A 101,699-nucleotide genomic window follows, 5' to 3' on the forward strand; every position below is an offset into this window, starting at 1 on the left:
GATGGAGTCGAACTTCGCATCAAGTATCGCGGCGTATTGGGCGATCTGCCTGGAGCCGGCATCAGCGCCGGAATGAGTCTTGAGGTATTCCTTGTAGCTGGCGATGTCATCGCTGGCCTGGGCCTTGGGCAGCGCTTTGAAGCCATGTTTGCCAAAGTCCTGCAGGCGTCCGGCCTCGGTGCCGTGGCGCGCTTCGCCGCTGTTGGTGAAGCCGTCGATGCTGGTATTGGTGACGTCCTTACCGAAGAGTGGGTTACCTTTGTCATCAAAGCCGACGACCCGGTCGAGCACCTGAATGGCGCGCAAAGCGGCATCTGGATCAGTTTCGAAATCGCCCACCCGCTCCTTGAGCGCATCCTTGACCCCGCTCTGGTTACCAAGCTTGGCCAGTAGGGGGTTGTCGTCGATGATGTCCCGGGCTGAACGCTTGTCGTCTTCAGGGCGTTCCCAGACGATCCCTGCCATCTCTGCTTCTTCCCGTGCTTTGCTGTCATCACTGACGTTGCCAGGATGTTGCAGCTCCCCTTTGAGGCTGTCGAAGCCGTATTTGCCGAAGTCCTGCAAGCGTCCGGCCTCGGTGCCGTGGCGGGCTTCGCGGTCTTTGGTGAAGCCGTCGATGCTGGTGTTGTTGACGTCCTTGCCCGCCAGACGCTCACCGTTTTCGTCGAAGCGCACCACATGGTCGAGCACTTGGCTGGCCCGGTAGGCGGCGTCGGCGTCGTTCTCGAAATCACCAACGCGCTCTTTGAGCATGTCCTTGACCCCACCCTGATTGCCGAGCTTGTTCAGCAGCGGGGAGTCATCAATGATTTCCTGTGCAGTGCGCTTGTCGTTTTCCGGACGCTGCCATTCGATGCCCGCACCTTTGGCCTTGGCAAGGTCGACCGCATCGCCCCATCCAGAGCTCGTGTTTTGTTTCGTGAGTTGTTTGAGCTCAAGGATACGTGCGACCGGTGTGAACATGCACAGGTTCTCCTGAAAAAGGTCAAGTTACGGAAGTCGTTTAAGCCGAGTTGACGTACAGGAAATAACATGAAGATGTCCGTGTAATGACAGTGAGTAACTTCATATTGATATCATTCAGGCGAGGCACTACGGATTATCGAGCGCGCGGGGTTGTAAAAGTTGTGAAGTGCAACTGCAAACTTCAGCAGTAACGAGGAGGGTGTTGGCAACATCAATCAAAGATCTTGCGCTCATTTATTCGATAGAGCCTTGGGCGTGCCTGGCGCGCGACACCCAGCTGTTCGATTCAGGCGGAGCATGTGCAGATCAGGCTGCGCCTCGGATGCTGGCGCGTCGGTTTGCCAATTGATGTTGTCTACACCCTCCCAGGCCTCACTGAAACAGAGCGCTAGACTTGTTGCGAGAGGCGCTGGCCGTCCTGCATGCGCAGGCGTTTCGACAACGCCACCGCCAAGGCGCGGATGATCCGTGCGGCGATGCGCGGTGCGTCGTTGAGCATCTTGTCCAGCGAGTCCTTGCCCAGCGTCAGCAACTGGCAGTCACTGGCCGCCACGCAACTGGCCGAGCGACGTTCGCCGTCGAGCACGGCCATTTCGCCGAAGGCCCGGCCCTTGCGCAAGATCGCGATCTCGACTTGCTGGCCGTTGCCGTTGGTCTTGCGCACCGACACCGCGCCGCGGTGCAGGATGCACATGAAGGTGCCGGCGTCACCTTCGGCGAAGATGGTCTGGCCCTCGGTCATCGCCGCGATGGCGAAGTAACCGGCGACGGCCTGGAAGTCGCTGGGCTGCAGGCTGTCGAATAAGCCGCAGTCCATGAGCATGTCGCGGATTTCGGCGCTGAGGAGGCTTGGGTCGGGCATGTGTTGTTCTTCGTGTCGTCCGGTATTTGAGAGCTTCCACAGACCCTGCGGGAGAGGCCGCAGGGTGTGCGAGAACTCTATGACAACAAGAAATGCGATTTACACCACGCCCAACTCATTGAAGACGAACGCATATTCCAGGGCCACGTCTTTCAGCCCCTGATAGCGTCCGCTCATGCCGCCGTGGCCGGCGCCCATTTCGGTCTTGAGCAGCAGCAGGTTGTCGTCGGTCTTGCGGGTGCGCAGGCGCGCCACCCACTTGGCCGCCTCCCAGTACTGCACGCGGCTGTCGTTGTAGCCAGCCACCACCAGCATGGCCGGGTAGGCCTGGGCCTTGACGTTCTCGTAGGGGGCATAGGCCTTGATGCGTGCGTACACCTCAGGCTCTTCGGGGTTGCCCCACTCGTCGTACTCGGTGACGGTCAGCGGCAGCTCGGGGTCGAGCATGGTGTTGAGCACATCGACGAAAGGCACCTCGGCGATGGCGCAGCGGAACAGCTCCGGACGCTGGTTGAGCACCGCGCCCATCAGCAGGCCGCCGGCGCTGCCGCCGCTGATGGCCAGTTGCTCGGTGCGGGTGACGCCCTGGGCGATCAGGTGTTCGGCACAGGCGATGAAGTCGTCGAAGCTGTTCTGCTTGTGCTCCTGCTTGCCAGCGCGGTACCAGGCTTCACCCAGCTCGCCGCCGCCACGCACATGGGCGATGGCAAAGGCCACGCCGCGTTCGAGCAGGCTCAGGCGGGCGTGGGAGAACCAGGGGTCGAGGCTCTCGCCATAGGCGCCGTAGCCGTAGAGGTACAGCGGCACTTCGCGGTCCAGGTCCTGGCGGCGGCGCACCAGGCTGATCGGCACCTGGGTGCCGTCCTTGGCGGTCGCCCATAGGCGTTGGCTGACATAGTCGTCGGCATCGAAGCGACCGAGTACCGGGGTCTGCTTGAGCACCTGCTGCTCACCACTGGCCAGCTCCAGCTGGCGAACCTGGGCCGGGCGGTTGAGCGCTTCGTAGCGCAGGCGGATGCGCGTGCTGGAAAACTCCAGGCTGTCCTGCACGTAGAGGCTGTAGGCGGCGTCGGGCAGTTCGACGCGATAGGCCGGCAGGCCCTGGGGGCGGACTTCGATGATCGGCAGGCCGCCTTCACGCAGGCTCAGCGACAGCGCCGAAGCGTTCAGGCTCAAGCCTTCGAGCATGATGTCGTCACGGTGCGGCACCAGTACCTGCCATTGTGCGCGGCTGGGCACCTGGTCGGCCGGGGCGTGGAACAGGGCGAAGTTGATGCCGTCCTGGTTGCTGCGGATGAACCAGCGCCACTGGCCATCGAGCTGGCCGTGGTCGGGGAAGTACTCGTGGCCCTCGACCCGCGGCGCCAGGCAGGTGAAGTCGGCCTGTGGCGTGGCGGCATCGAGTACCCAGGCTTCGCTGGTGGTCTTGCTGTTGAGCAGCAGCACCAGTTGGCGCTCGGAACTTGCGCGGTAGCAGTGCAGGAAGAAGCGCCCATCGGGCTCTTCGAACACGGTGCTGGCGTCGCTTTCGCCCAGGGTGTGGCGGCGCAGGCGCCACGGGCGGTGGGTGTCGTCCAGTTCGGCGAAGAACAGCGTGCGGCTGTCGTTGGCCCAGGTCAGGCTGCCGTCGCAGTCGTCGAAGGGCAGGGTGGTGACGCTGCCGCTTTCCAGGTCCTTGATGTACAGGGTGTAGACCTCGTCGCCGCTGGTGTCGAGGCTGTAGGCCAGCAGGCGATGGTCGGGGCTGACATTGAACGCGCCCAGGGCGAGGAAGCCGCCGTTGGCCAGGGCGTTGGGGTCGAGCAGCAGTTGCTCGGCGCTTTCGTCGACGCGGTTGCTGTCGTCGGCCGGGCGCGGGCAGCGGTAGTGGCGCGGGTATTCGTCGCCTGCCGTGGTGCGGGTGTAGTAGAGGTAGGGGCCCCAGGGGGAGGGGAGCGACAGGTCGGTTTCGAGGATGCGGCCCTTGATTTCTTCGAACAGCTGTTCGCGCAGCTCGGCCTGGTCGGCGAGGCAGGCTTGCTGGTAGGCGTTTTCCTGCTCCAGGTAGGCCAGCACTTCGGGGGTGTCGCGTTCCTGCAGCCAGGCGTAGGGATCGGCGGCTTGGGCGGGGCGGGCGATGGGGGGCTTGGGTCTGGTATGCATGGGATGTCCGTGGTTTGGTGGCGTCTGTGCCGGCCTCTTCGCGAGCATTGCCGGTCTGCGGGAGCGGGCTTGTCCGCGAAGAGGCCGCTCAGGCTTCATAGAGGGAAGAGGCGCCTGTGCCCGTAAAAGTGTTTATCATAGGCATCTCTTTGCCTGCCTTGCACGGACACCATGATCGAACAAGACTACACACTGGCCTGGGGCCTCTACGCTGTCGCCGCCCTGGGCTGCCTGCTGGTGGCCTTCAAGTTCACCGGCTGGATGTGGCGCTGGCTGCGCGAGCCGCTGCGGGTGATCGTTGCCGTGCTGCTGTTCACTCCCACCATTGTCGACCCGGTCAAGGACAGCTTTGCCCCGGCCATTGCCATCACCGCCCTGGACCTGGCGTTCAAGGTGGGCAACAACGCCTGGCGCGCAGCCTCGGACCTGGCGATGTACGGCATGATCGCCTTTGGCCTTTACCTGCTGTTCGTGCTGGTGCGCTGGCCACTGGAAAAACGCGCTGGCGAGCGCCGCGAGAAGGTCGAGGCCGCCGCCAAGCGCCAGGCGGCCGAAGACGATGCGGTGATGGCCGATGCGCCCGTCGCCGATCGTCGCGATCGCTACCGTGAAGAGCCACCTGCTGCCCCGGTGCGTCGCCCGGGCAATGGTGGCGGCCGCGTCGAGCCACGGATCTAGGACGGAGCCCTCGCCAATGTGTGAATTGCTGGGCATGAGTGCCAACGTCCCCACCGATATCGTCTTCAGCTTCACAGGCCTGATGCAGCGCGGCGGGCGTACCGGGCCGCACCGCGATGGCTGGGGCATTGCCTTCTACGAAGGGCGTGGCCTGCGCCTGTTCCAGGACCCGGCCGCGAGCAGCGAGTCGGAGGTGGCCAACCTGGTGCAGCGTTACCCGATCAAGAGCGAAGTGGTTATTGGCCATATCCGCCAGGCCAACGTCGGCAAGGTCTGCCTGTCCAACACCCACCCCTTCGTGCGTGAGCTGTGGGGGCGCAACTGGTGCTTCGCGCACAACGGCCAGCTCGCCGATTTCAGTGGCGAGAAGACGTTCTACCGCCCGGTCGGCGACACTGACAGCGAAGCCGCCTTCTGCGACCTGCTCAACCGCGTGCGTGCGGCATTCCCCGAGCCCGTCGAGGTCGAGGCGCTGCTGCCGGTGCTGGTCGAGGCCTGCGCAGGCTACCGCGCGAAGGGCGTGTTCAACTGCCTGCTCAGCGACGGCGACTGGCTGTTCTGCTTCTGTTCGACCAAGCTGGTACACATCACCCGACGCGCGCCTTTTGGTGCCGCGCGGTTGAAGGATGTCGACCTGATCGTGGATTTTCAATCGGAAACCACACCCAATGACGTGGTCACGGTGATCGCCACCGAGGCCCTGACCGAAAACGAGACCTGGCAGCGTTACGAGCCGGGTCAATGGGCCCTGTGGCGGCACGGCGAGTGCGTCGCCAAAGGCTAAGGACAGAGCATGTTCAGAAGTTACCTGCGTTTGCTGCTGTTCACCTTCGGCCTGCTGGCCGGTGTCCAGGTGCCCGGCCTGGTCAAGGACTACAGCCAGCGGGTCGAGGCGCACATGCTCGAGTCGCGCGAAGCGCTGGCGGGCTTCCAGGAAACCGCCGAGCGCTTCTTCAAGGGCGATCTGCAGGCGTTGGTGCGCCATTACCGTACCAGCGACGACCCGGTGTTCAACAGTGACGCCAACAGCATCGAAAGCCTGATGATTCGCAACCAGTTGCTGGAAAACGAATGGCAGGCGCTGCAAGGCAGTTGGGCCAGCCGCAGCTGGCATGTGCTGGTGCAGGCCGATCCGCAGCTGCGCGAAGAGACGCTCAAGGGCTATAGCTACCAGATCCTGCTGGTGCCCGAGGCGATCGGCTGGGGGATTGCCTGCGGCTTCCTGCTGGCGTTCCTGGTCGAGAGCCTGTTGCTGGGGATCGGTTGGGTGATCCTGGGCGGGCGGCGTCGGGCGGTGAAGGAAAGCTGGCGCTAGGCTGCCGGTATTTCGTTGCCGGGGCGGGCCTCATCGCGGGACGAGTCGCAGCGATGAGGCCGAAACTGACACATCCCTGGCTCAGACCAGCACGATCCGCTGCACCCCCACATCCTGCGCATAGCGCTCCAGCACCTGCCGGCACAACCCTACCACCTCGTCCACCAGCTCCACCCCGGTCTGCCACGACACCACCAGCTCCAGGCTAGGCGGTGGCTGCAGCCCGGTCAGCAGCACCAGTTCGCCGCGTGCCAGCTCTGCGGCGACCAGCGCCGGGGGCAGGGCGCCGATGCCGAAGCCGTCGCGCAGCAACCGGGTGATGGCCGACACCGAGTTCACGCAGTTCAGCCGCGGCGTCTCGCTCCCCGCGCTCTGCAGCAGGCTGAACACCTCCTGGTGCGGCCGTGAGTTGCGCGAAAAGGTGATGATCCGCTCGCGCGCCAGTTCGGCCAGCGACGCATAGTCGCGATGGTGCGGTGAGCCGGTGGCGACGATCCAACCCATCGGGTAGCGCGCAAGGTCCAGGCTGCGGATGCTTTCCTGGCGCAGCAGGTCGGTCTGCAGGATCACGTCGAGAAAACCCTTCTGCAACTGGTCGCGCAGGTTCAGCGAGGTGTCGGCGACCAACTCGATTTCCACCTGCGGGTAGCGCTCGGTCAACTCGGCCACCAAGGCGCTCATCCAGGTGTGGATCACCGTGTCCATGACCCCCAGGCGGATCCGACCGACCACGGCCCGTTCGCCGCCCAGCGACTGTTTCATCGCCATGGCGGTGTCGAGCATGCGCTCGGCGTACTCCAGCACCTTGCTGCCTTCCGGGGTCAGGCTGACGCCGCGCGAGTCGCGCAGCAGCAGCTTCACGCCCAGGTCGGCCTCCAGCGCGGCGATGCGGCTGGACACCGAGGCCTGGGTGGTGAACAGCTTCTCGGCCGTGAGGCGAAAGCTCTTGAGCCGGGCGACCCAGACGAAGGTTTCGAGAAATCGCAGGTTCATCGTGTGCTCGCAGGGCAGGGCGATCAGGTTTTCTTGTTCCAGACCGACGGTTTTTCTCGTTGGACGCAGGTTGCGCGGGCTTTGAACAATAGCGTCCAGGCCGCGACCACGCAGTCGTTCCTCAAACAATACCAACAAGCCGAGGCATCCATGAACCCCACCGGCGTACAGCAGCAGGCACCCGCCCGATCTTCGGGCGGGCCCTTTGCCTGGTACCGTGACATCGACTCCCAGCAACGACGCACCTTCTGGAGCTGCAAGATCGGCTATGGCCTGGACGGCATGGACACGCAGATGCTCAGCTTCGTCATCCCCACCCTGATCATGATCTGGGGCATCAGCACTGCCGAAGCCGGCCTGATCCACACCAGCACCCTGATCGCCTCGGCCATCGGCGGCTGGGTCGCCGGTATCCTCTCCGACCGCATTGGCCGCGTACGTACCCTGCAACTGACCGTGCTGTGGTTCGCCTTCTTCACCTTCCTCTGCGGCTTCGCCCAGAGCTACGAGCAGTTACTGATCGCCCGCACCCTGATGGGCTTTGGCTTCGGTGGCGAGTGGACCGCCGGTGCAGTGCTGATCGGCGAGGTGATCCGTGCCCAGGACCGCGGCAAGGCAGTGGGCATGGTGCAATCGGGCTGGGCCATCGGCTGGGGCCTGACCGCGATCCTCTACGCCTTGTTGTTCTCCTGGCTGCCGGCCGAACAGGCCTGGCGTGCGCTGTTCCTGCTCGGGTTGTTGCCGGCGATCTTCGTGATCTTCGTGCGCCGCATGGTCAAGGACCCGGAGGTCTACCGCGAAGCCAAGAGCGCGGAAAAGCCTGAAGCGCCTTCGCACTTCTACGAAATCTTCGCCTCCGGCATGCTCTGGACCACGATCCGCGCTTCGCTGCTGACCACCGGCGCCCTGGGTGGCTACTACGCCATCACCTCGTGGCTGCCGACCTTCCTCAAGAACGAGCGTGGCCTGAGCGTGCTGGGCACTGGTGGCTACCTGGCCATGGTCATCGTCGGCTCCTACATCGGCTATGTGATCAGCGCCTACCTCAGTGACCTGCTGGGGCGTCGCAAGAATTTCATCCTGTTCGCGGTGGGTTCGTTCGTCATTGTCCTGCTGTACACGCAGATGCCGGTCAGTGACGGCGTTATGTTGTGGCTGGGCTTCCCGCTGGGCTTCTTCGCCTCGGGCATCTTCAGCGGCATGGGGGCGTTCCTCACCGAACTGTTCCCCACGCGCATCCGCGGCTCGGGGCAGGGCTTCTGCTACAACGTCGGCAAGGTGCTGGCGGCGATGTTCCCGCTGCTGATCGGCCTGCTCGGCGAGAAGATCCCGTTGGGCCTGGGCATCGGCGCATTCGCTGCGGTGTCCTATGGCATCGTGATCGTCGCCGCCCTGAGCCTGCCAGAAACCCGCGGCAAAGAACTGAAGGCGCGTTAAGGTAGACCTATGAACAGCACAACAGGAGTTCGACAGGTGAACCGCCTGCTTCTCAATTGCGACATGGGCGAGAGTTTCGGCAACTGGCGCATGGGCCTGGACGCCGAGGTCATGCCCTTCGTGGACTGCGCCAACATCGCCTGTGGCTACCATGCCGGCGACCCCGGCACCATGCGCCGCACCGTGGCCTTGGCGCTGCAGCATGGCGTGACCATCGGTGCGCACCCGGCCTACCCGGACCTGGTCGGCTTCGGCCGCCGCTCGATGGCCTGCAGCGACGACGAGATTCGCGACCTGCTGCACTACCAGATCGGCGCCCTGGACGGCATCTGCAAGGTGCTCGGTGGCCGCGTGGCCTACGTCAAGCCGCACGGCGCGCTGTACAACGACATGATGGCCGACCCGCAGAAGCTGCGCGCGGTGCTGGAGGCTGTGGCCGCTTATGACGCAGACCTGCCGCTGATGCTGATGGCCACCGCCGACGACAGCGCTGCACAGGCCCTGGGCGACGAGATCGGGGTGCCGCTGTGGTTCGAAGCGTTCGCTGACCGCGCCTACACCGCCAGCGGCCACCTGGTGTCGCGTCGCCTGCCCGGTGCCGTGCACCATGACCCGGCCCTGGTGGTCGAGCAGGCCGTGCGCCTGGCCCGTGGCGAGGCATTGGTGGCCAATGATGGCAGCGCGCTGCGGCTCAATGCTGCCACCTTGTGTGTGCATGGCGACAACGAAAGCTCGGTGGCTGCGGTGCGGCAGATCCGCCAGGCCCTCGACGCGTTGCAGGCATGAGGATGTCGCGATGAAGCCACGTATCGAAGTGGTGGCGATCGACAGCCTGATGGTGCGGCTGTTCGACACCATCGATGAGGGCAACATGCCGTGGATCCTCGCCGCCAGCCAGCGCCTGCGCGCAGCGTTCGGTGAGCACCTGATCGACCTGGTGCCGTCCTACACCACGCTGATGCTGCAGTCGGACCTGGCGCCAGGTGAGGCGCGCGCGCGAATTGGCCAGGCGCTGGAAGGCTTGCAGCCGGATACAGGCCACAGTGGTCGGCGTCACGAGATTCCGGTGTGGTACCACGCCAGCGTCGGCCCGGAGCTTGCGCTGCTGGCCGCACGCAGTGGCCTGAGCGAAGACGAGGTGATCCGCCTGCACTGCGCGCGTGACTACCCGGTGTTCGCCCTGGGCTTCGCACCGGGGTTCGGTTTCATGGGGCTGGTGGACGAGCGTCTGGCCACGCCGCGCCTGAGCACACCGCGCAAGCGTGTCGCAGCCGGTAGCGTGGGCATCGCCGAGCGGCAGACGGCGGCTTACCCTGCGGTGTCGCCGGGGGGCTGGAACCTGATCGGGCGCACGCCGGTGCGTCTGTTCGACCGCGAGCGTGATGGCTACAGCCTGCTGCAGCCGGGGGATCGGGTACGTTTCGTGGCGGTGTCGCACACCGAATTCATGGCATTGGGCGGCGATGACCGTCCGTTGGAGGCGCTGGCATGAGGCTGTTGAGGATCGAAGCCAGCAACGCGCTGTGCCAGCTACAGGACGCCGGGCGCCTGGGTGTGCGGCATCTGGGTGTGACCCAGGGCGGAGCGCTGGACTGGGTGGCGATGAACTGGGCCAACTGGCTGCTGGGCAATGCCCTGGACGCGCCAGTGGTGGAGGTGGCGCTGGGTGGTTTGAGCCTGCTCGCCGAGCAGGACTGTGTGCTGGCCCTGACCGGCGCCGATCTGGACGCCAGGATCGACGACCAGCCGCTGGCGCCCTGGCGCAGCTTCGCCCTGCACAAGGGCCAACGGCTGACGCTGCGGCAGCCGCGTCAGGGGGTACGTGCCTACTTGGCGGCACCGGGCGGTTTTGCCGGCGAAGCCGTGCTGGGCAGTTGTTCGACGGTGGCGCGTGAAGCGCTCGGTGGCATCGAGGGGTGCGGCGAGGCGCTGGCCAAGGGGCAGGCTCTGCGCTTTGCCGAGGGCGCCCCGGCCTTGCGTGAAGTACCCGAAGCCTTGCGTCCGCTGTATCCGGCCAAGCCGGTACTGGACCTGGTGATGGGCGCGCAGATCGGCGACTTCAGCGGCACCAGCCTGTTCGAGGCCTTCAACAGCGACTGGACGCTGGACAGCCGTGCCGACCGCATGGGCAGCCGCCTGTTGGGGCCGCAACTGGTCTACCAGGGCGCGCCGATGATTTCCGAAGGTATTCCGCTGGGCGCCGTGCAGGTGCCGCCGGATGGGCAGCCGATCGTGCTACTCAATGATCGCCAGACCATTGGCGGCTATCCGCGGCTGGGGGCGTTGACGCCGCTGGCGCTGGCGCAGTTGGCCCAGTGCATGCCGGGGGCGGTGGTGCGGTTTCGGGCGGTGGTGCAGGAGACGGCCTGGCGGGAGCAGCAGCGGTATCTGCAGCGCTGGGCGTGAGCTTTCGGGCGCTATCGCGGGGCAAGCCCACAGATAACCCACTGTTCGCAGGGACGGTAGGGTATCTGTGGGAGAAACTGTTTTGTTCAAAATCTAAAGGCCAGCCCAATCCCTGTGGGAGCGGGCTTGTCCCGCGATAGGGTCGGTACAGACGCCGCGAACCTATTTGGACAGATACCTCATCGCTTCTTCCAACCCCTGCAAGGTCAGCGGGAACATTCTGTCCTCGACCAGCTCACGCACCAGCTGGGTGGAGGCGGTGTAGTTCCAGGTCTGTTTCGGGTAAGGATTGATCCAGACGATCTTCCTGAATTTCTCCATGAAGCGCTGCATCCACACATACCCGGCCTCTTCGTTCCAGTGCTCGACGCTGCCGCCCGGCTGGGTGATCTCGTAGGGCGCCATCGCCGCATCGCCGACGAACACCACCTTGTAGTCATCACCGTACTTGTGCAGCAGGTCGAAGGTGGAAAAACGCTCGGAGGTGCGGCGCAGGTTGTTCTTCCACACCGATTCGTAGACGAAGTTGTGGAAGTAGTAGTACTCCAGATGCTTGAACTCGGTCTTGCAGGCCGAGAACAGCTCTTCGCACACTTTCACGTGGGCATCCATCGAGCCGCCGATATCGAACAGCAACAGCAGCTTGACCGTGTTGCGCCGTTCCGGACGCATCTGGATGTTCAACAGCCCGGCATCGCGGGCGGTGTGGTCGATGGTGCCGTCGATGTCGAGCTCCTCGGCGGCGCCCTCGCGGGCGAACTTGCGCAGGCGACGCAGGGCCAGCTTGATGTTGCGCGTGCCCAGCTCGACCTGGTCGTCGAGGTTCTTGTACTCGCGCTGATCCCAGACCTTGACCGCCTTGCCCTGACGCTTGCCGGCCTCGCCGACGCGGATGCCCTCGGGGTTGAAACCGCCCGAGCCGAACGGGCTGGTGCCGCCGGTGCCGATCCACTTGTTGCCGCCGGCGTGGCGTTCCTTCTGCTCCTCGAGACGCTTCTTGAATTCCTCGATCAGCTTGTCGAGCCCGCCGAGCGACTGGATCTGCGCGCGCTCTTCATCGCTGAGCGAGCGTTCGAACTCCTTGCGCAGCCATTCTTCGGGGATCAGCGCTTCCAGATGGCGGTCGAGGTTTTCCAGGCCCTTGAAATAAGCCGAGAAGGCGCGGTCGAACTTGTCGAAATGGCGCTCGTCCTTGACCAGGATTGCCCGCGCCAAATAGTAGAACTCGTCCATGTCGGCGAATACCACACGCTGCTGCAGGGCGTTGAGCAGGTCGAGCAGTTCGCGCACCGACACCGGCACCTTGGCCGCGCGCATTTCATTGAACAGGTTGAGCAGCATGGCCAGCCCCTCAGCGGTTGCCGCGACGGCTCATGAAGGCCAGGCGCTCCAGCAGTTGTACGTCCTGCTCGTTCTTGACCAGGGCACCGGCCAGCGGCGGGATGGCCTTGGTCGGATCGCGCTCGCGCAGCACCGCCTCACCGATGTTGTCGGCCATCAGCAGCTTGAGCCAGTCGACCAGCTCGGAGGTGGAGGGCTTCTTCTTCAGGCCCGGCACCTTGCGCACGTCGAAGAATACGTCCAGCGCCTCGCTGACCAGCGACTGCTTGATGTTCGGGTAGTGCACATCGACGATGCGCTGCAGGGTTTCGCGGTCGGGGAAGGCGATGTAGTGGAAGAAGCAGCGGCGCAGGAAGGCGTCGGGTAGCTCTTTTTCATTGTTGGAGGTGATGATGATGATCGGGCGCTGTTTCGCCTTGATGGTCTCGTCGATTTCGTAGACGTAGAACTCCATCTTGTCGAGTTCCTGCAGCAGGTCGTTGGGGAACTCGATGTCGGCCTTGTCGATCTCGTCGATCAGCAGGATCACGCGCTCATCGGCCTCGAAGGCTTCCCACAGCTTGCCTTTCTTCAGGTAGTTGCGCACATCGTGGACCTTGTCCACGCCCAGTTGCGAGTCGCGCAGGCGGCTCACCGCATCGTACTCGTAGAGGCCCTGGTGGGCCTTGGTGGTGGATTTGATGTGCCAGGTGATCAGGCGTGCCCCGAAAGATTCGGCCAGTTGCTCGGCCAGCATGGTCTTGCCGGTGCCCGGCTCGCCCTTGACCAGCAGCGGGCGTTCGAGGGTGATGGCCGCGTTGACCGCCAGCTTCAGGTCGTCGGTGGCGACGTAGTTGCGGGTGCCTTCGAATTTCATGGAGCCGATCCTCTGCGGGGTGTCGGTGCTGGCTTTTTCGCGGGCAAGCTGGCTCCTACAGGGGAGAGTACCTTGTGGGAGCGGGCTTGCCCGCGAAAAGGCCGACACCGAGAACTCATGTCTATGATGTGTCCCCGACTATAACGCGGCCCCAGGCGGCTGCAAACGCAGACCGGGTATTCAGTCCCTGAATGGCCCGTCACCCCGGTTTCAGTCAGCCTTGGGTGGCGGCTGCTCGTAGCGGGCGTTGAATGCCTGGACGAAACCATTGCGCAATATCTGCAGGAACGCCTCGAATGCGCTGATGTTCTGTTGATGCACGCTGCCACTGAGCTCGACGCGGGTGGCGAACTGATTCTTCGGCTGGTTCTTCAGCACCGTTTCACTGGCACCGACCACCGCCTCCCAGATCGAGCGGAAGAAGCCTTTGTCCTTGTCTTCGACATCCTGCTGCCAGTCGAACACATCGACATCGCGCAGCAACGGCTTGATATAGCCGTTGAGCCTACCGTTCTCGGCCTGGGCCTCGATCACCAGGTCGCCGTGCCCGGCATTGAAATCGAACTTGCCATAGGCGCTGGCGAAGTCATTGAGTCGACGCAGTTCCAGGCCCTCGGCGCGCAGGCGGAACTCGAAGTCGTCGAAGTCGCTGAACGGATCGAAGGTGGCGCGGCTTTCGACCTTGGCATCTCCGGCGATCAGGGCGGTGGCCTCGAAGCTGGCGTCACGCCGACCCTTTTCGTCGCGCACGTTGGTCAGGTTGCGGATGCTGGCCTGAAGCTGGATGGCCTTGAGGTCCACCGGCGGCTTGGAGTTGAAGTTGCGAAAGGTCAGGGTGCCGTTTTCGATGCGCACTTCGTTGAGCGTAATCGGCAGCAGTTTCTCCAGTTGCTGGCGCCAGTCGGTGCCCTGGCCGGTCTGCGAGTTCTGTTTGCTGCCGCCATCGACGAAGTTGAGCTCGGGCCGCACGAACGCCACCTCGGCGACCACGGCCTGGTCGTACCACAGCGCATGCCAACTGACCGACAGGTCGATCAGCGGCGCATCGAGCAGCGGCACGGGCACCTTGCCGGTGGTCTTGACGATCTTCAGCCCGTTGATCTGGTAGGCACCGCGCCACCAGGCGAGATCGACGTCGGCGACCTGGCCGCGGTAGTCGCCCATGTCGGCGAGCTTGTCGTTCAGGTAGTCGCGCACCAGGTAGGGCAGGGCCAGATGCAGGGCCACCAGCAGCACGATCAGGCCGGCCAGGCCGATCAGCGGCCAGCGATAACGGGCTTTCATCGCAAGCTCTCCAGGGCAGGTTGTGCGGTTGACCGCCAGGCGCCGGGCTTGGTTCGAACGGGCTTTACGGGCTGCCGGGGCAGGCTTACCCTTGAAGCTTTCCCGCCTGTTTCCAACGATTCAAGGACCCCTGCCATGAGCCGTATCTACGCCGACAACGCCCACTCCATCGGCAACACGCCGCTGGTGCAGATCAACCGCATCGCCCCGCGCGGGGTGACCATTCTGGCCAAGATCGAAGGGCGCAATCCGGGCTATTCGGTGAAGTGCCGGATCGGCGCGAACATGGTCTGGGACGCCGAAGGTAGCGGCAAGCTCAAACCGGGCATGACCATTGTCGAGCCCACCTCGGGCAACACCGGCATCGGCCTTGCCTTCGTTGCTGCGGCGCGCGGCTACAAGCTGATTCTGACCATGCCGGCCTCCATGAGCCTGGAGCGGCGCAAGGTGCTCAAGGCACTGGGCGCCGAGCTTGTGCTGACCGACCCTGCCAAGGGCATGAAAGGTGCGATCGAAAAAGCCAACGAGATCGTCGCCTCCGATCCCGCGCAGTACTTCCAGCCAGGGCAGTTCGAAAACCCCGCCAACCCGGCGATTCACGAGAAGACCACCGGTCCCGAGATCTGGAACGACACCGACGGCGCCGTTGATGTGCTGGTCGCAGGTGTCGGCACCGGCGGCACCATTACCGGCGTGTCGCGCTACATCAAGCACACCCAGGGCAAGCCGCTGCTGTCGGTGGCTGTGGAGCCGGTGGCTTCGCCGCTGATCAGCCAGACCCTGGCCGGCGAGGAACTCAAGCCCAGCCCGCACAAGATCCAGGGCATCGGCGCAGGTTTCGTGCCGAAGAACCTCGACCTGTCGGTCGTCGACCAGGTCGAGCAGGTCACCGATGAAGAGTCCAAGGCCATGGCCATCCGCCTGATGCAGGAGGAGGGGATCCTGTGTGGTATCTCCTGCGGTGCGGCGATGGCGGCGGCCGTGCGCCTGGCGGAAAAACCGGAGATGCAGGGCAAGACCATCGTGGTGATCCTGCCGGACTCGGGCGAGCGCTACCTGTCGAGCATGCTGTTCAGCGACATGTTCAGCGAGCAGGAAAACCAGCAGTAAAGCCCAGGGGCGTCTAGCGCCCCTGCCTCAACGCTGATCCTGGGCAATGCCGACGGTTTCGGTTTGCTGCACAATCCGTGACACTGTGATCCGGTCCGGGCTGTTTTTACCCGGCCCGGATGGGTTTATCATGTCCGGCTATCTGGGGATGGCCTGATTTCCCCGTCAAGGAGTGTTGCATGACCTTTTCCTTCGTCGCCAAGGCGGGTGTCCTGCTGGTGTTCTTCGGCAGTGTGCTGTTCGTGCACCTGCGCGGCAAGGCACGCCTGCCGGTACTGCGCCAGTTCGTCAACCATTCGGCGCTGTTCGCCCCCTACAACAGCCTGATGTACCTGTTCTCCGGCGTACCGTCCAAGCCTTACCTGGACCGCCAGCGGTTCCCGGAACTGGATGTGCTCAAGGATAACTGGCAGGAGATCCGCGAAGAGGCCATGCGCCTGTTCGACGAGGGGTATATCCGCGCAGCCGAAAAAGACAACGACGCCGGCTTCGGCTCGTTCTTCAAGAAGGGCTGGAAGCGGTTCTACCTCAAGTGGTACGACAAGCCGCTGCCGTCCGCCGAGGCCCTGTGCCCGCGTACCGTCGAACTGGTCAGCAGCATTCCCAACGTCAAAGGTGCAATGTTCGCCCTGTTGCCTGGCGGTAGCCACCTGAACCCGCATCGCGACCCGTTTGCCGGCTCCCTGCGCTATCACCTGGGGCTGTCGACCCCCAACTCCGATGACTGCCGCATCTACGTCGATGGCCAGGTCTATGCCTGGCGTGACGGCGAAGACGTGATGTTCGATGAAACCTATGTGCACTGGGTGAAGAACGAAACCGACGTGACGCGGGTAATCCTGTTCTGTGACGTCGAGCGTCCGCTCAACAGCCCGCTGATGACCCGCATCAACCGCAAGGTCAGCGCGTTCCTTGGCCGCGCCACCGCGCCGCAGAACACTGACGACGAGCGGGTGGGCGGGATCAACCAGGCCTATGCCTGGAGCAAGCGCTTCAGCAACCGCATCAGCACCCATGTGAAGCAGTTCAAGCGCTCCAACCCCAAGGCCTACCGTATCCTGCGGCCGGTGCTGGCGGTGGTGGTGGCCTACCTGCTGTATCGCTGGTTGTTCTGATTCGTTGACCTCTTCGCGGGCTTGCCCGCGAAGAGGTCTGTCCGATCAATCCAGGGTGTTGCCCTGTCCCGCATTCACCGATATATTCCGAAACATCCATCTTCCCCGAAGACCTGTTCATGCCAGCCATCCCTTCCACCTCCGCCTACGTTCTCGCGCCTGTCGCGTGCGTTGTCGTGCGTGGCAGCCAGCAGCCGGCCATGATCAGTCACTACCCACCACCTGTCAGTGGCGTCGTCGGCGGCGTATCCCCGCCCCGCTGCGTGGTCGTGCTGGGCTGATCGGCGTTCTCGCCGGCCCACGCGCACTCGCAACCTACTGAACACGGTCGGCCTCTTTGCTCGCTGAAGCGCGCCCACCGTTTGGCTTTTGCCCAATACTCAGGTGGCACTACATGTCTGTCCTTTCCAAAGCATCCGTGGCCTCGGCGGCCACTACCAGCCTGTTCGTCCTGCTGTGGAGCAGCGGGGCGATCGTCTCCAAGCTCGGCCTGGCCCAGGCCAGCCCCTTCGCCTTCCTGCTGCTGCGCTCGGCCCTGGCCTTGGCAGGGCTGTTGCTGATCGGCCCCTGGCTGGGGTTGCGCTGGCCGCGCAGTCGCGGCGGTATCCTGCGTGCCCTGGGCACCGGTTGCGTGCTGCTCGGTGCGTACCAGATCTTTTACCTGCTGGCGCTCAACACCCACGTCACCCCCGGTGTCATGGCCACGGTCATGGGGGTGCAACCAATCCTCACGGTAGTGTCGATGGAGCGTCAGCGCTCATGGAGCCGTCTGTTCGGCCTGGGCCTGGGGCTTGGCGGCCTGGTGATGGTGGTCTACCAAGGCATCAACCTGGGTGGGGTTTCCCTTGCCGGGATGCTGTTTGCCCTGCTGGCACTGACCAGCATGACGTTCGGCTCGATCCTGCAGAAGCGCATCACCGACAACCCGATGGGAACCTTGCCGCTGCAATACCTCGCAGGGTTTGCCCTGTGTGCGGTGTTTGCGCCGTTTCAGCCGCTGCACGTCGAATGGAGCGCCAGCTTCGTCGGCGCCCTGCTGTGGATGGGATTGGTGGTGTCGTTGCTGGCGACGCTGCTGCTCTATCGGTTGATCGCCCGAGGCAACCTGGTCAATGTCACCAGCCTGTTCTACCTGGTGCCAGCAGTGACTGCCGTGATGGATTTCCTCATCTTCGGTAACCGCCTGGCGCCGCTGAGCCTGCTGGGGATGGGGCTGATCGTGGTGGGGTTGCTGTTCGTGTTCCGCAAGCCGGGGGTGAAGATGGCCGAGGCCTGATACCGCCTGCGGCGGTGCGTTTCAGGCACGTGCCGGCCGCAGCACCAACCACAGTGCTGCGGCAATCAGGACCCCGCCATACAGGTGCGCCAACGACAGGGGCTCATCCAGCAACCAGGCTCCCCACAGCACCCCGAACACCGGAATCAGGAAGGTCACGGTACTGGCCTTGACCGGCCCGATTTCGTTGAGCAGGCGGAAGTACAGGATGTAGGCGAAGGCCGTGCACACCAGCCCCAGGCCCAGCAACGACAGCCACACCGACCAGCCACCCCAGCTGGCGGGTGGCTGGGTCAGGGCGCTCCAGGCAAACAGCGGGCTGAGCAGCAAGGTCGCTCCCAGCATGCTGCCCAGGGCCGACAGGCGGCTGTCCAGGCCGCCGATCCAGCGCCGGGCGAGAAAACCGGCGAAGCCATAGCAGGTGGTCGCCGCAAGGCAGGCCAGGGCGCCTTGCACCAGTGCCATGTCCAGCGCCACCGGGCCTGCGCCGCTGAGGATGCCGACGCCGAACAGGCCCAGGAAGATCCCGCACAGTTTGGGCAGGGTCATACTTTCGCGGAAGAACAACGCGCCGATCAGCACGCCCATCAGCGGTGTGGTGGCGTTGAAGATTGCCGAATAGCCCGCGGGCAATACCTGCGCGGCGACCGAATAGAAGGTCGCCGGAATGCCCGAGTTGATCATGCCCAGCACCAGGCAGGCACCGAGCTTGCCCTGGAAGTCCCAGCGCACCCTGGCTGCGGCGAGGATGCCGATCAGGCCGAGGCAGGCGATGGAGACGCGAAAGAAAGCGGTCGGCACCGTACCCAGTTCAGGGGCGATGATGCGCATGAACAGGAAGCTCGCGCCCCAGACGGCGGCAAGGGTCAGCAGGCGGGCGAGGGCGATGGGGCTCACGGGTATCTCCGGGTTCTGGGCAGGGGCGCGAGTGTACGTCAGCTGTCGGGGGTGTTTCTTCTGCTTTCTTGCTTTGGCAATTGTGTCGGCCCACGAAAAGGCCGACACCCGACTAAGCTCTTTTCATTCCGCACCCAACGAGCCCCTCAGCATGCCCCAGCCCTGGCCCGCTGCAGCCATCGCCCGGATGATCCTCGATGGCTTCGACAATTACCGCGAACACTTTCGCCGCATCACCCTGGGCGCCCGCGAACGCTTCGAACAGGCGCAATGGCAGGCGATCCAGCAGGCCGCTGCTGCGCGGATCAACCTGTACGAAGAGAAGGTCGCCGAGGTCAACGGCTGGTTGCGCGAGGGTTTCGACGCCTCGCTGCTGCTGGACGTGGAACAGTGGCCGCTGGTCAAGAGCGCCTATATCCGCCTGATCGACCCGCGCCTGGACGATGAGCTGGCCGAGACCTGGTACAACTCCCTGTTCTGCAGCCTGTTCAGCCACGACCTGATCAGCGACGGCTGCATGTTCATCCACACCACCCGTCCGGCCATGCGCGGCCGCGAGCGCGCTGCACAGACCCGCACCTATCACCTGCGCGATGGCCTGGGCAGCCTGTTGCGGGCGATCCTTGCCGACCATGCTTTCGAAGTGCCCTACGGCGAGCTGGACGCCGATCTAATGCGCCTTGAGGAGCAACTGCGTGACTGCCTGCCCGACTGGGTATGCAAGGATCCGGCGTTGGCCGTGGAGCTGTTTTCCTCGGTGCTGTACCGCAACAAGGGCGCCTATCTGGTCGGGCGCCTGTACACCCGTGACGAGCAATGGCCGCTGGTGATCCCGCTGCTGCACCGCGAGGGCCATGGCATCGAGGCCGATGCCCTGATCACCGACGAGGCCGAGGTGTCGATCATCTTCTCGTTCACCCGCTCGTACTTCATGGTCGATGTGCCGGTGCCGGCGGAGTTCGTCAACTTTCTCAAGCGCATCCTGCCGGGCAAGCACGTTGCCGAGTTGTATACCTCGATCGGCTTCTACAAGCATGGCAAGTCGGAGTTCTACCGCGCGTTGATCAATCATCTGGCCAGTACCGATGACCGTTTCGTCATGGCGCCTGGCGTGCGTGGCATGGTGATGAGTGTGTTCACCCTGCCGGGCTTCAATACCGTGTTCAAGATCATCAAGGACCGCTTTTCACCCTCGAAGACCGTCGACCGGGCCACCGTGATCGAAAAATACCGGCTGGTGAAAAGTGTCGATCGCGTGGGGCGTATGGCCGACACCCAGGAGTTCGCCGATTTTCGCTTCCCGGTGGCCAAGTTCGAAGCCGATTGCCTGGCCGAGCTGTTGGAGGTCGCGCCTTCGACGGTGGTGGTGGAGGGTGACAGCGTGCTGATCCGCCACTGCTGGACCGAACGGCGCATGACGCCGTTGAACCTGTACCTGGAGCAGGCGAGCGAGGCCCAGGTGCTCGAAGCGCTGGAGGACTACGGGCTGGCGATCAAGCAACTGGCGGCGGCGAACATCTTTCCCGGCGACATGCTGCTGAAGAACTTCGGGGTTACCCGGCATGGGCGGGTGGTGTTCTACGACTATGACGAGATCAGCTATCTCACCGAGGTGAATTTTCGCCATATCCCGCCGCCGCGCTACCCGGAAGATGAGATGTCTGGCGAGCCCTGGTATTCGATCGGGCCGCACGATGTGTTTCCCGAGGAGTTCCCACCCTTCCTGTTCGCCGATATCGGCCAGCGCCGCTTGTTCAGCCGGCTGCATGGGGAGCTGTATGACGCCGATTACTGGCAGGGATTGCAGGGGGCGATACGGGCGGGGAAGGTGATCGATGTATTCCCCTATCGGCGCAGGGGCAGGTGAGGGTGTCAGTTGAGTCGGTGGTGGCCTTTTCGCGGGCAAGCCCGCTCCTACACCCCCCCAACCGCCCTTGTAGGAGCGGCGGTTCGCCGCTGCGACTTGCCCGCGAAAAGGCCACCCCGACCCTCACCCCTTGAGGCACTTCAGCTCGCTGAAGTCACGACGTACCTTGGCCAGCCGATCCTGCAGGAACTGCCGCTGCGCCGGGCTGCTCTGCTGCATCAGGTCGACAAGCAGGCTGCGTGCCTGCAGTTCGGTGTTCTCGAAGGCCATGCGGTAGGCCGGTGACCACAGGCTCTCCTTGCGCTGCAGCAGCTGCGCCAGGCGCGGCTCGAACGCTGGCGAGCGGCGTTGCTCCATGGCCAGCACCAACTGCTGCTGCCAGGCTTGGCGGTTGGCGATCCACTCGCTGTTCTGATCGCCGAGGGCCTGGGACCAGGTCATCACCCGCAGGCGCTGGCGGGCATTGAGTTCGCCCAGCCACGGCGTCAGGCGTTTTTCCATGCGCGTTGCGCGCGCCTGGATCTGCTTGGGCAGCGGAGTGTCGACATACTGTTTCTGGCGTTCGGCAATGTCGTCATCGAACGCCTTGCGCATTTCGGCGACCTGCGCGTCGCTCATGCCGCGCAGCAATTCGGTCGCGGAGGGTGTGATTTCTTCGGCGACCCGGCCAATGGCCTGGCGCGCCTCGGTAGTGCGCTGCTGCAGGGCCTGGTCGGTCACGGTCTGGTTGGCAACCATCAGGCGCACCTTGTCGAGCCAGTCGAGGTAGCCGGGCAGCTGTGTCTTGCAGTGCCAGGCCAGGTGTTCCTTGAGCCGTTCGTCGAGCAGGGCCTTCTGCTGGCGATTCATGTCCAGGTAGTCGCCCAGCGACCAGGGCACCAGCCGGTCGAGGTTGCGGTAGGCGAGGTCGATACGGCTGCAGGCTGCGAGCGTAAGGGCAAACGCGAGAATGAGTAGCAGGGCTCTGGGCAGACGGACAGGCATGAGCGAATCCTTGCAGGTTGCTTGCCAGGCAATAGATACGCGCCGCGCTCGGCGGTTCCCACGGATCGGGCAGCCGGGCAGCTTCAGGTGTAGAATAGCCGCCTTGTCTTGAGGAACATCGGAAATGGCTCTGCTTGGGCGTTACAACAGTTTGCAAATCGTGAAACACGTGGAGTTCGGTCTTTACCTGGACGGCGGCGCCGACGGCGAGATCCTCCTGCCCAGGCGCTACTTCCCCAAGGACGCCGAGCTCGAGCTCGACGACTGGCTGAACGTGTTCATCTACCTCGACAGCGAAGACCAGCTGATCGCCACCACCGAGAAACCCAAGGTGCAGGTCGGTGAGTTCGCCAGTCTCAAGGTCAAGGACATCAACGGTGCCGGCATCTTCCTCGATTGGGGCCTGTCCAAGGACTTGCTGATGCCCTACTCGGAAGAGGCGCAGCAGTTGAAGATCGGCGATTACTGCGTGGTGCACGCTTACCTCGACAAGCGCACCCGACGCATCACCGCCACCGCGCGCCTGGACCGCTACCTCGACCGTACCCCGGCCGACTACAAGGCGGGCCAGCCGGTGGAGTTGCTGGTGGCGGGCGAGACGCCAATGGGCTTCAAGGCGATCATCAACAACCGCCACTGGGGCCTGATCCACAAGAACGAGGTGTTCAAGTTCCTGCGCTCGGGCATGCACGAGAAGGGCTTCATCAAGGAAGTGCGCCACGACGGCAAGATCGCCCTGAGTCTGCAGCCGGTGGGCGCGGCCTTGGCCGACAGCCTGCAGGAGCAGATCCTCAAGCGCCTGGACGAAGCCGGAGGCGTGCTGCCGGTGTGCGACAAGAGCGCACCGGAAGTGATCGCCAAGCTGTTCAACGTCAGCAAGGGCAATTTCAAGAAGGCTATTGGCGGGCTGTTCAAGCAGGGGCTGATCGTCATCCATGACGATCGCATCGAGCGGGCCTGATCAGGCCTGCACGAAGGTGCTGAAGTCCAGTTGCTCACCGCCTGGGCGGGTGTCGCGCAGCAGCGAGTCGCGGTCGGCGCTCAGCGCCAGGCTGATGGTCGAGCGGCGCTTGCCGGGGTGGCGGACTTCCATCTGTTCCTGATGCGCGCGCAGGAAGTTGACCGGCACTTTCAAGTGCTGCAGTTCGTCGGTTTCCGGGGAGTGCAGCAGCAGGTTGACCCAATCGGGCTGGCCTTTGCGCAGCAATGCCACCGGCACCTCGAACCACCACAGGTTGCGTTTCTTGTCGAGGATGGCGAACAGGGTGTTGTCGCGGTCTAGCACCGGCCGGTTCAGCGCTTGGTTGCGCCGGGCGATGGCGGTGGGTTTGTCGAGTTTCATGCAGGTTCCTGCGGGTTGACGCCAGAAAGGCCTGACATTGTGCGGGGTGGCGCGGGGCGCGGCAAGGGTTGTGGGGTGGGTTGGGTCGGCCTCCTCGCGGGTTTGCCCGTGAAGAGGCCCTGAGCTTCAGCGCCGCAACGGCTGGCTCAACTCCGAGGTCGCGCCATCGGCTGTGGTCACCGTCGCGGTGAAGCTGTTCAAGCCGTCACTGCCGTCCAGCCTCTTCTCGAACCGTGCCTTGCCCTGGGCATCGCTGGCGACCAGCACCTCGCCCAGATACTGCTCCGCCTCCCGCCCATCCGCCGCCGCATTGCCGAACACTTCGATGCGCAGCAGGCTGGATGCCGGCCCTTGCACTTCACCTTGCAGCATCTGCCCGGCCAGCCCGATCAGACGCGGCGCCTGCTGATTGTGATTGGGCAGCGGCTGGCACGGCTGGGGTTGGCCGCTGCCATCGCAGATGATCGCCTGGTCCTTTTTCGCCAGTTCCGCGCCGACACCGCGCGAACCGACGTACAGCGCGTGGGCCTGGGCCGGCACACCGAAGATGATCGCGCCAGTGCGCTGGTTCGCGACGCACGAGCCACCCGCTTCGCAGCGCCGGATATCCAGGCCATTGCCCCAGATACGGTTGGCGGTGACGCGGGTGGCGGTGACTTCCGGCTCCGGACGCAGGGCCACGCCAATGCGGTTGCCGTGGATCAGGTTGCCGTCGAGGATGTTGCCCTCGCCGGTCACGCTGATGCCGATGGAGTTGCCGGTGAAGGTATTGGCACCCAGGTAGTTGCGCTTGCCCCAGTTGATCTGCAGGCCGTCGGAGTAGTTCTCGAAGCGGTTGCGCACCACGCTGTTGTCGTTGCCCAGCAGGATCTCGATGCCCTGGGAAGGCTCGGGGTTGGCGTCGGTGGAGCGGAACAGGTTGTCGGCCACCAGGTTGAAGGCGGCGCCGCGGGTCAGCTCCAGGCCGTCGCCGTTGTCGATCAGTTGGTTGCGCAGCACCTTGTTGTTGAGTGTGGTGGTGGCCGTCGGGTTGCCCGCGCCGTCATCGCCCGTGAGCATGATCCCGGCCCCACCCTTGTTGGCGACGATGCGGTTGTCTTCGATCACGTTGCCGCTGGCGCGGTTGACCAGGATGCCGATGCAGAAGTTGCGCACTTCCAAGCCACTCAGGTGCACGCCCTGGGTGTCGCGCAGCACCAGGCCGGGGTTGGTGGTGGTGCGCACATTGGTGCCGAACTGGCCGGGCAGGGCGCCTGGGCAGGTGCGTACCCCCTGGTCCTTGATATAGCCGGCGCCGTCGATGGCGATGTACTGGCCGTCACGTGCCCAGGCCAGGCCGGTGATGCGTACCGGGCCTTTGATTTCAGGCAGTGGCCGGCTCGGGCGGATCACGTAGGGCGGCTCGCCGACCGCGGCGATGTCGATGCGGTAGTGGCCGGGGTTGCGGTTGCTGGTTTCCAGGGCCCAGCGCAGGGTTCCGGGTTGGTCGTCGTCGGTGTAGCGCTCGACCCGCAAGGTTTGCACGGCGGTCGGGGCGGCGGCGAGGGCGGGCAGGGGAAGCAACGGCAGCAACGGCAGCATGGCCGCGAGTAGGGGTATCAATCGCATGTGCAAGGTTTCCACGAACTGTTGTTTTTATGAATGGCCGGATTCTAGAGCTGCGCCTTCCGAGTGCGCAGCGGCGCTGGGACAATTCGGTGCGGTATTCGCCCGCTGTTTGCCGTTCGGCTTGGTGGCCGAGAAATTGTTGAAACTCTTGCGCAAGCGAACCGGTCCACCTTTTGTCGACACGGTTCACGTGTCTCTTTTTGCAGGAGATTCGCCATGAGCGGCACTAAAGACAAAGTCAAGGGCCTGGTCAACGAAGCGGTTGGCAACATCAAGCAAGGCGTCGGTAAAGTGACCGACAACGACAAGCTGCGTGCCGAGGGCAAGGCCCAGGAACTCAAGGGCGAAGGGCAGCAGGCGGTGGGCAAGGTCAAGGATGCGGTGAAAAAGCCTTGAACCGCGGTTGATGCACAGGGCCTTGTGGGCGCGCCGTTTTGCGCCCATGAGGCCTTACCGTTTCGTCTCGACGTCCGCCGTAGCCGTTTTCCTGATTTCGCCAGTGAGCAGTACGCGGTGCGCGTGGTCTATTAGACTTGTCTGCACAGTTGCAAACACGACGATCAAGCGGCGAAAGGAGACGCTATGATTTTTCCCGCCCTGCAGGGCCTGCCTCTGCACCGCGTGCTGGTGCGCACCGTCAAGGAATTCCTCGATGACGAGATGTCCACCTATGCCTCGGCACTGGCCTACCAGATGCTGTTCTCGCTGTTCCCTTTCATTTTGTTTCTGATCGCGCTGATCGGTTTCCTGCACCTGCCCGACTTCTTCTCCTGGTTGCGCCTGCAATCGGAACTGGTGCTGCCGCCCCAGGCACTTGAACAAGTCAATCCGGTGATCGACCAACTGCAGCAATCGAAGGGCGGATTGCTCTCGGTGGGTATCGTCATCGCCCTGTGGACGGCCTCGGCCGGTGTGCGCCTGATGATGAGCGCCATGAACGCCGCCTACGATGTGCCCGAGGGCCGTCCGGTGTGGAAGCGCATCCCGTTGTCGATCTTCTACACCATCGGCATCGCTGGCATGCTGCTGGCCGCCGCCGCACTCATGGTGCTGGGGCCGCAGGTGATGGAGTGGATCGCCGCCCAGGTCGGCCTGCAGGAGGTGATCGTCACCATTTGGACCGTGCTGCGTTGGCCGGCGATCATCATCCTGATGATGGTGGCGGTGGCGTTGATCTACTACGTGATGCCCGACGTGAAGCAGAAATTCCGCTTCATCACCCCAGGCTCGGTGCTGGCGGTGGTGGTGTGGATCATCGCCTCATTGGGCTTTGCCTACTACGTCAAGACCTTCGCCGACTACAACGCCATGTACGGCAGCATCGGGGCGATCATCGTGCTGTTGCTGTATTTCTATATCTCCGCCGCCGTGCTATTGCTGGGCGCCGAGATGAATGCGGTGATCGAGCACATGTCGGCTGAAGGCAAGAACCCCGGCGAGAAGGATTTCGACGGCGAGCAGCCGAAGGAGACCATCACTGTGCTCGGCCATGAGCATCCCGCGCATGCCGAACCCCAGACCCGTGAGCCGAACCCCTGATGATCCGTGACATCCTCAAGATGGGCGATGAGCGCCTGCTGCGCATCGCACCGCCTGTGCCCGAGCAGATGATCGGCAGCCCAGAGCTGCAGCAACTGATCGACGACATGTTCGAGACCATGCGCCACGTCGGTGGCGTCGGCCTGGCCGCGCCGCAGATCGGCATCGACCTGCAGCTGGTGATCTTCGGATTCGAGCGCAGCGAGCGCTATCCGGACGCCGAGCCCGTGCCGCAGACCATCCTGCTCAACCCGCTGATCACCCCGATGTCCACCGAGCTCGAGGACGGTTGGGAAGGGTGCCTGTCAGTGCCGGGCTTGCGCGGTGTCGTGCCCCGCTACAAGCACATCCGCTATGAGGGCCTCGACCCCCAGGGTGCCCCGATCAACCGCTTCGCCGATGGCTTTCATGCGCGGGTGGTGCAGCATGAGTGCGATCACCTCATCGGCCGGCTCTACCCATCGCGCATCCAGGATTTTGCCCGCTTCGGCTATACCGATGTGCTGTTTCCCGGGCTCGACGTTGCCGACGACTGAGCGCACACCATCGCTACCAGCGCTTTGCTGCGTTGGTAGCGGGTCAGCCGCGAGGCCAGTTCGGCGGGCAGGGCGCTCGCCGTTGTGAATGCCTGGCGCGCATAGAAGCTTTGCAGGTCGGGGTGGCAGAACAGCCAGGTCGGGCCTGTGCTGTCGGCCAGCGCTGCGCCTACCAGCCCTGCAGCGACACCCTGGCCAAGCCACTGTGGCGCCACGAACAGGCCGGTCAGCCAGTGGCCATCGGCGACGGGCGTCAGGTTCAATGCACCCACCATGACCTGATTACGCGCGACCCACAGTTGCCCCTCTGCGCTGGCGCGCATGCGCGAGCCGTGCTGGCGGTAGAAGTGGTCGAGCAGGCGGCGCTGCGAGCGGCAGAGCGGGAGGAATTCGGGCAGGGTCATGGGGGGCTTTGTCGCAGATTGTTGCAAATCTGGCAAGGGTGAATATCCGACTGCAGGGTTCAAGTATTCGGTGGCGGGCGTAGAATTTCACTCATCCCTTCTGCAGTACGACGATGCGGGATCGGTGCTTCGTGTCATCGCCGACGATGACAACTTCTCCGCGCCAGTGACGGCATAAGAAGTCAATCGATCAACGTGATTGCTTTCAAGGCCACAGACTCATGAAAACATTACTCATTCTTGCATTGGTCGGGATGTCTTCGCTCGCCCTCGCGGACGAGGCCAAGACCACCCAGCCCCAGCCCCCGGTGCAGTACGATTACTCGATGAACCTGGATATCAAGCGGGTGATCAATCTGTCGACCATCCCCGATGTCTGCGAGGTGGTGCCGGCCACCATGACCTATGAAGATCATCAAGGTCAGGTGCACACCATTCAGTACCGAGCCATGGGCGAGGGTTGCCAGCAGGGGTGAGGGCTATCTCCCTGCCAGCTCGCCAAGTACCGCGCGCACGACGTCCAGCCCCTGCTTGAGCTGCGCGCGGCTGGTGGCGGCCGACAGGCTGATGCGCACGGCCCTGACCTCATCGCCACCCACCGCGAAGACACTGGCTGGTACTACTTCGACCCCACGTGCCCGGCACGCGCCTACCAGTGCTTCAGCAGGCCCTGGGGTGGTCACCCAGACATGTGGCGAGGGCTCATCCTGAGCGCGCATCGCCTCACCGAACAGACGTCGCGCCAGGCGCCAGCGTTCCCCGATTTCCTCCCGTTGCCAAGCCAGCCGCCGCGCGGCTGTGCCATTGGCGATCCATTGGCAGGCGATGCGCAGGTTCAGCGGTGACACCGGCCAGTGCGTGGCCCGGGCATGCGGGTCGATGTGTTCCAGCACTGACGCCGGTGCGGCGATCCAGCCCAGGCGCAGCCCCGCCGCGACTGTCTTGGACAAGCTGCTGACGAGTATCCCCTGGCCGTCGAGCAAGGGGTACAAGGGGGGCCGCTCGCTCAGTGCGCCATAGACATCATCTTCGATCACCCGCAGGCCGTGGCGCTTCACCACCTCGGCGATGGCCTGGCGACGGCTGTCGTCCATGCAGGCCCCGGTGGGATTGTGCAGGGTCGGCGTGGTCACCAGCACCCTGGCGCCACTGGCCCGCGTCACCCGGTCGAGCTCATCCGGGCGCAGCCCCTGGTGATCCAGGGCCACGCCATGCACTGGCAGGCGCAACTGGCGACACGCTGCCTTGATGCCCGGTGCGGTCAGGGCTTCGACCATGACCGCCTCGCCGGGCTGGCACAGCGACTGCAGCACACAGGCCAGCCCTTGCTGGGCGCCGCCGCACAGCAGCAGGTCGTCAGCGCCCAGCGTCAGCCCGCGCCCGGCCAGCCAGCGTGCGCCGTGCAGACGACCGAGCATCAGTTGGTGGTGATCGAGGTAGTGATCGAGCAGGCTGAGGTCGTCCGCCTGCAGCAATGCCTGGAGGCTGTGCTGCAGGTCGTGCGGGTGCGGATCGGCCACCGGCACGTTGGTCGACAGGTCGATCAGCGACGAATGCCGGTCGTGCTGTTTGAGGCGAAACAGCGTTGCTTCCTTGCTGCCCGCCAATACGTAGGTACCTCGCCCGACTTCGCCAGCCACCAGATGTCGCGCTGCAGCTTCGCGGTAAGCCTGCTGGGTGGTGCTCGGGTTGAGCCCCAGCTTCCAGGCCAGGCGCCGTTGTGGCGGTAGACGTTCCCCTACCTTGAGTTCACCGCGTTCGATGGCGGCGGCGATGGCATCGACCAGTGCCAGGTAGCGGGGTTGGGCGTCGTCGATCAGTTCCGGGGTCCACACGAAATTGCTACCCATGCAATATAAGGTTTGACCCATACAATGCCCGGCGCTCAGGATCGTCGCAACTGCCCTCGATGAAGGATGATCGCCATGTTCGACCTCACTGCCCTGCGCGAAGCCGCCGATTTCGTTCACCAGCATGTGCCTGCGACGCCGCAGCACGTCTGGCCGTTGCTCGCCGAGCGGGCCGGCTGCCAACTGTGGGTCAAGCATGAGAACCATGCGCCGACCGGCGCATTCAAGGTGCGCGGCGGGCTGGTCTATGTGCGCTCGCTGCTGGCCAGCGGTGATGTGCCTGCGGGGCTGGTCACCGCCACCCGCGGCAATCACGGCCAGAGCATGGCCCTGGCGGCGCGCCAGGCAGGCTTGCCGCTGGTGATCGTGGTGCCTGAAGGCAACTCGCGGGAGAAGAACGCCGCCATGCGTGCGCTGGGTGCCGAACTGATCGAGCACGGTGTCGATTTCGACGTGGCCCGTGAGTACGCCGCCCAGCTGGCTGAACAGCGCGGCTACCGGATGGTGCCCTCGTTCCACCCTGAGCTGGTGCGCGGCGTGGCGACCTATGCGTTGGAGTTGTTCGAGGCCGTGTCGGACCTCGACACCGTGTATGTGCCGATCGGTATGGGGTCTGGCATCTGCGGGCTGATCCAGGCGCGTAACCTGCTGGGGCTGCGGACCGAGATCGTTGGCGTGGTGTCCTGCGCCGCGGATGCCTATGCACAGAGCTTCGAGCTGGGGCGTATCGTCACCACGGCCACCGCCGACACCTTTGCCGACGGCATGGCCTGCCGCGTGCCGCACCCGGACGCTTTCGCCCTGGTGCGTGAGCATGCCGCGCGCATCGTGCGGGTGAGCGATGACGAAATCGCCCAGGCCATGCGCCTCTACCACGAAACCACCCACAACACCGCCGAAGGCGCGGGCGCCGCAGCACTGGCCGCGCTGTTGCAGGAGCGCGAACGCCAGCAGGGCAGGAGGGTTGCGGTGGTGTTGAGCGGGGCCAACGTGGACCGGGCGCGTTATGCGCAGGTGCTGGCTGGGTAAAGACAGCGAAGGCCCGTCGGCACAGGCCGGTAACGGAAAACCGCAAAAAGTTTTCCAGCGTTGTCGATTCCTCCCATCCCCAGTCGACCATCAGTGAAGGCGCCGCAAACATCCGGCGCCACCCACTGATGACCTGCTGGAGGCTTCCCCATGAATACCCCTGCCGAAACCGAAATCCGTCAACTTATCGAAGGCTGGATCCAGGCTGTGCGCGAGCGCGACCTGCCGGCCATCGTCGCGCCCTACGCCGATGACATCGTTGCCTTCGACGCCATCCAGGCCCTGCAATTCAAGGGTAAGGCTGCCTACCAGGCACACTGGGAAATGTGCATGGGCTTTTGCACCGGTCCGATGGTCTTCGAGGTGGCCGAGCTGAACGTCCAGGCCGATGGCGACCTGGCCCTGGCGCATTGGCTCAACCGCTGCGGCCCGGCCGACGATGAAAGCCAGTGCGGCTTCATGCGCGTCACGGTGGGCTATCGTCGTAGTGCAGGGCGCTGGCAGGTGATCCATGAGCACTGGTCGGCACCGTTCGACATGGAAACCCAGAAGGCTCGCTTCGACCTCAAGCCCTGAACCGCCCGTCAGCTGGAGACGATCATGAAATACCTGTGCCTGGTCTATTGTGACGAGGGGCTGCTGCACAGCCTGCCCGACAGCCCCGAAGACGCCGAGTGCATGGCTTACGCCGAGTCGCTGCACGGCTCCGGGCGGATGCTTGCGGCCGAGGCGCTCAAGCCGGTGCAGACCGCCACTACGGTGCGCATGCGCGCTGGCAAGATGAGCCTGACCGACGGGCCCTTCGCCGAAACCAAGGAGCAACTGGCCGGCTTCTACCTGGTCGATGCCCGTGACCTCAACGAGGCACTGAACATCGCCAAAGGCATTCCGGCGGCGCGGGTCGGCAGTGTCGAAGTGAGGCCGGTGCGCGAACTGCAACCCTGATGACGGGAGGTCAGCCAAGATGACGCCGCGGACCGCAACACGATGACGGGTGATGAACTGCGCACCCAGGTCGAGGTTATCTACCGGCGCGACTCGCGGCGCATCCTGGCGACCCTGATCCGCCTGTTGGGTGATTTCGACCTGGCCGAGGAGGCCCTGCATGATGCCTTCTTCATTGCCGTGGAGCGTTGGCAGCGCGACGGCATGCCGGATAACCCCCGGGCCTGGCTGGTCTCGGCCGGGCGCTTCAAGGCCATCGATGCCTTGCGCAGACGCGCCCGTTTCGATCGTTCGCAGGCGGCGCTGATCATGCAGCTCGAAGACCCGTCGCAGGATCCGAGCGAGGAGGAACTGCTCGCTGACGACCGCTTGCGCTTGATCTTCACCTGTTGTCACCCGGCGTTGTCCGCCGATGCCCAGGTGCCTTTGACCCTGCGTGAGGTGTGCGATCTGACCACCGAGCAGATCGCCCGTGCGTTCCTGCAGTCGCCCTCGACCATCGCCCAGCGCATCGTGCGGGCCAAGGCCAAGATTCGCGATGCACGGATTCCCTACCAGGTGCCCGCCATGGGCGAACTGGCCGAGCGCCTGGAAAGTGTGTTGCGGGTGATTTACCTGGTGTTCAACGAAGGCTATTCGGCGTCGGCGGGGGAAGACCTGGTGCAGCGCGACCTGTGTGACGAGGCGATTCGCCTGGGGCGGCTGCTGGCGCAATTGCTGCCGGATCCAGAGGTGTTCGGCCTGCTGGCGTTGATGCTGTTGCAGGCCTCGCGCCAGCAGGCGCGCACCGATGGCGAAGGCGAGTTGGTGCTGCTCGACCAGCAGGACCGCAGCCTGTGGGACAAGGCACAGATCGAGGAAGGCTGCGCCCTGGTGCGTCATGCGCTGGGTAGCCGTGATATCGGGCCCTACAGCGTGCAGGCGGCGATTGCTGCGGTGCATGCCGAGGCCGCCAGCGCCCAGGACACCGACTGGGCAGAGATCGTCGGCCTGTATGACGTGTTGCTGCGGCACTGGCCGTCACCTGTGATCGAACTGAACCGCGCAGTGGCGCTGGCAAGTCGTGACGGACCGGCGACGGGCCTGGCGGTGGTGGAGGCGATTCTGGGGCGCGGCGAGTTGCTCGATTACCATCTGGCCCATGCGGCCCGGGCTCAGCTACATGGGCAGCTGGGGCATGTGCAGCAGGCTCGGGAGGCGTGGGGCAGGGCGCTGGCGCTGGCCCGCCAGGAACCTGAGCGGCGGCATATCGAGCGCTGCCTGAGGGCGTTGGAGCCCTGTCGCGGGTAGATCCGCGACAGGATACTGCTCGATCAGCCGGCGACAAAGTTCGGCGGCGATACCAGCTCTACTGTCTGCTGCTTGCGTGGCGCCAGGATCTCGGCCTCGCCCTCGACTACCAGTTCGTCGTTCTGGTTGTACACGTTGGTGGCGATGCGCACCTTGAACTTGGGCAGCTTCTCGAGGATTTCCAGGCGTACGGTCAGGGTGTCGCCAATCTTCACCGGCTTCTGGAAGCTCATCTTCTGCCCCAGGTAGATGGTGCCGGGCCCTGGCAAGGTGCAGGCGACCGCGGCGCTGATCAGGGCACCGCTGAACATGCCGTGGGCGATGCGCTCGCGGAACATGCTCTTGGCCGCGAACTCGGCGTCCAGGTGCACCGGGTTGTGGTCACCGGACATGGCGGCGAACAGCTGGATGTCGCGTTCTTCCACCGATTTTTCATAACTGGCTTTCTGGCCGACTTCGAGGGCTTCGTAGGGCGTGTTGGTGACCTGGGTCATCAGGGCTTCCTTGGAGGGACGAGGCGGTGCACATCATTCGCTGCGGGCAGGGCGGCCAAGGGCCAGTGCCTGTTCCAGCCAGGCAATGATGTCGTGGGTGACCTCGTCACGATTGGTTTCGTTGAGCACTTCGTGGCGTGCCTGCGGGTAGACGCGCAATTGTACATGGCGATTGCCGGTCGCGCGCAGGGCGTTGGCCAGGTGGGTGAGACGCTTGCCGGCGCTGACCGGATCACATTCGCCGCCGATCACCAGCATCGGCAGGTTCGGATCGATCTGCGCCAGATGGCGCGGTTGGCTGATCTGTGCCAGGCCTTGCAGCAGGTCGAGCCACAGTTGGTTGCTGCAACGAAAGCCGCACAGCGGGTCGTCGATGTAGGCGTCGACCTCGGCCGGGTCGCGGCTGAGCCAGTCGAACGCCGTGCGGTTGGGTTCGAAGGCCTTGTTGAACGAGCCGAACGACAGCCAGTCGATCAGTGCGCTCTTGCCCTCCACCCCCTGGCGCCAGGCCTCCAGGCGGGCGATCAGGCGTGCTGCGCGATAGAGCGCAGGCGGCTGGAAGTTCGAGCCGCTGAGCACCGCCCCATGCAGGCTGCCACTGTGGTGCAGCAGGTACGCCTGGGCGATGTAGCTGCCCATGCTGTGGCCGAACAGGAACAGCGGCGTGCCGGGGAACTGCTGGCCGATGTGCTGGCTGAGCAGGCCCAGGTCGTTGACCACCGTGTTCCAGCCGTGCTGATGGGCGAACAGACCGAGGCTACCGAGCTCCGCGGTGCGGCCGTGGCCACGCAGGTCAGGGGCGAACAGGGCAAAGCCAGCATCGTTCAGCGCGTGGCCCAGGCGCCGGTAGCGCCCGGCGTGCTCGGCCATGCCATGGGCCAGCAGCACAACGGCCTTGACCGGCGTCTGCGGCAGCCACTGGTGGACGTACAGGCTGCAGTGCTCGCTGGCGGGTAGCCAGAAGGCGTCGTGGGGCATGGGAAATCCTTTGTGCACGGGATTGAGCTCAGTGTATGCACAATGACCAGGATTGCAGCAGGGGCACAAATAAGATTCACAATGTTAATGGCAGCCCTTGGCGTATTTGCCACCTCCGGCTTACCTGCTAACGTCGGCTGAACGCCTTTTTGCCGCTGGGCAATCAGGTCATGGACGGTTCAGGCTGAGGAACAACAATAAATGCAAGCCGACTTCTGGAATGACAAGCGCCCGGCGGGCGTGCCTTCCACCATAGACATCACTGCTTACAAATCCGTCGTCGAGGTGTTCGAGCGTTCCTGCAAACGCTTCGCCGACCGGCCGGCGTTCAGCAACCTCGGTGTCACCCTCAGTTACGCCGAACTGGAGCGCCATTCGGCGGCCTTTGCGGCCTGGCTGCAACAGCACACCGACCTCAAGCCCGGTGATCGCATCGCCGTGCAGATGCCCAATGTCCTGCAATACCCCATCGCCGTCTTCGGTGCGATGCGCGCCGGGTTGATCGTGGTCAACACCAACCCGCTGTACACCGAGCGCGAGATGCGCCACCAGTTCAATGACTCCGGCGCCCGTGCGCTGGTGTACCTGAACATGTTCGGCCAGCGGGTGCAGACGGTGCTGCCCGATACCGGCATCGAATACCTGATCGAGGCGAAGATGGGCGACCTGCTGCCCGCCGCCAAGGGCTGGCTGGTCAACATGGTGGTCGACAAGCTGAAGAAGATGGTGCCGGCCTACCGCCTGCCCCAGGCCGTGTCGTTCAAGCAGGTACTGCGCGAGGGCCGTGAGCTCACGCACAAGCCGGTGGTGCAGACGCTCGAGGATGTCGCCGTATTGCAATACACCGGCGGCACCACGGGGCTGGCCAAGGGCGCGATGCTCACCCACGGCAACCTGGTCGCCAACATGCTGCAGGTACTGGCCTGCTTCGCCCAGCACGGGCCCGACGGCCAGCCGCTGATCAAGGAAGGGCAGGAGGTGATGATCGCACCGCTGCCGCTGTATCACATCTATGCCTTCACTGCGAACTGCATGTGCATGATGGTCACGGGCAATCACAACGTACTGATCACCAATCCGCGCGACATCCCGGGCTTCATCAAGGAGCTGGGCAAGTGGCGCTTCTCGGCGCTGCTGGGCCTGAACACACTGTTCGTCGCGTTGATGGACAACCCGGGCTTCAAGTCGCTGGATTTCTCGGCGCTGAAGGTCACCAACTCGGGCGGCACGGCGTTGGTCAAGGCCACCGCCGAGCGCTGGGAGAGCCTGACTGGCTGTCGCATCGTCGAGGGTTACGGCCTGACCGAAACCTCCCCGGTGGCCAGCACCAACCCCTACGGGCAACTGGCGCGGCTGGGTACGGTGGGCATCCCGGTGGTCGGGACTGCGTTCAAGGTCATCGACGACGACGGCAACGAAATGCCGCTGGGCGAACGCGGCGAGCTGTGCATCAAGGGGCCGCAGGTCATGAAGGGCTATTGGCAGCAGCCGGAGGCGACAGCTCAGGCGCTGGATGCCGACGGCTGGTTCAAGACCGGCGACATCGCGGTGATCGACCCGGACGGCTTCACCCGCATCGTCGATCGCAAGAAGGACATGATCATCGTCTCGGGCTTCAACGTGTATCCCAACGAGATCGAGGACGTGGTCATGGGCCACCCGCAAGTGGCCAGTTGCGCGGTGATCGGCGTGCCCGACGAACGCTCCGGCGAAGCGGTAAAACTGTTCGTGGTTCCTCGGGCGGGCGGTGTCAGCGTCGAGGAGCTCAAGACCTTCTGCAAGGCCAACTTCACCGGCTACAAGGTGCCCAAGCACATCGTGCTGCGCGATTCACTGCCCATGACGCCGGTAGGCAAGATCCTGCGTCGGGAGTTGCGCGACATCGCCTGAAATCCACCTCACCAGTGGAAGCAATTGTCTTGCTCAAAATTTAACGTCCAGCCCAATGTGGGAGCGGCGGTTCGGCGTCCCGACTTGTCCCGCGATCGGGCGCGAAGCGGCCGTAGAACCTGGCACCGAGATTTATCAGGACGATCTCGACTGCCTGGCTTGCGGCCGCTTCGCGCCCGATCGCGGGACAAGCCCGCTCCTACAGCGACCGAGTCGGCTGCCGCACGCACCGCAATGCGACATTTTGATTAAATACTCTAGAAATGACTCATAGAGTTCATTGAGTCACTTTGGTGACTCTTGAGGCTTGCGAAGCCCTCTAGGCGACCCCAGGCAAAGCTGTTACTCTCGGCGCGCTTTCAGATGATGCGGTTTGCAATGAATCCCTTCATCTCATATCAATAATAAACGCATCGACGCGTGAAGAATTCGCTGTTGCTAAAGGAGTGGGCTTCCATGATCGAACATTTTTGGAAGGATAAATACCCAGCCGGAATTACGGCGGAAATCAATCCTGACGAATTCCCCAACATCCAGGCCGTACTGAAGCAATCCTGCCAGCGCTTCGCCGACAAACCGGCGTTCAGCAACCTCGGCAAGACCCTTACCTACGGCGAGCTGTACACCCTGTCCGGCGCTTTCGCGGCCTGGCTGCAACAGCACACCGACCTCAAGCCCGGCGATCGCATCGCCGTGCAACTGCCCAATGTACTGCAATATCCCGTCGCCGTGTTCGGTGCCATGCGCGCCGGCCTGGTCGTGGTCAACACCAACCCGCTGTATACCGCGCGTGAGCTGGAGCATCAGTTCACCGATTCCGGTGCCAAGGCCGTGGTGTGCCTGGCCAACATGGCGCACTTGGTCGAGAAGGTCCTGCCCAAGACCCAGGTCAAGCACGTCATCGTTACCGAAGTGGCCGACCTGCTGCCGCCGCTCAAGCGCGTGCTGATCAACAGCGTCATCAAGTATGTGAAGAAGATGGTGCCGGCCTACAGCCTGCCCCAGGCCGTGCGCTTCAACGATGCACTGGCCAAGGGCCGTGGCCAGCCGGTCATCGAGGCCAGCCCGCAAGCCAATGACGTGGCTGTGCTGCAATACACCGGCGGCACTACGGGTGTGGCCAAGGGCGCGATGCTGACCCACCGCAACCTGGTCTCCAACATGCTGCAGTGCCGCGCGCTGATGGGCTCGAACCTGCAGGAAGGCTCCGAGATCATCATCACGCCGCTGCCGCTGTACCACATCTACGCGTTCACCTTCCATTGCATGGCGATGATGCTGATCGGTAACCACAACGTGCTGATCAGCAACCCGCGCGACCTGCCGGCGATGGTCAAGGAACTGGGCAAGTGGAAGTTCAGCGGCTTCGTCGGGCTGAACACCCTGTTCGTCGCCCTGTGCAACAACGAAACCTTCCGCAGCCTGGACTTCTCGGCGCTGAAGGTCACGCTTTCCGGCGGCATGGCCCTGCAACTGAGCGTGGCCGAGCGCTGGAAGGCGGTCACCGGCTGCGCCATCTGCGAAGGCTATGGCATGACCGAGACCAGCCCGGTGGCGGCGGTCAACCCGTCCGAAGCCAACCAGATCGGCACCATCGGCATTCCGGTGCCGTCCACTCTGTGCAAGGTCATCGACGACAGCGGCCAGGAACTGCCGCTGGGAGAAGTCGGTGAGCTGTGCATCAAGGGCCCGCAGGTGATGAAGGGCTACTGGCAGCGCGAAGACGCCACCGCCGAGATCCTCGACAGCGAAGGCTGGCTGAAGACCGGTGACATCGCGGTGATTCAGCCGGACGGCTACATGCGCATCGTCGACCGCAAGAAGGACATGATCCTGGTCTCGGGCTTCAACGTGTACCCCAACGAGCTGGAAGACGTGCTGGTTTCCCTGCCGGGCGTGCTGCAATGTGCCGCGATCGGCGTGCCTGACGAGAAGTCGGGCGAGGTGATCAAGATGTTCATCGTCGCCAAGCCAGGTGTCACGCTGACCAAGGAGCAGGTGATGGAGCACATGCGTGCCAACGTCACCGGCTACAAGGTGCCGCGTTTCATCGAGTTCCGCGATGCCCTGCCGACCACCAACGTCGGCAAGATCCTGCGTCGTGAGCTGCGCGACGAAGAAATGAAGAAGCTTGGGCTGAAGAAGATCGCCTGATTCACACCGGCCCGCTCCTGCAAGAACGGGCCGGTTTTGGTTTCAGCGCAACTTTTCCAGCATCTGGTAGTACCACATCCCCACCGACAGCAGCGGATTGCCCAGCAAATCCCCCATCGGCACCTTGATGTGCTTGCACGCGGCAAAGGTGTCGAACTTCTCCAGCGTCCCGGTCAACGCCTCGGCCATGATCTCGCCCATGATGTGGCTGGTCGCGATGCCATGCCCGGAGTAACCCTGGCAGTACCAGACATTGTCCGACAGCTTGCCCAGCTGCGGGATGCGGTTGACCACGATGCCCATGGCGCAGCTCCACTTGAACTCGATCGGCACGCCCTTGAGCGCCGGGAAGGTGCGCTCGATGCAAGGGCGCAGCTCGGCTTCGATGTCCCGCGAATCACGCCCCGAATAGTTGGCGCCGCCGCCGAACAGCAGGCGCTTGTCGGCGGTCAGGCGGTAGTAGTCGAGGACGAAGCGACAGTCGTACACCGCCAGGTCCTCGGGGTTGATCTGCTCGGCCAGCTCGCCCAGGGGCGCGGTGGTCACGATGCCGCCCATGGCCGGGAAAATCTTGCCCTTGAGCTGGCGCTGTTCGAGCTTGTGGTACACATCGCCCGCCAGCAATACCTGGCGCGCCTCGATCCGGCCGTTGGCAGTGACCACCGCCGGGCGCGGACCGTGGACGATATCCAGCACTTCTGAATTCTCGAAGATCAGCGCGCCGAGGCTGTGCGCAGCCCGCGCCTCGCCCAGGCACAGGTTGAGTGGATGCAGGTGCAGGTTGCGCGTGTTCTTCAGCGCCCCGAGATACAGCGGGCTCTGCAGGTGGCGCGAGATGCCCTGGCGGTCGAGCAGTTGCACCTGGTCGCCCATCCCACGGCGCTGGGCCTCGGCTTCGAAGGCGCGCAGTTCCTCCAGATGCGACGGCTTCATCGCGGCATGCAGGTGGCCGCGCTTGAGATCGCACTGGATGCCGTAGCGCGCCACGCGTTGCTCGATGATCTGGTGCCCGCGCCAGCGCAGGTGCCAGATGAAATCGTCCACCTCGCTGCCGAGCCGGTCACGCATCTGCGTGCGCATGGCCTCGTCGCCGGACAGGCTGCCAGTCACCTGGCCACCATTGCGCCCGCTGGCGCCCCAGCCGATGCGATTGGTCTCGACGATGGCGACCTTCAGGCCGCGCTCGGCCAGCTCCACGGCGGTGGCGACACCGGTGAAGCCGCCACCGATGATCGCCACGTCTACCTGCTCGGTGCCCTTGAGCGTCGGGTACTCGGTCCTGTCGTTGAGGGTGGCGCTGTAGTAGGACGGTGCGCGCTGGGCCGGGCCGTTGTTCAGTGCTGCGTTCATGGGGTGTTCCTTGTTCTGAATAGGGTAGGGCTCAGGCCTGGTGCAGGTACCAGCGCCAGTCCTGTTCGCTGACTTCGGCCATGAACTGGCGGTATTCGGCGCGTTTGACTTTCAGGTATACCCCGAGGAAGGCATCGCCCAGCGCTTCGCGCGCCCAGGCCGAGTGCTCCAGTGCATCGAGGGCGGTGAGCCAGTCGGTGGGCAGGTGCTCGGTGGCCTGGGCATAGCCGTTGCCCTCGACCGGGGCACCGGGGTCCAGTTGTTCGCGAATGCCTTGGTGCGTGGCGGCGAGAATGGCCGCGGCAGCCAGATAAGGGTTGGCATCGGCGCCGCAGATACGGTGCTCGATGTGCCGGCTGGGGGCAGGGCCGCCGGGCACGCGCAGGCTCACGGTACGGTTGTCGACACCCCAGGTCGGCGCCAGCGGCGCATAGCTGTTGGCCTGGAAGCGGCGGAACGAGTTGGCGTTGGGGCAGAACAGCAGCAGCGAATCGCGCAGGTGGCGCAGCATGCCGGCCACAGCCTGGCGCAGCAGCGGCGTGCCGGCCGGGTCCTCGCTGGCGAACAGGTTGCGGCCTTCGCTGTCAGCCAGGCTCAGGTGCATGTGCATGCCGGTGCCGGCAATCTGCGCGAAGGGCTTGGCCATGAAGCAGGCCTGCATGCCGTGGGCGTGGGCCACGCCCTTGACCAGGCGCTTGTAGCGCACGGCCTGGTCCATCGCTGCCAGCGCATCGCCGTGCTCCAGGGTGATTTCCACCTGGCCGGGTGCGTATTCGGAAATCGCCGTGCGCGCCGGAATGCCCTGGGCCTTGCAGGCGGCATACAGGTCGGCGAGGAAGGGTTCGATCTGTTCCAGTTCACGCAGGCCGTAGACCTGTGTGCTGCGTGGCCGGCCGCCGTCGCTGTCGAGCGCCGGTTGCGGGCGGCCCTGGGCATCGCGCTGCTGGTCGAGCAGGTAGAACTCCAGCTCGCAGGCCATCACCGGGTGATAACCGTCGGCCTTCAGGGCCTCGATGGTGCGCAGCAGGACATGGCGTGGGTCGGCAATGCTGGCGGGCAGGCCTTCGCTGGGGTGCATGCTGACCTGCACCGCGGCGGTCGGCACCCGGCGCCAGGGCAGGCGCACCAGGCTGCCATCCAGGGGATAGGCGCGACAGTCGATGTCGCCGACATCCCAGACCAGGCCCGAGTTTTCCACATCGTCGCCATTGAGGGTCAGGCCAAGGATGGTGCTGGGCAGCGGCCGGCCGCTTTCATACACCGCCATCAGCTCGTCACGGTGCAGCAGCTTGCCGCGCGGCACGCCGTTGGCGTCGAGGATGAACAGTTCGATCAGGTCGATATCGGGGTTTTCGGCCAGAAAGCCGCGGGCTTGCTCGGGGTTGGCAAAGTGCATGGAGGCTCGCTCGCGCCCCTGTCGTTCAGGGGCGCACAAGACCACCGCGGGTTGACGCGGTGTGTCGGACGGATTCAGGCAGCCGCAGGGCTGCGGTAGGCGTCAATGGACAGCGAGCGAGGTATCCGGCGGGCGAGCATGGCGGCAGTGCCACAGGGCCCAGAAGGCGAGGATGACGTGGACCAACGGATTTTCACCGGCGCGGGCGCTGACCTTCGGCAGCGAAGGGCGTGACAGCGGGGGCGCGGTGATCGGGTCGGGAATCATGCCCTGGATACTCACATGGTGGGTAAGGTTGATTAAAGCAGTGAATGGCGACGTTCACTCCGCAGCTGGCTAAACATTTGCGCCGCTTGGTGATGGGGTTTCGGAGTAGTCCTACGAGCTGTTCAGACCGTAATGGATAGGGGTCCACAGTCCAGCAGCCTGATGCTGATCATTTAATCCGGGGTAGTGATGGCTGACGTCTTTGCAATTGGCTTCATCTGCATTCTCGCGGTAGGCGTCGACTGGCTATTCCGGTCTAGCAGGCTCCGAGTGTTCATGTATCTGGTTTTCATGGCAGCAGCGATTACGAGTTGCACGAAACTGGGTGAGCACGAAAACCTATTGCTCGACGGTTTGGTCTGGACCGTCTTTTTCACGATGGCTGGCACACGACTGCTGTTCAAGCGTTCGCGGTATTTCGAACGGGATCGGGGCTGATCGGAAATTGCCGGCGCGCGCGGTCGCGTAGGAGTAACTGTCTTGTTCAAAATCTGACAGCCAGCTCAGTCCCTGTGGGAGCGGGCTCGCCCGCGAAGAGGCCGGTACAGGCAGCAGAGAACCGCCAAATCTGCGACAATCGCGCATCCTCAAGAATGCCGATCATGCAAAAGCAGGCTCACCTGCATCATCAGAAAGCCCCATGACTGACCACGCCATCGACAAACTGCTGCAAAACCTCGACCACGCCATGATCGCCGACCGCCATCGCCTGCGGCGGCAACTGCACGAGCTGCGCAAGCGCCCCGACGAGGGCAAGCTGGCGCAGTGGGTGGAGAAGGTCCAGGCGTCCTGTGCCCAGGTCACCGCGCGCCAGCAGAGCGTGCCGAGCATCCGCTACGACGACAACCTGCCCATCGCCGCCAAGCGCGACGAGATCAAGAAGGCCCTGGCCGAGCACCAGGTGCTGGTGATCGCCGGCGAAACCGGCTCGGGCAAGACCACCCAGTTGCCGAAGATCTGCCTGGAACTGGGCCGCGGCAGTCATGGCCTGATCGCCCATACCCAGCCACGCCGGATCGCCGCGCGCAGTGTGGCGGCGCGGGTTGCCGAGGAGCTCGGCACACCGCTTGGGGCGCTCGTCGGTTACCAGGTGCGTTTCGAGGACCAGAGCGACTCGAACACCCTGGTCAAGCTGATGACCGACGGTATCCTGCTGGCCGAAACCCAGCACGACCGCTTCCTCGAGCGCTACGACACGATCATCGTCGACGAAGCCCACGAGCGCAGCCTGAACATCGACTTCCTGCTCGGCTACCTCAAGACCCTGCTGCACCGGCGCCCTGACCTCAAGCTGATCATCACCTCGGCGACCATCGACCTGGAGCGCTTCTCCAAGCACTTCGATGGCGCGCCGATCATCGAGGTGTCCGGCCGCACCTACCCGGTTGACACCTGGTACCGCCCGCTGACCAGCGAGCAGGACGAGGAGGGTAACCAAGTCGAGGATGACCTCACCGTCGATCAGGCGATCCTCGCCACGCTGGATGAAATCGCCCAGCACGAGCGCAGTCAGGGCAAGGGCCCGGGCGATGTGCTGGTGTTCCTGCCCGGCGAGCGCGAGATTCGCGATGCCGCCGAAATCCTGCGCAAGGCACAACTGCGCCACACCGAAATCCTGCCGCTGTACGCGCGCCTGACCCCGGCCGAGCAGCAGAAGATCTTCCAGTCCCACAGTGGCCGGCGCGTGGTACTGGCGACCAACGTCGCCGAAACCTCGCTGACCGTGCCGGGCATCCGCTACGTGATCGACAGCGGCACCGCGCGCATCAGCCGCTACAGCTACCGCGCCAAGGTCCAGCGCCTGCCCATCGAGGCGGTGTCGCAGGCCAGCGCCAACCAGCGTAAAGGCCGTTGCGGGCGGGTCGAGCCGGGGATCTGCATCCGTCTCTACAGCGAGGATGATTTCAACGGCCGCCCGGCCTTCACCGACCCTGAGATCCTGCGCACCAACCTGGCGGCGGTGATCCTGCAGATGCTGCACCTGCGCCTGGGCGAGATCGACGCGTTTCCGTTCATCGAGCCGCCGGATGGCAAGGCTATCAGCGACGGCTTCAACCTGTTGCAGGAGCTCTCGGCGGTCAACCGCGAGAACCAGCTCACGCCGCTGGGCCGCCAGTTGGCGCGCCTGCCGATCGACCCGCGGCTGGGCCGCATGCTGCTCGAAGGTGCCCGCCAGGGCAGCCTGCAGGAAGTGCTGATCGTCGCCAGTGCGCTGTCGGTACAAGACCCGCGCGAGCGACCGCCAGAGCGCCAGCAGGCCGCTGACCAGGCGCACGCGCAGTGGAAGGATGTCGATTCGGACTTCGCCGCGCTGGTCAACCTGTGGCGCGGCTTCGAGGAACAGCGCCAGGCGTTGACCGCCAACCCGCTGCGCAACTGGTGCCGCAAGCAGTTCCTCAACTACCTGCGCCTGCGCGAGTGGCGTGATGCGCACCGCCAGCTGTCGCTGATCTGCCGCGACCTGCAGTTGGCGGTGAACAAGGAAGCCTCCGACTACCAGCGGATGCACAAGGCGATCCTCAGTGGTCTGCTCAGCCAGATCGGCCACAAGACCGAAGAGGGTGATTACCAGGGCGCGCGTCAGCGGCGCTTCTGGGTGCACCCCTCGTCCGGCATCGGCCGCAAGCGCCCGCAGTGGGTGATGGCCGCCGAGCTGGTGGAAACCACCAAGCTGTATGCGCGCATGGTCGCCAAGATCGAGCCGGACTGGATCGAGCCGCTGGCCGGGCATCTGATCAAGAAGAACCATTTCGAGCCGCACTGGGAGAAGAAGCGCGGGCAGGTGGTCGCCTATGAGCAGATCACGCTTTATGGCTTGATACTGGTCGGTCGTCGCCCGGTGCACTTCGGTCCGATCGATCCGGTGACCTCGCGCGAGCTGTTCATCCGCGAGGGGCTGGTCGGTGGCGAGATCCAGTCCAGGGCCAAGTGCCTGTCGGCCAACAAGCGCCTGCTCGAGCAGCTCGACGAGCTGGAAGCCAAGGCCCGCCGTCGTGACATCCTGGCCGACGAAGAGACACTGTACGCGTTCTACGAGGCGCGCCTGCCCGAAGAGATCCACCAGACCGCGACCTTCGACAGCTGGTACCGGATGAACAGCCAGAAGGACGCCAACCTGCTGATCATGCGCGAAGAGGACGTGCTCGCCCGTGAGGCCAGCGAAGTCACTGCCGCGCAGTACCCGGACCACCTGCAGGTGGGCGACCTGCGCCTGCCGCTGAGCTATCACTTCGAACCCAATCACCCGCGTGACGGTGTCACCGTGCGGGTGCCTGCGCCCCTGCTGCCGAACCTGCCGGGCGAACGCCTGGAGTGGTTGGTGCCGGGGTTGCTGGAGGCCAAGTGCGTGGCCCTGGTGCGCAACCTGCCCAAGGCCTTGCGCAAGAACTTCGTGCCGGTGCCGGACTTCGTCAAGGCGGCATTGTCGCGCATGAGCTTCGGCCAAGGTGCCTTGCCGCAGGCCCTGGGCCAGGAGCTGTTGCGCATGACCGGGGCGCGGGTGTCCGACGAGGCGTGGGCCGAATCGGCCGGCCAGGTCGAAGGGCACCTGCGCATGAACATCGAGGTGGTCGACGGCCAGGGCAAGTTCCTCGGCGAAGGCCGCGACCTGGCTGAGCTGACCGCGCGTTTCGCCGCCGCCAGCCAGGCCGCCCTGGCGTTGCCACGCAGCGAGAAGACCGAACAGCCGGTGCAGGCCAAGGCCTTCGCCCAGGTGGCGCAGACTGCCCAGCAGAAGATTGCCGGCCTGTCGCTGACGGTCTACCCGGCACTGGTGGAAGACAACGGCGCGGTGCGCGAGGGGCGTTTCTCGACCCAGGCCGAAGCCGAATTCCAGCACCGCCGCGCGCTGCAGCGCCTGTTGCTGCAACAGCTGGCCGAGCCTGCCAAGTTCCTGCGCGGCAAGCTGCCGGGGCTGACAGAGCTGGGGCTGCTGTACCGCGAGCTGGGCCGGGTCGAGTCGCTGGTCGAGGATATCCTGCTGGCCAGCCTCGACAGCTGTGTGCTCGAAGGCGAGACGCCACTGCCGCGCGACGGCGCCGCACTGGCCTCGCTCGCCGAACGCAAGCGTGGCGACTGGGCCGAGCATGCCGAGCGGCTGGCACGCCAGACCCTGGAAGTGCTCAAGCTGTGGCATGGCCTGCAGAAGCGCTTCAAGGGCAAGATCGACCTGAGCCAGGCCGTGGCGCTGAACGATATCAAGCAGCAACTGGGCAACCTGGTCTACCCAGGCTTCGTGCGCGAGACGCCGGCGCAGTGGTTCAAGGAACTGCCGCGCTATCTGAAGGCCATCGAGCTACGTTTGGAGAAGCTGGGCTCGCAGGTGCAGAAGGACCGGGTCTGGAGCGGCGAGCTGGGCAACCTGTGGACACAGTACAAGACCCGCGCCGACAAGCATGCCCAGGAGGGCAAGCGTGACGCCGAGCTGACCCTGTATCGCTGGTTGCTGGAGGAGTACCGGGTGTCGCTGTTCGCGCAGCAGTTGGGGACGAAAGTGGCGGTTTCCGATAAGCGATTAAGCAAGCAGTGGAGTTTGGTGGAAGCCTAAATTCCCTGAATTGTGGCAATATTGGTGCAATTTGGGCCGCGTTGCGGCCCATCGCATGACAACCGCGCTCTCACTTTGTGGGAGCGGGCTTGCCCCGCGATCGAGGGCGCAGCCCTCGCTGACGATCTCAAGTTGGCACTAAAGTGCCATTAATCACAGCCCATCCCGGCCAACGCCCGACAGGCGCAGGCCACAGACCAGAGGAACGACCGTGCATAACGTCGTGATCAGCGGCACCGGCCTGTATACCCCGGCCCAGAGCATCTCCAACGAAGAACTGGTGGAATCCTTCAACACCTGGTCGCAACAGTTCAACGCAGACAACGCCGCCGCCATCGAGCGTGGCGAGGTCGAGCCGGCGCCGCTGTCCGACGCGGCGTTCATCGAAAAGGCGTCGGGCATCAAGAGCCGCTTCGTCATGGACAAGGCCGGCATCCTCGACCCGCAGCGCATGAAGCCACGCCTGCCGGAGCGCTCCAACGACGAGTACTCCATTCTTTGCGAAATGGCCGTGGCCGCCGCCCGCCAGGCACTGGAGCGTGCCGGTCGTACCGCTGCCGACGTCGACGGGGTGATCGTCGCCTGTTCCAACCTGCAGCGCGCCTATCCTGCGATTGCCATCGAAGTGCAGCAGGCCTTGGGTATCCAGGGCTTCGGCTTCGACATGAACGTGGCCTGCTCCTCGGCCACCTTCGGCATCCAGAACGCCGCCAACAGCATCCAGCTCGGCCAGGCCCGGGCGATCCTGATGGTCAACCCGGAGATCTGCACCGGGCACCTGAACTTCCGTGACCGCGACAGCCACTTCATCTTTGGTGATGCCGCTACTGCCGTGTTGCTCGAGCGCGCCGACCAGGCCACCTCGAAGCATCAGTTCGACATCGTCAGCACCAAGCTGCTGACCTCGTTCTCCAACAACATCCGCAACAACTTCGGCTTCCTCAACCGTGCGGCGGAGGAGGGTGAAGGCACCCGCGACAAGCTGTTCGTGCAGGAAGGGCGCAAGGTGTTCAAGGAAGTCTGCCCGATGGTCGCCGAGCTGATCGGCAAGCACTTGGCCGAGAACGACCTGCAGCCGTCCGACGTCAAGCGCTTCTGGCTGCACCAGGCCAACCTGAGCATGAACCACCTGATCGTCAAGAAACTGCTGGGGCGTGAGGTGAGCGAGCAGGAGGCACCGGTGATTCTCGACCGTTATGCCAATACCAGTTCGGCCGGCTCGGTGATTGCCTTCCACCTGTACCAGGATGACCTGGCCGAGGGGTCGCTGGCGGTGCTGAGTTCGTTCGGGGCGGGGTATTCGATTGGCAGTGTGATTCTGCGCAAGCGCTGATAACGGCGGCGGCCTTTTCAGCAGACGAAAAAAAGCGGGAAGCGCCGGATGGGGTCGGCACTTCCCGCTGAGCTACGCAGGGGAGCGTTCTTTTAGAACTTGGCTTCCAGGTCGACCTGCAGGGTGTCGACGTCCGCGTCGGTGTTCGGCAGCTGCGAACGGTCGGTCTTGGCCATCAGGTAAGCCGCGCCGACAGCGAAGTTCTTGTCGATTTCGTAACCGACCTTGAACTTGTGACCACGGTTACCGGTGAAGCCGTTACCGAAGTCGGAGTCGGTGAAGGCGCTGACCACAGCGTTGCGCTGCACGTCGCGGTAGTTGTAGTCCAGGCTCCAGGCGCCGAGCTTGGTCTTCACACCAGCCAGCCAGGCCTTGTCTTCGCCGTCGGTGCTTTCGGTGTTCTTCACGTACTGACCGTAGGCTGCCAGCGGGATGGCGAAGCCGGTGAAGTCGATCTGACCGAAGCCTTCCACCAGATTGAATTCGTTGGTGGTGTTGCCGAACTGACGCAGGGCAGCAGATTCCTTGTCGTTGTCGTAGCCGTAGATGCTGCCGCCAACGGTGACCTTGAGGGTGTCAGCCGGTGCGAAGCGGGCACCCAACTGGCCGTGGTACAGCTGGGCGTCGTGCTTGAACTGCACGCCGTCGCCGTCGACGTTGTCCTTGAGGGTGTACTGACCGGCGCTGCCGAACAGCTCGGCGCCGCCCAGGTTGGTCTTGTAGGTAACAGCCACACCTTCCGGGTTCAGGTCACTATCCCAGATGATGTCGCCCATGCTCACCCAAGGCTGCTGCATCTTGCCGCCGATCAGGTGCAGGTTCGGGATGGCGGTCGGGTGCCAGTCGAGGTAGGCCAGGTCGACCCACAGCGATTTCTTCTCGAAGTAGTTGTCCAGACTCTGGTTGGTCGAGCGGCCATCGGCGCTGCTGCCGGTGGCGATACGCACGCCAGCGTCAACCTGCGGGTTGATTTCGCTGTAGAAGCCGACGCGGGCACGGACGCGTTCGCGGTCCTGGTTGCCGCTGCCGCTGCGTGGGTTGTCGACGTTGACGTCTTCGTAACGCAGGCGCACGTCACCCTTGATCTGGGTCTTGGCGGCCCATGCCACTTTCTGTTCGAAGGAGCTCAGGCGTTCGGACTGTGCCTTCTGGTCGGCCTTTTCCTTGGTTTCTTTTGCCAGATCGGCCTGCAGTTCGCTGTACTGCGCCTGGTTGATCGAGCCGTTGGCGCGGAGCATTTCGAGCAGCTTGGCGTCGACTGCAGCACTGGCCGGGGCGCTCAGGGCCAGCATCATGCCGGTGAGGCTAACTCCGGTAAGTGTAGAAACAAGACGCATAAGGTTCTCCCTATTGGAAAAGTGTGGGGAGGCTTGTGTGCGCCCACCCCCAAGTTGGCATGTCTCCGGAAAAGGCCTGACTAGACAGGTTCTCGGCATCCGAAAAACAGGCGCAAGTATTGCGAGGGGGGATTACAGAATAATGTCTATTTAGTGGCACTGCTGTTAAGTAATTACTCACTTGGTTATAAGAACGGTCGTCGTCATTTGAGCGAACCGGCGCCTTTGGCGATACTGGCGACCTGTGTTCAGGGAGCCGAAGTCGTGACCAGCCTCTACAGTCTTGCCCACCTGCGTGACCTTCCGGCACTGTCCTGGGACGCGCTCGTGCCCGCCGGCCAGCCGTTTCTGCGCCATGCCTTCCTCAGCGCGCTGGAGGACAGTGGCAGCGTCAGCCGCCAGACCGGCTGGGCCGCCGAGCACCTGGTGCTGGAGCGTGATGGCGAGGTGCGGGCGTTGCTGCCTGCGTACCGCAAATGGCATTCGTTCGGTGAGTACGTGTTCGACCACGGCTGGGCCGATGCCTGTGAGCGTGCGGGTATCGCCTATTACCCCAAGCTGCTCGGGGCGGTGCCGTTCAGCCCGGTCAGTGGGCCGCGCCTGCTGAGCGCAGACCCTGCCGACGCCCTGCTGTTGCTGCAGGCATTGCCGGAGTACCTGGTCAAGGGTGAACTGTCCGGTGCGCACATCAACTTCACCGACAGCAGCCTGGACGAGCAGATGCTCGGCCAGCCGGGCTGGATGGAGCGCCTGGGCTGCCAGTTCCACTGGCGCAACCGTGGTTATCGGGATTTTCAGGACTTTCTCGACACCCTCAGCTCGCGCAAGCGCAAGCAGATGCGCAAGGAGCGCGAGCAGGTGACCGGACAGGGCATCGACTTCCAGTGGCTGCGCGGCGATGAGCTGGACCAGGCGCGCTGGGATTTCGTCTACCGCTGCTATGCCAACACCTATGCGGTGCGACGACGTGCGCCCTACCTGACCCGTGAGTTCTTCAGCCTGCTGGCCGAGCGCATGCCCAAGGCGCTGCGGGTGGTGGTCGCACGGCAGAACGGCCGCGACGTGGCCATGGCCTTGAGCCTGGTCGGGGGCGAAAGTTTCTACGGTCGCTACTGGGGCTGCCTGGACGAATTCGACCGCCTGCATTTCGAGACCTGCTTCTACCAGGGCATGGACTACGCGATTGCCGAGGGGCTGCAGCGGTTCGACGCCGGTGCCCAGGGGGAGCACAAGCTGATCCGCGGGTTCGAGCCGGTGCTGACGCGTTCGTGGCACTACTTGCGCCATGCTGGGCTGCGGCGGGCGGTGGATGAGTTTCTGGCTCAGGAGCGAGACGGGGTGAGGGCGTATGCCGAGCAGGCACGGGAGATGCTGCCGTATCGGCGGGGTTGAGTGGGGTCTGTGCCGGCACTATCGCGGGGCAAGCCCGCTCCCACAGGTACCGCGCTGTCCGTCAGTGCAACGCGCTACCTGGCCGGTTAGAACCCCTCAATCCACCCCGACGAACCCGCCGGTCTGGTGATGCCACAACCGCGCATACAGCCCCTGTTGGGCCAACAGCTCGGCGTGGCTGCCGCTCTCGACGATACGCCCCTTCTCCAGCACTACCAGACGGTCCATCCGGGCGATGGTCGACAGGCGGTGGGCGATGGCGATCACGGTCTTGCCCTGCATCAGGGTTTCCAGGCTCTCCTGGATCGCTGCCTCGACTTCCGAGTCCAGCGCCGAGGTCGCTTCATCCATGATCAGGATCGGCGCATTCTTCAACAGCACGCGGGCAATGGCGATGCGCTGGCGCTGGCCGCCGGAGAGCTTGACCCCGCGCTCGCCTACATGGGCGTCGAAGCCGGTGCGGCCCTGGGCGTCGGACAACTGCGGGATGAACTCGTCGGCCCGGGCGCGGCGCACGGCCTCCCAGACTTCCTCGTCGCTCGCGTCCGGCCGGCCATACAGCAGGTTGTCGCGGATCGAGCGGTGCAGCAGCGAGGTGTCCTGGGTGATCATGCCGATCTGCGCACGCAGGCTGGCCTGGTTGACCTGGGCGATATCCTGGCCATCGATGAGGATGCGCCCGCCCTGCACGTCGTACAGGCGCAGCAGCAGGTTGACGAGCGTGGACTTGCCCGCACCGGACGGGCCGATCAGGCCGATCTTCTCGCCCGGGCGAATATCCAGGTTCAGCCCATCGATGACCTTGCCACCCTTGCCGTAGTGGAAGTCGACATCGTCGAAACGTACGCCGCCACGGCTGACCTTCAATGCCGGGGCATTGGGTGTGTCGGTGACCGAGACCGGCTGGGCAATGGTCTGCAGGCCATCCTGGACCATGCCGATGTTTTCGAAGATGCCATTGACCACCCACATGATCCAGCCGGACATGTTGACGATACGGATCACCAGGCCCGTGGCCAGGGCAATGGCGCCGACGCTGATCAGCGACTGGCTCCAGAGCCACAGGGCAAGGCCGGTGGTGGCGACCACCAGCAGGCCGTTGAGGGTGGTGATCACCACATCCATACTGGTGATGACACGTGAGGCCAGTTGCGTCTTCTCGGTCTGTTCGCTGATCGCCTCGCGGGCGTACTGCTGTTCGTAGTCCGTGTGGGCGAACAGCTTGAGGGTGGCGATGTTGGTGTAGCCATCGACGATCCGCCCCATCAGTTTGGAGCGTGCGTCCGAGGACACCACCGAGCGTTCCTTGACCCGCGGCACGAAGTAGTAGAGCGCGGCGATATAGCCGACGATCCAGACCAGCAGCGGAATCATCAGGCGCCAGTCGGCCTCGGCAAACAGCACCAGCGAGCTGATCGCGTAGATCAGCACGTGCCACAGCGCATCCACCGCCTGCACCGCCGAGTCGCGCAGCGAGTTGCCGGTCTGCATGATGCGCTGGGCGATGCGCCCGGCGAAGTCGCTCTGGAAGAAGTTCAGGCTCTGCTTGAGCACATAGGTGTGGTTCTGCCAGCGGATCAGGCTGGTCATCCCCGGGTTGATGGTCTGGTGCACCAGCAGGTCGTGCAGGCCGAAGAACACCGGCCGCAGCAACAGGACCACCACCAGCATCCAGATCAGCTCGCCGCTGTGCTCACTGAAGAAGTTGACGTTGGGCGTGCCCTGGGCCAGGTCGATGATCCGGCTCAGGTAGCTGAACAAGGCCACCTCGATCAGCGAGGCGACCAGGCCGACCACCAGCAAGGCGAGAAAGCTCGGCCAGACCTGGCGCAAGTAGTACAGGTAGAACGGCCAGACCGTGCTCGGCGGCGCCTCGCTGGGCGCCTCACGGAAGATGTCGATCAGTTGTTCGAAGCGACGGTACAGCATGGAAACTCCTGTTGATCCCGCTCGCGGGCGGCGTCACATCCTGTGAGACCCGCGATCAATCGATACGTTTGGCCGACTTGATGTAGACCGGATCGGCCGGTACATCGCGCATGCCTTTCTTGACGGTGGTGGGGGAGTTGACGATCTGGTCGACCACCTCCATGCCCTTGGTCACCTTGCCGAACACGGCGTAGCCGCGGTCACGACCAGGATTGAGGAAGTCGTTGTCGGCCACGTTGATGAAGAACTGGCTGGTGGCCGAATTCGGATCCGAGGTGCGGGCCATCGACAGCGTGCCGCGCGTGTTCTGCAGGCCGTTGCTGGCTTCGTTGCGAATCGGATCCTTGGTGCTCTTCTGTACCATCTGGTCGGTGAAGCCGCCGCCCTGGACCATGAAGCCCGGGATCACGCGGTGGAAGATCGTATTGTTATAGAAACCGCTGTCGACGTACTCCAGGAAGTTCTTCGTACTGATGGGGGCTTTTTCGGCGTTCAGTTCGATCTCGACATCGCCGAAGCTGGTAGTCAGCAGCACGTGGGGGGTCTTGTCGGACGCCATGACGCTGGCAGCGAAGGCGAACGAGCAGGCGGTCAGCAGGAGTTTCTTCAGCATGGGCTCAATGATCCTTGAGAGGTGGATGCGGCTGCGAGGAAACGCAGCAGGGTCTGGTTGAAGACCTCGGGTTGGTCCAGGGGCGTAGCGTGCCGCGAATCCTCGATGACCGCCAGTGTCGCATGGGGCATCAGGGCAACGTAGCGCGCTTTCTGTTGTATCGGGGTGTAATCGTGGTCGGCGGCGATCACCAGTGTCGGACACGGGATCTGCCCGATGCGTTCCTGCACACCCCAGTCGACGATGGCGTCGAAGCTCTTGAGGTAAGCGCGCTTGTCGTTGCGCGCCCAGCGCTCGGCCATCTTGCGGCGCAGTTCGCCTTGCTCGGGTTTGGGGAACAGGCGCGCGGCCAGGCCCTGGCCGACCGTCTCGACGCTGAGCAGGCGTGCCAGGCTCCAGCGCTTGGCCCACCAGATCCAGTGTTCGAGGTTGTGGCGCTTGACCTCGGGGGCGCTGTTGACGATGCACAGGCTGCGCAGCCTGTGCGGATGGTCGACGGCAAACTGGAAACCGACCATGCCGCCCATGGACAAGCCCACGAAGTGCACCGGGCCGGTGTCCAGATGGTCGAGCAGGGCCAGCAAGTCTTCGCTGAAGGTCTTGATCTGGTAGCCGTGGCGAGGCTTGGCCGACTGGCCGTGGCCGCGAATGTCCATCAGGATCACCCGATAGTGACGGCTCAGCTCCGGGACCTGCAGCTCCCAGTCCTGGCTGCTCGAACCGAGCCCGTGCAGCAGTACCAGAGGCTCGCCCTGGCCATGTTCCTCATAGTGCAGCAGGCATCCGTCACGTTCGAAACAGGCCATGGGCGCGGTCCTCTCAGGCTTGCGGGGGGGCTGCGAAGGGCACGTCCAGTGGCGCGGTGTCGAAATTGCGCAGCAGCTCGATGAGGATCTGCGTGGCCGGACCCAAGGTCTTTTCCTTGCTCGAGTAAAGGTAGAACAGCGGGTGTCGACTGCCACCCTGATCGAGCGGCAGAGGCTTTAGCAGGCCCTCGCGCAGTTCGCGTTCGATCATGTGCCGGGGCAGCCAGGCAAAGCCCAGGCCGCTGCCGACGAAGGTCGCCGCGGTGCCCAGGCTGCCGACGGTCCAGCGCTGTTCGGCACCCAGCCAGCCGACGTCGCGTGGCTGGCTGCGGCCGGAGTCGCGGATCACCACCTGCAACTGGCTTTCCAGGTCCTGGAACGTGATCTCTCGGCCCAGGCGATGCAGGCTGTGCTCGGGGTGGGCGACGGCGACGAACTCCACCGCGCTCAGCTCGGCGCCCAGGTAGCCGGGAATGTTCAAGCTGCTGATGGCAAGGTCGGCGATGCCTTCGTGCAGTACTTCCTCGACCCCGGACAGCACTTCTTCACGCAGGCGCACACGGCAGCCGCGGCTCTGCGGCATGAACGCGCTCAGTGCGCGCACCAGCCGGGCGCTGGGGTAGGCGGCGTCGACCACCAGGCGCACTTCGGCCTCCCAGCCCTGTTCCATGTGGTGAGCCAGGTCTTCGAGCTGGCTGGCCTGTTTGACCAGGTGCCGCGAGCGACGCAGCAGCACGCTGCCGGCCTCGGTCAGTACCGCCTTGCGCCCGTCGATGCGTAGCAGCGGCACGCCCAGTTGCTCCTGCATGCGCGCCACGGTGTAGCTCACCGAGGACTGCGAGCGATGCAGGGCTTCGGCGGCCTGGGCGAAGCCGCCGTGATCGACCACCGCCTGCAGGGTTCGCCACTGATCCAGGGTCACGCGCGGCGCTTTCATCTTCGGCTCCTGTTGTCCTAAGCTGCGCTCATCACAAGGAGAGCGCGAAATGAAGAAATGGTTTGCGGTACTGCTGACGTCCCTGCCCCTGAGCGCCATGGCCTATCCCATCGATGTGCAGAAGGAGATCGAAGGGGTCAAGCTCGACTACACCGCGTACGACACCGCCTACGACATCGGCAGCATCAGCCTGAACAACTACGGGCAGGTGCCGGCTGCCTGCAAGGTCACCATGCGCAATGGCCCCGAAGCGCCGAGGGTGCGTCGGGTCAATGTGCCGGCCGGCAAGAGCGTGGATGTGACGGCCAAGTTCAACCGGCAGATCATCAAGCTGCGCATCGACCTGAGCTGCAAACCGGAATAAAACCAATTAATCGATAGATTGAACCCACTTTTTACGCTTTTTTATCGATAGGTCAAGTCTTAATCTCACCTCCATCGAATCGCAACCCTATTTGCCGATGGAGGCACCCCATGTCCCGCGTACTGATCATCGAAAGCAGCGCCCGCCAACAGGATTCCGTTTCCCGTCAACTGACCCGCGACTTCATCCAGCAGTGGCAAGCAGCGCATCCTGCCGACGAGATCAAGGTACGCGACCTGGCGGTCAACCCGGTGCCGCACCTGGACGCCAACCTACTCGGTGGCTGGATGAAGCCCGAGGAACAGCGCAGCGCGGCTGAAATCGATGCGCTGGCCCGCTCCAACGAGCTGACCGATGAGTTGCTGGCCGCCGATGTGCTGGTGATGGCGGCGCCCATGTACAACTTCGCCATCCCCAGCACACTCAAGGCCTGGCTCGACCATGTGCTGCGTGCCGGCATCACCTTCAAGTACACCCCGACCGGCCCGCAGGGGCTGCTCAACGGCAAGCGTGCGATCGTCCTGACTGCCCGCGGCGGTATCCACGCCGGCGCTGCCAGCGATCACCAGGAACCCTACCTGCGCCAGGTGATGGCCTTCATCGGGATCCACGAGGTGAACTTCATTCACGCCGAGGGCCTGAACATGAGCGGCGACTTCCACGAGAAGGGGCTGAACCAGGCCAAGGCGAAGCTCGCCGCAGTGGCTTGAGGCGCGAGGCGTCCACGAATTCCCAACCCTGACACCTGTTGCTCCTTTGGGTGTATGTGCCCGGTCATGCGAATGGCCGGGCTTTTTTTGCGCCAGGCTCAGTGCAGGTCCGCCGCGTCCCTGCGCTGCTGCGCCAGCTCCATGAAGGCGCTCATCGCCGAGGTCGGCAACGAATCCTGGCGACGGATGAACACCGTGGACACGCGGGAGAATTCCGCGGGTAGTTCATGGCAGCGAATCGCATGGCGCACGCTGCAGTTCTGCGTCACCGACCTGGGCAACAGAGTCACGCCCATTCCCGCCGAGACGCAGGTAAGGATGCCATCCAGGCTGCCCATTTCCATGATCTGGTTGGGCACCAGGCCCACCCGATAGAACCAGTTTTCCAGCGTCGATCGGTAGAAGCAGCCGCTGCGAAACACCAGCACTGTCTGCGAGGGCATTCGCGCCATCAAGGTGTCGAGCGAATCGAACTGGTCGCTGCTGACCAGCACCAGTTCCTCGCTGAACACCTCTTGCTGGGCAAGCATCGGATTCTGGTGAAACCCTCCGACGAAAGCGCCATCGATCCGGTGGGACTCGATGGCCTTGATCAGTTCGGCAGTGGTGCCGGTGAGCAACGACAGTTGCACATCGGGATGCTGTTCGCGGTAGCGGGTGAGGATCTTCGGCAGGCGAATGGCGGCAGTGGTCTCCATCGAGCCCAGGCGCAGCGGGCCGTTGGGTACACCGGTATCGAGCAGGGCGCTGCGGCTTTCTTCGGTCAGTTGCAGGATGCGCCGGGCATACCCGAGAAACGTCTCGCCCGCGACCGTGAGCACGACGCCGGATTTTCTGCGGATGAACAGCTCGCGCTTGAGTTCCGCCTCGAGCTCCTTGATGCGCATGGTCACGTTGGATTGCACGGTGTTGATCCTGACCGCAGCCGCGGTGAAACTGCCCAGCTCGGCCACGGCGCAGAAGATCTTCAACTGGCGCATTTCCATGGAGACTACCTATCACTGATGATGATTGATGGGGTGTTTATGCATCATTTCATGATCGGTTTTCCAGTGGCTTGGAGGCGACCGGGCCAGACTGCTGGTTCACGATCAGTGATGGAATTCATCATTTATCATCATTTGTGAAAATTCATGGGTGCGCTTAAGGTCAACTCTGGGCTCGCTCCCCGCCAACGGACATGCGCACCCGCCATGAGCAACCCATGATGAGCAACCTCCATGACCACTGACATCCAGGCTTTGCTGAACGTCCGTTTCCCCATCATCCAGGCGCCCATGGCGGGCGTTTCTACGCCAGCGCTGGCGGCGGCGGTATCGAATGCGGGTGGTTTGGGGTCGATCGCGATCGGCGCGAGCTCGGTCGAGCAGGCTCGCCAGTACATACGCGAAACCTTCGCGCTGACCCAACAACCGTTCAACGTCAATCTGTTCTGCCACCGCCCGGCGCTGCGAGATGACGTGCGCGAGGGCGCCTGGCTGCAGGCGCTCGAAGCGCGCTTTGCCGAGTTCCAGGCCCAGCCGCCGAAGGGCCTGCGGGAAATCTATCGCTCGTTCGTCGAAGACCCCGAGATGCTGCAGATGCTGCTGGAAGAAAAACCGGCAGTGGTGAGTTTTCATTTTGGCCTGCCGCCGCAGTCGTTCATCGAGGCGCTGAAGGCGGCCGGTATCGTGCTACTGGCCTGCGTGACCCGCGTGGACGAGGCGCTGCAGGTGCAGCAAGCAGGGGTCGATGCACTGATCGCCCAGGGTTACGAGGCGGGTGGTCATCGCGGGATATTCGATCCTGAGCATGACGACGAATCGAGCACGCTGGAGTTGGTGCGCCTGTTGGCCGAGCAGGTTCGACTGCCGATCATCGCAGCTGGCGGAATCATGGATGGCACAGACATCGCCAAGGCGTTCGCGCAGGGCGCCTGTGCGGCGCAGTTGGGTACAGCGTTCTTGCTGTGCCCGGAATCGTCGGCCAACGCGGCCTACCGTGAGGCGCTGAGCGGGCCACGGGCGCGGCAGACGCAGATCACCAGCGCAATTTCCGGACGGCCTGCGCGGGGTATGGTCAACCGGGCGTTCGAGGTGAAGAGTGCTGCGGGCGTGCCGGATTATCCCCGCGCCTACGATGCCAACAAGGCACTTAATAGCGTGGCGACTGCCCAGGGCTGCAGCGACTTCGCCGCACAATGGGCCGGTACCGGCGCCCACCGGGCGCGCGCCCTGCCGGCCGCGCAGCTGGTCGAGGTGCTGATGGCCGAGTTCGACGCGCAGCGCTGACAGGCAAGCTCTGGCTGGAGCAACTGTCTTGTTCAAAATCCAAAGACCAGCCCAATCCCTGTGGGAGCGGGCTTGCCCGCGAACACCGGCATAGCCGGTGCCATCCACCGCCGCATCTTCATCCTCCTCCCGGTTGCCCAGACCACCCCCTACCCGCTAAGGTCGCCGCCTTGATCCACGAGAGGCAACCATGGGCTACCTGATTATCGTCGCGCTGATCCAGGCGTTTTCCTTCAGCCTGATCGGCGAATACCTGGCCGGCCATGTCGACAGCTATTTCGCCGTGCTGGCGCGGGTGCTGCTGGCAGGGCTGGTGTTCCTGCCGCTGACCCGCTGGCGCCAGGTCGAACCGCGCTTCATGCGCTCGATGCTGCTGATCGGCGCGCTGCAGTACGGCATCACCTATGTCTGCCTGTACCTGAGCTTTCGCGTGCTCACCGTGCCTGAAGTGCTGCTGTTCACCATCCTCACCCCGCTGCACGTCACCCTCATCGAAGATGCACTGAACCGCCGCTTCAACCCTTGGGCGCTGCTCGCGGCGCTGGTCGCGGTGGCCGGCGCAGCGGTGATCCGCTTCGACAGCATCAGCGGCGAGTTCTTCATGGGCTTCCTGCTCCTGCAACTGGCCAACTTCACCTACGCCGCCGGGCAGGTCCTGTACCGCCACCTGATCGCCCGCCACCCCAGCGACCTGCCGCACTACAAGCGCTTTGGCTACTTCTACCTGGGCGCGCTGATCGTCGTGCTGCCGGCCTTCCTGCTGTTCGGCAACGCCCAGCACCTGCCGAGCACCGACGTGCAATGGCTGGTGCTGCTGTTCCTCGGCCTGTGCCCGACCGCACTGGGGTTGTATTGGTGGAACAAGGGCGCCTGCCTGGTTTCCGGCGGCACCCTGGCGGTGATGAACAACCTGCATGTGCCGGTGGGCCTGCTGCTCAACCTGCTGATCTGGAACCAGCACGAACCGCTGGGGCGGTTGTTCATCGGCGGTGCGGTGATCCTCGCCTCGGTGTGGCTGAGCCGGCTGGGCGACCGTCGCAGCCCGGCGCTGGTCGGCAAGGCCTGAGGAGTCCATGCATACCATCCTGGTCATCGTCGCGCCGATCTTTGCGCTGATCCTGGCCGGCTACCTGTGCCGCAAGACTGGCAAGCTCGGCGAACAGGCCGCTGCCGAAATCAATCGCATGGTGGTCTGGCTGTGTCTGCCGGCGCTGCTGTTCAAGGTGACCGCCACCGCGACCTGGAGCGAAATCTGGCATCCCGGTTTTATCGTCGCTTTCGGGGCCGGCGCGCTGGCGATGTTCTTCGTCACCCTCGGTTGGCGTCTGTTCAGCGGCCACAGCCTGGTGGCTTCGAGCATCGATGGCCTGAGCGCAGGCTATGCCAACACCGGCTACATCGGCATCCCGCTGTGCCTGTTGCTGTTCGGCCAGCCGGGGCTGCAACCGGCGCTGATCTCATCGCTGATCGTGGTCTGCCTGGTGTTCGCGATTTCCCTGACCCTGATCGAGATCGGCCTGCAGGAAGAACGCCAGATCGGCCGTGCCGTAATGCTGGTGGCCAAGGCACTGGCGAAGAACCCGCTGGTGATTTCGCCACTGGCCGGCGCCGCCTGGGCCATGTCCGGCCTGGGCCTGGCGGAGCCTGTGACGCATTTTCTCGACATGCTCGCCCTGGCCACCACGCCTTGCGCGCTGGTGTCGCTGGGCGCATTCCTGGCGCAGAAACGCAGCGGCGCGCAGGCCAGCCCCTGGCCGCTGGTGGGGCTCAAGCTGGTCGGGCAACCGGCACTGACCTGGGTGCTGGCCTTCAAGGTGTTCAGCCTGCCGACCATGTGGGCGACCTCCGCGGTGTTGCTGGCGGCGCTGCCGACCGGGACCGGGCCATTTATGTTGGCTGAGTACTACAACCGTGAGGCGGGGCTCATTTCGCGCACAATCCTGCTGTCGACGGTGGCTTCGCTGCTGACCCTGACCGGGCTCATGTACCTGCTGGGTGTGGCGGGCTGACTGCTACGGGATGATCGCGGGACAAGCCCGCGCCTGTAGGACCGGCCGAGGATACGCGCAATTCAGCGAGTCTATGCGGCCAACTGAAATAGGGGTTGGCCGAGAGCGGCGGCTTGCTGACCGTGACTGAATGCTCTCGACCCAAAGCCGACACGCGCGCAGCGAAGGCTGAGGCGAGACCGTCGTGTCTTGCGTAGCCGCGTGGTCAATGTCGGCGCGTGTCGTCAGCTTGCTGGATGGGGTAGCGGCGTCAAGCCACTATCTTTGATCGCTGCGTCGGCTTCTGGTGAGGCCAGGTAATCGAGCAGCGCCTGGGCTGCGGCGTGATGCTGGCTCTTGTTGACGACAGCGCCCGAATACAGGGTCATTTTCTGCGCTTCTGCCGGGATCAGACCAACGATGTCGATACCTTTTACTGGCTTAAGCTCACTTAGCTGTTGAAAGCCGATCTGTGCTTGGCCACGAGCGATCACTGCGCCTACGGGCTCGGCAGGTATCATGTGAGCCTTCGACTCGAACTGTTCACCAAGCTGCATGCGAGGGAACAGCGTCTTGGAAAGATATACCCCGCTTGCGCTGTCGGAGTAAGCGACAGAGCTGCTATCTTGCAGCACTTTGCGTAAGGTCTGCATGGTGCTTATGTCTGGCTTCGGTTCACCTTTGCGAACGGCCATGGCAATGAAAGATTTTCCGAGATCGATTCGACTCGTTTTGTCGGCTTGTCCACTGGCGACCAAGTTGTCGAGGGCCGAACCAACCATCAGCACAACATCCGCCTGCTCACCACGAGCGAGTCTGTTCGGGATGGCCTGTGGGGTATCCCCCATCGATGGTGCGGCTAGAATTTCCAGCTTCACGCCATATTTCTTCTCATACGCTGGCGCTACTTCGCGGATGGCGCCCATGATCCCGCCGGAACTCAGAACGGTCAGTGTTTCCTTACCGCCGTGTACAACGTCAGCAGCCGAGCAGGCGAATGAAGTGGTTAAGAGGGTGGCACAAAACAGCATTCGGAACATCGGAGCTTTCTCCACAGGTATACGCGCAAAATCCTACCTGGGCGAAACTCAAAGTTGTGATTAATCAGCGATTAAGAATGTTTTACTTTCTCCCCACCAATGGCATCTACAGGTAGAAAGTTGACCTTCGTGGATGCGCTGTATTCCCCCCAAAAATCGTCTGGGGCCGCTCGCCGCCATCAAGCTGCCCCTGCACGGGTCCCGACGCTATAGCGCCAGCAGTGCTGCTGCAAGTGCAGGCGGCATCACCAGCACCCCTAGGCGCAAAAAGTTCCAGGCGCTGACATGCGCCCCTTCGCGACGGATCGCCACCAACCACAAAAGGGTGGCCAGTGATCCGGTAATCGACAGGTTCGGCCCCAGGTCGACGCCGATCAGCAGCGCAGCGGTCACCTGCTGCGGCAGGGCCACCAGCGACCCCATGGACCCGGCTATCAGTCCAGTCGGCAAGTTGTTCATCAGGTTGCTGGCGATGGCCACGCCCACGCCTCCCACCCAACTGGCCCTGATCGTCGAGTCTGCGGCCAGAGCAGCCAGCCCCTGGGCAAGCTGCACTATCAGGCCGGTCTGGGCGACAGCTTCGACCAGTATGAACAAGCCCGCCACCAACGGCAGCACACCCCACGCTACATGGCGTAGCACCGGCATCGGGCTGCGCCGCTGGCGTAAGTGGATCAGTGCTGTGGTTGCCACGCCGGCACAGAAGGTCGGCAGGCCTAGTGCCCGGTCCAGCGCTGAGGCCCCCAGCAGCAGAATCGCCGTGAGCACGATGCCCACTGCGCATAGACGGGCACCCAGAGACAGCGGCTGGTTATCCACATTCAGGGTCAGCGGTTGGCGGATCTGCCGGCGTTGGGTCAGGCGCAGCACCAGATAGGTCACAGCGATTGCCGCAAGCGATGGCAAGCTGAACTGCCTCAGCCACTCCAGTAGCGGGGGCATCTGGCTGCCGAAGACTACCAGGTTGGCCGGGTTGGAAATCGGCAGCACGAAACTGGCGGCGTTGGCGATGAAGGCGCAGATCAACAGGTAGGGCAAGGGCTCGGCCTTGGCAGCCTTGCACGCCGCATACACCGCGGGAGTCAACACCACCGCCGTTGCATCGTTGGACAGGAACACGGTGACCAGCGTACCCACCAGAAATACCAGGTCGAACAGCCTTTGCCCCGAACCTCGGGCGTGGCGGACCGCGTAGCGGGCCAGCCAGTCGAACAGCCCCTCCTGGCGTGCAAGCTCGGCCAGTACCATCATGCCGATCAGGAAGAGGTACACGTCGCCGCCTTCGGCCACTGCCGCCAGAGCGCTGCGCGGTGTGATCAGGCCCAGGCCTGTCAGTAGCAGCGCACCGCCCATGGCCCAGACGTATTCCGGGATCCGCCATGGGCGCAGGATGACACCGCAGGTTGCCAGAGCGGCTACCGTCCAGATGATCGAGGCGTTTTCGCTGTAAGGCATGAGGCGTCTAGTTTCCGGCAGGGGTAGGCAGGGGCGATGGCGCGACGCGCGGGAGAGTCTCAGGCAGCGCCATCAGCACTATTGCGAAGGCGACCGCGGCAATGCCGGCCAAGGTCAGGAATGCCGCATCGTAGCCGGCTGCTTGAACAACCAGCCCGGCAATCCCAGGGCTGAGCGCAGCGCCCAGTCCGAACACCGCCGTCAGCGCGCCAAGGCTGAAATTGAAGCGCCCGGTGCCTTCGGTCAAGTCCTTGATCACGATCGGGAACAATGCTCCGAAGATGCCTGCGCCGATTCCATCGAGCAATTGCACGCCAACCAGCCAGAAGGGATTGTCGGACGCCACGTACAGGGCTCCGCGTAGCGGTAGGATGAAAAAGCCGGCCAGAAGGAACGGCCTGCGCCCCCAGGTCTCGGCCTTTGCCCCCACGAGCAGCGCCATCGGCACCATCACCAACTGCGCTGCGACGATGCAGGCGGATGTGAGTGGCGTGGCCAAGCGCAGGTCGACTTGCGATAGCTTCTGGCTCACCAGCGGCAGCATCGCCGCGTTGGCCAAGTGGAATAAAGCGCAGCACACAGCGAATACCAAGAGCGTGCGGTTGTGCAGGAGGACCCTGAACCTGGCAAGGTTTTCAGCGCAACCCGGACCATGGACAAGGCCGCGAGCCACCTGGTGGTCGATGGCGGCTGCTGGCACACGCCACATCGCCACAATGCTGGCTACGGTCATGACCGCCATGAGATAGAACACCACCACCGGGCCGAACAGATACGCCAAGCCACCGGCCAGCAATGCTGAGCAGGCATTGCCCGCATGGTTGAACGTCTCGTTGCGACCCACCCTTCGCGTAAAGGCCTTGGGGCCTGTGATGCCCAGCGAGATGGCGGCAATCGCCGGAGCGAAAAGCGAGCCTGCTATGGCACCGATCGTCTGGGTCAAGGCCACCCCGGCGAACGACGAAATCCACGGCAGCAGCAGGCAGCTGCCGGTCACCAGCACGGCGGCGGTCACGACCACCGCGTGTTTGGCTGTCGTGCGGTCAATCAAGGCTCCCGCTGGAGTTTGCGCCACCAGTGCAGCAATGCCTGCCAGGCTCATCACCAGGCCAATGCTCGCCGGCTGCCACTGGTGCACGGCAAGTAGGTAGATGGCGAGGTAGGGGCCGAGTCCGTCACGCACGTCAGCCAGGAAGAAGTTCAGCCAGTCAAGGGCACGGTCGTGCGAAGCGGCGCAGCTTGAGTGTTCCATGGACGCAGTCTCTAAAAACAAGGGGGGGAGCGCGATGGGCAGTTACTGGACGCGCGCAGGCCTGATAAAGCAGCTGTCTGATGCCCATCAGTCCAACGCACTTCCTGCACTGTAGGCCAGCGCGTCCCTATCTGTACGCGGCTCTGTCGTTGACATAGGACTTGCTCAAATGGTTCGGCACACGATCGCTCAGCATGCAGATTATTTGCGGTTTAAATGGGCAACCGATAAGTGCGGCTACGCGTTGCGCAAGCGAAGTACTGGCAGGGAGGCGCGAGTTGCTATGCGGCTTTTAGGTGGAAACCCAAGAGTTTGAGCTTCCATTGGTTATCGGATACGGCTTTTCATTGCAGAGGGCCGCTTTGCGGCCCTTTCGCGGGGCAATTCGGGGCGCCGAACCGCCGCATCCACAGGGGGAGCGCTTTTTAGGCCTCGCTCATCCGCTCAACCCGCGCCGCCAGCCCCGAGCGCATATCGCTACCACTAGGCTGCTGATACAAACTCAACCCAAACTCCGGCAACACCGCCAGCAGGTAATCGAAGATATCCCCCTGGATCCTCTCGTACTCGCCCCACACCGTGGTGCGGGTAAAGCAGTAGATCTCCAGCGGCACACCTTCGGCGCCGGTCTCCATCTGGCGAACCATGCAGGTCATGTCCGGATGCACCTCGGGGTGGTTCTGCAGGTAGGCGAGGGCGAAGGCGCGGAAGGTGCCGATGTTGGTCAGCTTGCGGCGGTTGGCCGAGAGTTCGGCGACCAGGCCCTGGGCCTCGTTCCAGTCGTGCAGCTCCTTGCGCTTGGTCGCCAGGTAGTCGCCGAGCAGGCGCACGCCGCCCAGGCGTTGTTCCTCTTCCTGGGTGAGAAAACGCACGCCTGTGGCGTCGATGAACAGGCTGCGCTTGATGCGCCGCCCGCCGGACTGCTGCATGCCGCGGTAGTTGCGGAACGACTCGCTCATCAGGCGCCAGGTGGGGACGGAGACGATGGTCTTGTCGAATGTCTACACCCGTGAGAGACCCTAAAAATGGACAAGCAAAAATCCTTTAAATCAGTCACTTACGAATAATGTCATTTGTCCATCTTTTCCCGAGAAAATGGACAGGGTCGGCAAGCACCCAAGATTGCAAGGGAAGGGAAGTGGTGTGCGGCGAGCTGCGTCTCTCAGCAAATCCGAACCCTTCTGGGCCTTTCAGACGTACTTTGACCTTGCCGCCTGAAACCGAAATCGTGGCTGCCCTAGCCAGAAAGGGCGACCCGCTCCCAGACAAAACTCACCCGATCCCGATGGCATCCGCATAGGCCTGTAGCGAGCCAAAATGCAGTGACGCTCATCCCATTGCTTCGCTCCACACCTGGGTTCAATCAGCAGTTTCCTCATCCACAATCCGCTTCCAGTGTCGATTTACAATTGTTGGTGAAAGCCCCAGCTCTTGGACGATCTGCGCCTGGGTCATCCCTTCTGCCTTCAGCTTTCTGACAGCGTTGAGATTGTCTGCATTCACAGGCTTCCCCCGATTGCGCTGGACGAGTTCCCCATCAGCAAATTGATCAGCCAATAGCTCCAAGCCGCCCTCAGCTTCAAAGGCCTTGAGCTGTGCGCGAGCTTGTTCAATGAGTGTTGGGTAGGGCGTGTCGAGCCGCGCCGACATGCACAGCGCCATTAGGGCCAGAGGATCAATGTCGAGGGCTACAGCAAGGCTTTCGAACTTCTCCAGCGTGATGCTGGTTTCGCCACGCTCGAGAGCGCTTATCTTGGACTTGGCGCTGGCATCGGAAAGCTGCTCATAACGAACGCGCCGATTGAGCCGAAGAGCCCTGAGGGTGCCGGCAAGGGCGATTTTGAGGTGCATGGCGTGCCCAAAAGTCAGGATATAGCCACACCACAGGGTTTTCGATAAACATCAATTACAGGTATTATTGTGTATTAAGGTGCTCGCGTGACATCATTGGTGTGCTCAGAAGGGTGGATCTGTGTTGAGGGTAGGGGCTCTCGCCGGTTTCCGAATATTTTTCGAAAATTGTTGTAATGAGGTGCTGAACGTGGAGTTACCCATCAATGACGGCCTGCTTGGCGACGGAGTAGAACTGATGGGCGCTGAGCAATCGCTCAGTGAAATCGTGGAGTCGGCTCGACGCACGTACAAGCGGATGCCTCTTTGCGTCGTTGAAGAGTGGGTGATCCTTGATGCCATCCTCACTGAAGATGAGCAGGCCAAGGTAGCTGCGGCTGGATGTCAGCCCATGTTCTTGTTTGCCCACAAGGTCGTGCATGACGAACAGCACCGTTTCGAGCCAGGCGATTGGGTGCGGTCGACAATCGCTAGAACCTTCAATGAAGGCTACCTCTTCGAGACCAGAAACACCGTCTACCTGCTCAAGGGGCCAGGCCAACGGAAGTCGTCTTCGCTGCAAGGCATCTTCTCAATCTTCTAGGTGTCACGGCCCCGCTCGTGACGACTCGACTGTTTTAGAGATCAAGATATGTTCCGTTCCCACCAAGCTGACATGGCCGGCATCCCAGGCATGTTTGGCGATGGACTCATGCATTGGCACGGCGTTTCCCGAGCGCTCGCTACCCACTGGTACCACGTGAGCGTCCAGCGTTTTCATGAAGGCCAATTCAGGAATTATGAGGAGATGCTCAACGATGAGATGCGCCTCGTCGAGCTGCTGGTAGCGCAGGACGAGAGTCTGGTTGTGCAGGAAGTCCAAGCCGTCACCCCGTCCTGGATGAACAAGGATGGTGGTTGGAAGATGGAGAAGCTCACGTCGCTCTCGATGGGACACAACCAGGCTGGTGTGGCCGTCTGTGTTCTGGAAGTAGAGGGTGGTGCTGTGTACATCGATATCTACCTCTTCCATAAAACTTCAGTCCTCGATACCTGGCAGTCGATTGCACCCGCCACGCTGGTAGAGCGCTTCAGCAAACTGCACCGCTAACTGTCGGGCGTGCCGCATTCGCGGACGGCTGTCGTGAACCAGGCCACACGTTCGTGCGGCCTGGCCCTGCGGGCTTCCATCCTCACGCCTATGGCCCGTCGTGGGCCGGCGCGCTCCGCTTGCGGTTTGATCGCAAATCACATGGCCGAGCCTCTACCCCTACAGTGAACCTTAAGCACTATGAAGACGCCGCCTGAAGCCCTACCCGAGATCGACATTGGAGAGTTCCGTCAGCGCTATCCGCAGCTGTTTTCTGATCCTGGCGTCGATGTTATCTACTGCGGGCCTGGCTGGAAAAACCTCCTCCTCGCACTGTGCGATACGCTGCGGGATCACCTAGCTCGGCATCCAGAGGTTGTCCCGGTGACCGTCGCGCAGATCAAATCAAAGTTCGGCGAGCTGCACTTCTTCTACGATGGCGGAGATGCCTACTGCCGAGGAGCGGTGGATGTTGCTACCGAGCTATCGCTGAAGACTTGCTCCTACTGTGGCTCTCCTGGAAGGCAGGTGGGTACGACCTGGGTCAGTACGCTCTGCTCCGCACATAGCAGCAATGCTTCTCTGACTTCTTAGCCGAAGCCCGGGCTTACTATCGTTCCGGATGGTGGGCTTTGAGCTCGGTAGCCCGTTGGGTCTTTCACAGCGATGTCGTATGCTCGATTCGCTGTGCTTGATCAAGGACGCGGGGCATGCCGAAGATAAAACCGTTTGATATGAAGCTTCTGGATCTCCTCTTCGAAATGGAAGGGGGGTACGTTTTGGATTTTTCGAACGCTACGTTCAGCCGGTTTTTCCTCGGTGAGCTGGAGATCGATATAGACGATCCACTTTTCACAGCGGACGGCACGTCTAAGGCAAAGCGTTTCCGTAGTTTCCTTGCGCTTGCAGATACACCGACGTGTGTTCGAGCATTGAAAGCGGTGTGGGCGCATCGACAGGCTCTCCTGTTGCACGAAGGTCGAGATGATCCCATAGCAAATGCCGAGGGGCGTTTTTTGACCCTCATCCAAGACCTAGAGTCAGGCACCTCCGGTAATGGCGTTGCGGGCGATCCATTTGCCGCAGTACGCAAAGTGAGCATCGATCAAGCGGCCAAGCTGAAACAGGACTTGCTGAGTATCCATAAGCTTGCCCCCCAGGCGCGTGGGTACGCATTCGAAACATTCCTACAGCAGCTGTTTGAGGCCTCGAATTTGCAGCCTCGCGCACCATTCCGGAATACAGGTGAGCAGATTGACGGGAGCTTCCTCTGTCGCGGTGATATCTACCTCGTCGAGGCGAAGTGGGTAACCAATCGAGTTGGAGCTGGTGAACTTCATATCCTTCAGGGCAAGATCAGCGAAAAGGCAACTTGGACACGAGGGGTGTTTATCAGCTACTACGGCTTCACCGATGTTGGGTTGCAAGCCTTCGGTCGTGGGAAGAGCCTGGTATGCATTTCCGGCAAGGATATCCGCGACGCTCTCGATAAGCAGATCCCATTTGCTGATGTTATCGACCGAAAAGTTAGAGCTGCTGCTGAGACTGGCCTGGTATTTGTCGAGGTGACAGACCTGTTCTAGGCCGAGTTATCTTCAAGCCTGGGGTGGCGGTCGCGGGTCTCAGCATATACTCTTTGACGTCCAACCAATTAGGAAGCTAACAATGTCCCGCCTCGCTGAATTCCGTCGTCTGGAGCTACAACTCGCTCAGCAATTGGCAGAACTCGAAGCCATGAAGGGTGACTCGGCCATCAAGGCTGAGATGGAGTTCGAAGAGAAGCTGCGTGCCCTGCTCGGTGAGTATGGCTACAGCTTGCGCGACGTGATCAGCATCCTCGATCCCAAGGCAATTACTCGCGTTGCGGCCCCAGGCGCACAAGAGAAAGGCAGCCGTAAGCCTCGTGAGTTGAAGGTCTATAAGAACCCGCACAACGGTGAGCTGGTTCAGACCAAGGGTGGGAATCACGCAGTTCTGAAGGCGTGGAAAGCTGAGCACGGCGCTGAAACCGTCGAGTCCTGGCGTCAGTAAGCATTGAGCCTTGACGCGATGAGTTCACGATAGGTCGCCTCATCGTGTACGTGCCCGACACCAAAACCTCTCTGAGGAAAAGACCTCTTTAACGGCACCTTAAACCTCGCCGTGGAGAGTCGGAGACCCCGAGCAAGACCCTGAAAACCGCCTATACGGCGGTTTTTTCAATTTGGTCATCAGACAGATTTTATGACTCGATCTGATGGCTCTATCGCAGTAGCTCCTACCATTACCTATCAGCCTTCAAAATCAATCTTCGTTTGGTCTGAGCCTGCATGAAAAGCAGGATATCGAAGACTCTGCCAGGTGCTAACTCGAGGTCAGGGTGGAGGCTGTTTCTGACTCCCTCTCTCAGCGTTACGCGGTTCAGTTCCCAGCATTGACCAAGCTCAAATGGCAGGTGGCAGATTCGGCGCCCCCCGGCCTGATACGTGCTCTTGGGCAGTAGCTGCTGGCCTGTGAAACCCACTTTTCCCGCGAGCCTCAACCCTTTCCTTACCTGGCTATCCAGTGCAGGCATCAGCCCCGTGATCAGCAGCAGCGCTTTCATTGGATAGGTGACGCTGGTGTTGTTGATAAAAAGCCCGGATGCCAAACAAGCGAGTGTGTTCAGGATCTCGATGTCGAACTTTCTGGCATCACTGAAAGAAGCGCCTGGGTTAAAAACTCGGTCACCCCCTCGATTCAGGCTGAACGATTCGAGGCTGTGCTGACTGAGCTTAACCAAGCTCTTATGTACCTGCTTATCCCTCAGGAAGCTCTCAATCTGCGCAGAAGGTCGGAGTTTCGGGCTCCTACGCCTGCAAGCTCCCCAGTTACGAAGAGCCGTGCAGAGTGCCTGAGCGAGCAATGCGACATGCTCAGAGGTTGGCTCAGCCTGAAGGTATCGCTCAGCGATCACCTGCACATTGGTGAAGTCCAGGTGGTAGGACGGTCTGAAATCATCGATTGCAGAGGCGATGTCCTCAATATTGCCAACCAGTCGAAGCATGCTTGCCCATCACTATCGAGAGATGGCCTGAGTCTGAAATCACTCCAAGGATCCGGTCAAGGGCTACCAACGTCGTGCCACCATGGCTAGGTCGCCGTCAGATGCCGGCGCCTGGCGTTCCACATACATCAGTTTCGGCTGAGCCTCATGATGTGTGGGTGGCATGTCACCATAGCCTGTGCTCAATGCCAGGATGTGCCCGATTACCACGCCTACGACGATATCAACCAGGGCGCTCTTCAATACGTTCTTACCCATCAGTTGCCCACCTCCTTTTTTTTCGGGGACAACAATCGGTTTAACGGCAGAATTTTTTCCGACCAGGGTAAATCGAGATTTTTTTTCGGTTGCATCGCCATCATGGCCTCGCTTGCTGTGTGAACTGCTGATCGTGCTGTCACGACCAGTTGCGAGTGCAATTTTCACAGCCTCGAAGCTGTGTCATCGGGCAGGGTTCGGCATGTGGCTGGCGGCGCGGCGACTGAACCAAGGCAAATTCCACTGGCCTGGCGTTCGCCATGGCGCTGAAATGGAGTTGGATAAGACCGTTGATTTCATGGGCAAGAAGATCGGCCAAGACAAAACGCTGATCGAGAAGCTGACCTTTGAGATCGCCCAGCTCAAACGTCTGAAGTTTGCCAAGCGCAGCGAACAGATGAATCCCGAGCAGGCTAGCCTGCTCGATGATCTGATAGACACCGACATCGCTGCGATTGAAGCTGAGCTTCAGAGCTTGCAGGCCGTGATAACTCCGACCGAGAAAAAGCAAACGCCCAAGCGCAGGGCTTTGCCGGCAGAGTTTCCACGCACACTGATCCATCACGAGCCAGAAAATACCCACTGCCCATGCGGCTGCGCCCTCAAGCGCATCGGCGAGGACTTCAGCGAGAAACTGGACTACACGCCCGGTGTGTTTACCGTTGAACGTCATGTGCGTGGCAAATGGGTTTGTGACGACTGCGAAACGCTGATCCAAGCACCCGTTCCGGCGCAAGTCATTGATAAGGGCATCCCGACTTCGGGCCTGCTCGCCCACGTCATGATCGCCAAGTTTGCCGACCATCTGCCGCTTTACCGTCAGGAGTCGATCTTCGGTCGAGCTGGCCTGGCGATTCCACGCTCAACCCTGGCTCAATGGGTGGGCGTGACGGGCGTACAGCTGCAGCCACTGGTCGACGCGCTGCGCGACGTGGTACTCGGGCAGCAGGTCATTCATGCCGATGAAACACCCGTGCAGATGCTCATGCCGGGAACGAAGAAGACTCACCGTTCCTATGTATGGGCCTATGCCACCAGCCAGTTCTCGGACGCGGCAGCGGTGGTGTACGACTTCAGTCTCAGCCGTGCCGGAGAGCATGCTCGCAATTTTCTGCAAGACTGGAAAGGCAAACTGGTCTGTGATGATTTTGGCGGCTACAAAGCCAGCTTCGAACTTGGCGTGACCGAAATCGGCTGCATGGCCCATGCGCGGCGTAAGTTCTTTGAACTGCACGCCACGAACAAAAGCACGCTGGCTGAGCAGGCCCTGCGTTATATCCAGTTGTTGTACGAAATCGAGAGCGAAGTCCGCGATCTTGAGCCGGATGCGCGACGCCGAATACGGCAAGAAAAAGCCATCCCTGTGATGGAAAAGCTGCATGCCTGGATGATTGCCCAGCGCGATCTTGTGCCCGAGGGCTCAGCCATCAGCAAAGCACTCGATTACAGCCTGAAACGCTGGACAGCGCTGTCGCGCTACCTCGATGACGGAGCTGTACCCATAGACAACAACTGGGCAGAGAACCAGATCCGACCATGGGCTCTTGGGCGTAAGAACTGGCTCTTTGCGGGCTCATTGCGCAGCGGTAAACGTGCGGCTGCAATTATGAGCTTGATCCAGACGGCACGGCTCAATGGACATGATCCGTATGCGTACCTAAAGGACGTGCTCACCCGCCTGCCAACACAGCGGGCGAGTGAGATTACTGAGCTACTTCCGCATAAGTGGGTTCACTCTAACAGTCCAGATTCTCTAGTGAGACATCAGCCTCTTTGGAACGTAGGCAGCTACTGACTTGCGGATTTCTTCCCTAGCCTCATCTGCGCTACCCCATCGCCCCATCTTTACCCACTTACCCGGTTCCAACGCCTTATAGTTTTCGAAGAAGTGCTGGATCTGCGCGAGGAGTAATGCAGGCAGGTCTGAGCACTCCTTAACGTCGCTGTACATAGAGCTGAGTTTTTCATGAGGCACTGCGATCACCTTGGCATCCGCTCCAGCTTCGTCCGTCATGTACATCACACCAACCGGGCGACTACGAATGACAACGCCAGGTGATACCGGGTAAGGACAAATCACTAGGACGTCGAGAGGATCGCCGTCATCGCTCAGTGTATTTGGAATGAACCCGTAGTTGGCCGGGTAGAACATCGGCGTGCTGAGGAAGCGGTCAACGAAGATCTGTCCGCTTGGCTTGTCCACCTCGTACTTGATCGGCGAGTGGTTTGCAGGGATCTCAATAACGGTGAAGAAGTCATCGGGAATCGCTTTACCAGCTGAAATGTCCGTATAGCTCATGTTCATAGCTCCGAAGTTGTAGACGGGGCTGCGCTGGAAGGCGCTTTTCCAAGTGTGCCCATCTCGATTGGCGTTTTTGTGAAAAACACCGAAATTTCCTCACAGTCCAGTCGCTTGAATAATAACTCTGACTCCTCCTCCGTCATTGCCAAGCGAATCTCGGTAGGTTGATCAGCCAGCTCAAAAAAGTGCGATGAGTGAAGTTTTCCAGTGTGTCCAAAACCTTCGATTCCGGTGCATAGCGTGGCACCGCGCAGCCCCATTTCCTTAGCTATGTCGACGATCCATTCGCCGAGCATCTTTCCTTGATAACGACGGTTTTGTTGGGTGAAGAAAACGACCATATAGCCTTTCATTTCAATTTCCTCAGCGAGTACCAATCATTTGGTAGGAAAGTAGTCCGGCAGCGGTCATCGCTAACGAACCTACAACGTGCAATGAAATTGAGCCGAGCGCCCACAGCAATCTTCCTTCTTGGATGAGGGCAACTGTTTCGGCTGAAAAGGTGGAAAAGGTGGTAAGTCCCCCACAAAAGCCCGTGATTATCAGCAAGCGCCATTCTGGACTTAAGGAGGGAGATGCGGCCAAGAGCGCGATGGCTAGGCCAATGATGTATCCCCCGACCATGTTCGCCACTACAGTGCCTGGGGGAATAGTCGGGAACAGAGCGTTGAGCTTCATACCCAAGAGCCAGCGCAACCAGGCACCAAGTGATGCGCCGATGGCGATGACAAAGAGTGATTTCAGCATGACTGCAAATCTCCTCGAAGCTGGTAGGGCCGAGGAGGTGCTGATAACCGCAGATTGCGATAGAGAGTTAATACGGAATTTTGAGTCAATTTCCTGTCCTAGATTCGCGGACAGGGGGCACACCTACGCACCCTGTCCAGGGTTCACGTAGGCATCATCAGCACGGGGCGGTTGTGAGGAGGAATGCCATCTCCTTAGAAGCAACATATCACTCGCGCGATTGTCACGTAAATAGTGCTTCGCAATCGTTGACGCGAGCACGGTTTCCCCTCGACGCCTAGAGACTAGATGAATATTCAAGATACCCGCAGACATCGTCTGTACTCCCAGCCTGCTGGTATTCTGAACAAGTGGGTAGACGCCCGGAGCCTGGGAGCTAGACGACTGCCGTACTTTGATCCGCTGGATGGTGGGGTCGATGCGTCTGTTCTGATATTGCTGGAATCTCCGGCCAGGGATTGCTCGTGGCCACGCTTCGTTTCCCGCGACAACACAGGGCCCTCCCAGCGCAACCTGAAGCGCTTCCTTGAACAGGCGTGCCTCGCGCGTGAGCAGACCATTTTGTGGAATATCTATCCGTGGCTGCCGAAGCTGGACAGTCCTGCCGAAGCGATCACCCGCTCGAAAATCACAGAGGGCGTCACACTGCTGAAAGAGGTAATGGATCTGCTCCCGTGCCTGCGCGTCGTGGTCTTGGCTGGACGCGTGGCTCAAAGAGCGGCACCCGAAATCGAGCATCATCGCCCCGAGGTCAGGCTGTTCGCCATGCCGCACCCAAGCCCGCTTTCGGTGTGTCAGCATCCTGATGTCGCTAAAGACATTGTCGCCACGCTGGCCCGGGCGGCGAACGTGGCGAGTGTCTGATCGTTAGCGACTGGCGCGTTTGGCGTTCAGCGACGCGATACAAGGCGATACAAATAGATTGCCACGGTATGCACCGGCAGCGGTTTTGGTCGCAACCACCAGCCACATGATGGCCAACATCATCACCAGGATAATGCCCAGCACATCAAAAAAGGCCAAGTTCAGCGTCGCGCCGAGCTTCAGCGTGGTCACCGCATATACCCCCAGCGGGAATGTGAAGCCCCACCAGCCAAGATTGAAGGGTATGCCGCCCTTGGCATAACGCGCGGTGATCAACAGCGCCAACAGCATCCACCACAAGCCCAAGCCCCAGAACAGGACACCCGATACTACCCCGATACCCCCGGCCACCACGCCGGCGCCTGACATGCCGTGGGCAGCGAAGATTGCCGGTGCATCGTTACCAATGACCAACATGCCCAGAGCGCCCGTGCCAATTGGCCCCAGCGATAACCAAGACGACGCCGCCATGCTCTCATGGGGCAATTTATGAAGTGCCAGACGCAGTACCAGAATAACCAGTATGCTTAAGGCAACTGGAACCGAGTAGGCCCACAAGACGTAGCTGGTGATCAGCATCGTGAACTGAGCACTGGTATCAGCCAGATGCGGTGCGATGGTACCGCCGCTCGCCGCTGCCACTTCCGCCGCTACCACAGGAAGCAGCCATACAGCAGTCATCTGATCGATGCTGTGCTCCTGCCGGGTAAACATCATGAACGGGATCAGCACCCCACACGCCAGTGCCATGGCGACGTCCAGCCACCAGAGCGCATGGGCCAAGGGGATCACACCGTCTCCCCAGTTCGGCAGGCCGTACTGAACCAAGCCGTTGATGATCGTTGCCAGGCCCATCGGTATCGTGCCGAAAAACATCGAAACCGTGGAATGCCCAAAGATCTGTTTGGCCTCATCGAAGAAGAACACCCAGCGGGCGGCGTACATCAGGGTAAAGACGGTAAACAGCAGGATATTGAACAGCCAAAGCGCCTCCCCAATACCTGTAAGCAGCATACTGTGACCCGGCAACTGCCCCAGGGCCAAGGCCAGAATGCCGGTGCCCATCGTTGCGGCAAACCAGTTAGGCGTGAACTGTCGAATCGCTTCCTTGGGATTGGAAAGCGCCGAGAGCGGCTGGCCGCCCTGCATGACCTTGATAAGGCTGATCTCGCGCATAAAACCTCCGAATGATTGCGATGCGGCAACAGGTTCAGAATAGCGGCATGCATCTATCTGGAAAAACGGATATTTTGAATATGGCATACCTATTTTCAAGGTAAGAAAGTGAAGCTCACACTTCGGCAACTCCACATCTTCCGCGCTATCGCCCAGCTGGGTTCAACCACCCAAGCCAGCGCAACCCTCGCTCTTTCGCAGTCAGCCACCAGCGCAGCACTCCAAGAACTCGAAGGCGCATTGGATATTCGACTCTTCGACCGCGTCGGCAAACGCCTGGTGCTCAACGAAAACGGCCAGGCACTATTGCCCAAGGCTATCCGCCTGCTGGAGGCTGCACTGGAGATCGAGGGTGGTTTTCGGACTGACGTGGTCGCGCGGCTGCGGGTAGGTTGCAGCACGACGATTGGCAACTACATCATGCCGCTGCTGATGCAACACATGGCCGAGCGTGCCGGCGGGACACAGATCGATGTCATCCTGGGCAACAGCGCAGAGATCGCCCGGCAGGCGGCACAATTGTCAATTGACGTTGGCCTGGTCGAGGGGCCGAGCCATCAGCCCACTCTGGCCGTGCAGCCCTGGTGTGAAGACGAGTTGATCATTGTCGCAGCGGCAGATGACCCTCTGGCACACAAGGGGCGGCTTTCGCTTAGTGACCTGCAAGAAGCGCGCTGGCTGGTACGCGAAGAGGGATCGGGTACGGCTGAAGAGGTTCAGCGCTGGCTTTTTCCACACCTGGGTGCCTGGCGCAATGCCCGGCAGATTGGCAGTTCAGAAGCTATCAAGCGGATGGTCTCGGCTGGCGTCGGAATCAGTTGCCTTTCCTATTGGGTGGTTGGAGATCTCATCGCCGAGGGGAGCCTGATCTCGTTGAACCACATGATTCCTGAGCACAAACGGCAGTTGCACGCGATTTATCACAGAGACAAGTTTATCTCCCGCTCTCTTGAAACCTTTTTCAGTGTGATCAAGGATTTCGCGTCGGCCAATGCGAGATGACGGTCAGACCACGCGATGCCCTCATCAAAATGGAAGACGTGTTCACCAGCCGCTTACGAGTAGCCAGCGCACGGTATTGAGGTACTGGCCATGCGAAAACACCACGATCTCATTGGCCGAGTGTTCTGTGATTCGGTCAAGAAAATGCAGAGCCCTGGCCACGAGATCACGGAAGGACTCCGCTCCTTCACCGTCAGAAAAAGCAGGGTCTGATCTCTGCCAATAGGCATCGACCCAGCCCCGCCGCTGTGCGAGCGTCGTATCCACACAGCGTGCCGGCGCCAGGTAGGTAAATTCGTGAACCGGCCAAGTCTCGAAAGCTGCATTTGGATAGATGGCCGTGGTGGCCAGCGCGGTCGCTTGGGCGCGCAGGAACGGCGAGGCAATGATTAGACCAGGAGCGCTCGTATGAGAGTGAGCGACGATTCGGGCCTGCTCCAGGCCTTTTGCCGTCAAAGGAATGCTTGCGTGATCCCTGGTGGGCTCGCCAGCGTTGGCGGCGCTCTCACCATGGCGTATCAGGCTTACGTTCTTCATCAACTATCCTTCCCTGGCTCACGTTGCTTGGATTACGCCATGCTGGCATGGCAGCGAGTGGGATAGCCATGCCGAAGGGAGAGATCGTGAAAAGAGATCTGAGCAAGGTGCTCATGCCCGACCATCCGCTGTACACCGAGGCTGTGGAAGCGCTGAAGGTTTACCATCAGGCCCAGGCTGATGGAGTCGTGGGGATTGAGCTGGAGCGTCTGCGGTTGATGGCTGAGCATCGTTTTCAAGCCGTCACTGATTATCAGCTTCGAGCCCGTGCCGGGTCGGCTGAGAAAGGTCATTAGCAGCGGTCAGCGTGGGCATAGTCGTGATATCGGTTGCTTGGCGGACAATCTCGAGTAATCGAGACCAGGCCCTGTTGTGTCAGGCACGGTGAGTGCTGGTCGGCCACAGCGGGTAGTGAGCTTTACCAGCTCTATACGAGGTAGAGCCCGCGCAGAAGCGGGCTCTAGATGCAGTCACCGTAGGCTCGCTCAAGCTGGGCCTGTAGGAACCTGACCAGCTTGAGCACTTTCGGCTATGCGAGGTTAGCGAATCCGTTCCCCACCCATACCGGCGTGATAACGATTAGCGGTCGCCCAAGCGGAATAGAAGTAGGGCTTGATGGAAATGACGGCCCGATCAAGCTTTTCATACTCAACCTGGGTGCCGGCAAGTAGGTACTCGCCGCCGTGATAGGCCTTGCCGTCTGGCCCCTTGGGCGAAATCACTACCCCACAGCTAACGCGCCACTGATCGCGGGAAGTCCAGATGTTGGTGACGTCATCGACATCATCGATCTCGACAAACTCACATGGAGCGTTGACCTTCTCATGGGCGGCACGGACTTCATCGTTTCGGTGTAGCTCGGCCAGGAAGAACGCTGGGACGTGAGGATCCAGATGGTCGTCAAGGAAGGCGCCATCGACCTCGTAGACCGGTGCAGAAACTTCCTGCCGGATGTTCTCGATCAGAAGGCCAACGTAGCGCCGAGCGGCAGGGACAGGCTTTTCGCTTTCTTCGAGAAACGCCGCCGCTTTACGCACAGCGGCTCTCTCATTTACGAGAATGGCCGCGTCGGGGCGGGCTATCGCCTGCTGGATTTTGGTAAGACGTTCGGTGAGGTTACGTCGTGTTTCGTACCCCAAGAGCGGGGCAGTAAGTTCAGAAAGCTGGGCTCGCGAGAGCGCGTCAAGGCCGATTTCTTTGGCTTGGACGTGGGTGTGATAAACAGCAGAAGCAAGGAAGCTGGACATGGGCGTAACCTCAGAGTGATTGGTCGGGACACTTTTCAATGGCAACGATTTCCCGCATCAACACAGAGGTCGGTAGCAGAGGGGGTGTAGCGTTTTATGCCTTTTTTGAGTCGTTGCGTCTGAGGCGGGCGCCTGTGAATCAGGCACAATGTTACACCGCTGGATGCAGTTGTCCAGGCCCTTTGACAACTGATCGGCTGTCACGAGTCCTCAGGGGACATAGGGGAATACCACGGACAGCAGCTCTGCCTGGGGTTGCAACCCGACTACGATTCTCTACGTGGACGTCTCACTTCCGTGATGACGTGGACATGCTCGCGATGACCCTGGCGTCGAGCAGGGCGTGATGAGGCAGTTCTTCCCCATCGTTCGTCGCGGTCAGGGTCGTGGCATCCGTGGGGAAATTCCTGACGTTCTGGGGCCATTTCCCATCGTCATAGGCGAGCTCGCAGAACAGCTCCCAGTCGTAGGCAGGTGCGTCAGTGACAATCTCGAGCTCTTCGCCGTAGGTCGCCAGGAACCGCAGGAGCGCCGCCCTGGCGTCGATAATCGGCATGGCGTACTCACCACCCCACAACTGCGGCAGTACGATCTCCTTCACGAACTCACTGCAGTCTTCTTCTCGCCACGCGTCGACCACTTCCACGTAAAATTCCCGGCCATCCTCGGCGACTAGCGCTAGGGAGATGAGCTTGGCCTGCTGGCTTAGTTCGGTGAATTCGCAGTCCAGAAAGAGTCTCACAGTCGAATATCCTCTATGCCTAGCAAACGCCTATCCCTCGATCAGGAGCGCCTACTTTGGGAGATTGCCCTCGAACACTTTGGCCCTGAGTTACTGCTCGAGATCGTGGTGGAGCTGTGGGGCACTTTTGACTACCCGGAGCATGCCACGGTTGATCATCTGTCCACGGCTACGTTGGGCCATCAAGTGTTGAATATACTGAAAATTGCCCAGGGCAGAGTCGGAGCATTCGTACCGCTACGCGATGCAGTACCTGGCACTGTCACGCTGTACTCACGACACGCCAATGATTTGGCTGATGGCCTCATGGCTCGACTGCCGATGAGCCAGCTCACTCACAGGATGAAGGGAGATCGCATCGATGATGAAATGGGCCTATGAGGTGAAGCCGGCTACAGACCGATTGAAGTTGCGTGATGACGACTGATCAACTGCGCAAACTCGAAGTTGCGAAGCGTAGGGCCTTGTGGGCCCTTGCCGAGCTGAAGCCTGGCGACGCCGCCGCTATGAAGGTGTTGGTAGAGCTAGATGAAATTGACCAGGCTCTCGGGGGCTTGGTGATGGGGCGTGAACTCTCGAGCCAGGAGCTGATGGCGGCCATCACAACTCAGTACCACAACGGTATTTGCTTGGTCGTTGATGACAGTATTCCGGAACCATGGCGGCAGCGCTTTTGGGCAGCGAGTGTGGGATCCACTCGCCTGGCTGCGGGGGCGTACTTCCTCGACTTCGAGAAATTTGTTCTGGCCTGGCAGAGAGAGCTTGAGCACCTTAAAGCACACCGCTCCAGCCGGCAGGATAGGTGCTCGAATTGAAGAGATCGATTCTAGGAATGTTTGAGGCAGGAGAGCCGCTACTACGGCAAGCTCTCCAAGCGATTCGTGATCATCAGCAAGCCGTAGATGAAGGGCAATCAACCGAAGTGGTGGAGCGGCTTCGCATTAAGGCGGATCACCTTTATGAAACCGTCATCGACTACCAGTTGTACAAGGCGGGCAGTCTGGATCAGGCACAGCACTGATTGGCAAAATGGCACGCAAAGCGCGCCGACCCACGATGGGCCAAAGGAGAGAAGGTGGAGCCCGATAGGGCCATAACTTGGCGAAGCCAGGGTGCGATTCACGACAGCTGTCCCCGTCGGGGCGAGCCCTAAGCGTCACACCTTGGCTCGCTGTTGCGGCATGCCCTAATTGCGGCCTAGTGGAATGCAAACTTACCAACTAAGCGTGCCTGAAATACCACCACAAAAAAAGCCGTCATTATGATGGCTTTTTTGATAGTTAGCTGGGCAATTAGATGCTCATTGATAGCTGGTCTTCATGGTTGAATGATCTCTTGTGATGGTTTTTTGAAATTCTTGTCTTTTGTAAGTCCGCGAGTCCTATGTTGATTAATTTCATCACGTTGTCAGTCAGTTTTACGGTCTTGTCCAATTTCTCATGTGGGTCTACAGAAGATACAATTAGTGCTGGTAGGGCTGGTCTGGAACCATGAATTGTAAAGTCTCTGTGGTGGAAGTGAATTGAGTCGGCTTGGTCGTTGGGTGTAACAATGATTAGACCTAAAGTAGAATTCTCGCCATTGGAGTGATCATGCAAGCCATGAATATACTTCATGGTGAGTGATGGGAGATAATGACTAAACGCTTTGTTCTGCGTGGTGTATTTTGCGTCCAGTATTATATATCGTTTGGCTCCAGAGGAATCCTCGAGTTTTATTACGTAGTCGGGGCGGCGGTTTGAACGCGAGCTTGAGCTTCCTCTTTGGGAGATGGAGAACCTCTCAGATACGTTCCATCCCTCAGTATTCGTGAGGAAGTCATTTGTAGATTGTGGATGATTAGGTGTCCAGGCTACTGGTTCATAGAACAAGGTTATGGTGAGGTCACCGTATGTATGTATGCTCAGTTCACCTTGATTCCCGGCAAGATTAGACGCGACGTGGTACTGGTCACTTAATTGTTTTTTGAGAAGGAATAAAACGTACAGCTCGAACAGTTTCGGTATGCTCTGGATAGAATGAAGTTCTTCCTGTGCGCTCCAGTCGGGTGCTCCAAGGTTATGCCACGCAATTATTTTGGAGAATAACCTTCTGTAGCTTATGCTGTCGCGTGCTTTTGGGGTGAAAACCGGAGTTCCTGATATTGCTCGTGTAACTGGTATCAGTGACTGTGCAGATTGTTGCAGGTTAGATATGCGCGTTCTCAACGTTTTAAGTCGAGATATTTTTTTCTTATTGAGCTCCTTGGTGAAGCGTGATATCTGGGAGAAAAAAGACGTATAGCCGATGTTTTGATGATCATTTCCTCTACCGTTTGATGGCGCCTCAAAACCAGAAATTAGTTCTGTAGAAACGCGGATCAATGCAGCAAGAAACCCATGGATTACTTGGTTTTCATAAACATCAAGAACTGTGCCAGTCCTTTGTTCCTGAATCAGGTGGGCGCTGTAATACAAATCATCCATTTTAAGGATGGCTGAGTTGGTGTCATCAGTCTCTTGAAGGATGTCCGGGTTTTCTGCAATCCAGGCAACAGTAGACTCGTCGACGCCTTGATATGGTGGCGTGACGACTGAGCGATAAGAGACAAGCTTAGAAATGGGAGAGCAGAAAATTTTATTTAGCTCTGCTGTCAGCAAGTCTACAGTCTGTTCTAATTGGTCGACTATAAATGTCTCAGATCTTCCTCCTTCTTTGAGCCCGCTTCTTAGCCTCGTTACCCTAAATAAGGCAAGGAGAGCCTCTTCATTTTCCCTAGCTAGAAATGCCAGCATCGATGCGACCCGATCCGCATTGATTTTCTTTGCTAAAATGTCAATGGGTTGAAATGATCGGATAATCTCTAGGTTTTCACCTGTCTGGTGACCCAGTTGCAAGTGTGCTAGACCGTAATAATTGTGGAAAAGTGACTCGAAGCTCCATGAGTTGAGAGGCTTAGGTCTCCACGTGTAAATAAATCCAGCTTCAGTTTTATGGCATGATGTGTAATCTATGAAGTTGTCAAGGACAACGAGGAACAAGCCGGGCAGCTCAATCTCTGATGTGTAGTTAAGCTCTATTGCCTCATCTTCTAATAGGTATGGAGTATCATATGCCTGTTGCTCTACAACTCCCAGTGCGAACTGCTGGTTTTTCCTGACTCCATTTAAAATCTTAAGATTTATGCTCATCTTGACACCTTAGAAGTAGGAGTAAGACTCGGCGTAATTATCCCCTTCTTCAATAAGGGACTTTAGGCGCTTACGAGAAATGACGAACTCTAGATCTGCTAATGTTTGTTCTAGTTTGCTCAAGCGCTCTTTGAAAGCTTGTCCGTGACCTTGGATGAGCGGAAGAATATGCATTGAGATAGCAAGGTCAAGCGGCTGGGATCTCATTTCCGGAATCTCGTTTGCTATATGGCAGAACCGGGTGACAGAGTTGATTTTTCGATGGCTAATCTTGATAGCGCCACCTTTTTGACTTGGATTGTTTAGAATTGCAATTATTTCTTCAAATGCCGACTTTTGGTCGGGCCGAAGTTCCGCTTCGTTAGAAGAGACATCGAATGTGGCCAAGATGTCTTGATGGCCAAAAGCGCCATCAAACTCTGGTAGGACTTGCGCGCTACCTTCAGAGAGTGGGGCAGTATCGGAGAAGTTTATAATTGGAGCACGGTCAAGAAGGCGAGGGGAAAGCTTTTCAGTGGTGGCGTCATTATTGATCGTTGCAATAAATCGAAGATTCTCGCCTACGCGAAGGAATCGCTCTGCGGGTTCTGAGTGGCCAATATCAATGGTGCGCTGCGCTCCTTTGGAGTCACACATTCCGAGGAAGTCAGACCAGTAATGTTCCACGCTAGAAAGATTGGCTTCGTCTAGTAAAACGAGTTTTGTGAAATTGATTGCACTCTCGGAATCAGACTTAAGGAACTGATACAGTCCAGAGCGCGAAGGTTGATATACGCCTTTTAAACTGTTGAAGAAGCCAAGTATGTCTCTGGTGGCTACCCACCCTCTACCTACTGGGATGCTGAGGAAGTTTGATATTTGGTTTGCTTCGTCCTCTTCGTAAAGTCGAAGATACTTGGCAAGTCTCACAGCAGTAGAAGTTTTTCCAGTGCCAGGTGGGCCGGTGAAAATCGTGAGGAATGATTGGCTCAAACAGATTAGTAGGGTTGCCGTCTCTTCGAACGTCAATGGGCGACCATCTTCGTCTTGGAATTGAGCGGATAGGTGTGAAATAAAAGCGGATCGGTTGTCTTTTGTAAGCTTGGATGGTGCTGCTTTGATTGTATGGTATATAGGTTGTTCGGTTCTAAGTGCTGGTTGTCCATTCAGCATCTGTAGCAAAGTTTTAAGCTCTGTAAGTCTGGTGCTCAAGTCCGGGTGAGCCACGAGGCTTCTTTGACTTTGGACGGTGCGCTCTACTTCTATGTTCGCTTTGTTCAAGTCATCCTGTACACGTCGTAGGTACTGAATCTCTTCTTTCAGTTTTACAATGGTGCTCAAGTCGCTGTAGCGGGACTCAATCTCAGAGCACTTGAGGCTAAGATTTTTCCCATCTTCTTCAAGCTGAAGATTCTTGGTTGTAAGTTCTTTCTGTTTGGCTAGTAAGCTCTGGTGCGCCTGCTCTTCAGTTTGTGCTTGTATTTTTTTGACTGCGATTTCCGCGTTCGCTCTCTCATCGTCGACCTTGCGTCCGATGTCAATAAGTTGCTTGTTTTTGACCTCGATTTGCCTAGTTAACTCATTGAGTTCTTTAGTTGATTCATCTTTCTTGATTTGGGTTTGTTTTTCGATCTCATCTAGTTTTTCTTTTACCAGAATATCCCGGTGCTCGGAAAAGAAGTTGTCTAGATAGCGCCTTCCCTCAATGTTGTCAAGCAAGAAGCGCTCTATGATTTCTTTGCCGTAGTCAGCTGCGTTCAAGAATTCAGGTAATACTTTTTCCAAGCGAGCAAGTCGAGGGCTATTATCTTTGGTCTTGGATTTTTTTCGATATGCATCTAGCTGCTGAATTAGCTTGTTCGCTTCTTGTTTGCCAAGCCCCGGAATGTCTTTAGCGAAGCCAGATTTGGCGAAAACTTTTACAAGCTTCGCATCTGTAATGTAGTCAATCTTTTCAGAGTTTATTTTGCCAAGTCGTTTTAATGATGTAATGAATTTGTTCTTTCGGCCACCAATATCAAAGGCTACGAAGTCGCTGCCAGGCGTAAGGTCGAGAGTATTGAATTTGGCTATGTGATCGTTTGGAAGATTCAGTGGAGACTGACCCGTGAGTGGAGATGCAATCCAAGCCTCATCTTCTCGGGAAGCTACAAACGGGCCATAAATTTGCTCATCATGTTCGGCAAAGAAAATACTACCTTTTGGCAGGTCACGACTGGGCTCACATACCCCCGTAGCTAGATCGGGAGGTGGCATGTCAAAAATGGGAATTAGTAGGTTGTGTTCAAGGTGTTCGGCCCAATCCCCTAACGCATAGTATTTCTGAAGTCGACGATTTGCTTCCCAGTCGTTATCTGTGGGCTGAATGTCTCTAAGTATGAATAGTTCGTTTTCTTTAAAATTCTCATCGATTTTGCTGTAGCCTTTTGATATGAAGATTCCGGTGTTGGGGTAATCATCAATTGATACGGGTGTAAAATTACCTTCCATGTCTTGTGAGCCAATCGGTATCACAACGCCAAGCTCTGAGTTGAAGTTGTTGGGTTCGCCTTTTACTACAATCAATCTGCTCATTAATGTGCCTAATTATACGTGCCTGTTTTCAATGTACGGAATAATTTAATATTTCCGGCTGTATTGTTTGATTCCGGTGTTCAGTCTCGAGTTAATTCGCTTGGCATGCCGTTCCTTGGAATGAGTGATGGCGATAGGCTACACCAAGCTCTAGGTATAGGGCATCAGCTTTTTAGGCTCATGTTTGTGGAGGGCGACTACCGAGAGGTGAAGAGCGCTCTGGTCAGGCACGTGATCCATGAACAGGTCGCTGTCGGGGGGGGGGAATGTGGACTCAGTTATGAATTCTCACCTCTCAAATGTGATTGCTGTCTGGCTCTTGGATGGGTGCCCTAACGGCATCCCAGCGATGACCTTGGCTTCGATCCAAAGCGTGAAACCATGCAAACCCCACCTCAAAGCCCTCCTTGCAAGGGCTCATTATTGGCCATCTCCTCGCAGCTCACTGAGCAGGTGGGAAGTACCGACCTTGTGACGAAGGCGCGTTCATTGAAATCAAATTTATGAGGAGTAGGGCAATGCAAGGACTTAAATCGGCAGGGCAATGGTTGGCAGAGCAGGCGGCACGAGCACTGTTCAGAGAGCTCTTCAGGGCAGTCATTCAGAGAGTGATGAAGGCCTGGTGGGGTGAGTAGCGCTTCATCCAATCCGGGGCCCGCTAAGGCGATGGCCCCGGTGGCAAATCAAGTCGAGATGGGCCTATCTGGAGTAGAGCTGGAACGCCCCAGGGAAATGGCAGAGCATCGATTTCAAGCGGTCACTGATTACCAGCTTCAGGTAATGGCCGGCCCCGCCAAAGAGGGGCATTAGCAGATGGCCTGAGATCAACTCAGAGTGCCGTCGAGTTCGAACCAGCGTCAGTGAGCGAACATTTTTTCGGATTTCATTATGCCCTGCAGCCGTTGCTGCGCTGGGGATGCCGGGGCAAATACGTTCACATTTTTCGGATATTTTTTCCGATTTAACTCGCGGGGGGTATTCGTCGTGCCTCGGCTTCGGGGGCAGATCGCTGAATTCGGTCAATCGCTTTACAGCAAGCGGAGCGCGCAGGCGTGCCGGATGAAAGCCCGCAGGGCCGAGACATCGACGTCAGGCGATGACTCGGTTTACGACAGCCGGCTCCCGTTAGGGCACGCCCGATCATCGTCTACGAGGTCATCAGTTTGCACTTCTAGGGCCGAAGAGCCGAACGAGTAAATCACCAGTAGGTGTGCCCGCGTATCGACCGTGTAGCTCTTCCAGTTTGGCCGAGCGGCGCTCCCCAGAGAGAAGACTCAATCCATGGAGAGCATTCACCAACTGCTGCATGCCGGCGATCTCGTCAGCCACGTTCAGCCAGGCGGAGCTGATCTGCTTCGCTCGGACTTCGGCTTCACGGCTAGCGATCTGGGACTCGAGCAGCTTGTTTGCGTGCACTAGGGTCTTCAGTGAGGTCAACGATCCCTCAAGCTCAATCAACTGCTCACCAAGTCGATTAACTTGATCAAGGCCTACAGGCACACCGTCGACGTAGATGGTGTCGTCCTGCACGGAGTAGATCGCCAAAGCGCCATTACCGCCACCCGTTACATCCAGGGCAAGGACATTCCCGAGTCGAAGTGCATACGGTATCCAGGTGTGGCCGACGCAAACGCGCCATGCCCCTGAGACACCTCCACGGTGATGTTTTTTGATCCGCTCGCGGCCCCACAGGGCAACGTCTTGAAGCTGTGGGTTATCAAGGCTATTGGTGAAGTCATCCCAGCTCAGCCCTACAGGCACATCCGCGTGCACTACGCCGACCAGGCCTTGTGCTGTTTCCAGCTCGATAGCCAGCGGCAAGCTTTCCAGCTTTTCGATGATCATGGGCTTCGAGCCGTCGTCTATCGTCAGCCACCATCGCGCACCATGGGCAGAGTAGGGGAGAGCGGGGTTTTCGCGATAGGCATCGATGAGCATTTGCTCGTGATTGCCCCTGACCGTGAAGAACCAGGGCTCGCCCAAGAGCTTCAGTCCATCAAACATACCTGGGCCACGATCAATGAGGTCTCCCACGGCGATCAGGCGGTCGACGGACTGGTCGAATCCAAGCGCCTTGAGGCCCTTGTGAAGCTCGATGCTTTTGAAGTGGATGTCACCTACGACGAAGTCACGACCGACCAGGTTCTGGGCAAGTTTGAGCAGATGAGGCATATGCTGCAGGCGCTCCAAAAAATCAGTCTAAAACCCCCAATATTTTACCTGACAGGGGGGCGCAAGAGGTGCTGGCAGCGCGTCATGTAATGTCCCCGAATGGGATTATTAACGTGTTTTTTGAGCTTAATGTTCCCAAATGGGGACACTATGAGTAGCGCTGATTTGGTATTGCTGTGGCAGGACTAGCAGAAGGTGCTGGAAACGCACGCGACCGAAATTGAAAGCACCAGATGCATTCGGTAGGGGGCGAATCACAGCCTCCAGAGTGAGCACATGACCTGCTGCGAAGAGATTGGTGTATTTCAAACAGGGAGGCGATCCTTCCGTGGAAAGCGGCTGCTCGCGCACGGCGTGACCACTCTCAAAGCGATCTCAGCAGGCTCTGAAGCGTTTCGTGCTCCCAGATGCTGAGCAGGGCAATCGGATCTGTCCCGTATCGATCACCAGGGTCGAAACACCAAACCCGCCCATCCGGGCTTTCGCACCGCTCGCAGTAGTCCAGCTCATCACAGTCATTGAAAACGGTGATGCGCCAACCTTCGATGTCGATCACGAAAAGGCCGACAAACATCTCGTCCCATCTCTGGTGCCCGGTCTTTCGCATCTGGCTTCGACCGAACACGACCTCTCGCAGAACCTGAGAAACCTCACGTGCCGTGAGTGAGTTCACACTCCCCTCGCTCATGTCTCTTATCCTCGATCACAGCTCTGGGCCGTGGTGCGCCTGGTAAAGCTGTTCTACAGAGGAGTACAAAGGTACTCCTTCCCTGGAATTTCCAGACTTTGGATTGTTCCATTGCTCGGGTGCATCCATGAACAGATAGGGTTTACCGTGCTTGGTGATGATGAATGAGTGCCTTTTTACGACGAGCGCGGCGAGCCGTCGAAAGCGCCTCCGCGCCTGGCTGAGTTTGATAATCTTGGGCACTAGCTTTCTCCTGCATGGGGGCTGCCATCGTGCATAGGGCAGAGCGTACTTACCCACCTGCCAGTGGAGAGCTTGCCGGGCGCACCGCACTGCTCGCAGGTCTTCAGCGACATCTGTTCGGCAAGGGCAACAGCACCCATGCAGTAGCTATCGCCACCGTCATAGAAGAAATGCAGCTCGCCAAACTTTGACTTCACCTGTGCCGCCACGACCTGTGGCACCTCTGGATGCCGATCCAAGTGCGCCTGAAGCGTGTCGCACAGGGAAACCAGAAGGTCACGCCATCCACGGCTGCAGTAGATGTCATCCACAGATGGGTCAGAGAACAGCAGCGGATAGCGTTCTCTGAACTCTGCGAGGGTGATCTCGGTTGGTGTGTCCATATTCTTGATGTGCTGAGTGTGAACTTAGAGGAGCCGAAAGATTGAAATTGGTGAGTAACCTTGATGAAGGCTATCAAGCGTTTATGTCGCTGTCGAGTGAACTTCAGGGTATGCAGTTGGCATACCCTTAGTTGCGCTAGACAACATTAGTGGAGGTGTTGATAATTGTGAGGTTTAACATTTTTTCGATATTACTAGGCATAGAAAGTGACGTACTGAAAATTATGTAGAGACCAGATCTCGATGGCATTGGCTGGAGAGTGAGAGAGCCAGTGACTTGGTGTGAGGGCTTCGTCGGCAAGCGGAGCGCGCAGGCGCGAGGATGGAAGCCCGCAGGGCCGAGACGCCGCCACCAGGCGAGCGGCTTGGTTCACGACAGCCGACCCGCCAGGGCGCGCCCGACCACGACTAATTTTTGGAGATCCCATGAGCAGAGATGCCAACGACACCGTGTACTGCAGCATTCAAATGCCGATGAGCCAGGGCCGAGAACTCCTGAAGTTGCTAGGAAAGCTCCGCGCCTCCGGTGCTCACCCATCCCTCAATTCGGTCTTCAAGGAAGCCGAGGAGGAGCTGGAGATGTCCATCGAGTTCGTCGAAGAAAGGCTTGCCGGCGAGGGCGGGCTCGGTCACAAGTCCGACTAGGGATCCACGCCATGGCCAGTGATGAGGATCTGCACCTTCGCGAAACCGCATGGAGGAAAGCACTGTGGTCGCTCGCAGATCTCACACCTGGTGATCCACGAGCCACTGACGTCCTAGCCATCCTCGATGACATCGATCCCCAAGAACAACGAGGCTCACTCCCATCAGTACCGTCCACCGAAAGGCCAGACGGAACCTTGATTGTGCGCGACCTAGACATTCCGCAGCCATGGCGAGAACGCTTTCACTGTGCGAGCCGGGGATCAACACGCCTAGTGGAAGGCACGTACTACCGGGACTGGGAGAAGTTTGTCAGCGAGTGGAAGCGTGAAATGGCCCACCTGGAACTCCACAGGCATGCACGTAAAACCGGATGAGGGTAAGTAGTACATGACGTGTACTTTAGAACCTACTCAACCTATATGCATGACTATGAATGCTTAAGGCGTCGCTGTCAGCTTAAACGACAAGCATTCATTACACATGGGTTGAGTAGGGTGTTCTAGCCTGGAACATTAGCTTTGCAGGCTGACCGCAGGAGTCCAGGTAATCCTAGTCCTCGTGGACTCAGTAAGACTACCCCGACAGCCCACCGTTTTCAACTCAAATACCCATATCTTGCTCAAGTTTCCGGCCTCTCAAGCGACGCGATGAAAATCCCAAATCAAAGAGTGTCTCGAAAAGAGCCTCATTAAAGTCATTCCATTCGGTGTCGATTGGAGGCAGCCTGTCCATAGGCCATTGCTTCTGGATCAGATCGCGCAGCATCTCACTTAGGATGTAGCAAGGATTGCTGATAGCGCTTGGTGGGCACTCGAATTGAAGCTCTTCTTTCCCTGAGACGGTGTACACATTTCGGTTGAATAGCGCTGAAACAGTAGGCTTTGAGAGTATCGGGGAAAAAGCGCTTCGAATCACATCCTCTGACAGATGGAGAGACGATAACTCCCACACCTCTTGAGTCAGTTGCTGATTCCATCCTTTTGTTTTGCCCGACCACACGATGGCCTCGCTGATCGCCTTGGTGGTAATAAATGGCTTTCGTTTTCCGCCCATCAGTTCACTCCCTTCAGTTCGTACTCATAGGCCTGGACTGCTGACTTGAGGCTGGCATGCCATTTCAGCTCCATGCTCGTAACAGCTTTCCCGATGCTCTCCAAAGCAGGTCGACCAGCCTGGGATTCATCGAAGGAAGTGGTGGTTGAAACTCGCTCTGCGCTTACAATAGAAAAGAGGCCATTTTCAGAAACGAGGAGCGTGTAGCGCATCGCGGACTCCTCATCCAGGCGCGTCCACGCATGACGTTCAGAGAGCAAGCTCTTTGGCGTCGTATCAGAAATTGCATCAGGCAATGCATCCTGCGGTTGAGCGAAGCGGAGGACAGCCTCCCTGGCCTCTTCAGGATCCATCGAAAGCCCACCTCGTTCAGTCACATAGTAGTTTTGCAACTTGTTGACGGCATCGATGAAAAGTCGTTCTCGCTTCTTCTCCCAGGCGCTTCGTTTATCCGCCCACAAAAAATTGAGGATTGTCTCCAGGGCCTTCATTTCTCCGCAGCCTTTCTGTTCTTTTCTTTCTGTGTGGCAATGTTGGTCACATTGCTCAGCGCCGAGAGATCTTTCTGCAGCTCATCAATCTGAGAAATGAGCATCAACTCCCTGGCCAAGCTGTCGTGATATAGGTCTTTGAACAATTTTTCTGCTCCCTTGTTGGGTTTGGCGCTATTTTCCTTTTTTTGTTTGGCTGCGGCTGCCTTGGTATTTTCTCGTAGTGGTTTGAAGCAATCGCGATCTTTTCTGATGGAGCCTTTTCCGCGCCCAGCTTCCAAAGCCACATTATTGATAGTGATCTTGCTGCCTGGTGGCAAAATATTTGGCTTATTATCAATCAGCCGCTGAAGGGCTTCTTCATACTGACGAACGACATCTGAAATCATGAGGTCAGGTCATCCTTAACGGTCTGAGTAAGTTGTGACTGGGAATTTGAAATTGATGCTGCGGAAGCGTTATCTTCGTGTCTGGATGAAGTCTTTTTACGGCATGCCGCTTTAGCCAACTCGTCGCAACTAATTTTTAGGCCTGATGAAACAGATTGATTGCTAACCAGTCGCTCGAGAGCTGCTTGATAAAGCTTGAGAGTATTGGATGTCATGCGATCACCTGTGAGATCTTGTCTTTGATGCGCTGAAGCATGCTGAGCTTGGTCTGCTCTATGTTGTACGCGAACGTACCTTTGGGGAGGCTTTCGATAATTTTCACTTGTATTAAGACCGCTTGGTCAAGCTTCTTTTCTTTAATGCAGGCGTTGCTGCAGTTGAGGCAGGCGACATAATTGTGATGCGCACGCTCGAAGCATTCGCCTACCTTGAGGCAACCACCCAGAATAGTTTCTTTGTAGGAAAGTAACCCCTGTTTTACTTTTTTCAGAGTTTCTGCGAAATTGGTAGCGATGTTGCCCAGGAACGAATCTTTAACGTTACGCTCATAGAAAGTTCCTGCAGCGCCATGAAGCGTTGCTTCTTCCATGATGACATCTTTCAAGAACAAACTGGCTTCTGCTGGTACTGCTTGCTCTCTAAAGTATTTGGCGGTTTCAGGATTTAGATCCTCGAATAGGTATTTAGCTGTGGCAAAACCTTTGGTGTAGTACAGTGACATTTGCAGCAGGGTATGTTGTAACATCCGTTTTAAGGAGGGCAGCGATACCAAGCCACTTTGTGCAGCATATACTGCCATTGAGCGTCTGAACTGGTGGGTGGTTAATCGCCAATTTTCACCCGGTTGGAATTCAGGCTGAGATTGCCAGTCCCTGAGAGGATCCAGCATCAATAGCTCATTAAAATCTTCGGGATTGATAATCGTGGCTGGAAAGGTTTCTTCCCATTTAGAAGGGGCAAGCATAACTTGAGTTAGTTTTGTTGATTTAGACTTTTTATTATAGTAATTAGAGGTTGGCAAGTAAGTGACCGATAGAAATAAGAGATCCTGGGTGTTGACGTATTTTGGCATGTGCTGCTTGATGAGCTGTGTGATTCTCATGGCTGTTTCGTAAGGGTAGAGAATGTCTGCGGAAGTTATCCATTTGGCTGGGCGAGGCAGCTTCGTTAGTTTTATTGTTAGGCCATGCACTATATAGGTGTCTTTTGAGATTTTCTCAATGCAGTTCTCCTTCAATAGGTACGCTTCTCGTTCCCGCATTGCTGTAAATGTATGTATAAGCATTTTGGCCGCATAGTAACAGCGGTTGAGATAGTTTCCGACGTTTGCTAGTTGATTGAAGTTGTATTTTTCGCTTAATTTGGTGAGGCCGCACTCATCTATGGCTTGGCTAAAAGGCACGTTAGGCAGCGCTGGATTTTTGGATATTTGTTTCATCCTGCCGTAGTAAGGGTTGGCTGCAACTCGCTGGTTAAGTTCTTCAATATTTTCAGCAATCGAGTTATATTCCTCTAAAATCTCTTTGTAGTTTGAAATTTTCTCAAATAGGATACGGCCTGGGATAACTGGGTGTTGCTCTGACTCGTCATTGGACTCTCGGATAAGTTGATCTATTAGCTTGAGAGCGAGTGGGGAGACCGGGTGGATGAAATCTTCAACGACTTTGTTGAGCATGGTTTGGAGGATTCGGAGATTAATTAGCGATTCAACCTCTCGAATATAGTCCCCGAACTCAATTGGGTTCTCAAAAAGTTCTGCTACTGTCATTCCTTTCTCTGAAGCGAATGCGTGGACTTTACGAAGAGCTCCAAGGTTTGACATAACACCGTCGTGGCTAGGGTAAGAGCCTGTTCTCCTAGACGGACGAAAAATCTGTGTACAGATTATTTTTTTTACCTGAGCTAGGCTTTCAATCTCTATTTTGTTTTTTGTGCTGAATTTGGAGAAGCATATAGTAGACTCCTTGAGATGATGATTGCTTAGCTGAGGTGTAGTCCATTTGTTGTGAGCAAGGATCGAAATTATGTGGCCGTCTTTGTCACGGCTGATGACCGTGTCGTCATTAATCTCGGATACTTCCATATTTAGGTAAGCATCGTTGCCGTTGTTGACGTGTTTGCGAGCGTTAGTCGATTTCATTTGATCGCTCCAATGCGTACTAGGTTGTCAAGAAGTGCGGCCCAGTAGTCGGTTAGGATTTCGTTGGTAAATACCTCTTTTTCAATCTGGTCTATCGAGTCGCTAATCTCTGTGGAGATGTCTCGCAGCTTTCCAATGATGTAGTTGATTTTTTGCATAGTCGCTCCATTCAGGTTTTCGAATTCTTCAGCTGAAACGGACTGGCTTCGTATTTGCTCAAGGAAATATCGGAGGCTGATCAGTTTTCGGATGTCGTTATTTGTGGCGTGGGCAACAAAGTGTTCGCAAAACAGGCATGTGATAAAATTGCTGCACGACGGTTCGACCACTGGATGGTCGATTTCAACTAACGGAATTGCGTTTCCAGATTCAATGCAGTGTCCTGGCGGAATGCTTATTTGTTTTCGTCTTTTCCGATTTTTCTTGTGCGCTTTTGAAAATAAATTGTAATAAGCACTAACTTCTTTGATGGCCACGTCATCGGCAGCGGTTGAATACGCCTTTGCGATTGTGCCAACACTGCTCTGCATGATTTGGTTGGCAGCTACAACACCGAACTCTTTCAGTAGGTAGTTATATTTGTATAGCCTGAGTTTACGGTAGCTTAAGTAAGGAAAGTTTTCGTCTAAGATTTCTCGGATGGAATCCCCTAGTTTTCTAAGAGCGTTAGGTTGCAACGGTCGCCACCGCTTCTCAAGTGAAATCGAAATTTGAAGGAACAGGGATTTGCTTGGCCTATCCCTTGTGAGGAATGCTCTTAGTTTCAAGAAAATCTCAAAATCTTTCACAAAGCGAGTTGTGATAGTGAAACTCTGTACTTTTCTTCCCGCTCGCCATTTCACCGTTCTGAAGCCTTGCACGCTCGGGGTGATCTCGTACTCACCGGTTAACCATTCCAGGTCTCTTATCTGCTGTTCGTTCATACCGGTGTTGGCTGCAAACATTAATAGAAAGCTATCATGTGCCCACTTGCCGAGGCGCTGTCTGTGAGCAGTTAGCACATAGGGATCTTTATTCTCATTTTCGATTGTTTCTAAGGCTCGGTAATAACGCTCAATGCGATATCTATCCGTCTGCGGTATTAAAGTGCCTGTCTTGTAGTGCCAAAGCGCTGTGATGAATTCAGGTGGCTGTGCTCTCCGCGTGTGGCATAACCATTGGACAGGAAATACCCAAAGATTTTCGTCCATTAAATTAACTTTAAATGGGTACTTCCATCCATTCAGTAAAGCATCCGCAAGTTCCTTGAAGATTTCAGTGCACAACCCTAGCCCATGAGCGACTTCTTTTTCTGAAGGTACAGGTGTTGGTGTGTATTGGCGGCCAATAGGCACCTTCGGAAGGGCTTGCTTGAAGTTAATGGTTGTCTCTGGGAAGAACCAGTAAAGTACGGTAAAGGGGGCGCTTTGTTTTAGTATGGCGGTATGATATGAGTATGTCCCGCCCATGTGTATTTCGTAAATGTAATTTGAGTATTCTGAATAAGCTTCGTAGTACATCTCAACGTTATCAAATAAATCCGGGTATCCGTTTTCGTAACTCCAGCAGAGGAACATATTGAGTTCTCGTGCATTTGAAATGAAAGTAGACTGGCTGATCGCACCTGTTTTGACCGCCGTAACGGCGTTTCTTGCCCAGCCATCAAACGCTTTGCACCTGTTTTCGTCTAGGTCGAATTTCTGGCACTGATATAATGAGGTGTTCGCTATACGATAGCGGTTGCGAAAGCAATGTGACCCTACATGGAACACAGCTTCATCTTTAGTCGCAAAGGCAACTCTATGAATCCCTAATTCATCAATTTTGGCATCGATTTCTTGTAGGGAGAGCTTGTCAATATCCACAATGGTGATGCCGGAGCCCTGGCGTAGATACGACTTGATCTTAACTGTATACATGGTTCTCCGATATTCTCTGCAAGTGTTGCTCAAACATGCTTTGGGCTTCGAATGCCAATTCTTTATCTTCGAGATAATTCAGATACCTTTCCGTGGTGCTTCTTTCGGCATGCCCCATGCGCTGTTGGACTTTTCCTAGTGCTCGTGTGTAAGCAACTGAGTCTGCTGGCAAACCTTTAAGCTTTTGCTCAAGGAGGTTCATGCCGAAACACGCCCTCAGGTTGTGAAAGCGAAACTTGAATGGTGATTCAAGTTTGTTTAGAGCAGGTTGAAGCGTCTCGGAAACGAATTTTCGAACAGAGTTCCCTTCTTGGATCGGGTTGTCCTGTCCTCTCCTCATGTCGCTTTTCGCAATGTGAAACGGGTTTCCACGAGATGTGAGGAATACATATTGAGCGCCATCTGTTGGTTGGCCCGCCTTAGAAGCTCTTTTTTTATATCGTTCAGAATTTATGTATGTGTAAATGAGACGGTTTAGCCATGATGGAACATAAATATTCATTAGCTTATCGTTTTTGTTATCGACGGTGGTGCGGTGCCCTATGCTTATGGCTACTTCTGTCCCTTTCACTAATTCGGGATTTATTATGTCAGTGGTTCTTAGGGTGTATGTTGCCAGCGAGCGTGCTCCGCTTGTGAGTGCAACAAGGAAGCTAAGAATCATCTCTGTGTTTTGTGTTTCGAAAAGAATTCTGACGAGTGTACGTTGTTGCTCTTGGCAATATGGATATAGCTTGCCGCCATCTATAATGTACTTACCTGTATTGACTTCTTTTGATTGTTTTATGTGGAGATCTGTGACGGTGACTTCTCTGCCGCTACTAAATCCTTGTTGATTGGTGTAGCGAATGTATTTCTTTACCTCAATCCAAAGATCTTGAGTGGGGTGGTAATCAAAACGGTTTTTCATCCAGCGATAGAAATTTACTACTGCACTAATGCGAGAATTGGCCGTAGAAACTGCAAGTAAGTTGCCGTTTATCCGTTCTTCAAGTTCGGCTCTGTAATGGTAAGTAGGCCGAATGCTCTTTCTGAGTGGGGTTGAAAGATAGTCTATTTGATCAGCGGACAACGTATTTATGAAATCTACTAAGCCCTTTGCATACGATCTCAGAGTCTGGTCAGAAGGAGGGTTGTACTCTGACGCTCTTGACAGAATGTAAAGAGACCCGTGGTGCCATATGGTGCCGTCTGGTTTAAGAATAACCGGCACGTTCCTCAGTTCGTACTTCCCCGAATCGCTCTTGAACGGTCGGATAACGTATTTACCTTGGATGATAGCCGCCGCTTCTGGTACTTCATCGTTTGCAGCTTTTTCGGCCTTGAATACGGAGATGCGAGGAAGCACTACAAATCGATACTTCCTGTATGGAGTCTGGCGAGGTTGTCGGTTGACTGCTGCAGGCATGTTTACACGGGCAGGGTGGCTTCGGGTAGGGGATTTAAAGTTCTAGAGCTATCACTGTCAAGCATCATTCAAAGTATGCTGTTAGTATCCTCTAAGGCGGTTTTTTGAGTTTTCTCCAATAATATTTTATTAATTGACAATTTAATTTTTTGTTCGCTTTATTGTGTCTTGTTTAGCGCTTTTCTCTCAGCCCTTACGGCTCTAGGGTTTGAGGTTTTTGACAGCTGGCTTAAAGGTGAGATGGGGGCGATTGGATGTATATATATGCGACAGATTTTCAATAGAAAGATCAATAGCTGGGTGTTATGTTATCTAAAATAAAAAAGCCTTGATTGGTGACCAACGGTTGCCAAACCGGCTGCTGGAGAGAGGGCTCTGAGACGAAGCCATCGTCAGGAAGGTGTGGTGTTGTGGGTGCGGCTCCAAGACTAGAAGGGTGCACTCCGACCTACCAAAGCAAGGGCGGCGCTCACTGGCGATCTAGGCTCTGTCCGGAACACCGAGAAACCCAGTCGGCGCCTCTCGAACGCAGAGATTTTGTAGAGGCACCCGCCATCGACGGAAGGGAATTCCGTGATGGCATGGCGTTACAAACTCTCTGACGAAGCCTGGGCAGTGGTTTCCGGTCTCTACATTGAAACCCGTGGTTGCGGGCGGCGCAGGCTGAGTAACCGACTGATGCTAGATGGCGTGCTTTGGGTACTCTGCTCGAGCACTGGCCGGCGAGACATGCCGGAGCGCTGCGGCCCATGGTCAACGGTGTATCAAATTTTTCGGGGCTGGCGCAAATTGGGGACATTCGATCAGGTGCTCAAAGGCTTCCGCCTGAAATTGAGTGAGGAAGGCTCAATCGATCTGCAGACCTTGATGATCGACTCGACCGCAGTTCATGCAACCCGAGCCTCATCTGGCGCTCGGAAAGCAGAGAGGGGCGACGAGCATGCCGATCACGCTTTATGCCGCAGTCGCAGTGGCATGACAGCCAAATCCTCATGCTCTGCGTCGCCAACGGGACACCGTTGCGCTTCCACCCACGCGCAACCATTGCTGGACGAACTCAGCATTCCATCGGCCCAACGTGGCCGCCTAGGTAGACGCTGCAAGTGGTTGTTTGCCGACAAGGGCTACGACGCCCAAGCCCAAGCCCAAGCCCATGCCAGGCTTGTTGATCGGCTCAAGAATCTGCAGCGCAACATCATCGAGCGCATTTTGGGCTGGCTGAATGAGAACCGTCGGATCGTGACACGCTTCCACGAGCTCGCGAAAAACTATGCCGTCATGGTCTCGCTGGCTTGTTCGGCCAGTGATGAGTATTCCGAGGTCTCGCACAGCTCAGGTTGAAATCTGACTCACGCTGTAACTCCCTCGCACCCGTTGTGAAAAATGGACACTAGGCCAGGGTTCATTAACCGAAGGCCTGGAGCCATAGGCGGGCCGACATTTGAGTAAGTGACCTGAGAGGCCTAGGAGCACGCACCAGCCTTAATGCATTTCTGGTGGTTTATAGAGGAAGGGGAACGCTGGCCTATAGCCGTAATCTTGGACTACCAGCACAGCCTGTTGACGAAACGAAGGAGATGGGCGCTTGCCGTCTTGCTAGTAAGAATTCTTGAAGACAAGGCTGTCCATTTTTTTGAAGAACTCACAGGGATCAGTCAATCGGTGAAAACTCACGGGTGGTTCTGCACCTTGACCGTGTGCAGGGTGATGTCGATCACATCGCCATCGGCGCCGACCTGGGGCATCTCGATCCAGTCGCCAACGTGCAGCATGTCGTTGCTGGTCAACTGCACGCTGGCAACGAACGACAGCAACGTATCCTTGTACACCAACAGCAGCACCGCCGACATTGCACCCAGGCCCGACAGCAGCAACAGCGGCGAGCGGTCGATCAGGGTGGCGACGATGACGATGGCACTGAACACCCACAGCGCCATCTTCGCCAGTTGCACATAGCCCTTGATCGAGCGGGTGCGTGCGTGTTCGGTGCGGGCGTAGATGTCCAGCAGGGCGTCGAGCAGGCACGACACCGCCAGGGTCATGAACAGCAGGGTGAAGGCCAGCGCAAGGTTGCCCAGGAAATGCTGCGCGGTATCGGACAACTCCGGCACCAGGCGCAGGCCGAACTGCACCACCAGTGACGGCGTGGTCTGCGCCAGGCGCTGCAGTACCTTGTTGTCGCGCAGGTCATCGAGCCACCGGAGCGTGGGCTGACGGGCCAGCAGACGGCTGACGTGCACCACCAGCAGGCGTGCCAGGCGGCCTACCAGCAGCGATACCAGCAACAGCACGCCAAGGCCGAGGGCCGCGTGCAGCAGTGGATGTTGGTCGAGAACGCCCCAGAGGTCGAGGGTGTCGTGCCAGAGTCGTTGGATGTCCATGGGATAAGGCCGATATTCACAGTAAACGAAGCGCAGTCGATGCGCGGAAGTCGCTGATGGTGCCAAAAGAAACTCGGCTCTGGCCACGGAAAACGTTACCCTATGCAACCGAATTGTCCGCATCTGTCTGAGGTACACCCGTGTTTTCCCAATTCGCCCTGCACGAACGCCTGCTCAAAGCCGTGGCCGAGCTTAAATTTGTCGAGCCGACCCCGGTGCAGGCGGCGGCCATTCCCCTGGCCCTGCAAGGGCGTGACCTGCGGGTCACGGCGCAGACCGGCAGCGGCAAGACCGCAGCCTTCGTGCTGCCGCTGCTCAACCGCCTGGTCGACCTGAGCGGGCCGCGGGTCGAGATCCGTGCGCTGATCCTGCTGCCGACCCGCGAGCTGGCCCAGCAGACCCTCAAGCAGGTGCAGCTGTTCTCGCAGTTCACCTACATCAAGTCTGGCCTGGTCACTGGCGGCGAAGACTTCAAGGAGCAGGCCGCGATGCTGCGCAAGGTGCCGGACGTGCTGATCGGCACCCCGGGCCGTTTGCTCGAGCACCTCAACGCGGGCAACCTCGACCTCTCGCACGTGCAGGTGATGATCCTCGACGAAGCCGACCGCATGCTCGACATGGGCTTTGCCGAAGACATGGAGCGCCTGTGCAAGGAGTGCGAGAACCGCGAGCAGACCCTGCTGTTCTCCGCCACCACCGGCGGTGCAGCGCTGCGCGACATCATCGGCAAGGTATTGAAAGACCCTGAGCACCTGATGCTCAACAGCGTCTCGCAACTGGCCGAAGGCACCCGTCAGCAGATCATCACCGCCGACCACGACCAGCATAAAGAAGCGATCGTGCAGTGGCTGCTGGCCAACGAGACCTTCGACAAGGCGATCATCTTCACCAACACCCGCGCCCTGGCCGACCGCATCTACGGTCACCTGGTGGCCAAGGACGTGAAGGCCTTCGTCCTGCATGGCGAGAAGGACCAGAAGGACCGCAAGCTGGCCATCGAGCGCTTCAAGCAGGGCAGCTCCAAAGTGCTGGTAGCCACCGACGTGGCGGCCCGTGGCCTGGACATCGACGGCCTGGACCTGGTGATCAACTTCGACATGCCGCGCAGTGGTGACGAGTACGTGCACCGTGTGGGCCGTACCGGCCGTGCCGGTGGCGAAGGCCTGGCGATCTCACTGATCACCCATAACGACTGGAACCTGATGTCGAGCATCGAGCGCTACCTGAAGCAGCAGTTCGAACGCCGGGTCATCAAGGAGGTCAAGGGCACCTACAGCGGGCCGAAGAAGGTCAAGGCTTCGGGCAAGGCGGTTGGCGCGAAGAAGAAAAAGGTCGACAAGAAGACCGGCGACAAAAAGGCCGCCGCCAAGCGCAAGCCGACCGCCAAGCCGCGCCCGAACGCGCCGCTGGCCAGCGCCGATGGCCTGGCACCGCTGAAAAAGCGTACGCCTAAGGCAGAATAACCCCCCATCCCTGTGGGAGCGGCCTCGTGCCGCGATCGGGCGCGAAGCGGCCGCAACCCAGTCACCGCGGTGTTCCAGAGACATCCCGGCGGCCTGGTTTGCGGTCGCGTCGCGTCCGATCGCGGCACAAGCCGGGGCGCCGAACTGCCACTCCCACAAAGAGCGTCAGGCTTCTTGATTCAGCCCGCCTTTTGCTCCGCCTCTTTCAACTCCTTCACCCGCTTGTCGATCAGCTGGCATTTGTCCGGCAAGTCCTTGCTCGCCGTCCCCAGATCCATGCCCTGGAGCTCATCGTTGATCTCCTTGGCCTTCTGCGGGTTCTGCTCGGTCAGTTGTGTCACCAGCTTGGCCAGTTCCTCGCGCTTTTGCGTGGCTTCTTCCGGTGTGCAGGCCCAGGCGGGCAGGGCGCAGGACAGGCTGGCGAAGAGGGTGATGCGGCACAGGGTGTTCATGGGCTTGGCCTCATGGCGGGGGTATCCGGTTGAGGTTTGACGGGCGCTGAAAGTTCATACCATCGATGGCCTGTAACGATTCAGCCACAAGGCTTGTCCTTGAGCGTTTGCTCGGTTTTTTGGGCGATGGGGCATCCTCGCACCATTAAAATTTTCAGATTTTGGGCAATTGACCCTGTAGTGATTGCGCAATAGCATCGCCCGCCAATTTGCCATGCTCCAGGGAAAGGTATGTCGGTTGATAGATCGCACGCGCAAGGATGGGCCCTCTGTGCACTGTTTCTGAGTTTCTGCCACGTCCAGGCCCAGGCCGCCTCGCCCGGCGACCAGGACCTGATCCGCGAACGCCAGAACCGTCTGCTCGAAGAACAGCAACGCCGTCTCGACGAGTTGCGCGCCCTGCCGGGCAAAGACGCCGGGCAGGTAGAGGCACCGTCGCGAGAAGACACCCGCTGCTTCACCATCCGCACCATTACCCTGAAGGGCGCCGACAGCCTTTCCCCGGGGGAACGCGAGCGCCTGTTGGCGCCGTTCATTGGCCAGTGCCTGGGCGTCAGTCAGCTCAACGATCTGCTCAAGGTCATCACCAACCATTATCTGGACCGTGGCCGGGTGACCAAGCGGGCCGTGGGTGAGCGTGGTAGCGAGTCGGCAAGCGACTATGCCGAGAAGGTCCGCCACAGCAGTGTCTACCAGGACGCTATGCAACGTTACGGTACCGGCAGCGATCTGCAGCGTGCCGCGCAGGCGGTTACGGCGGCGCTACAAGGTTTGGCTGGCGGCAACCTGGCCGGCGCGCTGGCTGGTGCTTCGGCGCCGTATCTGGCGCAACAGATCAAGCAGGTGGCCGGTGACAACGATGCCGCGCGGCTGATGGCCCATGCGGTGCTGGGTGCGCTGGTCGCACAGGTCCAGGGGAGCGGTGCGGCGGCGGGTGCGGCGGGTGCTGTGACAGGGGAGCTGATCGCTACCCGTCTGTATCCAGGCAAGCCGCCAAGTGAGTTGAGCGAGGAGGAGAAACAGACCGTTTCAGCGCTTGCGACCTTGGCCTCTGGTCTGGCGGGTGCCGTGGCAGGAGGGGATGGCAGCGGCGCGTTGGCGGGGTCTCAGGCAGGCAAGAATGCGGTGGAGAACAACCACCTAACCCTGGACGGGCGAATGTACCTCGTGCAGAAGGAACGTCAGTTCGCCCAGGAATGCCCGGGAGGTGCTGGCAGTTCCGGTGCTTGCCAGGCTCTGGCGGACAAGATTGGTGAGTTGCGCAAGCTGGGCGAGAGCGTGCTTGAGCATGAGACGGTGGCCGTCGCCTCTGACATGGGGCCGGATAATTCGCTAACGCACAAACCCGGCGACCTCGTTCCATGCGCGACCGCCAATGGTTATTGCCGTGTGAGCCATGAAGTTGTTGAGACGGCCGCGGGCAAGGAGTGGAAGCTGGTAGCCGTCAGCGATGCGGAAGCTGCAGGCGCAAAGCAGAAGAACCTGATGGTGCAGGAGCGCCGGGCGGTCGAGGCGAAGCAGTGGCTAGCGTCGGTGTATGCGGAGGGCTGTGGCGGGCTGGGGCTGGTTGGCGCGGGTTGCCAGCTGCTGGTTACGGCCGGGGCGTCGAATCCGATCACGGGGGAGGTGCCGGAGACGGGGGAGCGGTTGTTGGCGGCGGCTACCCTAGCGCTTAATATGGCTGGGCTGTATGGTGGGGTTGGTGCAAAAGCGACAGGAGCTGCCGGTGAAAGTGCAGGCGCCATGCGCCGATTGGACTATGAAGCTGCTCCCTACCACGGGAAAGTCGATAATGCAGTTAAGAGTCGTGCTCCGGTTAATGGTCAAGAAGCGCTAGATTTTTCGATTCAAGTTAAACCAACATCCCCTCGCCGAGTCGGAATTGACTACGATTCTAAAGAATTTGTTGTTTTTGACAAAACGCTAGATACGACTTATCACGGCCATGTCCGCTCTTGGAGTGACTTGCATCCAGACATGCAAAAAGCCCTGCAACAGGCCGGTATGGCTGATCGTAAAGGTAATATTCTTACTGGTGGGAAGCGATAATGAACTATCAAGACTCCAAATCTTATAACAAGCTAGATTTAGAAAAAGCTTTTGCTTCGAGGGATGTTAAGAGTATTTGTGAGGCACTTGTTTTCGTTGCTTTAAATGATTCTGATTGGAGATGGGTGCAGAATAAATGCTTAGAATTTCTCAGCGACGAAAGCCCTGATGTTAGAGGGCTTGCAGCAACTTGTCTTGGGCATATAGCAAGGATTCACCGCCAGCTTGATAAAGAAAAAGTACTCATTGCTCTTCGTGAACATCTAGATGACAATATCATCTCGGGGCAAATTGCGGATGCTCTAGACGATATCGATATGTTTTTGAGGTAGTGTCAAATTGGTATTGTCACGCTTATGTTGATTTGTAAAAGTCTCGTATCGAGCTGATCTGACATGTCCAAGCACACTATCCCACCCAGCACCGGCCTCGCGCCGGTGTTTTTTATCTGACTTTTGATTTTTCGACTTTTATTTAGCCGCTCGTTTATTCCTTCCCTTTAGTCGCTGGCCCTGCTGCACGGGCAATGGCCCCGGCTACCTGGTGTTTAACAATCACCGCATCAAGCAGACCACGTACCAGTTCTTGCTCTTCCATAGGCATGCGTGAAATCGCTTCGAACTGGTAGCGCAGGCGATCATCTGTAAGCGCTCCATGAACCCCACCTAACCAACGATGGGCAGAGCACTCAGCTATGTATTTGAGGTGTGCAATTCCACGGCAGC

Annotated in this window: 95 protein-coding genes, 3 pseudogenes and 1 riboswitch (1 of these 99 cut by a window edge); of the genes and pseudogenes, 46 read left to right on the plus strand and 52 right to left on the minus strand. The window is 59.8% G+C overall.

Translation table 11 applies throughout. From position 1 onward, the window contains the following. The 3 genes from AC2CGW_RS22480 to AC2CGW_RS22490 form a co-directional block, all read right to left on the minus strand. Nucleotides 1-963: the 5' portion of a type III effector HrpK domain-containing protein gene (locus AC2CGW_RS22480; RefSeq protein ID WP_484574627.1), read on the minus strand. The gene continues 2,013 nt to the left of window position 1, outside the view; 963 of the gene's 2,976 nt are visible here — the first part of the coding sequence; it begins with the start codon at nt 961-963; the stop codon falls past the left edge of the window. A 391-nt stretch (nt 964-1,354) separates the two neighbouring features. Continuing rightward, on the minus strand, nt 1,355-1,828 hold the full coding sequence (locus AC2CGW_RS22485) for a cyclic nucleotide-binding domain-containing protein (protein ID WP_186666913.1): 474 nt from the start codon (nt 1,826-1,828) through the stop codon (nt 1,355-1,357). A 99-nt stretch (nt 1,829-1,927) separates the two neighbouring features. Beyond that, entirely contained in the window at nt 1,928-3,970 is a 2,043-nt protein-coding gene (locus AC2CGW_RS22490; RefSeq protein WP_411384005.1) for a S9 family peptidase, read from the minus strand. A 171-nt stretch (nt 3,971-4,141) separates the two neighbouring features. Between AC2CGW_RS22490 and AC2CGW_RS22495 the strand changes: the two genes are divergently transcribed. From AC2CGW_RS22495 to AC2CGW_RS22505, 3 genes are read left to right on the plus strand one after another with little or no spacing between them, the layout of a single operon-like run. Next, complete coding sequence (locus AC2CGW_RS22495) at nt 4,142-4,648, plus strand: MFS transporter (RefSeq protein ID WP_186709780.1); 507 nt, start codon at nt 4,142-4,144, stop codon at nt 4,646-4,648. Between the two features lie 16 nt (nt 4,649-4,664). After that, nucleotides 4,665-5,432: a class II glutamine amidotransferase gene (locus AC2CGW_RS22500; protein ID WP_054895027.1), complete on the plus strand. Its 768-nt coding sequence runs from the start codon at nt 4,665-4,667 to the stop codon at nt 5,430-5,432. Nucleotides 5,433-5,441: 9 nt separating this feature from the next. After that, nucleotides 5,442-5,963 carry a DUF2937 family protein gene (locus tag AC2CGW_RS22505; RefSeq protein ID WP_484574628.1) on the plus strand — a complete coding sequence of 174 codons (522 nt, stop codon included), beginning with the start codon at nt 5,442-5,444 and terminating at the stop codon, nt 5,961-5,963. 81 nt (nt 5,964-6,044) lie between these two features. On the opposite strand, the gene AC2CGW_RS22510 is transcribed toward AC2CGW_RS22505, so the two are convergent. Next, nucleotides 6,045-6,956 carry a LysR family transcriptional regulator gene (locus tag AC2CGW_RS22510; RefSeq protein ID WP_484574658.1) on the minus strand — a complete coding sequence of 304 codons (912 nt, stop codon included), beginning with the start codon at nt 6,954-6,956 and terminating at the stop codon, nt 6,045-6,047. Between the two features lie 150 nt (nt 6,957-7,106). Between AC2CGW_RS22510 and AC2CGW_RS22515 the strand changes: the two genes are divergently transcribed. Genes AC2CGW_RS22515 through AC2CGW_RS22530 form a run of 4 tightly spaced genes read left to right on the plus strand, consistent with a single transcriptional unit; the run spans nt 7,107 to nt 10,799 of the window. After that, nucleotides 7,107-8,393 (plus strand): MFS transporter, encoded by a 1,287-nt coding sequence (locus AC2CGW_RS22515; protein WP_186666909.1) that lies wholly within the window; start codon nt 7,107-7,109, stop codon nt 8,391-8,393. 9 nt (nt 8,394-8,402) lie between these two features. After that, nucleotides 8,403-9,179 carry a 5-oxoprolinase subunit PxpA gene (locus tag AC2CGW_RS22520; RefSeq protein WP_186709781.1) on the plus strand — a complete coding sequence of 259 codons (777 nt, stop codon included), beginning with the start codon at nt 8,403-8,405 and terminating at the stop codon, nt 9,177-9,179. A 10-nt stretch (nt 9,180-9,189) separates the two neighbouring features. Continuing rightward, nucleotides 9,190-9,885, plus strand: a complete 696-nt coding sequence (pxpB, locus tag AC2CGW_RS22525; RefSeq protein ID WP_186722135.1) for a 5-oxoprolinase subunit PxpB — start codon at nt 9,190-9,192, stop codon at nt 9,883-9,885. Further along, nucleotides 9,882-10,799: a 5-oxoprolinase subunit C family protein gene (locus AC2CGW_RS22530; RefSeq protein WP_484574629.1), complete on the plus strand. Its 918-nt coding sequence runs from the start codon at nt 9,882-9,884 to the stop codon at nt 10,797-10,799. Before pxpB ends, AC2CGW_RS22530 begins: the two co-directional genes overlap by 4 nt. A 162-nt stretch (nt 10,800-10,961) precedes the next feature. Here the strand turns inward: AC2CGW_RS22530 and AC2CGW_RS22535 are convergent, their stop codons facing one another. From AC2CGW_RS22535 to AC2CGW_RS22545, 3 genes are all read right to left on the minus strand, one after another. Next, entirely contained in the window at nt 10,962-12,140 is a 1,179-nt protein-coding gene (locus AC2CGW_RS22535) for a vWA domain-containing protein (RefSeq protein ID WP_054895021.1), read from the minus strand. Nucleotides 12,141-12,150: 10 nt separating this feature from the next. Beyond that, complete coding sequence (locus AC2CGW_RS22540; protein WP_054895020.1) at nt 12,151-12,996, minus strand: AAA family ATPase; 846 nt, start codon at nt 12,994-12,996, stop codon at nt 12,151-12,153. Nucleotides 12,997-13,206: 210 nt separating this feature from the next. Next, entirely contained in the window at nt 13,207-14,280 is a 1,074-nt protein-coding gene (locus AC2CGW_RS22545; RefSeq protein WP_186666904.1) for a DUF748 domain-containing protein, read from the minus strand. 135 nt (nt 14,281-14,415) lie between these two features. Between AC2CGW_RS22545 and cysK the strand changes: the two genes are divergently transcribed. From cysK to AC2CGW_RS22560, 3 genes are all read left to right on the plus strand, one after another. Beyond that, nucleotides 14,416-15,390, plus strand: a complete 975-nt coding sequence (gene cysK, locus AC2CGW_RS22550) for a cysteine synthase A (RefSeq protein ID WP_186709782.1) — start codon at nt 14,416-14,418, stop codon at nt 15,388-15,390. Between the two features lie 179 nt (nt 15,391-15,569). Next, a complete protein-coding gene (locus AC2CGW_RS22555) occupies nt 15,570-16,505 on the plus strand; it encodes an aspartyl/asparaginyl beta-hydroxylase domain-containing protein (protein WP_063543682.1) in 936 nt (311 codons plus the stop codon). 394 nt (nt 16,506-16,899) lie between these two features. After that, nucleotides 16,900-17,781, plus strand: a complete 882-nt coding sequence (locus AC2CGW_RS22560) for a DMT family transporter (protein WP_186709783.1) — start codon at nt 16,900-16,902, stop codon at nt 17,779-17,781. Nucleotides 17,782-17,802: 21 nt separating this feature from the next. Here AC2CGW_RS22560 and AC2CGW_RS22565 read toward each other — a convergent pair whose 3' ends face one another. Then, nucleotides 17,803-18,678 (minus strand): DMT family transporter, encoded by an 876-nt coding sequence (locus AC2CGW_RS22565; protein WP_186666900.1) that lies wholly within the window; start codon nt 18,676-18,678, stop codon nt 17,803-17,805. Nucleotides 18,679-18,829: 151 nt separating this feature from the next. On the opposite strand from AC2CGW_RS22565, the gene aceK reads away from it, so the two are divergent. Then, nucleotides 18,830-20,545 (plus strand): bifunctional isocitrate dehydrogenase kinase/phosphatase, encoded by a 1,716-nt coding sequence (aceK, locus tag AC2CGW_RS22570; protein WP_288377739.1) that lies wholly within the window; start codon nt 18,830-18,832, stop codon nt 20,543-20,545. Nucleotides 20,546-20,668: 123 nt separating this feature from the next. Here aceK and AC2CGW_RS22575 read toward each other — a convergent pair whose 3' ends face one another. Continuing rightward, entirely contained in the window at nt 20,669-21,529 is an 861-nt protein-coding gene (locus AC2CGW_RS22575) for a DUF6279 family lipoprotein (RefSeq protein WP_426351953.1), read from the minus strand. A 124-nt stretch (nt 21,530-21,653) separates the two neighbouring features. Here AC2CGW_RS22575 and AC2CGW_RS22580 point away from each other — a divergent pair, with 124 nt between their 5' ends. Continuing rightward, nucleotides 21,654-22,490 (plus strand): CvfB family protein, encoded by an 837-nt coding sequence (locus AC2CGW_RS22580; RefSeq protein ID WP_054925508.1) that lies wholly within the window; start codon nt 21,654-21,656, stop codon nt 22,488-22,490. Here the strand turns inward: AC2CGW_RS22580 and AC2CGW_RS22585 are convergent, their stop codons facing one another. Continuing rightward, nucleotides 22,491-22,871 carry a hypothetical protein gene (locus tag AC2CGW_RS22585; protein ID WP_186666897.1) on the minus strand — a complete coding sequence of 127 codons (381 nt, stop codon included), beginning with the start codon at nt 22,869-22,871 and terminating at the stop codon, nt 22,491-22,493. Nucleotides 22,872-22,997: 126 nt separating this feature from the next. After that, the gene (locus AC2CGW_RS22590; protein ID WP_484574630.1) at nt 22,998-24,479 is read right to left on the minus strand and encodes a right-handed parallel beta-helix repeat-containing protein; all 1,482 of its coding nucleotides are present in this window, start codon (nt 24,477-24,479) and stop codon (nt 22,998-23,000) included. 216 nt (nt 24,480-24,695) lie between these two features. Between AC2CGW_RS22590 and AC2CGW_RS22595 the strand changes: the two genes are divergently transcribed. The 3 genes from AC2CGW_RS22595 to def all read left to right on the plus strand — a co-directional run bounded on the left by AC2CGW_RS22595 (nt 24,696) and on the right by def (nt 26,554). Continuing rightward, on the plus strand, nt 24,696-24,875 hold the full coding sequence (locus tag AC2CGW_RS22595; RefSeq protein ID WP_186711549.1) for a CsbD family protein: 180 nt from the start codon (nt 24,696-24,698) through the stop codon (nt 24,873-24,875). A gap of 186 nt (nt 24,876-25,061) precedes the next feature. Further along, complete coding sequence (locus AC2CGW_RS22600) at nt 25,062-26,018, plus strand: YihY/virulence factor BrkB family protein (protein WP_186666894.1); 957 nt, start codon at nt 25,062-25,064, stop codon at nt 26,016-26,018. Continuing rightward, entirely contained in the window at nt 26,018-26,554 is a 537-nt protein-coding gene (gene def, locus AC2CGW_RS22605; protein WP_186666893.1) for a peptide deformylase, read from the plus strand. The genes AC2CGW_RS22600 and def overlap by 1 nt, the downstream gene beginning before the upstream one ends. On the opposite strand, the gene AC2CGW_RS22610 is transcribed toward def, so the two are convergent. Further along, a complete protein-coding gene (locus AC2CGW_RS22610) occupies nt 26,509-26,958 on the minus strand; it encodes a GNAT family N-acetyltransferase (protein WP_484574631.1) in 450 nt (149 codons plus the stop codon). The two genes, def and AC2CGW_RS22610, sit on opposite strands and share 46 nt — an antisense overlap. A gap of 221 nt (nt 26,959-27,179) precedes the next feature. Between AC2CGW_RS22610 and AC2CGW_RS22615 the strand changes: the two genes are divergently transcribed. Beyond that, nucleotides 27,180-27,434, plus strand: a complete 255-nt coding sequence (locus AC2CGW_RS22615) for a DUF2790 domain-containing protein (protein WP_065861450.1) — start codon at nt 27,180-27,182, stop codon at nt 27,432-27,434. A 3-nt stretch (nt 27,435-27,437) separates the two neighbouring features. Here AC2CGW_RS22615 and AC2CGW_RS22620 read toward each other — a convergent pair whose 3' ends face one another. Then, nucleotides 27,438-28,793, minus strand: a complete 1,356-nt coding sequence (locus tag AC2CGW_RS22620; protein WP_484574659.1) for an aminotransferase-like domain-containing protein — start codon at nt 28,791-28,793, stop codon at nt 27,438-27,440. A 90-nt stretch (nt 28,794-28,883) separates the two neighbouring features. Between AC2CGW_RS22620 and AC2CGW_RS22625 the strand changes: the two genes are divergently transcribed. From AC2CGW_RS22625 to AC2CGW_RS22640, 4 genes are all read left to right on the plus strand, one after another. Continuing rightward, nucleotides 28,884-29,837: a threonine dehydratase gene (locus AC2CGW_RS22625; protein WP_186666890.1), complete on the plus strand. Its 954-nt coding sequence runs from the start codon at nt 28,884-28,886 to the stop codon at nt 29,835-29,837. A gap of 150 nt (nt 29,838-29,987) precedes the next feature. Beyond that, nucleotides 29,988-30,413 carry a YybH family protein gene (locus AC2CGW_RS22630; RefSeq protein WP_186721242.1) on the plus strand — a complete coding sequence of 142 codons (426 nt, stop codon included), beginning with the start codon at nt 29,988-29,990 and terminating at the stop codon, nt 30,411-30,413. Nucleotides 30,414-30,437: 24 nt separating this feature from the next. Continuing rightward, complete coding sequence (locus AC2CGW_RS22635; RefSeq protein WP_063543704.1) at nt 30,438-30,782, plus strand: YciI family protein; 345 nt, start codon at nt 30,438-30,440, stop codon at nt 30,780-30,782. A gap of 42 nt (nt 30,783-30,824) precedes the next feature. Then, nucleotides 30,825-32,072 carry an RNA polymerase sigma factor gene (locus AC2CGW_RS22640; RefSeq protein WP_484574632.1) on the plus strand — a complete coding sequence of 416 codons (1,248 nt, stop codon included), beginning with the start codon at nt 30,825-30,827 and terminating at the stop codon, nt 32,070-32,072. 23 nt (nt 32,073-32,095) lie between these two features. Here the strand turns inward: AC2CGW_RS22640 and AC2CGW_RS22645 are convergent, their stop codons facing one another. Together AC2CGW_RS22645 and AC2CGW_RS22650 are read right to left on the minus strand one after the other, a co-directional pair. Next, entirely contained in the window at nt 32,096-32,566 is a 471-nt protein-coding gene (locus AC2CGW_RS22645; RefSeq protein ID WP_054893311.1) for a MaoC family dehydratase, read from the minus strand. A gap of 33 nt (nt 32,567-32,599) precedes the next feature. Next, complete coding sequence (locus AC2CGW_RS22650) at nt 32,600-33,544, minus strand: lysophospholipase (protein ID WP_484574633.1); 945 nt, start codon at nt 33,542-33,544, stop codon at nt 32,600-32,602. A 201-nt stretch (nt 33,545-33,745) separates the two neighbouring features. Between AC2CGW_RS22650 and fadD2 the strand changes: the two genes are divergently transcribed. Together fadD2 and fadD1 are read left to right on the plus strand one after the other, a co-directional pair. Beyond that, nucleotides 33,746-35,434, plus strand: a complete 1,689-nt coding sequence (fadD2, locus tag AC2CGW_RS22655; RefSeq protein WP_484574634.1) for a long-chain-fatty-acid--CoA ligase FadD2 — start codon at nt 33,746-33,748, stop codon at nt 35,432-35,434. Nucleotides 35,435-35,890: 456 nt separating this feature from the next. Beyond that, nucleotides 35,891-37,588, plus strand: coding sequence for a long-chain-fatty-acid--CoA ligase FadD1 (fadD1, locus tag AC2CGW_RS22660; RefSeq protein ID WP_186666884.1), 1,698 nt, complete (start codon nt 35,891-35,893; stop codon nt 37,586-37,588). A gap of 42 nt (nt 37,589-37,630) precedes the next feature. Here the strand turns inward: fadD1 and AC2CGW_RS22665 are convergent, their stop codons facing one another. Then, nucleotides 37,631-38,938: an NAD(P)/FAD-dependent oxidoreductase gene (locus AC2CGW_RS22665; RefSeq protein ID WP_186711859.1), complete on the minus strand. Its 1,308-nt coding sequence runs from the start codon at nt 38,936-38,938 to the stop codon at nt 37,631-37,633. A gap of 31 nt (nt 38,939-38,969) precedes the next feature. Beyond that, on the minus strand, nt 38,970-40,334 hold the full coding sequence (locus AC2CGW_RS22670; RefSeq protein ID WP_186666882.1) for a glutamine synthetase family protein: 1,365 nt from the start codon (nt 40,332-40,334) through the stop codon (nt 38,970-38,972). 907 nt (nt 40,335-41,241) lie between these two features. On the opposite strand from AC2CGW_RS22670, the gene hrpA reads away from it, so the two are divergent. Beyond that, nucleotides 41,242-45,147 (plus strand): ATP-dependent RNA helicase HrpA, encoded by a 3,906-nt coding sequence (hrpA, locus tag AC2CGW_RS22675; RefSeq protein WP_411384022.1) that lies wholly within the window; start codon nt 41,242-41,244, stop codon nt 45,145-45,147. Between the two features lie 211 nt (nt 45,148-45,358). Continuing rightward, nucleotides 45,359-46,480 (plus strand): beta-ketoacyl-ACP synthase III, encoded by a 1,122-nt coding sequence (locus AC2CGW_RS22680; protein WP_186666880.1) that lies wholly within the window; start codon nt 45,359-45,361, stop codon nt 46,478-46,480. Between the two features lie 92 nt (nt 46,481-46,572). On the opposite strand, the gene AC2CGW_RS22685 is transcribed toward AC2CGW_RS22680, so the two are convergent. Continuing rightward, nucleotides 46,573-47,817, minus strand: coding sequence for a putative porin (locus tag AC2CGW_RS22685; protein ID WP_186666879.1), 1,245 nt, complete (start codon nt 47,815-47,817; stop codon nt 46,573-46,575). A gap of 264 nt (nt 47,818-48,081) precedes the next feature. On the opposite strand from AC2CGW_RS22685, the gene AC2CGW_RS22690 reads away from it, so the two are divergent. Further along, nucleotides 48,082-49,209, plus strand: coding sequence for a GNAT family N-acetyltransferase (locus AC2CGW_RS22690; protein WP_484574635.1), 1,128 nt, complete (start codon nt 48,082-48,084; stop codon nt 49,207-49,209). 96 nt (nt 49,210-49,305) lie between these two features. Here AC2CGW_RS22690 and AC2CGW_RS22695 read toward each other — a convergent pair whose 3' ends face one another. The 4 genes from AC2CGW_RS22695 to AC2CGW_RS22710 are packed head-to-tail and all read right to left on the minus strand — an operon-like array spanning nt 49,306 to nt 53,494. Continuing rightward, nucleotides 49,306-51,138 carry an ABC transporter ATP-binding protein gene (locus tag AC2CGW_RS22695; protein ID WP_426351940.1) on the minus strand — a complete coding sequence of 611 codons (1,833 nt, stop codon included), beginning with the start codon at nt 51,136-51,138 and terminating at the stop codon, nt 49,306-49,308. 55 nt (nt 51,139-51,193) lie between these two features. Further along, the gene (locus AC2CGW_RS22700; RefSeq protein ID WP_186666876.1) at nt 51,194-51,751 is read right to left on the minus strand and encodes a peptidylprolyl isomerase; all 558 of its coding nucleotides are present in this window, start codon (nt 51,749-51,751) and stop codon (nt 51,194-51,196) included. Continuing rightward, nucleotides 51,745-52,557: an alpha/beta fold hydrolase gene (locus AC2CGW_RS22705; RefSeq protein WP_186666875.1), complete on the minus strand. Its 813-nt coding sequence runs from the start codon at nt 52,555-52,557 to the stop codon at nt 51,745-51,747. The genes AC2CGW_RS22700 and AC2CGW_RS22705 overlap by 7 nt, the downstream gene beginning before the upstream one ends. 13 nt (nt 52,558-52,570) lie before the next feature. Next, nucleotides 52,571-53,494 (minus strand): PA3225 family LysR-type transcriptional regulator, encoded by a 924-nt coding sequence (locus AC2CGW_RS22710; protein WP_484574636.1) that lies wholly within the window; start codon nt 53,492-53,494, stop codon nt 52,571-52,573. A gap of 49 nt (nt 53,495-53,543) precedes the next feature. Between AC2CGW_RS22710 and AC2CGW_RS22715 the strand changes: the two genes are divergently transcribed. Both AC2CGW_RS22715 and AC2CGW_RS22720 read left to right on the plus strand, forming a co-directional pair. After that, nucleotides 53,544-53,858 carry a hypothetical protein gene (locus AC2CGW_RS22715; protein WP_054893296.1) on the plus strand — a complete coding sequence of 105 codons (315 nt, stop codon included), beginning with the start codon at nt 53,544-53,546 and terminating at the stop codon, nt 53,856-53,858. A gap of 110 nt (nt 53,859-53,968) precedes the next feature. Then, on the plus strand, nt 53,969-54,568 hold the full coding sequence (locus AC2CGW_RS22720; protein WP_484574637.1) for an FMN-dependent NADH-azoreductase: 600 nt from the start codon (nt 53,969-53,971) through the stop codon (nt 54,566-54,568). A 98-nt stretch (nt 54,569-54,666) separates the two neighbouring features. Here AC2CGW_RS22720 and AC2CGW_RS22725 read toward each other — a convergent pair whose 3' ends face one another. Continuing rightward, nucleotides 54,667-55,554 carry a LysR family transcriptional regulator gene (locus AC2CGW_RS22725; RefSeq protein ID WP_484574638.1) on the minus strand — a complete coding sequence of 296 codons (888 nt, stop codon included), beginning with the start codon at nt 55,552-55,554 and terminating at the stop codon, nt 54,667-54,669. A 234-nt stretch (nt 55,555-55,788) separates the two neighbouring features. On the opposite strand from AC2CGW_RS22725, the gene AC2CGW_RS22730 reads away from it, so the two are divergent. The 3 genes from AC2CGW_RS22730 to AC2CGW_RS22740 all read left to right on the plus strand — a co-directional run bounded on the left by AC2CGW_RS22730 (nt 55,789) and on the right by AC2CGW_RS22740 (nt 58,847). Next, the gene (locus AC2CGW_RS22730) at nt 55,789-56,838 is read left to right on the plus strand and encodes an NAD(P)H-dependent flavin oxidoreductase (protein ID WP_484574639.1); all 1,050 of its coding nucleotides are present in this window, start codon (nt 55,789-55,791) and stop codon (nt 56,836-56,838) included. A gap of 190 nt (nt 56,839-57,028) precedes the next feature. Beyond that, on the plus strand, nt 57,029-57,904 hold the full coding sequence (locus AC2CGW_RS22735; RefSeq protein ID WP_186666870.1) for a carboxylate/amino acid/amine transporter: 876 nt from the start codon (nt 57,029-57,031) through the stop codon (nt 57,902-57,904). 7 nt (nt 57,905-57,911) lie between these two features. Then, a complete protein-coding gene (locus tag AC2CGW_RS22740; RefSeq protein WP_484574640.1) occupies nt 57,912-58,847 on the plus strand; it encodes an AEC family transporter in 936 nt (311 codons plus the stop codon). Nucleotides 58,848-59,071: 224 nt separating this feature from the next. Here the strand turns inward: AC2CGW_RS22740 and AC2CGW_RS22745 are convergent, their stop codons facing one another. The 5 genes and pseudogenes from AC2CGW_RS22745 to AC2CGW_RS22765 all read right to left on the minus strand — a co-directional run bounded on the left by AC2CGW_RS22745 (nt 59,072) and on the right by AC2CGW_RS22765 (nt 64,424). Continuing rightward, nucleotides 59,072-59,866, minus strand: coding sequence for a substrate-binding domain-containing protein (locus tag AC2CGW_RS22745; RefSeq protein WP_125930467.1), 795 nt, complete (start codon nt 59,864-59,866; stop codon nt 59,072-59,074). A 207-nt stretch (nt 59,867-60,073) separates the two neighbouring features. Continuing rightward, on the minus strand, nt 60,074-61,321 hold the full coding sequence (locus tag AC2CGW_RS22750) for an arsenic transporter (RefSeq protein ID WP_186666867.1): 1,248 nt from the start codon (nt 61,319-61,321) through the stop codon (nt 60,074-60,076). Between the two features lie 7 nt (nt 61,322-61,328). Then, nucleotides 61,329-62,573 (minus strand): MFS transporter, encoded by a 1,245-nt coding sequence (locus AC2CGW_RS22755; RefSeq protein WP_484574641.1) that lies wholly within the window; start codon nt 62,571-62,573, stop codon nt 61,329-61,331. A gap of 425 nt (nt 62,574-62,998) precedes the next feature. Then, a pseudogene (locus tag AC2CGW_RS22760) lies at nt 62,999-63,571 on the minus strand (mechanosensitive ion channel family protein); the annotation flags it as partial. Nucleotides 63,572-63,932: 361 nt separating this feature from the next. After that, on the minus strand, nt 63,933-64,424 hold the full coding sequence (locus AC2CGW_RS22765) for a helix-turn-helix domain-containing protein (protein ID WP_274140322.1): 492 nt from the start codon (nt 64,422-64,424) through the stop codon (nt 63,933-63,935). A gap of 190 nt (nt 64,425-64,614) precedes the next feature. On the opposite strand from AC2CGW_RS22765, the gene AC2CGW_RS22770 reads away from it, so the two are divergent. From AC2CGW_RS22770 to AC2CGW_RS22785, 4 genes are all read left to right on the plus strand, one after another. Continuing rightward, complete coding sequence (locus AC2CGW_RS22770) at nt 64,615-65,007, plus strand: DUF6957 family protein (RefSeq protein ID WP_484574642.1); 393 nt, start codon at nt 64,615-64,617, stop codon at nt 65,005-65,007. A gap of 48 nt (nt 65,008-65,055) precedes the next feature. Continuing rightward, nucleotides 65,056-65,514 (plus strand): hypothetical protein, encoded by a 459-nt coding sequence (locus AC2CGW_RS22775; RefSeq protein WP_484574643.1) that lies wholly within the window; start codon nt 65,056-65,058, stop codon nt 65,512-65,514. 689 nt (nt 65,515-66,203) lie between these two features. After that, the gene (locus AC2CGW_RS22780) at nt 66,204-67,076 is read left to right on the plus strand and encodes a restriction endonuclease (protein WP_274091490.1); all 873 of its coding nucleotides are present in this window, start codon (nt 66,204-66,206) and stop codon (nt 67,074-67,076) included. An 82-nt stretch (nt 67,077-67,158) separates the two neighbouring features. After that, nucleotides 67,159-67,524: a histone-like nucleoid-structuring protein, MvaT/MvaU family gene (locus tag AC2CGW_RS22785; protein ID WP_274091491.1), complete on the plus strand. Its 366-nt coding sequence runs from the start codon at nt 67,159-67,161 to the stop codon at nt 67,522-67,524. A 232-nt stretch (nt 67,525-67,756) separates the two neighbouring features. Here the strand turns inward: AC2CGW_RS22785 and AC2CGW_RS22790 are convergent, their stop codons facing one another. Both AC2CGW_RS22790 and AC2CGW_RS22795 read right to left on the minus strand, forming a co-directional pair. After that, complete coding sequence (locus tag AC2CGW_RS22790) at nt 67,757-68,518, minus strand: hypothetical protein (RefSeq protein ID WP_274091492.1); 762 nt, start codon at nt 68,516-68,518, stop codon at nt 67,757-67,759. 63 nt (nt 68,519-68,581) lie between these two features. Next, a complete protein-coding gene (locus AC2CGW_RS22795; protein ID WP_274091493.1) occupies nt 68,582-68,944 on the minus strand; it encodes a hypothetical protein in 363 nt (120 codons plus the stop codon). Between the two features lie 103 nt (nt 68,945-69,047). Here AC2CGW_RS22795 and tnpC point away from each other — a divergent pair, with 103 nt between their 5' ends. Then, nucleotides 69,048-70,571, plus strand: a complete 1,524-nt coding sequence (gene tnpC, locus AC2CGW_RS22800) for an IS66 family transposase (RefSeq protein ID WP_484574660.1) — start codon at nt 69,048-69,050, stop codon at nt 70,569-70,571. On the opposite strand, the gene ppa is transcribed toward tnpC, so the two are convergent. Genes ppa through crcB form a run of 3 tightly spaced genes read right to left on the minus strand, consistent with a single transcriptional unit; the run spans nt 70,530 to nt 71,825 of the window. Next, nucleotides 70,530-71,075 (minus strand): inorganic diphosphatase, encoded by a 546-nt coding sequence (gene ppa / locus AC2CGW_RS22805; RefSeq protein ID WP_028697115.1) that lies wholly within the window; start codon nt 71,073-71,075, stop codon nt 70,530-70,532. The two genes, tnpC and ppa, sit on opposite strands and share 42 nt — an antisense overlap. 2 nt (nt 71,076-71,077) lie before the next feature. Next, nucleotides 71,078-71,431, minus strand: coding sequence for a DUF190 domain-containing protein (locus AC2CGW_RS22810; protein ID WP_028697116.1), 354 nt, complete (start codon nt 71,429-71,431; stop codon nt 71,078-71,080). Between the two features lie 10 nt (nt 71,432-71,441). Continuing rightward, on the minus strand, nt 71,442-71,825 hold the full coding sequence (gene crcB, locus AC2CGW_RS22815) for a fluoride efflux transporter CrcB (RefSeq protein ID WP_028697117.1): 384 nt from the start codon (nt 71,823-71,825) through the stop codon (nt 71,442-71,444). Nucleotides 71,826-71,966: 141 nt separating this feature from the next. Then, a riboswitch (Fluoride riboswitch) is annotated at nt 71,967-72,028 on the minus strand. 85 nt (nt 72,029-72,113) lie between these two features. On the opposite strand from crcB, the gene AC2CGW_RS22820 reads away from it, so the two are divergent. Continuing rightward, nucleotides 72,114-72,689: a uracil-DNA glycosylase gene (locus AC2CGW_RS22820; protein ID WP_028697118.1), complete on the plus strand. Its 576-nt coding sequence runs from the start codon at nt 72,114-72,116 to the stop codon at nt 72,687-72,689. 3 nt (nt 72,690-72,692) lie between these two features. Here the strand turns inward: AC2CGW_RS22820 and AC2CGW_RS22825 are convergent, their stop codons facing one another. After that, the gene (locus tag AC2CGW_RS22825; RefSeq protein ID WP_028697119.1) at nt 72,693-73,865 is read right to left on the minus strand and encodes a TDT family transporter; all 1,173 of its coding nucleotides are present in this window, start codon (nt 73,863-73,865) and stop codon (nt 72,693-72,695) included. A gap of 108 nt (nt 73,866-73,973) precedes the next feature. Between AC2CGW_RS22825 and AC2CGW_RS22830 the strand changes: the two genes are divergently transcribed. Continuing rightward, nucleotides 73,974-74,867 (plus strand): LysR family transcriptional regulator, encoded by an 894-nt coding sequence (locus tag AC2CGW_RS22830; protein ID WP_028697120.1) that lies wholly within the window; start codon nt 73,974-73,976, stop codon nt 74,865-74,867. A 57-nt stretch (nt 74,868-74,924) separates the two neighbouring features. Here the strand turns inward: AC2CGW_RS22830 and AC2CGW_RS22835 are convergent. After that, nucleotides 74,925-75,404 (minus strand): annotated as a pseudogene (locus AC2CGW_RS22835) (histidine phosphatase family protein); the annotation flags it as partial. An 86-nt stretch (nt 75,405-75,490) separates the two neighbouring features. Between AC2CGW_RS22835 and AC2CGW_RS22840 the strand changes: the two are divergent. After that, nucleotides 75,491-75,700 (plus strand): hypothetical protein, encoded by a 210-nt coding sequence (locus AC2CGW_RS22840; protein WP_484574644.1) that lies wholly within the window; start codon nt 75,491-75,493, stop codon nt 75,698-75,700. Between the two features lie 243 nt (nt 75,701-75,943). On the opposite strand, the gene AC2CGW_RS22845 is transcribed toward AC2CGW_RS22840, so the two are convergent. Together AC2CGW_RS22845 and AC2CGW_RS22850 are read right to left on the minus strand one after the other, a co-directional pair. After that, nucleotides 75,944-76,651 carry a hypothetical protein gene (locus AC2CGW_RS22845; RefSeq protein ID WP_274091499.1) on the minus strand — a complete coding sequence of 236 codons (708 nt, stop codon included), beginning with the start codon at nt 76,649-76,651 and terminating at the stop codon, nt 75,944-75,946. 289 nt (nt 76,652-76,940) lie between these two features. Further along, on the minus strand, nt 76,941-77,393 hold the full coding sequence (locus tag AC2CGW_RS22850; protein ID WP_274091500.1) for a 3'-5' exonuclease family protein: 453 nt from the start codon (nt 77,391-77,393) through the stop codon (nt 76,941-76,943). A gap of 15 nt (nt 77,394-77,408) precedes the next feature. Between AC2CGW_RS22850 and AC2CGW_RS22855 the strand changes: the two genes are divergently transcribed. From AC2CGW_RS22855 to AC2CGW_RS22865, 3 genes are read left to right on the plus strand one after another with little or no spacing between them, the layout of a single operon-like run. Then, nucleotides 77,409-77,774, plus strand: coding sequence for a hypothetical protein (locus AC2CGW_RS22855; RefSeq protein ID WP_484574645.1), 366 nt, complete (start codon nt 77,409-77,411; stop codon nt 77,772-77,774). A gap of 35 nt (nt 77,775-77,809) precedes the next feature. Continuing rightward, the gene (locus AC2CGW_RS22860; RefSeq protein ID WP_409262943.1) at nt 77,810-78,208 is read left to right on the plus strand and encodes a hypothetical protein; all 399 of its coding nucleotides are present in this window, start codon (nt 77,810-77,812) and stop codon (nt 78,206-78,208) included. Further along, nucleotides 78,205-78,414, plus strand: coding sequence for a hypothetical protein (locus AC2CGW_RS22865; protein ID WP_484574661.1), 210 nt, complete (start codon nt 78,205-78,207; stop codon nt 78,412-78,414). Before AC2CGW_RS22860 ends, AC2CGW_RS22865 begins: the two co-directional genes overlap by 4 nt. A 271-nt stretch (nt 78,415-78,685) precedes the next feature. On the opposite strand, the gene AC2CGW_RS22870 is transcribed toward AC2CGW_RS22865, so the two are convergent. From AC2CGW_RS22870 to AC2CGW_RS22895, 6 genes are all read right to left on the minus strand, one after another. Continuing rightward, nucleotides 78,686-80,563: a hypothetical protein gene (locus AC2CGW_RS22870; protein WP_484574646.1), complete on the minus strand. Its 1,878-nt coding sequence runs from the start codon at nt 80,561-80,563 to the stop codon at nt 78,686-78,688. A 9-nt stretch (nt 80,564-80,572) separates the two neighbouring features. Then, nucleotides 80,573-83,116 (minus strand): hypothetical protein, encoded by a 2,544-nt coding sequence (locus AC2CGW_RS22875; RefSeq protein ID WP_409262946.1) that lies wholly within the window; start codon nt 83,114-83,116, stop codon nt 80,573-80,575. Between the two features lie 1,158 nt (nt 83,117-84,274). After that, nucleotides 84,275-85,288 (minus strand): metallophosphoesterase, encoded by a 1,014-nt coding sequence (locus AC2CGW_RS22880; RefSeq protein ID WP_484574647.1) that lies wholly within the window; start codon nt 85,286-85,288, stop codon nt 84,275-84,277. 364 nt (nt 85,289-85,652) lie between these two features. Beyond that, a complete protein-coding gene (locus AC2CGW_RS22885) occupies nt 85,653-85,976 on the minus strand; it encodes a DUF7693 family protein (RefSeq protein WP_409262948.1) in 324 nt (107 codons plus the stop codon). Between the two features lie 15 nt (nt 85,977-85,991). Continuing rightward, nucleotides 85,992-86,219 carry a hypothetical protein gene (locus AC2CGW_RS22890; RefSeq protein WP_484574648.1) on the minus strand — a complete coding sequence of 76 codons (228 nt, stop codon included), beginning with the start codon at nt 86,217-86,219 and terminating at the stop codon, nt 85,992-85,994. After that, entirely contained in the window at nt 86,219-86,602 is a 384-nt protein-coding gene (locus AC2CGW_RS22895; RefSeq protein ID WP_409262950.1) for a hypothetical protein, read from the minus strand. The genes AC2CGW_RS22890 and AC2CGW_RS22895 overlap by 1 nt, the downstream gene beginning before the upstream one ends. A gap of 426 nt (nt 86,603-87,028) precedes the next feature. Here AC2CGW_RS22895 and AC2CGW_RS22900 point away from each other — a divergent pair, with 426 nt between their 5' ends. Beyond that, a complete protein-coding gene (locus tag AC2CGW_RS22900) occupies nt 87,029-87,247 on the plus strand; it encodes a hypothetical protein (RefSeq protein ID WP_274140209.1) in 219 nt (72 codons plus the stop codon). 603 nt (nt 87,248-87,850) lie between these two features. On the opposite strand, the gene AC2CGW_RS22905 is transcribed toward AC2CGW_RS22900, so the two are convergent. From AC2CGW_RS22905 to AC2CGW_RS22930, 6 genes are all read right to left on the minus strand, one after another. Next, nucleotides 87,851-88,303: a hypothetical protein gene (locus AC2CGW_RS22905; RefSeq protein WP_484574649.1), complete on the minus strand. Its 453-nt coding sequence runs from the start codon at nt 88,301-88,303 to the stop codon at nt 87,851-87,853. Further along, nucleotides 88,303-88,794 (minus strand): hypothetical protein, encoded by a 492-nt coding sequence (locus AC2CGW_RS22910; protein WP_484574650.1) that lies wholly within the window; start codon nt 88,792-88,794, stop codon nt 88,303-88,305. Before AC2CGW_RS22910 ends, AC2CGW_RS22905 begins: the two co-directional genes overlap by 1 nt. Continuing rightward, nucleotides 88,791-89,183 (minus strand): hypothetical protein, encoded by a 393-nt coding sequence (locus AC2CGW_RS22915; protein WP_484574651.1) that lies wholly within the window; start codon nt 89,181-89,183, stop codon nt 88,791-88,793. The genes AC2CGW_RS22910 and AC2CGW_RS22915 overlap by 4 nt, the downstream gene beginning before the upstream one ends. Before the next feature lie 211 nt (nt 89,184-89,394). Next, entirely contained in the window at nt 89,395-91,323 is a 1,929-nt protein-coding gene (locus AC2CGW_RS22920; protein WP_484574652.1) for an integrase, read from the minus strand. After that, nucleotides 91,320-93,221, minus strand: coding sequence for an integrase (locus tag AC2CGW_RS22925; RefSeq protein ID WP_484574653.1), 1,902 nt, complete (start codon nt 93,219-93,221; stop codon nt 91,320-91,322). The genes AC2CGW_RS22920 and AC2CGW_RS22925 overlap by 4 nt, the downstream gene beginning before the upstream one ends. Beyond that, complete coding sequence (locus AC2CGW_RS22930) at nt 93,208-94,629, minus strand: site-specific integrase (RefSeq protein ID WP_484574654.1); 1,422 nt, start codon at nt 94,627-94,629, stop codon at nt 93,208-93,210. The genes AC2CGW_RS22925 and AC2CGW_RS22930 overlap by 14 nt, the downstream gene beginning before the upstream one ends. A gap of 576 nt (nt 94,630-95,205) precedes the next feature. Between AC2CGW_RS22930 and AC2CGW_RS22935 the strand changes: the two genes are divergently transcribed. Then, the gene (locus AC2CGW_RS22935; RefSeq protein ID WP_484574655.1) at nt 95,206-95,970 is read left to right on the plus strand and encodes an IS5 family transposase; all 765 of its coding nucleotides are present in this window, start codon (nt 95,206-95,208) and stop codon (nt 95,968-95,970) included. Nucleotides 95,971-96,308: 338 nt separating this feature from the next. Here the strand turns inward: AC2CGW_RS22935 and AC2CGW_RS22940 are convergent. Further along, nucleotides 96,309-97,010, minus strand: a pseudogene (locus AC2CGW_RS22940) (mechanosensitive ion channel domain-containing protein); the annotation flags it as partial. 140 nt (nt 97,011-97,150) lie between these two features. On the opposite strand from AC2CGW_RS22940, the gene AC2CGW_RS22945 reads away from it, so the two are divergent. Next, a complete protein-coding gene (locus AC2CGW_RS22945; protein WP_186721218.1) occupies nt 97,151-98,473 on the plus strand; it encodes a DEAD/DEAH box helicase in 1,323 nt (440 codons plus the stop codon). 179 nt (nt 98,474-98,652) lie between these two features. On the opposite strand, the gene AC2CGW_RS22950 is transcribed toward AC2CGW_RS22945, so the two are convergent. Then, complete coding sequence (locus AC2CGW_RS22950; protein ID WP_288376313.1) at nt 98,653-98,925, minus strand: hypothetical protein; 273 nt, start codon at nt 98,923-98,925, stop codon at nt 98,653-98,655. A 231-nt stretch (nt 98,926-99,156) separates the two neighbouring features. Here AC2CGW_RS22950 and AC2CGW_RS22955 point away from each other — a divergent pair, with 231 nt between their 5' ends. Together AC2CGW_RS22955 and AC2CGW_RS22960 are read left to right on the plus strand one after the other, a co-directional pair. Beyond that, nucleotides 99,157-100,974: a VENN motif pre-toxin domain-containing protein gene (locus tag AC2CGW_RS22955; protein ID WP_484574656.1), complete on the plus strand. Its 1,818-nt coding sequence runs from the start codon at nt 99,157-99,159 to the stop codon at nt 100,972-100,974. Continuing rightward, the gene (locus AC2CGW_RS22960) at nt 100,974-101,306 is read left to right on the plus strand and encodes a hypothetical protein (protein ID WP_186711079.1); all 333 of its coding nucleotides are present in this window, start codon (nt 100,974-100,976) and stop codon (nt 101,304-101,306) included. The genes AC2CGW_RS22955 and AC2CGW_RS22960 overlap by 1 nt, the downstream gene beginning before the upstream one ends. Before the next feature lie 154 nt (nt 101,307-101,460). Here the strand turns inward: AC2CGW_RS22960 and AC2CGW_RS22965 are convergent. Beyond that, nucleotides 101,461-101,699: hypothetical protein (locus tag AC2CGW_RS22965; RefSeq protein WP_484574657.1), on the minus strand; the 239-nt coding region annotated here is incomplete at its 5' end.

This window comes from Pseudomonas sp. SYWMCR5 (assembly GCF_057197165.1).

Coding starts and splice junctions, on each gene's coding strand:
- AC2CGW_RS22925 (WP_484574653.1), bottom strand. CDS start 93,221: ATGTATACAGTTAAGATCAAGTCGTATCTACGCCAGGGCTCCGGCATC.
- AC2CGW_RS22540 (WP_054895020.1), bottom strand. CDS start 12,996: ATGAAATTCGAAGGCACCCGCAACTACGTCGCCACCGACGACCTGAAG.
- AC2CGW_RS22520 (WP_186709781.1), top strand. CDS start 8,403: ATGAACAGCACAACAGGAGTTCGACAGGTGAACCGCCTGCTTCTCAAT.
- AC2CGW_RS22895 (WP_409262950.1), bottom strand. CDS start 86,602: ATGGACACACCAACCGAGATCACCCTCGCAGAGTTCAGAGAACGCTAT.
- AC2CGW_RS22780 (WP_274091490.1), top strand. CDS start 66,204: ATGCCGAAGATAAAACCGTTTGATATGAAGCTTCTGGATCTCCTCTTC.
- AC2CGW_RS22870 (WP_484574646.1), bottom strand. CDS start 80,563: ATGAGCATAAATCTTAAGATTTTAAATGGAGTCAGGAAAAACCAGCAG.
- AC2CGW_RS22750 (WP_186666867.1), bottom strand. CDS start 61,321: ATGCCTTACAGCGAAAACGCCTCGATCATCTGGACGGTAGCCGCTCTG.
- fadD1 (WP_186666884.1), top strand. CDS start 35,891: ATGATCGAACATTTTTGGAAGGATAAATACCCAGCCGGAATTACGGCG.
- AC2CGW_RS22935 (WP_484574655.1), top strand. CDS start 95,206: ATGGCATGGCGTTACAAACTCTCTGACGAAGCCTGGGCAGTGGTTTCC.
- AC2CGW_RS22950 (WP_288376313.1), bottom strand. CDS start 98,925: ATGAACACCCTGTGCCGCATCACCCTCTTCGCCAGCCTGTCCTGCGCC.
- AC2CGW_RS22585 (WP_186666897.1), bottom strand. CDS start 22,871: ATGAAACTCGACAAACCCACCGCCATCGCCCGGCGCAACCAAGCGCTG.
- AC2CGW_RS22900 (WP_274140209.1), top strand. CDS start 87,029: ATGAGCAGAGATGCCAACGACACCGTGTACTGCAGCATTCAAATGCCG.
- AC2CGW_RS22505 (WP_484574628.1), top strand. CDS start 5,442: ATGTTCAGAAGTTACCTGCGTTTGCTGCTGTTCACCTTCGGCCTGCTG.
- AC2CGW_RS22920 (WP_484574652.1), bottom strand. CDS start 91,323: ATGAAATCGACTAACGCTCGCAAACACGTCAACAACGGCAACGATGCT.
- AC2CGW_RS22825 (WP_028697119.1), bottom strand. CDS start 73,865: ATGCGCGAGATCAGCCTTATCAAGGTCATGCAGGGCGGCCAGCCGCTC.
- AC2CGW_RS22580 (WP_054925508.1), top strand. CDS start 21,654: ATGGCTCTGCTTGGGCGTTACAACAGTTTGCAAATCGTGAAACACGTG.
- AC2CGW_RS22485 (WP_186666913.1), bottom strand. CDS start 1,828: ATGCCCGACCCAAGCCTCCTCAGCGCCGAAATCCGCGACATGCTCATG.
- AC2CGW_RS22560 (WP_186709783.1), top strand. CDS start 16,900: ATGTCTGTCCTTTCCAAAGCATCCGTGGCCTCGGCGGCCACTACCAGC.
- AC2CGW_RS22860 (WP_409262943.1), top strand. CDS start 77,810: ATGACGACTGATCAACTGCGCAAACTCGAAGTTGCGAAGCGTAGGGCC.
- AC2CGW_RS22685 (WP_186666879.1), bottom strand. CDS start 47,817: ATGCGTCTTGTTTCTACACTTACCGGAGTTAGCCTCACCGGCATGATG.
- AC2CGW_RS22495 (WP_186709780.1), top strand. CDS start 4,142: ATGATCGAACAAGACTACACACTGGCCTGGGGCCTCTACGCTGTCGCC.
- AC2CGW_RS22595 (WP_186711549.1), top strand. CDS start 24,696: ATGAGCGGCACTAAAGACAAAGTCAAGGGCCTGGTCAACGAAGCGGTT.
- fadD2 (WP_484574634.1), top strand. CDS start 33,746: ATGCAAGCCGACTTCTGGAATGACAAGCGCCCGGCGGGCGTGCCTTCC.
- AC2CGW_RS22725 (WP_484574638.1), bottom strand. CDS start 55,554: ATGGAAATGCGCCAGTTGAAGATCTTCTGCGCCGTGGCCGAGCTGGGC.
- AC2CGW_RS22755 (WP_484574641.1), bottom strand. CDS start 62,573: ATGGAACACTCAAGCTGCGCCGCTTCGCACGACCGTGCCCTTGACTGG.
- hrpA (WP_411384022.1), top strand. CDS start 41,242: ATGACTGACCACGCCATCGACAAACTGCTGCAAAACCTCGACCACGCC.
- aceK (WP_288377739.1), top strand. CDS start 18,830: ATGCCCCAGCCCTGGCCCGCTGCAGCCATCGCCCGGATGATCCTCGAT.
- AC2CGW_RS22640 (WP_484574632.1), top strand. CDS start 30,825: ATGACGGGTGATGAACTGCGCACCCAGGTCGAGGTTATCTACCGGCGC.
- AC2CGW_RS22915 (WP_484574651.1), bottom strand. CDS start 89,183: ATGATTTCAGATGTCGTTCGTCAGTATGAAGAAGCCCTTCAGCGGCTG.
- AC2CGW_RS22650 (WP_484574633.1), bottom strand. CDS start 33,544: ATGCCCCACGACGCCTTCTGGCTACCCGCCAGCGAGCACTGCAGCCTG.
- AC2CGW_RS22855 (WP_484574645.1), top strand. CDS start 77,409: ATGCCTAGCAAACGCCTATCCCTCGATCAGGAGCGCCTACTTTGGGAG.
- AC2CGW_RS22670 (WP_186666882.1), bottom strand. CDS start 40,334: ATGCACTTTGCCAACCCCGAGCAAGCCCGCGGCTTTCTGGCCGAAAAC.
- ppa (WP_028697115.1), bottom strand. CDS start 71,075: ATGAGCTATACGGACATTTCAGCTGGTAAAGCGATTCCCGATGACTTC.
- AC2CGW_RS22545 (WP_186666904.1), bottom strand. CDS start 14,280: ATGAAAGCCCGTTATCGCTGGCCGCTGATCGGCCTGGCCGGCCTGATC.
- AC2CGW_RS22785 (WP_274091491.1), top strand. CDS start 67,159: ATGTCCCGCCTCGCTGAATTCCGTCGTCTGGAGCTACAACTCGCTCAG.
- AC2CGW_RS22645 (WP_054893311.1), bottom strand. CDS start 32,566: ATGACCCAGGTCACCAACACGCCCTACGAAGCCCTCGAAGTCGGCCAG.
- pxpB (WP_186722135.1), top strand. CDS start 9,190: ATGAAGCCACGTATCGAAGTGGTGGCGATCGACAGCCTGATGGTGCGG.
- AC2CGW_RS22600 (WP_186666894.1), top strand. CDS start 25,062: ATGATTTTTCCCGCCCTGCAGGGCCTGCCTCTGCACCGCGTGCTGGTG.
- AC2CGW_RS22775 (WP_484574643.1), top strand. CDS start 65,056: ATGTTCCGTTCCCACCAAGCTGACATGGCCGGCATCCCAGGCATGTTT.
- AC2CGW_RS22535 (WP_054895021.1), bottom strand. CDS start 12,140: ATGCTGCTCAACCTGTTCAATGAAATGCGCGCGGCCAAGGTGCCGGTG.
- AC2CGW_RS22875 (WP_409262946.1), bottom strand. CDS start 83,116: ATGAGCAGATTGATTGTAGTAAAAGGCGAACCCAACAACTTCAACTCA.
- tnpC (WP_484574660.1), top strand. CDS start 69,048: ATGGAGTTGGATAAGACCGTTGATTTCATGGGCAAGAAGATCGGCCAA.
- AC2CGW_RS22490 (WP_411384005.1), bottom strand. CDS start 3,970: ATGCATACCAGACCCAAGCCCCCCATCGCCCGCCCCGCCCAAGCCGCC.
- AC2CGW_RS22885 (WP_409262948.1), bottom strand. CDS start 85,976: ATGAGCGAGGGGAGTGTGAACTCACTCACGGCACGTGAGGTTTCTCAG.
- AC2CGW_RS22590 (WP_484574630.1), bottom strand. CDS start 24,479: ATGCGATTGATACCCCTACTCGCGGCCATGCTGCCGTTGCTGCCGTTG.
- AC2CGW_RS22930 (WP_484574654.1), bottom strand. CDS start 94,629: ATGCCTGCAGCAGTCAACCGACAACCTCGCCAGACTCCATACAGGAAG.
- AC2CGW_RS22665 (WP_186711859.1), bottom strand. CDS start 38,938: ATGAACGCAGCACTGAACAACGGCCCGGCCCAGCGCGCACCGTCCTAC.
- AC2CGW_RS22790 (WP_274091492.1), bottom strand. CDS start 68,518: ATGCTTCGACTGGTTGGCAATATTGAGGACATCGCCTCTGCAATCGAT.
- AC2CGW_RS22610 (WP_484574631.1), bottom strand. CDS start 26,958: ATGACCCTGCCCGAATTCCTCCCGCTCTGCCGCTCGCAGCGCCGCCTG.
- AC2CGW_RS22500 (WP_054895027.1), top strand. CDS start 4,665: ATGTGTGAATTGCTGGGCATGAGTGCCAACGTCCCCACCGATATCGTC.
- AC2CGW_RS22635 (WP_063543704.1), top strand. CDS start 30,438: ATGAAATACCTGTGCCTGGTCTATTGTGACGAGGGGCTGCTGCACAGC.
- def (WP_186666893.1), top strand. CDS start 26,018: ATGATCCGTGACATCCTCAAGATGGGCGATGAGCGCCTGCTGCGCATC.
- AC2CGW_RS22555 (WP_063543682.1), top strand. CDS start 15,570: ATGACCTTTTCCTTCGTCGCCAAGGCGGGTGTCCTGCTGGTGTTCTTC.
- AC2CGW_RS22810 (WP_028697116.1), bottom strand. CDS start 71,431: ATGAAAGGCTATATGGTCGTTTTCTTCACCCAACAAAACCGTCGTTAT.
- AC2CGW_RS22575 (WP_426351953.1), bottom strand. CDS start 21,529: ATGCCTGTCCGTCTGCCCAGAGCCCTGCTACTCATTCTCGCGTTTGCC.
- AC2CGW_RS22705 (WP_186666875.1), bottom strand. CDS start 52,557: ATGGCCTGTTTCGAACGTGACGGATGCCTGCTGCACTATGAGGAACAT.
- AC2CGW_RS22710 (WP_484574636.1), bottom strand. CDS start 53,494: ATGAAAGCGCCGCGCGTGACCCTGGATCAGTGGCGAACCCTGCAGGCG.
- cysK (WP_186709782.1), top strand. CDS start 14,416: ATGAGCCGTATCTACGCCGACAACGCCCACTCCATCGGCAACACGCCG.
- AC2CGW_RS22630 (WP_186721242.1), top strand. CDS start 29,988: ATGAATACCCCTGCCGAAACCGAAATCCGTCAACTTATCGAAGGCTGG.
- AC2CGW_RS22735 (WP_186666870.1), top strand. CDS start 57,029: ATGGGCTACCTGATTATCGTCGCGCTGATCCAGGCGTTTTCCTTCAGC.
- AC2CGW_RS22615 (WP_065861450.1), top strand. CDS start 27,180: ATGAAAACATTACTCATTCTTGCATTGGTCGGGATGTCTTCGCTCGCC.
- AC2CGW_RS22715 (WP_054893296.1), top strand. CDS start 53,544: ATGAAGAAATGGTTTGCGGTACTGCTGACGTCCCTGCCCCTGAGCGCC.
- AC2CGW_RS22960 (WP_186711079.1), top strand. CDS start 100,974: ATGAACTATCAAGACTCCAAATCTTATAACAAGCTAGATTTAGAAAAA.
- AC2CGW_RS22625 (WP_186666890.1), top strand. CDS start 28,884: ATGTTCGACCTCACTGCCCTGCGCGAAGCCGCCGATTTCGTTCACCAG.
- AC2CGW_RS22845 (WP_274091499.1), bottom strand. CDS start 76,651: ATGTCCAGCTTCCTTGCTTCTGCTGTTTATCACACCCACGTCCAAGCC.
- AC2CGW_RS22955 (WP_484574656.1), top strand. CDS start 99,157: ATGTCGGTTGATAGATCGCACGCGCAAGGATGGGCCCTCTGTGCACTG.
- crcB (WP_028697117.1), bottom strand. CDS start 71,825: ATGCTGAAATCACTCTTTGTCATCGCCATCGGCGCATCACTTGGTGCC.
- AC2CGW_RS22765 (WP_274140322.1), bottom strand. CDS start 64,424: ATGCACCTCAAAATCGCCCTTGCCGGCACCCTCAGGGCTCTTCGGCTC.
- AC2CGW_RS22695 (WP_426351940.1), bottom strand. CDS start 51,138: ATGCTGTACCGTCGCTTCGAACAACTGATCGACATCTTCCGTGAGGCG.
- AC2CGW_RS22700 (WP_186666876.1), bottom strand. CDS start 51,751: ATGCTGAAGAAACTCCTGCTGACCGCCTGCTCGTTCGCCTTCGCTGCC.
- AC2CGW_RS22880 (WP_484574647.1), bottom strand. CDS start 85,288: ATGCCTCATCTGCTCAAACTTGCCCAGAACCTGGTCGGTCGTGACTTC.
- AC2CGW_RS22910 (WP_484574650.1), bottom strand. CDS start 88,794: ATGAAGGCCCTGGAGACAATCCTCAATTTTTTGTGGGCGGATAAACGA.
- AC2CGW_RS22745 (WP_125930467.1), bottom strand. CDS start 59,866: ATGTTCCGAATGCTGTTTTGTGCCACCCTCTTAACCACTTCATTCGCC.
- AC2CGW_RS22510 (WP_484574658.1), bottom strand. CDS start 6,956: ATGAACCTGCGATTTCTCGAAACCTTCGTCTGGGTCGCCCGGCTCAAG.
- AC2CGW_RS22730 (WP_484574639.1), top strand. CDS start 55,789: ATGACCACTGACATCCAGGCTTTGCTGAACGTCCGTTTCCCCATCATC.
- AC2CGW_RS22530 (WP_484574629.1), top strand. CDS start 9,882: ATGAGGCTGTTGAGGATCGAAGCCAGCAACGCGCTGTGCCAGCTACAG.
- AC2CGW_RS22820 (WP_028697118.1), top strand. CDS start 72,114: ATGAATATTCAAGATACCCGCAGACATCGTCTGTACTCCCAGCCTGCT.
- AC2CGW_RS22905 (WP_484574649.1), bottom strand. CDS start 88,303: ATGGGCGGAAAACGAAAGCCATTTATTACCACCAAGGCGATCAGCGAG.
- AC2CGW_RS22740 (WP_484574640.1), top strand. CDS start 57,912: ATGCATACCATCCTGGTCATCGTCGCGCCGATCTTTGCGCTGATCCTG.
- AC2CGW_RS22720 (WP_484574637.1), top strand. CDS start 53,969: ATGTCCCGCGTACTGATCATCGAAAGCAGCGCCCGCCAACAGGATTCC.
- AC2CGW_RS22515 (WP_186666909.1), top strand. CDS start 7,107: ATGAACCCCACCGGCGTACAGCAGCAGGCACCCGCCCGATCTTCGGGC.